This window comes from Pseudomonas sp. NPDC089918 (genome assembly GCF_050280605.1).
Classification (GTDB): Bacteria; Pseudomonadota; Gammaproteobacteria; order Pseudomonadales; family Pseudomonadaceae; genus Aquipseudomonas.
In genome coordinates this window covers 1-115,343 of sequence record NZ_JBNNVP010000007.1, presented here as the reverse complement: position 1 = coordinate 115,343, position 115,343 = coordinate 1, and the positions used below count along the sequence as shown (strand labels likewise).

The following is a 115,343-nucleotide window of genomic DNA, read 5'->3' as shown; positions in this document are numbered from 1 at the left end:
TGGATCTGAGGCGGTGGCAGCGGCGGCGTAGAAATACGACTTTGGGTTGCCCGGCGGATTGATCAAGCTCTGTAGATGGCCGGCATTGGAGAGAACGAAGGTGCTGTCCTCGCCGAACAGTCGGGCGGTGCCGTAGCAGCCCTGCCACGGTGTGATGTGGTCGGTGGTGCCGCCGATCACATAGGCACCGACCTTGATTTTGCTCATGTCGATCGACTCGCCAGCAATCTGCAATACCCCCGGGTTGCTATAGGGATTGTGCTGGGCCAGATCGAGGTAGTCGGCATGCAGCTTTGCCGGCAGACGCGTGGAGTCGTTGTTCCATGCCAGAATGTCGAATGCCGGCGGCTTGTTGCCCAGCAGATAATTGTTGACCCAATAATTCCAGATCAGGTCGTTGGGTCGCATCCAGGCGAACATGCGCGCAATGTCCTGGCCACTGAGTGTTCCCTTGCACTGCGAGCTGGTCTTCGCCGCGCGCAGTACCGCCGGCGTGGCAAACAGGCCGATCGAGGTGTCACCAAAGAGCGCGGGCATATCGAGCACGCACACCGCCCAACTGGTGTTCGCCACCTTGGCGCCTTCACCGCGCGCCGCCAACCAGCCGAGATAGGCCGCGAGCGTCAGGCCACCCGAACAGGAACCCCACATGTTGACATCCGCGCTACCGGTGATTTGCCGTGCGACATCCACTGCCTGGTCGAGGCACAGTGCGTATTCGGACAAGCCCCAGTCGCGGTGCATGCTGCTCGGGTTGCGCCAGCTGACGACGAACAGTTGTATACCGCTGTCCTGTATCCATTTGATCAGACTCTTGTCTGGCGACAAGTCAATGGCGTAGTACTTGTTGATCTGCGGCGGTGACATGACCAACGGGCGGGCATGTACATTTTTCGTGGTTGGGGCGAATTGCAGCAGTTCGAACATCTCGGTGCGCAACACCACCTCGCCCTTCGCCGTGGCGACATTTTCTCCCACCTTGAATGGCGCGCTGTCCACCTGCATCGGCATCCCGCCGTTGTGGCGCAGGTCCCGGGAGAACTGCCCGATCCCTTTGACAAGGCTCATGCCGCCCGTATCGAGCAACTTGCGCAACGCGGCGGGATTGGTCAGCAGCAGGTTGCTCGGCGCCAGTGCATCAAACACCTGTGCGGCAATGAACCGGGCACGGCCCTTTTCTCTGGCATCGAGATTGGCCTCATCGATAAAACGGCTCAGCTCGTCATTGCCAGCCAGGTAGCTCTGCAACAGGCCGCGCAACAAGGCATTGGATTGCCAGGCTGGATCGCAAAAACGCTTGTCTTTGGGATTCGCTGCCACGCTGGAGCTGCCGGCGACAATATTGCCCAGTTCCTTGAAGAAACTGCCAACATGCCGCGCGGCCTTGACTGGCGTCTTGCCCACGGCCTTGAACAGGGAACCGGAGGCGCTAAGCAGATCGACCGGGCGCACCCTGAGCAATGGTGTAGCAACCTGTGCTGTCTTGACCGCTAACTCCTGTTTCTGCTGCTCTTGAAGAGCTTTTGGCGCGCGGCGACGTTTGGCAGGCGTATCCGTTGATCGAGTGATACGAGGTGTTTTATTCATAGCCATTCTCTTGTTTTTGTACACAAGCCTTGGGGGCAACGAGCAATCCCCATCTGACGATGCAGGCACGATGGGACGTGACGCAGTGTCGCGCAGCTGCCGGCGTTCACCTTGACTTTGCGGGACATCCACCTGCTAAGCTGATAAATCGCTGTCCCGAATTGAGAAATCATCATTCATGAGTGGCCTTGTTCGCAGTGCCAGCTTGACCAACTACGCTGAAATAACCCGATCGCTACACGTTGATCATCTGGAGCAATTGCGCCTCGTCGGCCTCGACCACCGATGCTTGCTTCAACCGGATTTGAAGATTCCCAACGAAGCTGTAGCACGTCTGCTCGAAAATTCGGCGCGTGAAGCGGGTGTGGACGATTTTGGCTTGCGCATGGCCGAAACCCGCAAGCTCTCCAATCTGGGGCCTCTGGCGCTGCTGTGGCGTGACGAACAGACGATCCGTTCGGCCATGGAAGCGTTCCGCGACTTCCTTTTCCTCCACAATCAGGGGCTGGTGCTGAATATCGAGGAGAGTGGCGGCGTGGTGGTTTTGCGCATGGAACAGGTCACAGTGGGAAACCTGCCGGTGCGTCAGGCGATGGAACTGTCAGTGGGGGTGACCCACCGCCTGCTGAAAACCTTGCTGGGGAACCACTGGCACCCTTCAATGGTTTGCTTCCGTCACGCAGCGCCGATGGACGACAGTCGACACCGCCGCATATTCGCCACCTCCGTGCAGTTCAATAGTCTGATGGATGGCATCGTTTGCCGCAGTACCGATCTGGACAAGGCACTGCCCAGTGCCGATCCGGACATGGCCCGTTATGTTCATCAGTATCTGGACAGTATCCGCGAAGAATCCAAAACAGCTTTACTTGAACAGGTGCGCCAGATGATCTGGATAGTGCTGCCCACGGGCCATTGCTCGGTGGAACAAGTGGCGGCCAATTTGGGATGGGACAGGCGAACACTGCATCGCAAGCTTGCGCAGGAGGGGGAAACATTTTCCTCGCTGCTGGATCAGGTGCGTGCAGAGCTGGCAATGCGTCATCTGGCACATTCCAATCAACGTTTGAGTGAGATCGCCGGGGTTCTGGGTTTTTCCGAACTTAGCGCCTTCTCCCGCTGGTTCAGCCGGCACTTCGATTGCAGTCCATCAACCTGGCGAGCTCGCCAGTCCAATCTGTAATACAGCCTTATACTGCGATACACCCAATGCGAACAAATGACTGTTCAACGGATCAATAGATCCCACAGCAATCCGGGTATCAGGTAATGAATCAACCCAACATGAAAACGCTCACCTGTCTGTTCGCTGTCAGCGTGTGCGCGGCGACGAGCACCTGTGCAAATGCTTCGCCCATCTTCCACACCAGTTTCGACTGCGCCACGGCAAGGGCGTCCGTCGAAAAGCTGATTTGTCGCGACCCACAACTGATGCAGATGGATATCGAACTGACGCGTCTTTATCGCCTGGCGCTCACGGATGATCATGCAGTACCGCGTCCGGACAAGATCATGATCGACCAGCAGTTCTGGATCGACGCCCGCAATCAGTGTGCCTCCGACCCTGCGCCCAAGGCGTGTACGATCCGCCATTATGCCGAGCGCGCGCACCAGCTACGCCAAGGCTCGGCCATTGCGAGAACCAAGGATCCGGACAGACTCACCGAAGGCCCCCTGGCGTTTCGGTGTACAGGGTTAAACGCGCTGATTGCCGCCACTTTCTTTAACACGCAGCCTGGTGTCGTGTACCTGAAGTGGGCGAACTCCTCGATCACCCTGAGTCAGGTTCAGAATGATTCGGGAACCCAATACACCGGCAAGGATTCCCAAGGGAACTACAGCTTCTGGCAAGACGGCAACGCGGTGCTTTTCCAGAAGCCAGGCTCAGGGGAAATGAGTTGTACGGCCGAGCCGATCGGCTGAGACCGTCTCTCACGTACTCGGCGATTTATGCCACGGATAGCCTTTGGCACTGAGTTCAAAGGCGTATTTGAACAAGCGCTTCATGTACTCGCCATCGAACTTATGGAGGCGAGAAATGCGGAAGTCGGAGCCGATGTACGCCAGATTGAAGTCCGCCCCATCTTGCTGGGCAATTCGGTAAATTCGGTCCAGATCGCTGATCCCCTGAGTCTGGATCAATGCGCTGATGGCTCGACCGCCGATGCTCAAGGTTCGGCGCTTCGTTCCGGACCATTGCAGTTCCAGTTTGCCGTTGCGAATGACATAGAAATGCCGTTCACGGCGCAAACGCGCCCCCGGCACCTGGTTCAGCGCCATCACGGTGCCGGGTGGGTAAAGGAACACCTGCGTAAGGACACCTCCGTCCACGTGCATTTCCTGAAACGGGTGGCCGTTAACGTCCACATCAATCATGACGGGTGAGACGGCACCGGGAATACTCATCGACGCGACCATGATGTTGCGAAACAGCTCGAGCGCTCCCGGTGCCTGGCTGGAGGCAATAGCCCCCATGTTCCAGGTGACCGGGCGCCCTGAATCAAGGTCGGTGGTACCGATCATCAGGAGCCGTCCCTTGGCGTATTCCGCCGCGATCGCCGCAAGAATCTCGGCGGTGATGTGCTGTGCAATGAGCCGCGACAGTGGCTTGCTGTGCGCCATGCCATCGCTGGTGAGACGGGTCAGCATATTGCGCGCATGGAAAATGTCTTTTGGACCGACTGCATTGCAGATACGCACAATGACATCGTCATACTGGGGCCCCAGATAGGCAAACGGGGCGACCAGGGCGCCAGCGCTAATGCCGGTGACGACTTTGAACACGGGTCGAGACCCATGCCGGGTCCATCCCGCAATGATGCCCCCGGCGAATGTGCCGGCATCACCGCCGCCCGAAACGGCCAGCATATTTGCCCGCGGCAGGATGTCGTTCGGTAGCCCTGCGCTGGCGAGCGCCTCAGCCTCTCGAAGGTTGGCCTGGCTCACATCCCGAATGAACGGCGTCAGGTCCTGGTCCAGCCAGTAGCGAGCATCTGGAATGCCCGGGATGAGTGCTTTTTCCGTTAACGTTGGCGGCACCGCATCACGGCGTTGCAGGCACGCTTGACGCAACATGTTCAGGGTTGAGGCGCTAGGTCTGAGCTGGAATGGTTTCAACACGCCTCCTCCGGCCTCTGCAATTGACAGAGCCCGTCACGCACACTCGACACACCCGTGACCAACCTCTCAATGGCGAGTGGCCTGAACATCTTTCATGCTAGCGCAAGCTCAGGCAGTCATAACGTTAGTGGGACGTCCGGTCTGCCCTGCGGATGATCCTCCCCCCCCATAGACGATCATTAGAAACGCCAGCAATCAGCGCAGCTTCAGCGGATCGACCAGTTCAGCGGCGATGGCCATGCCCACCAGGTCCGGCAAGGTATTGGCCTGCATGCGTTTCATCACCCGCGAACGATACAGATCGACGGTTTTCGCACTGACGCCCAGTTGCTCGGCGATCTCGCGGGTGGTGTAACCCTGGACCAGCGGCAGCAAGACATCGCGCTCCCGTGGGGTCAGTGTCAGCAAGCGCGCCTGCAAGGCTTCGTGCCCCTGATTGCCCGAGCGGTTTGCCGCGCAGTTGCTGAGCGCCTGTTGCACGCTGTCCAGCAGCAATTGTTCGTTGTAGGGCTTCTCGATGAAGTCATGGGCGCCCGCCTTGAAGGCGCGAACCACGATCGGCACATCGGCGTGCCCGCTGACGAAAATGATCGGCAGGTTCAGCTCACGTGCACGCATTTCTTCCTGCACGTTCAAACCGCCCATGCCGGGCATACGAACATCGAGCAGCACGCAAGCATCAAGACTGGCATCACAGGCATTGAGAAACGCCACGCCACTGGTAAACGGCAAGGCTTTGAGCCCTACCGATTCCAACAACCAGACGGTTGAATCGAGCATGCCTTGGTCATCGTCGACCACATACACCACGTGCTCCGTCACACCTGCCATTACGTTATTCCTGTTGTTGTTTTGTTGGGCCGGCCAGCGGCAAACGGCAGCACATCAGCAGCCCGACAGGTTGGCGTCGGGCCTGTAACTCGCCACCAAAACCTTCGATGATGCTGCGGCTCATGGACAAGCCGAGCCCCAGGCCATCGGCCTTGCTGGTATAGAACGGGGTAAATATCTGCTCCAGTTCGGGCTCGCTGACGCCTGGCCCCTGGTCTTGCACACTGATTTCCACGGTGGCACCAGCGCCCTGCCCCGCAGCCATCACGATCAGCGAGGGTTGCCCTGGATGTTGTTCGCGGTTGGCATCGATGGCATTTCGCAAGAGATTGAGCAGGACCTGCTCCAGCAGCACTCGGTCGGCATAAATCGGCGGCAGATTATCCGGTAGGCGATCCTCGATTGTCACTTGGCAATTGCTCGCCTCCCAGGCGCATAAACGCACGGCCTCGCGGGCGACGTCGGTGAAATTCAAGGCCTGCATCCGGCGTTGCCCCTTGCGCAGAAACGCCCGCAAACGTCTGATCACTTCTGAAGCATGCGTGGCGTGATGGGTTATGCGCTCCAGGCCTTGCGCCACTTTGGCGGCAGCCTGGGGATTGGAATTCAGTGTCTGTAAATAGCGCTGGCTGGCATTGGCGTAATTGACCACCGCCGCCAACGGCTGGTTGATTTCGTGTGCAATTCCCGAGGCCAATTCACCCAGGGTGACCAACCGCGCGGTGTGCGCCAGTTCGTCCTGATGGCGGCGCTGTTGCACTTCACGTAGTTCACGCTCGGTCATGTCCCGCGCCACCAACGAGTAATAGCGCTCGCCGCCGGCCGAACGGTGCGCCAGCAGCACCAGCGATACCGGCACTGAAGTGCCGCCTGCCGGTGGCTGCAATCGCGCATCGGTGCTCCAGACACCGTCGCGTTCGGCGCTGCTCCAGCCATCACGCTGCAGGCGAGTCAGGTCGCCGCTGGCGAACAACGTTGCCAGGGCTGGCATCGGTTGTTGTTCGTCGATCCCCAGGATGCGCCGCGCCGCTGGATTGAGGTAAGTGACTTGCCCCTCGGGGTCGATGAACAACACAGGATCGGTGTTGGCCTCGACGACTTCCGCCAGCCGTCGCTTGTTCTCCTCGGCGTGCACCCGGGCGGTAATGTCCCGGGACACGCTGACCACTTCCACCACCGCCCCGGTATAGGTCTCACGAATCGCCCGGCTGGCGGTTTCAAACCACAGGTAATGCCCATCCCGATGGCGAATCCGATACGTCATCGTGTGATAACCGTCCTGCTCCAGGGCATCCCGCGCGCGCTGCACCAGGCTGGCCAGATCCTGACCATGGAACAAGCCCTGGGCCATTTGCCCGCGCAACTCCTCCGGCCAGTAGCCGAGCAATGTCCAGGACGCCGGCGAGGCGTCGAGAAAGCGCCCGTCGGGTGTATGCCTGGAAATCAGGTCGGTGGTGTTTTCAATGATCAGTCGGTACAGCCGCCGTGCCGTGGCCGCTTCACGCTCGGCCAGCACTTGTGCCGTGGCATCGCGACACCGGGCGAGCACACGGTTGTCCTGGGGATCGGGGATAAACGTCCAGATCAGAATCTGCGCTTCGAACTGGGCTTCAACCCCTTCGATGGCGCGTTGCTGGTCCAGGCAGGCACGGACCAGCACCCGGTGATTCACCGGTAAAAAACCCAGCACATCGGTCAGCGGTTTTTCGGCCAGCAACGCCAGCAGCGCCGCATTGAACTCCAGCGGCTTGCCCTGCGCATCGAGCAACAGACTCGGTTGCGGGTCGTGCCCCAACAGCGGTGAACCGCGCAGCATGCCGTTGACGCTGCTCAGCAAGGTCGTCAGCAAGTCCTGCACCCAGCCCAGCCAATCAAGACTCACGCCCTCGCACACTTCCACCAGCAACAACCCCGCCTGCCCCGGTTGCAACGCCAGATCAAACACCTGGCCATGGCTGATAGCGGCCCGGCGCAGTCGCCCGGCCAACCAGCAATCGAGTTGACGCACTTGCGCCAGATCCAGCCGCCCCGCTTCGGCCAGCCGATCAAACAGCCGCTGATCGCTGGCCAGCGAAGGGTCGCCCAGCCCCGGTGGAAAATGCTGGGCGGCGCCCTCGTGGCTGTAAATCCGCGCATTGGCTTGCCAACTCAGATAAACCGCCCGGCGCACCTCAGGGCAATCCTGCAGCGCACGGCACAACGCATCGGCCCGGGCGGCCAAAGACACACCCTCGCGCTGCAGGCGCAACCAGCTGTGCAATCGAACGGGAGTCAGGGTCATCACAGGTTCGCTTCGTTGGGGAAGCCAAGGATATACCGGCCTTGGCGGTGTCACTGTATTCATTTAGATCCGCAAGAATCAAATATAGTACATATCCTATATGACGTAGGTTGTACTTCCATATCGTTAGCTGAATGTTATATAAAGCAGGCCGGACATAAAAGGCGACTTCAGCGGCTACGCTGCAAGGTCACCTATAGAGCTAACAATCAGCCACCGAGTACCCGTACATGTCGATCTATGAACAAGGGCTAGGCCCTGCGGCTGTCAACCATATTGCCTTGTCTCCGCTCAGCTTCATCGAGCGCACCGCCAGCGTTTACCCACACTATCCCGCCGTCATCCATGGCTCGATCCGCCGCACCTGGGCGCAGACCTACACCCGCTGCCGTCGCCTGGCCTCGGCGCTGGCCGGTCGCGGCATCGGCAAGAACGACACGGTGGCGGTGATGTTGCCCAACATTCCCGAGATGCTCGAAGTGCATTTCGGCGTGCCGATGATTGGCGCGGTGCTCAACCCGCTCAACGTGCGTCTGGATGCCGAAGCCATTGCCTTCATGCTGCAGCATGGCGAAGCGAAGGTGCTGATTACCGACCGTGAGTTCCATGATGTGATTCACGCGGCGATCGGCATGCTGGATCACCCGCCATTGGTCATTGACGTTAATGATCTGGAATACGGCGAAGGCCAGGCTGTCAGCGATCTGGACTATGAAGCGCTGTTGGCCGAAGGCGACCCTGCTTTCGCCTGGCAGTGGCCCGATGATGAATGGCAAGCCATCTCGCTGAATTACACCTCCGGCACCACCGGCAACCCCAAGGGCGTGGTTTACCACCATCGCGGTGCCTACCTGAACTCATTGGGCAACCAGATGACTTGGGCTATGGGCAACCATCCGGTGTACCTCTGGACCTTGCCAATGTTCCATTGCAACGGTTGGTGCTACCCGTGGATCATCACCGCCATGGCCGGTGTGCATGTGTTTCTGCGCCGCGTCGATCCACAGAAAATTCTCACGCTGATCCGCGAGCATCAGGTCACCCATCTGTGCGCTGCGCCGATCGTGCTCAATGCCTTGGTCAACATGCCGGAATCAGCTAAAGCGGCGATCGATCACCCGGTCAACGCAATGGTCGCCGGTGCCGCACCACCGGCCAAAGTGATCGGTGCCGTGGAACAAATGGGCATCAAGGTCACCCACGTCTATGGCCTGACCGAAACCTATGGCCCGGTGACGCTCTGCGCCTGGCATGCCGAATGGGATGAGTTGCCGCTGGACGAACGGGCGCAAATCAAATCCCGTCAGGGCGTGCGCTACCCGACGCTCGAAGGCGTGATGGTTGGCGATTCGAAGACGCTGGAGCCGACCCCGCGAGACGGTCAGACCATCGGAGAGATCTTCATGCGTGGCAACACCGTGATGAAGGGTTACCTGAAGAACCCGACCGCCACAGCCGAAGCGTTCGACGGCGGCTGGTTCCACACCGGCGACCTGGCGGTGTGTCATCCGAACGGTTACGTCGAGATCAAGGACCGACTCAAGGACATCATCATTTCCGGCGGTGAGAACATTTCCACCATCGAGCTGGAAGGTGTGCTCTATCGCCATCCAGCCGTCATGGAAGCGGCCGTCGTCGCCCGCCCTGATGAGAAGTGGGGTGAAACGCCCTGCGCCTTTATCACATTGAAGGCTGATCACCAGGACGTTCGCGAGGCCGACATCATCAGTTTCTGTCGCGAACACCTGGCCGGTTTCAAAGTCCCGCGCACGGTGATTTTCACCCTGCTGCCGAAGACTTCAACCGGCAAGATCCAGAAGTACGTTCTGCGCGACCGGGCCAAAGCGCTCTAACCGAATCAACGTCGTACCCACCAAGCGGCAGGTGTTTTACCTGCCGCTTCGGGCTCGTGCAGGCTGAATTTGGCCCTGCCCCTGACCTACACACTGATAACAAAAACAATGTGGAGCCACCCATGATCGACATTCATTCAACCGATACCCAACGCTGTGAACGCATTCGGTCCAACCCCAAATTCCTTCAATTGGTGAGCAGCCGTTCGCGCCTGGCCTGGTCACTCAGTGCTGCGGTGCTGGGCACTTACTACGCGTTCATGCTGGTGGTGGCGTTTGCCCCGCAGTGGCTGCATGCGCCGCTCGCCGAGCATCGGATGTTGACCCTGGGCATGCCGGTTGGCGCGGCGATCATCATTTTTTCCTGGCTACTGACCGGTTGGTACGTCTACAGCGCCAACACGCGTTTCGATGCACTGGGCGCCGCCATTCTCGAGGAGAGCAAGTGATGACTCTGCTGCGTAAACTTCTCCTCGCCGCTGCCGGGCTATTGCCGGCTTCCATTGTGCTGGCTGCGCCCACGCTGGGTGCAGTGGAAAAACAACCGCTCAACCTGCATGCGATCGGCATGTTCTTCGTCTTCGTACTGGGCACATTGGCCATCACTTGGTGGGCCGCACGGCAAACCAAATCCACGTCTGATTTCTACACCGCGGGCGGTGGCATCACCGGGTTCCAGAACGGTCTGGCAATTGCCGGTGACTACATGTCCGCCGCCACGCTGCTGGGGCTGTCCAGCCTGGTGTTCGCCAAGGGCTACGATGGCTTCATCTATACCATCGGCTTCTTTGTTGGCTGGCCGATCATCACCTTCCTGATGGCTGAGCGCTTGCGCAACCTGGGGCGCTACACCTTTGCCGACATCGTGTCCTATCGCCTGGACCAGAACAAAGTGCGGATCTTCGCCGCCTTCGGTTCACTGACGGTGGTGTGCTGCTACCTGATCGTGCAGATGGTCGGTGCGGGTCAGTTGATCAAGTTGCTGTTCGGCCTCGACTACCCGGTAGCCGTGGTGATCGTCGGCGCGCTGATGCTGGTGTATGTGATTTTCGGCGGCATGATCGCCACCACCTGGGTGCAGATCATCAAGGCCGTGCTGCTACTTGCCGGCGGCACGACTTTGGCATTCATGGCCATGTCGCAGTTCGGCTTCAGCTACGAAACCCTCGCGGACAAAGCTGTCCAGGCGCACGCCAGTGGCTGGAACATCATGGGCCCAGGCTCAATGCTCGCCGACCCGATCAACACCGCTTCAATGTCGCTGGGCCTGGTGTTCGGGATTGCCGGCCTGCCGCACATTCTGATGCGTTTCTTCACCGTGCCTAACGCCAAGGAAGCGCGTAAATCGGTGTTCTACGCCACCGGTTTCATTGGCTTCTTCTTCCTGGTGGTATGCACCCTGGGCTTCGCCGCGATGGTGATCATCGGCACCGACCCGCAGTACTACGTCAATGGCGAAGTTGGCGGCATCTTGATTGGTGGCGGCAACATGGTCGCCATGCACCTGGCCAAAGCGGTCGGTGGCAACCTGTTCTTCGGTTTCCTCTCGGCCGTGGCCTTCGCCACCATCCTTGCGGTGGTTTCCGGGCTGGCCCTGGCCGGTGCTTCGGCGATTTCCCACGACCTCTACGCCACGGTGTTCAAGAAGGGCAAAGCCAGCGAGAAACAGGAAATGCGCGTGACCCGCATGGCCACCGTGGGCCTTGGCATCATCGCGATTCTGCTGGGCATTCTGTTCGAGAAGATGAACGTCGCGTTCCTGGTAGGCCTGACCTTCGGCATCGCCGCGTCGACCAACTTCCCGGTGCTGATCATGGCCATGTACTGGAAAGGCTTGACCACCAAAGGCGCAATCATCGGTGGTTTCGCCGGGCTGATCTGCGCGCTGGTCCTGGTGATTCTCTCGCCAGCGGTCTGGGTCACCGTGCTCGGCCATGCACAGGCGATCTTCCCGTACGACCACCCGGCGCTGTTCTCCATGCCACTGGCGTTCTTCGTGATCGTCGTGGTGTCGAAACTCGACCGCAGCGTGCGGGCCGACAAGGAGCGTGACGCTTACGCCGACCAGTTTGTCCGCGCCCAGACCGGCCTCGGTGCCGCCAGCGCTTCCGCTCATTGATTGAAAGGGCGCGGCCCGCTTCAAGCGACGCCGTGCCCATTGCACAACCTTTTGAGGTTCACGTTATGCCCGAATTCAACGCCCCGCTGCGCGACATGCGCTTTGTGCTGCATGAAGTGTTCGACGCCCCGGCCCTGTGGGCACGCCTGCCAGCCCTGGCCGACAGTGTCGACGCCGCCACCGCTGACGCCATTCTTGAGGAGGCGGCCAAAGTCACCTCGCACCTGATTGCGCCATTGAATCGCAGTGGCGACGAGGAAGGCGCCCAGTGGGCCGATGGCCAGGTCAGCACGCCGATCGGTTTCAAACAGGCTTATGCCACCTACATCGAAGGCGGCTGGGTGGGCCTGTCAGGCAACGCTGATTTTGGCGGTCTGGGCATGCCGAAGATGCTCGCCGTGCAGTTCGAAGAAATGCTTTATGGCGCCAACTCCAGCTTCGCGCTGTATTCGGCGTTGAGTTCCGGTGCCTGCCTGGCGTTGGATGCCCACGCCAGTGACACCCTGAAAAACCTTTACCTGCCGCCAATGTACGAAGGCCGCTGGGCCGGTTCCATGTGCCTGACCGAAGCCCACGCTGGCACCGACCTGGGGATTATCCGCACCCGCGCCGAACCTCAGGCCGACGGCAGCTTCAACATCACCGGCAGCAAGATCTTCATCACCGGTGGCGATCAGGACCTGACTGAAAACATTGTCCATCTGGTGCTGGCCAAACTGCCGGACGCACCGGCGGGACCGAAAGGCATCTCACTGTTCGTCGTGCCCAAAGTGCTGGTCAATGCAGACGGCTCCCTCGGCGATGCCAATGCCGTGAGTTGCGGCTCCATCGAACACAAGATGGGCATCAAGGCCTCGGCCACCTGCGTGATGAACTTTGACGGCGCCAGCGGCTGGCTGGTCGGCGAAGCCAACAAAGGCCTGGCGGCGATGTTCACCATGATGAACTACGAGCGCTTGTCCATCGGCATTCAGGGCATTGGCTGCGCCGAAGCGTCCTATCAGAGCGCCGTCGCCTATGCACGTGAACGGGTTCAGAGCCGCGCGCCGACCGGTGCCATTGCCCCGGACAAAGTGGCCGATCCGATCATCGTCCACCCCGATGTGCGCCGCATGCTGCTGAGCATGAAAGCCATGACCGAAGGCGGCCGCGCGTTCGCCAGTTATGTCGGCCAGCAACTCGATCTGGCGAAGTTTTCCGATGACGTCCAGGAACGGGACAACGCGCAAACCCTGGTTGCGCTGCTGACGCCGGTGGCCAAGGCGTTCTTCACCGACACCGGCCTGGAAAGCTGCATCAACGGCCAGCAAGTGTTCGGCGGCCATGGCTACATCCGCGAATGGGGCCAGGAACAATTGGTCCGCGACGTGCGCATTGCGCAGATCTACGAAGGCACCAACGGCATTCAGGCCCTGGACTTGCTTGGACGCAAAGTGCTCGCCGATAAGGGCTCCGCGCTGCGTCAGTTCACCGGCGAGATCCGCCATTTCGCCCTTCAGCCCGACGCGCCCTACTCCGCTCAACTGTTCGATGCCGTGCAGCGTCTGGAAGACCTGAGCGACTGGCTGCAGGACCAGGCGACCAGCAATCGCAACGAAGTCGGCGCTGCTTCGGTGGAGTATTTGCACCTGTTCGGTTACGTCGCCTACGCCTGGCTCTGGGCGCGCATGGCACAGGTTGCCAAGCAAAAGCTGCCCGAAGATGCAGGGTTTTATGGCGCGAAAATCGCCACCGCCGACTTCTACATTCACCGCTTGCTGCCGCGCATTTTGAGCCTGGAGCAATCCATCCGCGCGGGCAGTGCCTCCTTGTTTGGCCTGAGCGCCGAACAGTTCTAACGATTGAACCCACGCGGCGCCACGCTCCTCTCTTTTTGGCGTTCGCGTTTTTTTATTGATAAGCCCTCGCCCACCTGGCGAGGGCCGCGGGACCTGTCTTTCCATAATAAAAACAAAGGGGCTTCACCATGGACCGCAACACCCGCATCCTCGCTACCCGATTATTGCTGGCCGGCGGCGTCATCAGCCTCTCGGCCCCCGCCGCTGCTGACTTTGTCAAAGACAGCAAGGCCAGTCTGGAGCTGCGCAACTTCTATTTCAATCGCGACTATCGCCAGGACAACGCTGCGCAATCCAAACAAGAGGAATGGGCGCAAGGTTTCCTGCTGCGCTACGAATCGGGATTTACCGACGGTTTGATCGGCGTGGGTTTCGATGCCATTGGCCTGCTCGGCGTCAAGCTCGATTCCAGCCCTGATCGCGCAGGCTCCGGCCTGCTCAAACGTCACCGCGACACGAGCAAAGGTGCACAGGACGAGTACGGCGAACTGGGCCTGACGGCCAAAGTGCGTGCCTCGAAAAGTACGCTGAAACTCGGCACGCTGTTGCCGAAACTGCCGACGGTACTGGCCAACGATTCACGGCTGTTGCCACAAACCTTCGAAGGCGGTCAGCTGACGTCGCTGGAACTCGAAGGCCTGACGGTGGATGCCGGGCGACTGACACAGGTCAATCAGCGCGACTCCTCGGACTACGAGGACATGGGCATCACCCGCACCGGCGCCAAGGGCATCACCACGCGTCATCTCGATAGCAACAGCTTCGATTTCGCCAGCCTGAACTACAAATGGACCAGCAACCTCGCCACCGGCTACAGCTACGGCCACCTCGACAACTTCTACAGCCAGCACCTGGTCAACCTGACCTACGTGTTGCCAGTCACCACCGGCCAGTCGCTGAAGACGGATCTGCGCTTCGCCCGCTCCACGGATGATGGCGGCAGCAATGTCGATAACAATGCGATTGGCGCGATGTTCACCTACAGCCTCGGCGGGCATGGGTTGGGTCTGGGTTATCAAGGCATGAGCGGCGACACCGGCTACGCCTACGTCAACGGCACCGATGCGTTCCTGGTGAACTTCGTGCAGATCGGCGACTTCGCCAGCAAGGACGAACAGTCCTGGCAGGCGCGCTACGACTACAACTTTGCGGCCATCGGCATTCCGGGCCTGACCTTCATGACCCGTTACCTCACCGGTGACAACATCGATCTGGGCGGCAATCGCCCCGAAGGCAAGGAATGGGAACGTGATACCGACATTGGTTATGTCGTGCAAAGCGGGCCATTGAAGAATGTCGGCGTGAAGTGGCGCAATGCAACGGTGCGCTCGACAAACTTCGGCAGCGACCTGGATGAAAACCGCCTGATCGTCAGCTACACCTTGCCGATCTGGTAAGCAAGCACTCCTCCCCTGATCGTTCCCACGCTCCGCGTGGGAATGCAGCCCGGGACGCTCCGCGTCCCAAGAGCGGACGCAGAGCGTCCGAGGATGAATTCCCACGCGGAGCGTGGGAACTATCGGTACGCAGAGCGTGGGAACGATCATCCTCGGCAGTGGGCCAGAGTAGGTTAAGATGCCTGCAAACCAGGCCCGCCGCGAGACGCCCCGCATGACTGATACCACCCCACGCCTGATCAAGAAGTACCCCAATCGCCGACTGTATGACACCCACACCAGCAGTCATTTGACGCTGGCGGACATACGCCAGTTGGTGGTCGACAAAATTGCCTTTCAGGTGGTCGATGCCAAGAGCGGCGAGGATCTGACGCGCAGCATCTTGCTGCAAGTGATTCTGGAAGCCGAAAGCGGCGGTGAGCCGATCTTCACCAGCGAGATGCTGATGGGGATTATCCAGTTCTACGGCCCTTATCAGGGCGTACTCGGCAGTTACCTGGACAAGAGCATTCAGACCGTAATCGACATCCAGTCCCAGACCGGTGCGCAATCATCCGAGGCCTGGAGCACCTTCATGCATCAGCAAGCGCCGGTGATGCAGGATTTGATGCGTCAGTATGTCGATCAGTCCAAGGCGCTGTACCTGAACACCCAGAACCTGTTCGGCATGTTCGGCGGCAAGCCAGACGCTGATGGCGGAAAGAAAAAAGACGGTGAATGAAGTACACCCCAGTCATTGACAGTCACGCGACGTCTACTAGGCTCACAGTCATCCTGCCACCCCCACTGAACCATGGCACTTGAACGCAAGGCTTGGTGAAGTCGTCAATCTTTAGCGCCTGTTCGCAGTTGTTCGAATGCGGATTTCAAGCAATCGTCAGTGCAGCGGGCTAACGCTCTTTCGCGCGCATTAGTACTTGATGCGTAACGCGAATGACCCTGCACTTTCCACCTGCACTTTCACATTGGGAGGCAGTCGTGCAAACAGTCTTGAAGCTCGTCAGCTATGCAGTGCTCGTGCTGATGGCCAGCGCGGTCGTCTATGCCGCAGTGATCGGCATCACCTATTGGACCGGCATCGGCGTATAGGGAGTTCGCAATGAACAAACGCCAGACACGCTCATTCGCGCTGATATCGACGGCGATCGCCGCTGTGGTGTTTCTGGGCATGACCGTTGATAGTCACCGGCAATTTCCCACACTGACCAACGCTCAACAGATCACGCCCCAGGTGACTCGCGGCAAGGATGTCTGGCATCAATACAATTGCATCAATTGCCACACCTTGTTTGGCGAGGGGGCTTATTACGCCCCGGACCTGACGAAAATCACCCAGCAGCGCGGCACCCCTTATCTCACTGCGTTCCTCAAAGACCCCTCAAAGTTCTATGACGAGAAACGCCATCGTCGTCTGATGCCGAACCTGAAACTCGGCGATGGGGAAATCGCCGATTTGATCGCCTTCCTCGACTGGGTGAGCAAGGTCGACAATCAAGGCTGGCCACCGCGCCCGATTCTGGTGACCGGTGCGTCGATCCCCGGCATGGACCTCACCGTGGCACAGCAGAATGCCACCGGCGGCGACCAACCACCTCCCGCCGCCCGCCCGGTGTCCGGCAAGGAAGACCCGATCGCCCTGGGCGAGGCGTTGTTTCGAACGACCGCAACGCCGGTGTGCAGCGCTTGCCACTCGATTGCGCCGGGCGTCAACCTCGCCGGGCCATCACTGGCCGGCTTGGCCAGTCGGGCCAAGCAGGTCATCGCCTCGCCTGACTACAAGGGCAAGGCCAAGGACGCCGAAGGCTTCATCCGCGAATCCATCGTCACGCCGAGTGTTTACCTGCATCCGGGCGACATGTTTTCCGCCAACGGTATGTCCTTCATGCCGGACACCTTCACCAAATCGCTAACGCCCGAACAGATCGATCAACTGGTCGCCTATCTGGCGTCGTTCCAGTAACCGCAGGGGATGACCATGCGCTACAGATCTCAATCCGTCGCCTACTGGTATTTCGCCGTTGCCATGGTGCTGTTCGGCCTGCAACTGGTCTTCGGCCTGCTCTCGGCGGCCAAATACCTCGGGCCGGATCCGCTGCTGAACCTCTTGCCATTCGATGTCACCAAGTCCATTCATACCAATCTGTTGATCGTCTGGGTGCTGACCGGGTTCATGGGGGCGACCTACTGGATGGTGCCGGACGAATCCCGTGGCGAGTTGCACAGCACCAAACTGGCCTACATCCAGCTCGGGTTGTGGACGGCCATGGGTGTCACCGCCGTTCTGGGTTACCTGTTCGGTTATGGCACCGGGAACAAGCTGCTCGAACAGCCGCTGCCCCACAAGATCGTGATCGTGATTTGCATGCTGATGTTCCTCTACAACATTGGCATGACGATCAAGAAAGCCGGGCGTTTCACCGCCACCGAGGGCGTCCTGCTGCTAGGCCTGGCCAGCGCCGCCGTGCTCTTTCTGCCGGCGCTGCTGCACTATGAAAATTACGTGGTGTCGATCTATTACCGCTGGTGGACCATCCACCTGTGGGTCGAAGGTGTTTGGGAGATGATCCAGGGCGGCTTTCTTGCCTATCTGCTGATCCGGCTCTCCGGTGCTGACCGCGAGGTGATGGAGAAGTGGCTGTACGTGATCGTCGGGCTGGTGTTCATTGCCGGTATTCTGGGCACCGCACACCATTATTACTGGATCGGCGTTCCCCATTACTGGCTGCCACTGGGCGGTTTCTTCAGTGCGCTTGAGCCGATGGCGCTGATTGGCATGGCGATCTATGCCTACAACGCGATGCGCCGCTCCGGCCTCTCTCACCCTAACAAACTGGCCTTGCACTGGACCTTGGGCAGCGCCGTGTTCACCATGTTCGGCGCCGGCCTGCTGGGGTTGGCTCATACCTTTCCCGACGTCAACAAATGGACCCACGGCACCCTGATTACCGCCATGCATGGTCACGCGGCCTTCTATGGCGCCTACGCCATGATTGTCCTGGCGATGATCACCTATGCGTTACCCGGCATGACCCGTCGTCCGGTGGAGGAAAGCAGTATCGGTTACTGGGCGTTCTGGCTGCAGTTGGGAGGAATGTTCGGCATGACCCTGTCATTTGCCACGGCGGGCATTGGTCAGGTGTACCTGGAGCGCATTCTCGGCCTGGGTTACCTGGACGTGCAGCTGAAAATTCAGGTGCACTTCCTGATGCTGGTGGCGACGGCTTCGATGTTCAGCCTGGGTGCCGGGCTGTTCATCTTCGAATTTTTCCGCCATGCGCCGGACTTCAATGTCGATGAAGCCGATCCGGTCCTGGCCACACCTCAAGCCTCAGGCGCGGCGTTGTGATGGAACGTTCGCTGATGCACGCCGAACCCGCAGCGCTGCAAGCTGAACCCTATTACCAGCCCAGCGGCGACGAGGTGGCAATCTTCGAGCAATGCCATGCGCAGCAACTGGCCGTCATGCTCAAAGGCCCCACCGGTTGTGGCAAGACCCGTTTTGTCGAACACATGGCGTGGCGACTCAAACGCCCGTTGATCACTATTTCCTGCCATGACGATCTGAGTGCCAGCGACCTGGTCGGGCGTTTCCTGATCGGTCACCAGGGCACCCATTGGACGGAAGGCCCTCTGACCCGAGCCGTGCGCGAAGGCGCTATCTGTTACCTGGACGAAGTGGTCGAAGCACGGCAAGACACGATTGTCGTCCTGCACCCGCTGACCGACCACCGGCGGATTCTGCCACTGGACAAAATCGGCGAGATCCTCGAAGCCTCACCACACTTTCAACTCGTGGTGTCCTACAACCCCGGCTACCAACGAATACTCAAGGATTTGAAACCGAGTACTCGACAGCGCTTTGTGGCGCTGGATTTTGACTTCCCGCCGGCCGAGCGCGAAATCGCCATCGTCATCCATGAGGGTGGAACCGACTACGCCACCGCCCACGCCCTGGTCACCCTCGCTCACCGGTTACGTGCCTTGCAGGACCGGGGCCTGGCGGAAGTCCCCAGTACCCGTCTGCTGATCGCCACCGCACGGCTGATCACCCACGGCATTGCTGCACCCATCGCCTGCCGGGTCGCGCTGATCTCGCCGCTGTCCGATGACGCGGTGCTGGTCGCGGCCATGCGCGATCTCGTTGACCTGACGTTTATCTAGATGGCCGAAGCCGAGGACCTCATCACTGACGTCGCACGCCACGCGACGGTGTATGCGCAGGCGTTGTGGCGTCGTCACCGGCCCCCCTCGGACGCTGCAAAAATCATCACCCTCGGGGATGTCGCACAACACCTCGATTTACTGATCAAGGCCGTGTTCGACACCCACTATCCGCTGCGCGTCGCGCAACCACCCTCGCCCCCCACGCTGCTGAAAAAGTTTTTGCTGCGTCACGAAAAGCCGTGTCGGCAAAGCGCTGTCCCGGCGACCGATGGCGTGACTATTTGGCTGCCGCAGGACTTGGGCAGCCACGAGGGTCCGCTCACGCTGCAACGCTATAAAACCCTGGCCTTGCAACAGGCGATGCGTGCCCACAGAGGCAGTGCCAGCGCCCTGTCAGCCCTCGACAACCCGATGCAGCGCAGCGTCTATCTGCTTCTGGAAGCCTGGGCCGCCGATACGGATTTGGGGCGACTGTTGCCGGGATTGGCGCCATCGATCCATGGTTTGCGCCGACATGCCCTGGCGACTCGCCCGCCGCTTCACGCTTTTCCCAATCATCGACAACCCTTGGAAAACGTCCTTCGTTTACTGCTGAGTAGCGAATGCGGCACGCCTCTGGAAGGGCTGGAGATACCCGCCAATACGGTCGACTCGGTACAACATTCAGAAACCCTCGCAAGACGCCTCTTGTCCGTCGACGAATCTCACGGTCTCGGCGCTCATCTGTTGCTGCTCGATGCCTGGACCGGCGACCTGCGCGAGCCGCCGGTGGGTATGAAGGTGTCACCCTTGCCCGACGAAATCGACACCACCGACAACCTGCCCCGTAGCGCCCGCCTCGCCCGTCAGCCCACTGTGCGCGAGGCCTGTGCCGACGAGGACGACGATCAGGAACAAGGCCTGTGGATGGTGCAGCCCGCCGAACCGCTGGAAAAGGCCGAAGACCCCATGGGAATGCAGCGCCCTGCCGACCGGGATACCGACACCCCGGCGGCTGATTTTGCCGAGTCATTGTCTGAACTCAACGAAGCCCGATTGGTGATTACGGCAGGTCGCCCGAAAGAGGTGCTGTTGTCCGACGACCCGCCACAGACCCGCGCTCAGCGCGGTGCACAGGATCTGGCCAACCATGCAATCAGCTACCCCGAGTGGGATTACCGTCGCCAAGCCTACCGTGATCCGGGTGCGACTCTGCAACTGTGTCCCTCCCTGCAAGGCCCGCAACAGTGGGTCGAGCAAACCCTCGACACTCACCGTCCGGTGCTCGATGCGATCCGCCGGCAGTTCGAAAGCCTGCGAGCCCAACGCGTTAGGCTGCGCAAACAATGGGAAGGTGACGATATCGATCTGGAGGCGTATATCGACGGTTGTGCCGAGTCCCGCGCCGGCCTGAGCATGCCGCAGGCGCTGTATCAGACCCAGCGCCGTGGACGACGCGACATGGCGATCATGTTGCTGATCGACATCAGCGGCTCCACGGACAGCTGGCTGTCGCACCATCGTCGGGTCATTGATGTCGAGCGCGAGGCGTTGCTACTGGTCTGTCTGGCGTTGGAGAGCCTGGGCGAGCCTTATAGCGTGCTGGCGTTTTCCGGCGAAGGGCCGCAGCGGGTCACGATCCGTATGCTGAAAGCATTCGATGAGCGCTACAGCGATGAAGTCGGTCGGCGCATTGCCGCCCTCGAACCGGAACGCTATACCCGGGCCGGCACCGCCCTGCGCCACGCCAGCACATTGCTGATGCGCGAAGCCGCCACGCACCGTCTCTTGTTACTGCTCTCCGACGGCAAGCCGAACGATGTTGACCAGTACGAAGGCCGCTATGGCGTAGAAGACATGCGTCAGGCCGTGACCGAAGCCAAGCTCCAAGGCATCTATCCCTTCTGTCTGACCATCGACCGCCAGGCGGCGAATTACCTGCCGGCGGTATTCGGCTCGCGGCAATATGCCTTGCTGCACAGACCAGAATTGTTGCCCAGCGTACTGCTGGACTGGATCAGACGACTGGTATCAGCGTGAACCTGAGCCGCCCCGCCCAGGTTTCCGCGGCAAAAAAAATGGCGATGGGGAATAAACCCATCGCCATTGGTGCCGCTGGCCTGACGTGACTTACTTGTTACCGCTGTTAGGCTTGGCGCTGGCTTCCGGGGCAGCTTTGGTGCCCGCGGCAGTCGCTGCATCGAAACCACTCTGAGCCACATCGGCAGCCTGTTTTACGGCTTTCTGTGCGCTTTCGAACACAGTACCGGCATTCGCCAGGCCCGACTTGAACGCGGCCACAACAGGCTCGGAGCCGGCCGGTGCATTCTTGCTGATGGTTTCAACGAACTCATGCAGCTGCTGGGTGCCCGCTTCGACCTGACTCGAGGTCAATTTGGCGATGTCCGACTGAGTACCCACGATCAGTGCTTGAACCTGACGATTGAATTCGGCCAGACGTTCGGTTTGCGCGCTCGGCTGGGTGAAAGACGCCTGCAGCTCGGCGAAACCTTGTGGATCACGGACGGCCAGCAGCTTGCGAACTCCTTCGAAGTGCTCTTCGGTGGAGTCGCGCAGTGCCTTGAACTGCAACTGGCTGAGCTGTTCAACGCTGGCGAACACTTTGCCGCTGATTTGCTGCAAAAGGTCGAGGTTGGCTTTCTGAGCGGTTTGCAGTTTTTCCGAATTGAAAAAAGACATGCTTGAATCTCCTGGTACTGGAAGGCCCTTATGGGCCTGAGGACGCGATAGCGATCCGGCCAGTCATCGCGTTAGCCTTGATATTGCAGTGCACAAAACCATTTGGCAACGCCTATTTTTGTGCGGTGCAAAATAAACGTTGCTAACGCCATCCTTATTCGCTGTAGACTCCTGCTCATAGAACGGCCCGCCTGACCCTCTTTAATTAAAGGGTTCAGATGCGCAGGTTCCCATGCATAGCAGCAGGAGATCACCATGGGTCAGGAAGCATATATTGCGCTGCAAGATGAAGCGCGTAGCGAACCCGCCGGCTTGTTCGAACACCTTAATCATCTGCAACGCCTCAATACCCACAACGTCCTCGACGCCGTGCAGAAGCGCCAGGCAAAAACCTTCGCGCCTTTAAGTCTTGGGCAACTCAGACAGCCGACACCCGCTGACTGGCAGGAATACTTCACTGACCTTGGCCAGCGCAGTGTGCTGTTCTGGGACACCTTGCGTCAGCGCGGCGACAACACCCTGGCCCACGAACGCGCCGGGTATCCGCTGCTGCTCAAGTTCAATCATGAAACGCTGGTCGCTGGTGAAGACCTGCCCCGTGCGGTCAACTATTCGTTGTTGCAAATCCTCGGTGGCCCGGGGCAACAGATCGACAGCAAAAAACAGCCCGTGATCATCATTGACCCCCGCGGCGGTCACGGCTCGGGGATCGGCGGTTTCAAACAGGATTCGGTCATCGGCGAAAGCCTGAGAGCCGGCCATCCCACCTACTTCATCGCCTTCAGTCACTCGCCACGCCCGGGGCAAACCCTTGCCGATATCACAGACGCCCAGGCACGGTTCATCGAGGTCGTCAGCACCCGGCATCCGGACAGCGCCAAACCTGTCGTCATTGGTAACTGCCAGGCGGGCTGGGCGTTAATGGGCCTGGCGGCCACTCGGCCAGAGTTGCCGGGGCTGATCATCGTCAACGGTGCGCCGTTGTCGTACTGGGCCGGCGTCAATGGCCGCAATCCGATGCGCTACACCGGCGGTTTGCTGGGCGGTGGCTGGATGGCGCGACTGGGGAGCGACCTCGGTAATGACCGTTTCGACGGCACCTGGCTGGTGAGCAATTTCGAAAACCTGGACCCGGCCAACACCTGGTGGGGCAAGTACTACCACCTGTTCAGTGAGGTCGACAGCGAGGCCGCACGCTTTCTGGATTTCGAACGCTGGTGGGGCAGCCCGACCCTGCTCAATAGCGAAGAGATCGAGATGATTGTCGACGACCTGTTCATCGGTAATCAGCTGTCCGGTGGCCTGGGGCGCAAGAGCAGCGGGCTTGACCTCAAATTGATCGAAGTGCCGGTGGTGGTGTTCTGTTCCTATGGCGACAACATCACCTCCCCGCAGCAGGCGCTGGACTGGATCACCGACGTCTACCCCAGCGATCTCGCATTGCAAAATGCCGAACGCACCATCGTTTACCTGCGACATGCGAGCATCGGTCACCTGGGCATCTTCGTGTCCGGCGAAGTGGCGCGGCGTGAGCACCGTGAGCTGCTGGGTGCGGTCGATGCGATCAATGCGCTGCCGTCCGGGCTCTATGAAATGCTGATCGAAGACCTGCCGGAGCACTCGGCGACGCCGTATGCCGTGCGTTTCGAGCGCCGGCGTATCGCCGACATCCATGGCGAAGTGAAGCCGCCCCGTGATGACGATCGCGAATTTGCGCTGGTCCAGCGCGCATCCGCCATCAACAACAGCGCGTACGACGAATTCATACGCCCATGGTTGCGCCAGCTGATCAACGAACCGAGCGCCGAACTGCTGCGCCGCGCGCACCCTTTCCATCAGCAGCAAGTGGCCTGGAGCAGTTTGAACCCGGCGCTGTGGTGGCTGGCTGGCAGTGCCGCCCAAGTGAGCAAGGATCGTTATCCCGTCAGCCAGAACAACCCGTTGCTGCTCTGGCAAGAACTGTTTTCCAACCAGGTGCAGGACGCCTTGAACGGCTATCGGGATCTGCGTGATGCGGCTCACGAAATGTGTTTCTACGGCGTGTATGGCGTGCTCAATAGCCTCGCCGGCAATGCACCCGGGCGAAATCTGCAGGAACACGCCAAGCAGCACGACCAGGTTCTGACCGAGCGCCTGCAGGATGCCCTGCCCCTTGGCGGTCTGATGGAAGCCTTGATACGGATCCTGTTCCTGCTGGGCCGCGACAGCGACGAACCGGGCAAGGAAAGCGTCGAGAAATTGATCCTGCAACTGCAGGTGCTGCTCCGGGACTACAGTGCCAAGCCGCTTGATCTGCGCGAAACCCTGCGCCTGCAAAAACTGCTGGTCGCCACCCACCCGCAAGAAAGCCTGCACAGCCTGCCCTTGATGCTGATTGAGGCCCAAGAGCGTCAACAAGTGCTGGCGGCCGTCGCCAATTTACTGCCGGAACTGCTGACCAGCGGCGCAAACAACCCATGCTGGTGTGAACTGCACACGCTACTCGACGTTCCGCTGCCAGGTTTCAGCCTGACCCAACCACCCGGTGCAGCCGATGCCATCGAAGTGAAAGTCCCGGCGATAACGCCAGAGCCGATCAAGCAAGCCATCCCGGTGCTCATCCCTGAGCCGATCAGGCAGAAAATCCCCGCAGTGACCCCAGACCCCATCGCCAAGGTGGCGAGTCCGGTGCGCAAACCTGCCAAGGGCAAGAAAGCCGTAAAAAAACCTCCGATGAAATAGCGTTGAACGCTGACGGGAGGCCGTGTCAGACCGGCGCGGCCTCCTCGATTGCCAACGATTCATCGGCCCGATACTGACCGGGTGTCATGCCAAACCAGCGGCTACAGGCTTTGTTAAAGCTGCTGTGATCATGAAAACCAAGGAGATACGCGACATGCTTCATGTTGAAGTGAGAATGGCGCAGGTAGAAGTCGGCCAATTGCCGGCGCACAGCGTTCTGCACGTCCTTGAATTGCGTCCCTTCCTTTTCCAGCGCGCGTTGCAGCGTGCGCTTGCTAACGTTCAATGCCGCCGCGATCGACTCCATATCGCATTGCCCCTGGCCCTGACTCAAGCGCTCGGTAATCAGCGCGCGAATCCTGCCGACGATGCAAAAACCAAACAGCAGATCCAGTTGCGCCTCGGCAAAACTGTCATGCAGCACCGCCAGCGCTTCGTTGGCCATGCTCAACGGACGCAGCAGCTCCTGCCCATCAAACAAAATGCTGTCGTAAGCCGCGTCGAAACGCAGGTCGCAGCCAAACAACCGTCGATGCTCGGAGGTGTCTTCAGGTTCGGGATAGGTGAACTCTACACTCAAGGGTTGCGGTGAGTGACCGCCCGCCAGCTTACGGCAGAAGCCCAGCAACGAAGCCAGCGCCGCATCGGTGTATTGGCGAGGCTTGACCGAACCTTTTTGGTGATGATCGAGGCCGGAAAGTCGGTAACTCTGCAGTTCCGATGTAAAGAAAAGGCTGAATCCGGTGCCAATCAACGGACTGAAACGGACCAGGCGCTCAAGGGCTTTTTTCAGATTCAGGCTGGACATCATGGTGTAGCCGACGATCTGAAAGCTACCGGGGTGGAAACTTCCATAGGCCTTCAAGCCGATGTCCGGATCGCCCGAGGCCTGAGCGGCCAGATCCCATAATCGATAAATCGCCCTTCGCTCGCAAAACGCTCCTGGTTTGTTCGCAAGCTTCATGTCTAGTCCAGCCTCCCGACACAGACTGGCAACATCCAGTCCTTGAGCCGAGAGCGTATTTACCAGCACGCTGGCATAGCCTGAACTCATTCTATACATGGCGTCCTCAATGACCTGTGGAACCGAACATCCTGTCCGGAGCCATAACTGATCTGCGATGAATCAAAGACTAACGGGTTCTTCAGTGGCCAATATTGATCCCAGTATAGGTAACCAGCGTTTTTCGCCACCCGTCATTAACCGGGGCATGGCACCGTTGGACACCAGACAGTCACCTCTCAACACTTCCGCACGCCCGGTCAATACCGAACAATCCCCCCATCTTGCAACGCAAAACAAAGAAAGGAAGGGATTGTATGAAGTCGCTTGGTCGTATTGCGTTGGTCACGGGTGGTATGGGTGGGATTGGCACTGCGATAAGCCAACGCCTGTACAAGGAAGGATTCAAGGTCATCGTCGGCTGCAGCTCGGATTCCGCCCGCAAGAACGAATGGATAGCGACCCAACTGGCGGCGGGTTATCAGTTCGAATGTATCTTCGGCGACATCACCGACTGGGAATCGACCCGCAAGGCCTTCGAGATGGCACGAGAGCAATTCGGCCCGATCGATGTGCTGGTCAATAATGCCGGCATCACTCGGGATGCCTCCTTTCGCAAACTCACTCCAGAAGACTGGAACGCGGTGATCGGGACCAACCTCAGCGGCCTGTTCAACACCACCAAACAGGTGATTGAAGGCATGTTGGCCAAGGGTTGGGGTCGGGTCATCAACATTTCGTCGATCAACGGTCAGCGCGGCCAGTTCGGCCAGACCAATTACAGCGCGGCCAAAGCCGGCATCCATGGCTTCACCATGGCACTGGCCCGGGAAGTCTCGGGCAAAGGCGTGACCGTCAATACCGTATCGCCCGGCTACATCCAGACCAGCATGACCGCGGCCATCCGCCCAGACATTCTCGACACCATGATCGCAGCCACACCGGTGGGGCGTCTTGGTCAACCCGAAGAAATCGCCTCGATCGTCGCCTGGCTGGCGTCCGATGAATCGGCCTACAGCACCGGTGCCGACTTCTCGGTCAACGGCGGCATGAACATGCAGTAAGCCTGTCAGGGCATGGATGCCCTGCTCCCGCTCGACAGAATCCTAATGAGGTCATGCATGAACGAAGTCGTAATCGTTGCCGCTACTCGCACCGCCATTGGCAGTTTTCAAGGCTCACTGTCCGCCATTCCAGCCACCGAGTTGGGTGCGGCGGTGATTCGTCGCCTGCTCGAACAGACCGGGATCGACGCTGCGCAGATTGATGAAGTCATCCTCGGTCAGGTGCTGACTGCAGGCTCCGGGCAAAACCCTGCACGCCAGACCGCGATCAAGGCCGGCCTGCCCCATACCACCCCCGCCCTGACCCTGAACAAAGTCTGCGGTTCAGGCCTCAAGGCGGTCCAGCTTGCGGTTCAGGCGATCCGTTGCGGCGACGCCGAACTGGTGATTGCCGGCGGTCAGGAAAACATGAGTCTGGCGCCCTATGTTCTGCCCAAGGCGCGCACCGGTCTGCGCCTGGGTCATGCGCAACTGCAAGACAGCGTGATTCAGGATGGTTTGTGGGATGCCTTCAACGACTACCACATGGGCATCACTGCCGAGAATCTGGCGAATCAATACAGTATCAGTCGCGAAGATCAGGACGCCTTCGCCGCGACCTCGCAACAGAAAGCCGCCGCGGCCATCGAGGCGGGTTACTTCAAGGGTGAAATCACCCCGATCCTGATTCCCCAGCGCAAGGGCGAGCCGCTGGTCTTCGACACCGATGAACAACCGCGTCCGGACAGCACGCTCCAGGCACTGGGCAACCTCAAACCCGCGTTCCAGAAAAACGGCAGCGTCACCGCGGGCAACTCGTCGACCCTCAATGACGGCGCTGCCGTGCTGATGCTGGCCAGCGCCGCCAAGGCCCTGGCTCTGGGCTTACCGGTGCTTGCGCGCATCAAGGCCTATGCCAGCGCCGGAGTAGACCCGTCGATCATGGGCATCGGCCCGGTGCCCGCTACCCGTCTGGTCTTGACGAAAGCCGGCTGGAGCCTGGACGACCTGGACCTGATCGAAGCCAACGAAGCGTTCGCCGCGCAGTCACTGGCCGTCGGCAAGGAACTGGGCTGGGACATGAACAAGGTCAATGTCAACGGTGGCGCCATTGCCCTCGGTCATCCGATCGGCGCATCAGGCGCGCGGATTCTGGTGTCGCTGGTACATGAACTGATCCGTCGCGATGGCAAAAAAGGTCTGGCCACCTTGTGCATCGGTGGCGGCCAGGGCGTCAGCCTGGTCATCGAGCGTTAGAGACACAGGCTGAGTTGTCAGACGCGGCGCCGACGTCCGGCGCCGCGTTTTTTTCCGTCCGGTTTATTCACGTGGGCAAGGAGTTCCATGGACAACGCGCATACCTTAAACACACTCTGGTCGGGCCAGGTTCCGTTCATTGCGTCCTTTGCAGTGCAACAATTAAGGCTCTGGGTCAGCACCAATCCCTGGTTTACCGGGCAGGACTACAACGCCTGGTTCGAGCTGCCACGCGAAACCCTGGACAGCCTCCAATCGGACTACCAGCAACAATGGTGTGAGCTCGGCCAGCGTCTGTTGACCGGTCAGCCCTTCAGCTTCGAAGATCGGCGTTTTGCCAGCGGCAACTGGAGCCAACCGCTGTTCGGTTCCCTCGCGGCGTTTTATCTGCTCAATGCCGGCTTTCTGCTGAAGCTGCTCGATCAGTTGCCGATCGACGGCAAGAAACCGCGTCAACGCTTGCTCTATCTGGCGGAGCAAGCCATCGCTGCCGGCGCGCCGAGTAATTTTCTGGTCAGTAACCCCGATGCGCTGCAACGGGTCGTTGACACCCAAGGAAGCAGCCTGCTCACAGGCCTGATGCACCTGGCCAGCGACCTGCAGGAAGGCAAGATGCGCCAGTGCGATGCCGGCGCGTTCAAAGTGGGTGTCGACCTGGCAAACACCCCCGGTGAAGTGGTCTTCGAGAACGAACTCTTCCAGCTCATCCAGTACTATCCGCAAAGCGAAACCCAGTACCGGCGCCCGGTATTTATCGTTCCTCCGTCAATCAACAAGTACTACATCCTCGATCTGCGTCCCGACAATTCGATGGTTCGCCACCTGTTGCAGCAAGGCCACCCGGTATTTCTGATGTCGTGGCGCAACTTCGACCAGGAACATGCCGGCACCACCTGGGATGACCTGATTGAAACCGGGATTATCAAAGGGCTGCAGCTGACCCGTGAAATCAGCGGCGAGCAACGGCCCAATTGCGTGGGTTTCTGCATTGGTGGCACGTTGTTGAGCTCGGCGCTGGCGGTGTTGGCGGCCCGTGGCGACAAAGAGATCGCCAGCGTGAGCCTGCTGACCACCTTCCTCGACTACCTCGATACCGGCCCCATCGACATCTTCGTCGACGAGCAATTGGTGGCTTATCGCGAACGCACCATCGGCGGCCTCAACGGCCCCATCGGCCTGTTCAAGGGCGAGGACATGGGCAATACATTCTCGCTGCTGCGCCCCAACGACTTGTGGTGGAACTACAACGTCGACAAATACCTCAAGGGGCAAAAATCGATACCCCTTGACCTGCTGTTCTGGAACAACGACAGCACCAACCTGCCCGGGCCGATGTACTGCTGGTACTTGCGCCATACCTATCTGCAAAACGATCTTAAATCCGGCGAACTGGATTGCTGCGGGGTCAAGCTGGACCTGCGCGCCATCGATGCCCCGGCGTACATCCTCGCCACCCATGACGACCACATCGTCCCATGGAAAAGCGCTTACGCCAGCACCGAGCTACTGTCTGGAACCAAGCGTTTCGTGCTCGGCGCCTCAGGGCATATCGCGGGGGTGATCAACCCACCAGCCAAGGAAAAACGCCATTACTGGACCAACAATCGCGTCACCAAGAACCCTGAAACCTGGTTCAAGAATGCCCAGCAGCATCCGGGCAGCTGGTGGAACGACTGGTTCGTCTGGCTGGCCGAACACGCAGGGGAACGCCAGCCTTCAGTGCTGAGCACCGGGAACGCGCAACACCCGGCACTTGAGTCGGCACCGGGGCGTTATGTGATGCAATGAGAGGAGCCCGTCCGGACAGCCAGGCTCAGGGGACGAACGTTTCAGAACGCCGGTTTACTACTTTGCCCGCCCCGGAATGGCGATACGACTGGTCGTTTTGACTTCACGCAACGCAAGACTTGACTGGATAGAGGCGATACCGAGTTGTCGCCTCAATACGCTCTCGACAAAGTCACTGTAGCTATCAAGATCCTGGGCCAGTACTTGCAAAAGGTAATCGGCATCCCCGGTGATCTTGTGGCAAGACAAGACCTCGGGGAGCTGCATGATGACGGCTTCAAAGGCCTCGGGGGTGTGGTCAGTGTGCGTGGTAAAGCGAATATGCACGAACGCCATGATGTCCAGGCCCAGTTTTCGCCGATCCAGGTTGGCCTGGTAATCCTTGATCACCCCCTCCTCTTCCAATCTCTTACGTCGCCGCCAGCATGGCGTCAGGCTTAGCGACAGCCGTTCACTCAATTCGGCGTTGGAAATGCTGGCGTCTTCCTGCAGCAAGGCAAGGATGGAAAGGTCGGTATCGTCTAGCAATGCGCGATGAGTAATTTTTTTCTGCATGACGCCATCCAAGGGTAAATAATCCCGATTACGCTAGCAGAACGAGAATAAAAAGCAAAGAAAGTGCATCCGAACCAGAACAAACTATTGGCACTGGACCACAATGACGGATGCGTTTTAATGCTTACAATTTTTAGCGATTCTCATCGACTGCACCATGGCTCTGAACTAAAGGACGGCGTTCTCAAACTTTCTTTCGAACAGCCAAGCCGAGCGGATACCGTTCGCGACCGAGTCCAGCACGTCGGGCTCGGCGATATCATCGTCCCGCGAACGTTTGACCGGGCGTGCTACGTCAATGCACACAGTGAGCGCTATGTTTCCTTTCTGGAAAGCGCGTGGTCTGAATGGACGGCAACCGGACGGGAGCATGACGCCCTGCCCCTGGTCTGGCCGGTACGCGACTTGTCCAATGAACAAGTCCCGGATTTCATTGATGGCAAGCTCGGTTTCTTTGCCATGGATGCCGGCTCGCCGATCACCGCGACCACTTGGGAAGCAGTTAAAACCAGCGCGGACATTGCACTCACCGGCCTATCGTTGATCAACGAAGGCCACAACAGCGCCTTTGCCTTGTGTCGTCCACCCGGACACCACGCTGCTCGTGAATACATGGGAGGTTACTGCTACCTGAATAACGCGGCCATCGCCGCGCAACATGCACTGACTCAAGGTGCTAAACGTGTCGCAGTGCTGGACGTCGACTTCCATCATGGTAACGGAACGCAAAACATCTTCTATAACCGCAATGATGTGATGTTTGCCTCTCTGCATGGAGAGCCGTCGGTTTCTTATCCTTACTATTCAGGTTTCAGTTCCGAGTGCGGTACAGGTGCTGGCGAAGGTTATAACCTGAATTATCCGTTGCCGAAAAATACCACGTGGCAGAGTTACCAGAACGCCCTGATGCATGCCTGTAAAAAACTCAGGAACTTCTCGCCCGAGTTGCTAGTTATTTCCTTGGGCGTCGATACCTTCAAAGACGATCCGATCAGCCATTTTCTTCTGGAAAGTGATGACTTCTTTGGCATGGGTGAAATTATCGCCACTGTTGGCGCCCCTACGCTCTTCGTCATGGAAGGTGGATACATGGTCGATGAAATCGGTATCAATGCGGTCAACGTACTTCATGGATATGAGAGCAAACAATCCTGAGTTTTGAAGACCGATATACCCCCCTGGATTTACAACTCAGAGAAAACACATATGACTCTATTCATAGACGTTGATCATGCTGCGACGCTTTTTCGTAAAATCGGAATCGGTAATGCCATCAAGGAAATGGCGCTCTACATCAAAGCCGACTATTGCCGTTGGGCTGACTTTGATAAGTCCCCACGTACGGCCAATCACTCCGATTCCGGGGTCATCGAGTTGATGCCGACCGACGACGGCAAGCAATATTCATTCAAATACGTGAACGGCCATCCCGCCAATGCCAGCAACAATCTGCTGACCGTCATGGCCTTTGGTGTTTTGGCGGACGTTGATAGCGGATACCCCACAGTCCTCAGCGAACTCACCCTGACCACCGCGGTTCGCACAGCGGCAACGTCCGCCCTGGTAGCCCAGTCCCTGGCGCGCAAGGGTTCGACACGCATGGCGATTATCGGAAATGGCGCCCAGAGCGAATTCCAGGCCATTGCCTTTTATGAAATGCTCGGGATCAACGAGCTGCGGATATTCGATATCGACAGTGGCGCTTCATTGAAATTGAAACAAAACCTGGAAAGCTATACCGGCATCAATGTCACCGTAGCCTCCTCCGTGCATGAAGCCGTCAAAGGCGTCGATATCGTCACCACCGTCACCGCGGACAAAGCCTACGCGACAATTTTGACGCCCGGCATGATCGAACCGGGCATGCATATCAACGCGGTTGGCGGTGACTGTCCCGGGAAAACCGAACTTCATGCCGATATCCTGCGCAACGCCCGGATCATTGTCGAGTTTGAACCACAGACGCGCATTGAAGGCGACATTCAGCAACTGGACGCTGACCATCCTGTCATCGAATATTTCCGCATCGTTCGGGATAACGAACCAGGCCGAGAAAATGACACGCAAGTCACGGTATTCGACTCGGTGGGGTTTGCGCTTGAAGACTTTTCTTCACTTCGTTATTTGCATGACCAAGCTGACAAATACGGGATCGGTGAAAAAATCCATCTTGTTCCCACGCCAGCCAATATAAAAAACCTGTATCAACTGATTGAGGGCAACTCTAACTGATTAACCGCTACTGCAAGAGTGCGCCCCCTGCAAGGCGCAATACCTACAACAATAAAACACACGCACTATTTATCTGCCAAAACTCAAAAACATAAAATCAAGAGGTTTTGTGATGAAATCAGATATGCATGAATTAGCTGAACAACCCGCATTACAGCGCACGCTCAGCAATCGCCACATTCAACTAATGGCCATGGGCGGCGCCATTGGCACGGGGCTGTTCATGGGCTCCGGCAAGATCATCGCCCTGTCCGGCACCTCGATCATACTTATCTATATGATCATCGGTCTTTTTGTTTACTTCGTCATGCGTGCCATGGGAGAGCTGCTTTTATCTAACCTGAACTTCAAAAGCTTTGCTGACTTTGCCGGGGCCTACCTCGGCCCTCGTGCGGCCTTCTTTCTCGGTTGGTCATACTGGTTGAGCTGGAGCGTGGCCGTTGTGGGAGATGCAGTGGTCGTCGGGGGGTTCTTTCAATACTGGTTCCCTGATGTACCGGCCTGGATCCCCGCCATCGGCATGATGCTGACCCTGTTCGCCTTGAATGTGCTCACCGTCAAACTGTTCGGCGAGGTTGAATTCTGGTTCGCGATCATCAAGATAATCGCAGTCGTCGCGCTGATCTCCGTCAGTGTGCTGCTGATTGCCAGCTCCTTTGTCTCACCCACGGGAGTCACGGCTTCCCTGACGCACCTGCTGGACAAGCAAGCCGCCTTCCCCAACGGCCTGTTCGGCTTCTTCGCCGGCTTTCAGATGGCGATCTTTTCGTTCGCGGGCACGGAGTTAATTGGCACCGCGGCCGCCGAAACCAGGTCGCCCGAAAAGACGTTGCCCAAAGCCATCAATTCCATACCGCTCAGGATCATCCTTTTTTATGTTCTGTCCCTGGTCTGCATCATCGCGGTGACCTCATGGCAGCAGGTATCGCCCAACAAAAGTCCCTTTGTCGAACTGTTCCTGATCGCGGGTTTTCCAGCGGCGGCCGGCATTGTCAACTTTGTGGTGCTGACCTCTGCGGCATCTTCCGCCAACAGCGGCGTGTTCTCGTCCAGCCGCATGTTGTTCGGCCTGGCCGACCTGGGTAACGCACCCGGTATTTTCAGACGGCTGTCGAAAAACAGCGTTCCGCTCATCAGCCTGGCCTTCACGACCTTTCTGATGTTGCTGGGGGTGCTGCTGCTGTTCATCATCCCTGAAGTCATGACCGCCTTTACCATCGTGTCGACGGTGTCGGCCATCCTGGTGATCTTTACCTGGTCGACCATCCTGGCGTCTTACATTGCTTATCGCAAAGCAAGGCCCGACCTGCATGCGCAATCCCGGTACAAAATGCCTGGAGGCGTGCCGATGGCCTGGTTCTCCCTCGCATTTCTCGCATTTGTGTTGTGCCTGCTTGCTCTTCGGCCAGACACCCGTCTTGCACTGTGTGTGATGCCTGCATGGTTCATTTGGTTGGCCATCGCCTACCAATTCTCACATTTCAGGAGCAGGAACCAGGCCAGCCACGCGGCTGGGTCACTTCTCAAAGAATGATCCATTGCACACCAAACCTGCATGCAAAAACCTGCACGCAAAAAAAGTCCCGTGACCGAATGAGGCACGGGACAAAAAATTGGTTGGTTGCGGCCAACCAAAGGAGCACTTTTAAAAGCGGTTACCGGTTACAGGCATTCCTGCGCGGCACGTTCGAAACTCGAAGGCATGAAGTTCGACGCCAGCAAGTGGCGCTCATACAAAAACACCTTGCCGCCATTCGGTGCCTTGTAGGCTTCGAGAACGTTGTCTGCCGCGACTTTGCTCGGCACCACGATCCGGTAGCTGCGCTGGGTTTGCGAGACCGTCGGGTTCAGTGCGCTGCCCTGCAACTTCGGTATCACGCAGTCGGCGTACTCGGCAGGCGTTTTTTTCGTCTGCAAGGTTAGCGTCGGGTCGTTCGGCGCGGAGGCGCAACCGGCCAGCAGCAAGGAGGCGAGTGTCATGACAGGAACAAATAAAGGGCGCATCGGTGAAGTCCTGAAAATAAAAAGTCTGGTTCATTGAGCAGCGTCTTCGATGGGGGCGATTTTCCACCTTTGCCCAACAAACCAGAACTTGCGTTTCTTGATTGTCACTATTACTTGAACCGATAGTTACGCCGCGCTATCGCGGATCAGCTCTTGATGGTTTCAGGAAGCTTGGCGATCACCTTGATCTCGAACTCAAAGCCATACAGCCACGTGACCCCGACGGCGGTTAACGTCGGGTGCGGTGCGTTACCCCAGAACTCTGGCACAACCTTCCAGATCGTCTCGAACTTCTCTTGCGGATCGACGATGAAGACCGTTATGTCAATCACGTCGTCGAAGGTGCAACCGGCAGATCCCAGAATCGCGTTCAGATTGTTAAATGCGAGCCGAACCTGGGTCTCCAGGTCGGGCTCGGGTGAGCCGTCTTCGGTACTACCGACTTGCCCCGAAACGAATAAAAAGCCATTGGACCGGATAGCCGGCGAATAGCGATTGCGCTCATAAAGCGCTTGGCGTCCGGGCGGAAAAACAACATCACGCTTGCTCATAAAGTGCCTCCTTCAACGGATCAAAGCCGACCCGCAATTAATGATGAAAGGGACTTTAAGGACTTGCGCCGGCTCGATAAACGAGCAACTGTAGCCATCACTGTTTGTAAAACCCAAACAATCCAATAGATATCCGGGGCAGAAATGGACCGTTTCGATGCGATGCTGGCATTTGCTCGGGTGGTGGAAACGGGCAGCTTCACCAAGGCGGCCGAAACACTGCATATGAGCAAGACGACTGTGACGCAACTGGTGCAGCAGTTGGAGGCCCGGTTACGCGTCAAATTACTCAACCGCACGACGCGCAAGGTCAACGTAACGGCCGACGGTGCCGTCTATTACGAGCGCGTCGTGCGTTTGCTAGCCGACATGGACGATGCCGAGACTAGCCTGTCCAGCGCCTCGGCCCTGCCTCGGGGCCGGCTGCGAGTGGATGTGCCCAGCCCATTGGCCAGCATGATTCTGGTGCCGGCGATGCCTGCGTTTCATGCTCGATACCCTGACATCCAGATCGACATGGGCGTCAGCGATCGCATCGTGGACATGATCGGTGAGCATGTAGATTGCGTTGTGCGCGGCGGCGAACTAACCGATCAGTCTCTGATGGCCCGGCGGGTAGGCGAACTCCAGCTTGGCGTTTATGCGGCACCGAGCTACCTGGAGCGCCTCGGCACACCGTCGCATCCGCAGGAGCTGGAAGATTCGCATCATCGTGTCGTCGGTTTCCTGTGGGCACGCACAGGCAAAGCCGTGCCTTATGCCATGCGCAGCAACAGCGAGAGCGTCCATATCAAGGGGCGCTACGTGCTGGCCGTCGACGATGGTAATGCCTACATCGCGGCCGGCCTGGCCGGCCTCGGAGTTCTTTGGCTGCCAGACTACATGTCCAAACCATACGAAGCGCGCGGCGAGTTGGTCCGTTTGTTCGAAGATTGGCGCCTCGATCCGATGCCGATCTACGTGGCCTTTCCGCCGAACCGGCATATCAGCTTCAAGTTGCGCGTATTCATTGATTGGGTCGCTGAGCTGATGGCACAGCATGCGCCTGTCACGGACCGGCATAACCCGTAAGACGACAGGAATCTGACCCGGATAAAACCAAGCCCCGCCAAAAGCGGGGCTTGATGTATTTCACTCGGCATCAGGGTTTACGCCCGCCGCCGGGATTTTGCCCTCCTCCTTTTTTGCCTGCGTCAGATGCTTTCTCTCTGTCTTCGACAAAGTTGTCTGGGCGTCCTCCTCCCTGTCCGCTACCAGAACGATTGGTATCGCTGGATTGACGGCCCCCTGAGGCCTGTCCACCTTTTTTGCCGGCATCGGAGGTGCGTTGCGGATCGTTCATCATCCCGCCGCCCGACTCTCCGCCTTTTCTACCGGCTTCGGAGGCTTTTCCAGGGTCATTGGCAAAATTGCCTGGGTTCTTGTTTCCGGTGTTAGCCATTTCCGTTCTCCTCATTGTTATTCACGAGCCTTCGTCGTCGGCTCGTCTAATTCCGAGGTTTTCTGCGATTGAAAGTTTGAACTGATCTGTCGTTCTTGCGACAAGCGGATCGGGATGATTAGTTCCAGAAAACTCCTGATGCGGCGACTAATGGGTGTGAGTAAAACGAGTATAAAAGTGGGGTCCGCTTATATAAATTGATGAAAGAAAAGCGCGTCGAGGTCTGGCATCATTCAAGCAGTTACGCTGAACTGTCAGCTCTCTAATTTATCCTGTGTGGAGGTACGTCGATGACAGAGCACATCGTCCACTTTCATTGCCAGATTGATCAGGGCACGATGGAACGCTTCAGGGACTGCTGCCTCGACGCCATCGACCAGGGCGCCTCCTCCTTACTGCTGAATCTCTCCACTAGCGGCGGCAGCACCAACTTCGGCTTCGCCCTCTATACCTTCCTCAAATCCCTGCCGGTGCCGCTGTGCGCGATCAATGCCGGCAACATCGAGTCGATGGGCATCATCATGTACCTGGCCGCCGGCCGACGGATCACCGCGCCCCATTCGCGGTTTCTGATTCACCCAATGAATTGGTACTTCCCCCAAAGCTCGGTCGACCATCAACGCCTGCGCGAATACCTCTTGAGCCTGGATAACGACCTCGCTCGTTATGTGCAAATCTTTGCCCTGGAAACCGCCAGCGCGGATACCAAACTGGACATTTTTCATTGCCTTTCAGCGGAAGAGAAGGTCATTGCGGCGCATGAATCCCTGGCCTACGGAATCGCCCACGAAATGCATCAGATGGTGTTTGCCGATAACGTCAAACACTGGAAAATCAGTGGCGGCTGACGCATGCTCCAGATGGTTCCGATACCGATAAACCGGGCTCGACGGGACGTCTGTGTATCAGACCTCCCGCCTTGCCCTGATTCCTGTCAAGAAGTCCCTAAGCCACGTGACAGATCGGCCGGGGTTTCGGACGCGGTCTTGCGCATCTCGCCCGTTTCTCCCGTGATTGACGCGTGGGGCTCCATCACCTTTTCGCGCACCGCCTCATAGCCCTCCCGTGCTTGCTGTTTGACCTTGCCGGTGAGGCTTGCGCTGGTCCTGCCCAGATAGCGACGCTCCGTCGCGGTGGTCGGTAGCGCTGCGCCCAGCAACGCTCCCACCGCTATACCGACCGCAGCCATCATCAGTGGTTGCTCCTTGAGCAGGTGACTGAACTGGTCGCCCATTTCATGAGTCCTGCGCGCCAGGCGATCACTGGTGTCATGGACGGCGTGACTGAGGTGATCGGTCTTCGCATGCAGGCTATCGCTCAGGTGCGCGGCCTTACCCTTGACTGCCTGATAGCTGTCCTTGAGCGAATCAGTGGTGTTGTGCAGACGCTGTCGGGCGTTGTCCATGCCATCGGCGAGCCCTTCGGCCAAGTCATCGGCCCAGTCGACATCCGGCTCGACGCGATATTCCCGCGGCGTTGGCGGGCGATTCTGGCTCATCATCAACCACATCAACCCGACCGAGGTCAGCACCGCGGGCACGGGGTTGTTGCGCACACTGGTGCCCAGGTTGGTCAGGAAGGTCGAGCCGTTGCTTTGCATCAGCAGCAGTGCCTGATCGAACATCTGGCCAGGGGTAAACTTGCTTTCCAGCGCGTCGACGATATGCCCGATGTTTTCCCGTTGCGCATCGATTTCACGCTCGATGGTTTCCGGGCTCTTGGCCGCTTCGGTTTCGAATTCTCGCTTCATGACACTTTCCTCCGCAGGGCTTCCTGGTCTTTATTCAGCGCGCCCAGGGTGCGATCAGGCTTGAAGTGGGAAGGCTCGAATTGTTTTTTGCCTGCCTGCAGCATCACGAACCCGATGACCATCACCACGACGCCGACAATCAGTGCTGCCAGCCAAGGCGCCATCACCAGGCTCAAGGCATAGACGACCGCCATCAGGACAATGATGAACCCGGCGAGCAGCACAATGGCGCCGCCGGCGACACCGGCAATCCCTGCTTTCAACGTCGTCAGGCTGGCCTGCAATTCCACCTTGGCCAACGCCAGTTCCTTGGTGAATAACGCCGGTACTTCCCGAGTTAACTGCCGCAATAAACCGACCACGGAAGCGTCATGATCAACCGTCGTGACAGACGGTGTGACGGGTGGTGTGGGTTGCAGTTCTGGATCGTTTCTGTTCATCACCGTTCTCCTGAGAAGGGGCTGGACCCTGGCATTGAGGAACTGTCGCCACGATGGTCGGGCGCGCTCGGCGAGGACGGCGTGATGCTAGAGGCCAACCCGGGCGACAGCTCGCCTCCGGGCGGCATCGACGTTTCATAAAGTCCTTGCGAGCCATCGCCAGTGAAGGTGGGTGTGCTGCTCTGCGCGGCGAACTCACGGTCGGTGGTTGTCGGCAGAGTCGCCGCGCCCGCTTTCAGGAACCGCGACAGACCGAACCCCACCGCGATGCTGCCGACAATGAATAACCCCGGATTGTCCCGCGCCAGGTCAGCGCCATCGTGCAAAAGTTCTTCGGCACTTTTGCTGCGCAGTTTTCCCGCCAGGCTGCTCATGCTGTCGGCCATGTTCGCCAGGTAGTCGGACATCCCGAACGTATCGTTCGTCCTGATCTCGGAAACGACTGACTGGGCGCCTCTGGCCAATGCTTCAATCTGATCCGCTGCGGTATCGCGGTATTGGCCGAACTGCTCATCGGCCTGATGCCGCGCACCGCCTATCGCTTCGGTAACCTCCTCTTTTAAATGCTGAAAATTTTGTTCGGAGCCTGGGGGATCCCGAGGGGTATCCGGTTGTCCGGTTCTGCTGTCTGGAATAGTCATGTCATCCCTCGCCTTCGTAATGAACACGTCAGGAAGTGGCCGCGGTGTGCCCGCGGTGGTGCTTCATTGCAGATGACGAGGGTGTCTGGCGGGGAGTTCCAAGCAGATGATGAAGTGATAAAAAATGCACCGCAGAACCTGTGGGAGCGGGCTAGCTCGCGAAAGCGATGTGTTAGGCGACATCAATGTTGAATGTGCTGCCGTCTTCGCGAGCAAGCCCGCTCCCACAGGATTGCGTTTCATTGACTGAGTGGATGCATCTCGCAATAAAAATCTGCTAAGTTGTACGATGACAGACGAGATGCGTACCTCTCTTCTGTCATCCCTATAACAACAAGGAAAAATACCCATGAAAAAAACGAAATTGCTTATCGGCTTCTTGTGCCTCTTCAGCAGCTATGTATTGGCGGCCCCTTCATCGGGCGAGAAGGATGTCGCCGTAGCGGTAGACCATCTGACTCAAGCCATGCTGACCAAGAACATTCCCCAACTGAATGCGCTCACCGCTGAAAACCTCACCTATGGCCATTCCAGCGGGAAAATCCAGGACAAGAAAGCGTTCATCGCCGACATCGAAACCGGAAAAAGCGCTTTCAAGACACTCGAAATGCAGGGCCAGACCATCACGCTGTCGGGTGATGTGGCGTTGGTCCGGCATCATTTTTCGGCCCAAGCCATCAAGGGTGAAGAGATCGTTCCCACGGAAATCGAGAACTTCCAGATCTGGCAGAAACAGAAAGGCAAATGGCTACTGGTAGGACGACAAGCGTTCCGCTTCTGAAATTGAGGATGTCGATGATCGTTCCCACGCTCTGCGTGGGAATGCAGCCCGGGACGCTCCGCGTCCCTTCCGGAGCCGAACGCGGAGCGTCCGTTGAGGCATTCCCACGCGGAGCATGGGAACGATCTACGTGGGGATTCTTGAGCCATGCTCCTAGGGCAAAGCATCATCAAACCGGCTCGCGAAGCCCTCAATCATCCTCATGCAATTTGATGCCGCGTTTATGCAGCACGTACGGAACCAGCAACACCAACAGCGTGAGCACCAGAAGCGAGGCCGCGATGGGTTGCGTCACAAATACCATCCAGTCGCCCTGGCTGATAGACAAGGCGTTGCGCAGTTGTTTTTCCGCCATCGGGCCCAGCAGCATGCCGACGATCACCGGGGCGACGGGGAAATCGAAACGGCGCATCAACACCCCTGCCCAGCCGATGCCCAGCATCAGAAACAGGTCGAACGTCGAGTGGCGCATGCCGTATACGCCGATGGTGGCGAATACCAGAATGCCGGCGTTCAGGTACGGCCGTGGAATCTGCAAGAGTTTGACCCACAGGCCCACCAACGGCAGGTTCAGCACCAGCAGGATGGCGTTGCCTATATACAGCGAAGCCACCAGCGTCCAGACCAACTCACCCGAGGTCTGGAACAGCAGCGGCCCCGGTTGCAGGTTGTAGTTCTGGAACGCAGCCAACAGAATCGCCGCCGTGGCGGAGGTCGGGATGCCCAGCGTCAGCAATGGCACCAGAGAACCGGTGGCGCTCGCGTTGTTGGCCGCCTCGGGGCCGGCGACACCTTCGATGGCGCCCTCGCCTTTGCTGGCCGCGAACTCTTTCGGGTATTTGCTGAGTTTGCGTTCGGTCGAATAAGACAGGAACGTCGGAATTTCCGCGCCACCGGCCGGAATCGACCCGAAGGGAAAACCGATCAGGGTGCCCCGCAGCCACGCGGGGATCGAGCGTTTCCAGTCGGCGCGGGTCATCCACAACGAGGTCAGGCGATGTCGGCTGCCCGTCTCTTCCTTTTGGTAGAGCACGCTGTACAAGGCCTCACCGACGGCAAACAAGCCGACCGCCACCAGCACCACTTCGATGCCATCGACCAGCTCGGGCACCTCCATGGTGTAGCGGGCAATGCCTGAGGTCGAGTCCAGGCCGATCAAGCCGATGGTCAGCCCGATGCCCAATGAGGCAAAGCCGCGCAGCATCGACGCACCGAGCACCGCCGACACCGTGGTGAAGGCCAGCACCAGTATCGCGAAATACTCCGCCGGCCCGAATTTCAGTGCCAGCGTGGCCACGAGTGGAGCGAACAACGTCAACAAAATCGTCGCGATGGTGCCGGCCACGAATGAACCGATAGCGGCCGTCGCCAGCGCCGGCCCGGCCCGTCCGTTACGGGCCATGAGGTTGCCTTCCAGGGCCGTGACCATGGAAGACGACTCCCCCGGCGTGTTGAGCAGAATCGAGGTAGTAGAGCCGCCAAACTGAGCACCGTAATAGATGCCGGCGAACATGATCAGCGCGCCGGTAGGATCGACCTTGGCGGTGATCGGCAGCAGTAAGGCGACTGTCAGCGCCGGTCCGATCCCCGGCAAAACACCGATCGCGGTGCCCAGCAGGCAGCCGATAAAGCCCCACATCAGATTGATCGGTGCCAGCGCGGCCCCGAAGCCGCTTGCCAGACTAGCGAGAATGTCCACCTTGTCGACCTCCTTCGGCCCGGATCAGATCCAGGCGTTGACCAGGGGCGGAAGGGAAACCCCTAGCCCGGCGGTGAAAAGCCAGTAAATCGGCAGCGTCAGGGCGATGCCTATGGCCAGGTCCCGCACCGGGCTGCGACTGCCAAAGCCCCGTGCCGAACAGGCAAACAGCAATGAGGCGGCCAATACGAAGCCGATGTAGGTAATGAGCAAGGCAACGCCCACAAGCCCCGCCGTGACCCAGGTCGCGCCGAGCTTGCCGCCGGGCTGAGCCTGGGTGGTTTCGTGGTCGTCGCCAAGGTTGCGAAAACCACCGGTGAGCGCCTGATAGCACATCAACAGACCGACGACGCCGAGAAACGCCGCGACGGCGTAGGGATAGACGTACGCCGCCATGATGACGAAGCCCATCTCGGGAGGAAACCGCGAGGCGCCGATCGCCAATACCGCGCTGATGGCGACGACACCTAAACCAATCGCCAGTTGGGCCGGCATGACTCTCCAGCGCCCGGCCATCTCAAAGCAGCCCGACCTTGACCAGCATCGCGCGCAGGCGCCCATGCTCTTCTTCGACGAATTTACCGAAATCATCCCCGGTCAAAATGCTCGGCGACCACGCATTGGTTTTTACGTTTTCTTGCCAGACGTTGCTTTTGGTGGCGGTCAGGACGGCTTCGGTCAGTTCTTTGCGCTGTTCAGGCGTCAGGCCCGCGGCGCCGTAAACGCCCCGCCAATTGCCGATTGTCACGTCATAGCCACTTTCTTTGAGCGTCGGCGCATCGATGCCTTCAACGCGGTTTGGCGCGCCGATCGCGAGTAAGCGGAACTGTTTGGACTGGACGTATTTGGCAAGCTCGGCGTAGCCGCCGGTGATCACCGTGATATGTCCACCCAGCACCGCAGCGACGACTTCGCCGCCCCCTGCGAAGGCCACGTAGTTCACCTTGTTGACGGGGACGTCCATTTTGCTCGCCAGTTCGGCGATGCCAATGTGGTCGATCGACCCTTTGGAGCCACCGCCCCATTTGATGTCGGACGGGTTGGCTTTGAAGTCTTTGAGCAAGTCGGCCAGGGTTTTGTACGGGGAGTCGTCACGCACGGCAATCACGTTGTATTCGGTAAACAGCCGGGCGATCGGTGTCACATCTTTCAAGGTGATTTGCGGTTTGTTCTGCTCGATGGCCGCGACCATGATCGCGCCGACCACAATCAGGGCATTGGCGTCGCCCTTGGTGCCATTGGCAAATTGCGCCAACCCCAGGGTCCCACCAGCGCCACCCTTGTTCTCGAAGGTTGTGGACTTTGCCGTTTTCGCCTCGACCATGGCTTTGCCCAGGACCCGTGCAGTCTGGTCATAACCACCACCGACTGAACCTGGGGCCATGAACTTGACGGTATCCAGCGCCAAAACCGGTGAGGCGAGCGCGGCGGCGGTAACTAAAACGGCGAGGTTGCTGCTGAATCGACGGGCCAATGCAAACATGAGTCGTCTCCGGATAGCTGTTCTTGTTGTTTTCGATCAGGGGGGAGCCCCTGTTGGTTGAACATGCGTCTGGGAATAAGCGTAGGTCATAGTTGTGTTTGTTGGTGTCCTTTCAATCAACCGGATGGCAATGACCGATAGCCCCGCGCAATGAGCTGATGTCCCGCGGGGCTGGCACCAAAAGCAGATCAGAAACGCAGGGGTATTATTCTATTAGGCTGCACGCCCGCGTTTCAGGCCTTTACCGGGACCGCCGATACCACCGCGTCCTCAAGATCCAGCGTTCTGGCGTGAGCCTGGGCCTCTTCTTCGCTCATCAGTTCGCCTTCCCATTTGGCGACCACGGCAGTGGCAATGGAGTTGCCCACCGCATTGGTTGCCGAGCGCCCCATATCGAGGAACGTATCGACCCCCAGAATCAGTAACAGCCCTGCCTCGGGAATATTGAACTGGTTCAGCGTCGCGGCAATCACCACCAGGGACGCCCGCGGTACACCGGCCATGCCCTTGGAGGTCAGCATCAGAATCAGCAACATGGTGATCTGGGTACCGATGGACAACTCGATGCCGTAAGCCTGGGCGATAAACAGCACTGCGAACGTGCAATACATCATCGAGCCGTCGAGGTTGAACGAGTACCCCATCGGCATGACAAAACTGGAGATCTTGCGCTTTACACCAAAGCGATCGAGGGCCTCGAGAATTTTCGGATACGCCGATTCGGAGCTCGCCGTGGCAAAAGACAGCAGGAAGGCTTCCTTGATCAACACCACGAGCTTGAACACCCGCGGTCCGAGAAACAGCAGGCCAGCCAGCACCAGCAGCCCCCACAGCAAGAACAGCCCCAGGTAAAAATCGCCCATGAAGACGGCGAATTTCAACAGGATTGCCAACCCGTTCACCGACACGGTCGCGGCCATGGCGGCCATCACTGCGATGGGTGCCAACTTCATCACGTAACCGGTGATTTTCAGCATCGCGTGGGACAACTCTTCGATCAGACCCACCAGACGCTCGGCCTTTTTGCCCAGCGCCGCCAGCGCGACGCCGAAGAACATGGAGAACACCACGATCTGCAGGATTTCGTTGTTGGCCATCGCCTCGGCGAAGGATTTGGGTACCAGGTGGACGACGAAATCCTTCAGGGTGAAGGCTGACGTCGCAAGGTTAGTGTGGGCACCGATATCGGGCAGTGGAAGGCCGAGGTTGTGGCCAGGTTGTAGCAGATTGGCCATGACCAGTCCCAGCACCAGAGACACCAACGAAGCCGTCACGAACCAACCCAGAGCCTTGGCAAATACGCGCCCGACCGACGCGGCATCGCCCATATGCGCGATACCGACCACCAGCGTCGAGAACACCAGCGGCCCGATCAGCATTTTGATCAGACGCAAAAAGACATCCGAGACAATGGAGATGTACCCCGCTACTTTGGTCGCCGACTCCTTGTCCGGAAAGTTGATGAACACCATGTAACCGATAAGGATCCCCAGGGTCATGGCGATCAGAATCCATGCCGCAGCCGGTAATTTGCTCTTCATAAAACACCTCCATGGGTTTAACCCAGTTCCAATTGCCTCAATGGCAGCGATTCATTCGCAATAGGTTGATCCATGCACTGAACGACTTTTATCCGCTCAAGTGCGCTGAACCGGGCAGCAAGCAAACCGCCCTTGAATCGGGGCGGTGCTTGAACAAGAGGTGAATCGTTATTTTTGTTATCAGCCGACTACGTCATGCAGGCATCATGTACACGTCGGGAGGCTCCGGCAGAGCAGCGAGCATGTCTTGCAGTCCGACAGCCCACTGCGCACGGATACGATTGAAGTAAGGGTCGTCGGCCGTGATGCGGTAACTTTTCGCGCGGGTAAAACTGTCTTTGCGGTACACCAGCAGGTCCAGCGGCATGCCTACCGACAGGTTGCTGTGCATGGTCGAGTCGAACGAGATCAGCCCGCAGCGCAGGCCTTCGTCGAGTGAGGTGCGAAACTTCAGGTTGCGATCCAGGATCGGCCTGCCGTATTTGCTTTCACCCAATTGCAGGAACGGCGTGTCCTCCGTCGCTTGAATGAAGTTGCCTTGCGGGTAAATGCTGTACACGTCCATGGGCCCGTCCGCGATTTGCCCACCGACCAGAAAGGAACAACTCAAGTCGGTCTTGCCCGCCAACCTGGTACGATCCCGGGCGACGACTTCGCGAACGGTTTCGGCCACCAGCACGGTGGCGTCATAGAGCGTGCGGACATTCAACAGATGGGTACCCGACCCGCTCGCACGTTGCTTAAGCAGGTTGACCACCGATTGCGACGTGGCCAGGTTGCCCGCGGTTTGCAGCACGATCAGCCGCTCTCCTGGCGTGCTGAAAATAAACAACTTACGGAAGGTTGAAATCTGGTCGATACCGGCATTGGTCCTTGAATCGGAGATGAACACCAGCCCGTCGGCCAGGTGCATAGCGACGCAATAAGTCATTCGTGTTAACTCGTGAATTAGAGATGAGAGGCCATACCGTCTCCACGACGGTATGGCCAGTTGCTGCGACTGACTCGGGGTTATTGGTGTTGAACCTGAAACAGGGACGTTACCTGTACCCGAGCCAGCATCGACTCAGCCCCGCCGCCACGACGCATACCGCGTACCGGACAGGCGTCCAGGTAGTCCAGACCCACCGCCAGTTTCAGATGGCGTTCGGGCCGGGCCAACCGATTCGTCACGTCGAAGCTGTACCAGCCATCGTCGAGCCACGCTTCGGCCCAGGCATGACTGGCCAAGTGATTTTCATCTTCGGTACACAGGTAGCCAGAGACATAACGTGCGGGAATTCCCAGGCTGCGGGCGCAGGCCAGGAAAGCGTGGGTGTGGTCCTGGCACACCCCTCCTCCGCCCGCAAACGCCTCGGCTGCGGTGGTATCGACCGTGGTCGCACCCGGGTTGTAGACCATGTGGTCGGCCAGGCCATTCATCAGGTCGATCAGCGCCGTCCGATCACGCCGCGTACCGCAGTGCTGCACGGTAAAGGCATTCAGGGCATCGTCCAATTTTGTCAGGTGACTGGTGCGCAAAAATGGCAAAGGCGATTGGCTGTCGCGTTCAAACTCACGGCCCGGATCGATTTCCACCTGACCATAAGCCGTCAGCACCAGAGCTCCGTGGGGCTCGTCCATCGTCAACACATGCAGGATGTTGCCGTAAGGATCGAACTGGCTGCGGACCAGGCGCGGCAATTCCAGGTGCCATTCGAGGATGCGCTGGCGATCGCTGTTCTGCGGTGTCAGCCGCAGGAACTGGATGCTGGTGCAGACTTCGTCGGCATAGCTGTAGGTGGTGTCGTGGCGTATGGACAGTTTCATACGACCTCCAGATAAGACTCGTGCACGGTCTGACCAAGATGGCGAACCTGGGAGATGAAGTCAGTCAGCCACAGGTGCAGACCGAAGCCGAGAATCTCGTCGATCCCGGTATAACGCAGCCGCGCATTCAGTTCGGCGGCCAGGCGCTGGGCCGGTCGGCCGTTGTTGCCCGGCAGGCTGGCGAGGATCTGGTCCAGTTCCTCGATACAAGCGTGCAGCGAACGCGGCACATCGCCACGCAACAGCAGCATCTCGGAAACCTGCTCGGCGCCGGGCGCATTGCGGTAGATCTCGTTGAACGCCTCGAAGGATGACAAGGCGCGCAGCAAGGCGCTCCATTGGTAGTAGCCTCGCGCAGAGTTGTCACTCACCTCCTCCGACTCTTCGCCAAACATTTCGTAGCGCGCATCCAGCAGACGCAGAGTGTTATCGGCCCGTTCAAGGAAAGTGCCCAGGCGGATAAAGCAGTAGGCATCGTTGCGCATGATGGTGCCCGAGGTCGCCCCACGGAACAGATGCGAGCGCTCCTTGACCCACTCGCAGAAATGGCTGATGCCGTAGCGACCCAGGCCATTGCTGGCGATATTGCGCATCTCCAGCCAGGTGGCGTTGATGTTCTCCCACATGTCGGCGGTGATGCGTCCACGCACCGCGTGAGCATTGGCCCGAGCGGCCTGCAGGCAGCAATAGATACTGCCGGGGTTGGTTTCATCCAGCGCGAAAAAGTGCAGCATGCGCTCGGTGTTGAGTTCGCCGTAGCGTTCGTTGTAGTCGTCCAGCGTGCCGGCGGCCAATAGCGACATCGCCAGCTCGGCGCGGCCATCGGTGCGCCCGGCGTGGGGCATCAGCGACAGCGAGTAACTGACTTCGAGCATGCGCGCCAGGTTTTCGGCGCGCTCCAGGTAACGGGACATCCAGTAGAGGTCCGAAGCGGTTCTTGAAAGCATGTCTTAGTCCTCCACTACCCAAGTGTCTTTGGTGCCACCGCCCTGAGACGAGTTCACCACCAGCGAACCTTCGCGCAATGCGACGCGGGTCAGGCCACCGGGCACCAGACGGGTTTCGCTGCCCGACAATACAAACGGGCGCAGATCAATGTGGCGTGGAGCGATGCCGTTTTCGACAAAGGTCGGGCACGTCGACAGGCACAGGGTGGGTTGGGCGATATAGGCTTCGGGGCGTGCCTTGAGGCGCGCGCGGAAGTCCTCGATTTCCGCCGCCGTGGCCGCGGGCCCAACCAGCATGCCGTAGCCGCCGGAACCCTGGGTTTCCTTGACCACCAACTCGGGAAGATGGGCCAGCACGTGGGACAGCTCTTCGGGTTTGCGACATTGCCAGGTCGGCACGTTCTTGAGGATCGGTTCCTCGCTGAGGTAGAAGCGGATCATGTCGTCGACATAGGGGTAGATCGACTTGTCGTCGGCCACACCGGTGCCGATGGCGTTGGCCAGGACCACGTTCCCCGAGCGATAGGCCGCCACCAGCCCCGGGACACCCAGCATGGAGTCGGGGTTGAACGACAGCGGATCAAGGAACGCATCGTCGAGGCGGCGATAGATCACATCCACCTGTTTCGGGCCGGCGGTGGTGCGCATGTAGACATGATCGTCGCGGACAAACAGGTCGGCGCCTTCGACCAGTTCCACGCCCATTTCACGGGCCAGGAATGCGTGTTCGAAGTAAGCGCTGTTGAAGCGACCCGGGGTCAATACCACGGCCGTCGGGTTGTCCAGGGGGCTGGAGCTCTTGAGGGTGTCCAGCAGCAGATTGGGGTAGTGATCGATGGGTGCCACACGCTGGGCGGCGAAGAGTTCGGGGAACAAGCGCATCATCATCTTGCGGTCTTCGAGCATGTAGCTCACACCGCTGGGGGTGCGCAAGTTGTCTTCCAGTACGTAGTAACTGCCATCCCCGTCGCGGACCAGATCGACCCCGGAGATGTGGGCATAGATGCCGCGGTGCAGATTCAGGCCCTGCATGGCGACCTGATAACCCTCGTTGGCCAACACCTGTTCGGCCGGAATAATGCCCTCCTTGAGAATGCGTTGCCCGTGGTAGATGTCGGCCAGGAACATGTTCAATGCCTGGACCCGTTGAATGCAGCCACGCTCCACCGTTTGCCATTCGCGGGCGGTGATGCTGCGTGGAATGATGTCGAACGGAATCAACCGCTCTGTGCCCTGCTCGTCCCCGTATAAGGTGAAGGTGATGCCGGCTCGGTGGAACAACAGGTCGGCTTCGCGACGACGTTGATCCAGCAACTCCAGAGGTGTGTCCGCCAACCAACGCGCGAACTCCTGGTAATGTGGGCGGCAGCCACCACTCGCATCATACATTTCGTTAAAAAAAGCTCGGGACATACCCTACTCCTTGCCGCGATACAGACGGCATTTTCTTATCACTTTGCTATTTCAATAAAATAAGGCCTTACGTTGTTTTAGTGAGTACTGTTTCTGTTGAGCACCTCAGTGTGCGTCGTTAACTTCCTGTCACATTCGGAAATAACTTCCTCATGACTCCGGCAATCTCTTGACGCGTCCCGACGCCAGAGATTCGGCCTCTGCGGTTTGATTTCTGGCGCCCCATTTATAACGTTCCCCATTATCTTTTTTCGTTGAAAACCACACTTGCGGTGGTTGGAAAGTACTTTTGCAAGGGCTGTGCCCAAGTATTGTTACTGCTGATAAAAAACGAAAAACCCCTCCGCAAAGACACCAAAGAGACATTTCATTGCATTTTTGAGACAGAAACAGATGCGATCGCTGAAACGTTTTTCCCACTTGTAACTTGCACAACTCTGGAGCGGGCAAAAATGGTGCGATTAGCAACTCCGGGGCGTTTTTTGCCCTATAAGCGGGAAATTTCTACTCATTATTTTTATTGCCCTTGTAATACAAAGCATCTCACCCGGTGTCTCGATAAATATCGAACGCACTATTAATGCTCAAAAAAATGCACCAAGAGATTTCAGAAAGAACGTAAGTGCCAAGTAGTGAGGCAAAAAAAAGAGAGCGCAAAGAGGGCCTGATCCGTGGCCGAAAGAGGTCGAGACAGACTGCGAGCGGGCCGCCCGGTTATCCGGTCAAACGGCCGCCAACCATTCTTTTTGACGGGCTAAAACCGATGTCGCTGTCTCACCGACCAGCTCAGCGTACACATTGGGTGCGGTCGCCCCTTCGGTGCTGATCAACAGGACTTTCGATTGCCGATTGATACCGGTTTTTGAGGCGAGGCCTGGCGTCGACATGATCTGCGTAAGCCCGGCTAGCCCGGCAACGGCGGATTCTCCAGCGACCACCGGGATATCTTGTGGGCTACCGGTAGCGAGCTTACGCATGGCGTCCACGGCATCCTGATCCTGGACAGTCATGAAAAAATCGACGCTGGAACGAAGAAACTTCCACGCCAGTGGCGAGGTTTCACCACAGGCCAACCCGGCCATCAGCGAGTCTACCGAGCCCGTTGCCTTTGCGGCTTTACCGCTGAGGGCGCTTTGGTACAGGCAATCGGCTTGCTCGGGCTCCACGACAATCAACACAGGTCGTTGCTCGCCATACTGCTCCCAGAAATAACTGGCGATCCCCGCCGCCAGTCCGCCGACCCCGCCTTGCAGAAAAATATGGGTGAATGCACACCCGCTGCCATGCCATCCAGTCGACGCCTCAATGATTTCTGCGGCCATGGTGCCGTAACCCTGCATGACGTCCCGCGGGATCTCTTCGTAGCCATCATAGGAAGTGTCAGAAACAACCCGCCATTGATTGCTCGCAGCCAGGGCTGCTGCGTGCTCGACCGACTCATCGTAGTTGCCGCTGATACGGAAGATCTCTGCGCCAAAAGCCGCAATGCCCTCTTCGCGCTCGGTACTGACCTTGGCATGCAGCACGATCATGCATCGGCAGCCGATGCTTTGCGCGGCTGCGGCCAGCGCACGGCCATGGTTGCCGTCGGTAGCACTGATGACGGTGAAGTCGGCCAGTGACGTCGCGTACTTGCCTGCAAGCAGACCTGCCGCGTCATAGCCTCGCGCTGGAAATGTCCGAAGGATCAAACGGACCAGCGCAATCGGTGCGCCAAGAGCCTTGAAACTGCCGAGCACAGAACGCGCGGACTCATCCTTCACCCAAACGTGCCCGACGCCCAGTTGCGCGTCCAGGCTGGGTAGCGAATACAAAGGCGTGCCCTGGTGATTCAGGTGCCGCCAATGGGCAAGCCAGGCGCGACTTTCAGCGGCTTTGTGCATGCTCATGATGCCCAGCAGATCATCAGGATAGGGTTCACGTCTTGCGTTGGGATTGGCGATTAACATGGGGGCACTCCATTTTCAGGCAAAGCGAAGTCGTCGCTGGCGAATGTCAGCCAGCGAATCTGCCAAGGCAAATTCCTCAGCAGTCACGCCTTGTTGAGGACGCATGCGACGTTGGAATGATCACGCTGTTGCCGCGCAGAAGTTCTTCCGCTGCGTTGTAGAGCCAATCCGCCCGAGCGGCGTCCTGCGGGCTTTCGCTCGCTAGAGGGGGATGATGACGATCATGTTTTAACGGGAAAAAATGTGTTGTGTTCATGATCGTCTCCAGAGCGAGCACGAAGGTTGTGGCGCGTGGCCTGACTGCCAAGGAATCAAATACCTCTTATCCATATTGACCGTAGGCGTTGTGGCAGAGTCCATCGGCGATGCGCCCTTACGTCAGTAGGATCGGGCTGCCAAATCACGATACAAACAGACTATCCAAGCACTTTTAACTGATTGTCCTCTCTTTCGAACTTCACGGAGTCCATGGAGATCTACCGAAGCACTAACCAAAGAGGCATCCAAAGCACCTGGATCGTTTATGGCGATACTGTTTTGAGGAGAGATGTTAGGGGGCGCTCGAATAGCTCACGGAAGTAGGAATCTGAAGAATCTTCAGACCATTGGTGCCGCCCGCGACGCTGTAACTGTCGCCCTTCGTGAGAATCACCCAGTCGCCGGGAGCAACAAGACCACGCCGGAGCAGCTGATTGATTGCTGCCTCGCTCACGCTTTCCAGGGGGAGCGAAAGTGGATCGAACGCTATCGGGTAAACGCCACGAAACATAGATGTGCGGGCCTGTGTAGCCCGATGCGGCGACATGGCATAGATCGGCACATGCGAGCGTAGGCGGGACATGATCAATGGCGTGTAGCCACTTTCTGTCAGAGAGATGATCGCCTTAACGCCTGGAAAGTGATTAGCGGTGTACAGCGCGGCAAGGGCGATGCTCTCATCGCAGCGATCAAAACTGGTATGCAGGCGGTGGCCGGACTTCAGATTGGTTGGATGCTTTTCGGCGCCACAGCAAATTCGCGCCATGGCACGTACGGCTTCGATCGGATAAGCGCCGGCCGCGCTCTCAGCGGACAGCATCACCGCGTCGGTGTTGTCCAGCACCGCGTTCGCTACGTCAGATACTTCGGCACGCGTTGGCATCGGGCTGGATATCATCGACTCCATCATCTGCGTCGCAACGATTACCGCTTTGTTATTGCGACGAGCGTGAAGAATGATCTTTTTCTGGATGCCGATCAGCTCGGCATCACCGATTTCGACGCCTAGATCCCCCCTGGCGACCATCACTGCGTCGCTCGCTGCAATCAGACCATCAAGCGTCTCGTCGTCAGCAACAGCCTCGGCGCGCTCAATTTTTGCAACCAACCAGGCACTACCGCCCGATTCGTCACGCAGCTTGCGGGCGTAATCCATATCACTCGCGTCTCTTGGAAAGGACACTGCTAGATAATCCAGATCCATCTCTGCAGCCAGCTTGATATCCGCCTTGTCTTTCTCAGTCAAAGCCGGAGCCGTCAGCCCCCCACCTTTGCGATTGATACCTTTGTTATCCGATAGAGGCCCACCCACTGTCACCGCGCAGTGCAGGGCATCAGCAGTTGTGGATTCAACCCGCATTACCACTCGGCCGTCGTCGAGCAGCAGTTCGTCACCTACCCCGCAATCCTGCACCAGGTCTGGATAGTCGATGCCCACAACCGTTTCATTACCCTCGGTCAGTGGGTGAGTGATAGAAAATGAAAACTTATCTCCGACCTTTAACTCAACACACTTGTTGGTGAACTTGGCGATGCGGATTTTTGGCCCTTGCAAATCGCCTAGCAAAGCAACGTGCCTACCATGCTGTGCAGCGATTTCACGAATCATACGGGCCCGCGCGATATGCTCGGCGGGAGTACCGTGAGAGAAGTTCAATCGCGCAACATCCAGACCTGCGAGTATCAACTGTTCAATCACTTGTGGGGAACTACTAGCCGGCCCGAGGGTTGCAACGATCTTGGTTCTGCGGATGGTCATACGAAGTTCCTTCCAGTGGGGCTGAGGCAAATTCTCAGCGTCCCTTTATAAATAAAGTTCGAGAGCTATTTGCTGGAGATGGAACAGCACAGCCGCTCAATACACTTCAGAGGACGTACGACACGCCGCAGCCGGGCATGCCGTACACATGCTTGTCATTCGTCCACGATATCCACGTCCCTGGTTTCAGCGGACAGGAAAACGCAAAGTGCTGAGAACGCTGCAAGCGCTATGGTGAGTACGGAAATAGCGTAGGGCGTACCATAGTGGCTAAGCAGGAATGCTCCTAGGATTGGCGCAGTGCCGCCGCCAATGATTCCACCGAGGTTGGTGGACATTGCAAAGCCGGTGAACCGGGCGCTTGGCCCAAACGCCTCGCCAGTGAAGGACGGCACAGCGCCGTAGACCAAGCCATAGCCAGTCATGAATAGGCAGGAGCCTGCGACCATCGGCCAAAACTCGCCGGTGGAGAATAGGTGCCAGAATGGAAACGCAGCGAGGGCGGTCACGGCAAAACCGATGAGCATCATCGTGCGTCGACCGATTCGATCAGCCATGGCACCGGCAAATGGCACCACCACCAGGTGGGTACAAATAGCAACCATCGCGACCGACAACACGAAAGCATTGGACAATCCAAGCTCCCGTTGACCGTAGCTGAGTGCGAAAACTGTGAAGAGGTAGAAGGTGGAGAAATGGCAGATGTTCGCACCTGCAACCAACAGCAATTGCTTTGGATATCGGGTGAACAACCGCATGGCAGGCGACTGCGATGGTTCCGAGGTTACTGCTCGCTTCTTAGCGGTTTTCTCGAACACGGGCGATTCGGGCACTTTCGAACGCACGAAGACCCCGACAGCCAATAAGACGATACTTGCGACGAATGGAATGCGCCATCCCCAAGAGTAGAAGTCTTCTTTGGACAACAACGCGCTAACAATCAGCAGCATGCCTGCGGAGGCGATGAAACCAAACACTGGGCCGATGTTGTTGATAGCAGCATAAAACCCTCGTCTCCGCTTAGGTGCGTGCTCCAAAAGCATTAATACTGCCCCGCTATACTCACCAGCAAAGGCAAAGCCTTGGATGAAGCGCAGTACGCATAGCATGATTGGCGCCCAGATACCGATACTCGCATAAGTTGGCAGAAGGCCGATACCAACAGTGCTCAACCCCATGATAATAAGGGTGAGATAGAGTAGTTTCTTGCGGCCAATACGATCTCCGAAATGTCCTAGTACTAGCGACCCTAGTGGACGAGCCACAAATGAAATGGCAAAAGACGCAAGCGATGCAAGACGAGAAACAGCCTCATCGCTACCGGGGAAAAACAGCGGGCCGAAGATCAGTGCGGCGGCAGTCCCATAGAGATACAGATCGTAAGTTTCCAGCGCTGTCCCGAAGAGACTTCCGGCAACTACGCTCTTCATGGACTTTTTCTCGCCATCGTCCAAATATTCAAGATCTTGTTCGACAGGACTCGATATAGTGGTTTGCATGATTTCACCTTTTGTTATTGTAAATATGCAAGTATTTTCTTGTTGGTGTGAGCATTCAGATAAATTACTAAGAGCCTCTCAAAGTTTTAATGAAGTAATCTCGATCTCCCATCTGACCGCCCTTCAGGGCAACCTCCAACTCTGCGAGATACGGCTTTTGAGAACGCATCTGACACAACGGAGCTCCAGGCGAAATGTCAGACTTGATGACCAGAGCATCAGGGGCAAGGATCTTAGTAACCTGGCTAGAGGTATCTCCTCCTGATACAACCAGTCTCTTCAACGGAAATGCTTTAAGAATCTCAAGCACAACGCGCCCGAGCTCTACAGCGAGTTTTTTGCCGCCTTGAACTCTCGCGTCATCACGAAGCAAGCCTTCGAGAAGCATTGCCTTAATCATCTGCTCAATTCGCGGATCATTCGGGCCCTTGGCCGTATGGATCAACACTGATCGCCCTTTTTCAAGGTGCGATACTGCAGCAGTGACTACGTCACGTACCGCTGCACTTCGGCGAGCGTCAACAATCAACGCAGCAGCATCAACTTCAAGTTCGACGAATCCATAATCAATCGCGGCGTCGATCTGCGCTTGGCTCAAGGGTGAGGCGCTACCAGAAATAACCAGCACCTGCTCCACCGACTTCAATGGCTCCACCTTCGCTTCGCGCGTCTCCATCAGGCCGGCTGAACGCCAGTGCTGTGTCAGCCCGTATTCGACACCCGAAGAGCCGACCACAAACAAAGGCGCATCGCTCGATGACAGCTCAGTTAGCACTCGGCCAGCAGTCGTCATGTGCGCTTCAGTTGTGCCATCAAACAATACGGCATCGTGCTGGCCAGCCAGCTCTCGCACCAAGTTGGGAAGGTCGGAGTTTTGCTCCATCTGACGAATATCGATCTTGCTGATCGACAAGTTTTTTTGTTGACCTATATGGATACTCAGGTCGGCCTCATGCATCGGCGTGATCGGGTGAGCACGCATAATCGGATGGCGGTCGATCCTATGAACCGTATGATCAGTTTTAGACAGCGCGTACAGGTTACCGAAGACACAGTAACGACCCAGTGCCGGATTCCCCGCGATGATCGGGATGCCTTTTGTCCCGAAGGTACGTGCAGCCAGCTCAATAACATGACCGATGCTGCCTACAGTCGACGCGCTGTCGAATGTGGAGCAGACCTTGTAGTGAACGAGCGATGGAGACAGACGCTTGATCGCCTGGAAAATCTCAGGCAGCACATCATCCATCTCCGAGTTGGACAACGCACGGCTGTCTCCGGCGATTCCGATAGCATCGAATCCACCCATTTCGGCCAGCAGTTCCGGGGTAGGTGGAGTCAAGAACAATGCGCACTTGAGCCCAGCTGCCGTGAGAACCTCCAACGCATCGGTCGAACCAGTGAAATCATCTCCATAAAATACCAGGGAAAGATTGGAAGCTTGGTAGGAGCCCATGAGTTACGCGCCTCCGAATTTTTGCAAGGCGGCGGATAAAGCAGGCTTACCCTCTGCATAGTGCTCCAACGGTACGTTTTGGACGGCGGCCTCCCAGCCTTCACGCATGCTTTGCACACCTGCCTCAATACCCAACGGATGGCCGATGATGCCGCCACCAGCGAGGTGCATGAGATCGACTGACTTCAGCTTGTTGAACAGCACTGGCGCCTGTGCTGCCCATTGACCGGAGGAAAACACCGGCATCAAGGGTTGCATGCCAGCGAACGGCACCAGGCAGCTTTTAGCAGATGAAATGACAGAATCGTCCGGCTCCCAGAATTTGCTTTGAATCCCATTGACATGGAGATGATCAATTCCGGCCAGTCGCCAAATCTTCTGATAGACCTCAAACGATAAGCCAAGTTGAGGGTAGCGGGTTAATGCACCCCAGCCGGCACGATGACCATGGATCGGGAGCTGTGCATGCTTGCGGATGTGCTCGACCGCAGAATGACCGACCCAGTTCAGGCAAAGCATCACGCATGTGCCGCCCGCCTCCAACACAGCATCTTGCCGGCGTAACATTTCGTCGATGCTGCCTGAGATGTTGATCGCGTACATTGGCATGCGACCCAGCCGGTCGGCATGCTTATGAAGGATCGGCATCACAGCCTTCAAGCGTGCGTCAAACGAGGCATAAGTAGGATCGATGAGCAACTCATCGTCTTTGAGGAAATCGATGCCACCTGCGCAGAGTTCATCGGCCACAGATGCAGTTTGCTCTGGGGTTAACCCAATGCTAGGTTTGATAATGGTGCCGATAATGGGACGGTCATGCACACCACATAACGCCCTCGTGCCCTCTATACCAAATCGTGGCCCTTGGAACCCAGCTGCAAATCGCTCAGGGAGTTCCAAGTCGAGAACTCTGAGACCGCTTACTTCGCCGATTTCAAATAGATTACCGGCAATGGTAGTCAACAAGGCGGGTATGTTATTCCCGATGTTGGCCGTTGGAAAAGCGATGGTAACTTCTCCACGGTAACACTTATCAGAAGGGTTATGCCTGGACAAAAATTCGCTATAAAGCGATGCACCTGTAGTTTCTGGAAGGGGCTCGATGGATACAACACGCGCGCGGGAGCGCTCTTTGAGCTCTGCCGATTCACCTGGAAGAGAAATGAAGGTGCCGCTCGACTGCTCACCTGCGATCACCTCACTCACCCGCTCAATTGGGTAGCTGCTCTCCACAAAAAAACGGGCAAAAAATTCCTCTCGCCCGGCCTTATGATCGACCATGATGGTTGCCTCGACTTTAGTTGTTATTGTGAATCTGCTCGGCTATGTCCTAAGCAGTTTCAAACCAATATACATTGACCCCACGCCGATCCAATCGATATGATTTCCAGCGAGCGTGAGTAAAACTCACAATAACCGCTGAGGCCAACGAGAGCGCCTCGCCTTCGGAGAGGTACTGGAGATGTCATCGCCCGCTAGGCCTTCGCTCAATGCCCTGAGGGCGTTTGAGATGATCGCGCGCAAAGGAACTTTCAGTGATGCGGCAGACGCGCTATGCGTGACTCATGGTGCTATCAGTCGACACATCCGAAGCTTGGAGGACTCGTTAGGCGTCGTTCTTCTCACTCGGAATGCCCATGGCACCAGACTTACACCTGAGGGGGCCAGACTTGCAGCTGGGCTAAGCAGGGCGTTCTCTCTAATCCAGGAAAGCATTGACGAGGTTCGCCCACGCCCCCTGGAGCTTTCTTGTTCTGCGTCGATCATGATGCACTGGCTGCTGCCTCGGCTGGCAAAACTTCACAGTAGTTTTCCCACCATGGAATTGGGTCTAAGAACGGGGCACGGCCCAATTGACTTCGCTCAGGAGGGAGTTAGTGTCGCGATAAGATTGGATAGCATTGAACCCCCTCCAGGTATCGAGCCTATAGCGCTTACCAATGAATGGGTGGGAGCTATTTGTTCGCCTGATTACCTCGCTACGTCAGGTGTTCGAGATGTGAGCGACCTCAGTAAAGAGCGACTATTGACCACCAAAACCCGGCCTCAGGCCTGGAAAGACTGGTACTCATCGCTACAGCTAGATGCCAGTGACTTACTGGAGATGGAGTTCTTTGAACACTTTTATCTGTTGATACAGGCGGCCAAGGTGGGACTGGGATTTGCCTGCGTACCCCGCATGCTGGTTGAGGCGGAGCTTGAGAGTGGCGCACTGGTAGCACCTTTTGGCTTCGTTCAAGGCGAGGCCAAGCTGGTTTTGTGGGTCTCTCCCAACGCGAGGTTGCGGTCTGACACTGCAGATCTCGAAAAGTGGATCAGGAAGGAAATGTCTGACAGTTGAACGAGCGCCCTAATGGGCGCTCGCGATGACGGCGATTAAAGATCACCCGCACCCCATGCGAGGAATCCACCGTCAACTGGCAACACGATGCCATTCACATAAGCTGCTACATCAGACGCAAGATAACTCACCGCACCTGCGATCTCTTGAGTAGTTCCGTATCGCTTGGCCGGGATGGCATTGCTGTATGCCTGCCGAAAAGCATCGCTGTGTAGCTCCTTGGTCATGGGGGTATCAACCGGCCCAGGGGCAATAGCATTAGCCGTGATGCCATACTCACTCAGCTCTACCGCCATCTGCCGGGTAAGTGCGATCACCGCACCTTTGGAGGTGCCATAGGCAGTTCGCCCTTTACCCACCGCCCGCATTCCTGCAACGGAAGCAATATTGATGATCCTGCCAAAACCATTTTTACGCATGATACGTGCGGCTAGCTGGCAGCACATGAATGTACCAGTGACGTTGATGAGCATCGTTTTGTTGAAGACGTCCAGGTCGAAGTCCAGAAACGGCATAGTCTTGGCGATACCTGCCGAGTTTACCAAAACATCACAGCGGCCAAACTCTCTCTCAATCCAGGAAAACGCATCAGAGACAGAGTCCAGAGCTCCAACGTCCATCTGGCAGGCATCAGCTGTAAAGCCCTCTTCCCGGAGGTGACGCGAGAACCGCTCCGCTTCTTGCGCGTTGATGTCGCAAATTACGACGTGGTGACCGTCTTTTGCCAATGAAATGGCAGCTTCAGCCCCAATGCCCATCGCACCGCCCGTGACTACGGCTATTTTTTTATCTGCATACTTCATCGAAACCCTCTCTTGTTATGATCGCCAAAGGCTTATCGGATCCTTCAAGGCTAGAGCTGCAGAGGGTGCTACGCAATCGATAAAAACTCGCGAAGGTGTCATGAAAGCTCACACAAGGTAACGATGCTGTAGACCCCATAGAGCCTAGTACTTTTGCTTCATCAGGCAAAGCACCAGCGGGACATGCGCAACAGATCACTTAAAGCATCTGCATACAACTAATTATGTAATTCTCCAACTCGCTGCGAATTTAACTTTAACAATCATCACGAGCGATTTTGATAGGTTCACACACCTCAGATAAACTTAGATACCAACAACCGATAATTTATACCTACTAAAACGAGTGCCTCCAAACAACAAACATTGGTGTCCTGATGATATTCAGCAATTTTTCAGTGAGCGGGCGGCGAGCGAAAAGCAGGGCCATAATAAGTTCTTACTTCCGCTCATAAAAGTGATGATTACTACCGTAGTGATCACTGGTTGAAAACAGTGTTTGAATTCCAAAAAAGTGCCCCGAAGGGCCCTCTTGTACTCAAACAAAACTCACTTGGCCTGCCAAGACTCCACGGTGTCGGAGCCGTATTTCGCTTTCCATTCCTTCAGCGTTCGGTGGTTGCCGCCTTTGGTTTCTACCACTTCGCCGGTATGAGGATTTTTGTAGACCTTCACCTGGCGTGGCTTCCTCGTACCGGATTTTGCCTCGGTAGTTGATGCGCGACGACCAGCCTTTGGGTCAAGCAAGTTCATCACGTTCGGCAGGCTATAGCCGTACTCGGCGAGCAAAGCGCGCAGCTTTGTTTCAAATTCAATTTCTTTCTTCAGGCCAGCATCGCCCTTCAGCGTTTCGAGAGCTTCGAGCTGCTCTGCCAGGTGTTTTTCGAGCTGACGGAATTCTGCAAGTTTGGACATGTTGAGTCTCTATGTAGTTAGTCAGCTAACAATACACCAAACCTGCAATCGGATTCAGGTCAGCGATTCTAATGAAATGAAAACGTCACTGCCGTTCACCCTTTACGGCCTGTTGCTCCGATGCCTAAACAAAGCTTTTTGTAGTGAGAAATTATGGCGCAGCAATAATTATGGCTGAGCCATAATTTTGGATAATCCAGTTTTGCCCCTTCCCACCACCGCCTATGACGATGGTGAAGCTCGAATAACCTGCAGTACCGTCCAAAGCTGGTCGATCAGCGTTGTGATGCGCCTTCATGGTGACAAAACAAGCCGGTAGGCCAAGATCTTGAAAAGATCTGCAAGCATTCGCGCATCTAGCAACGCATGGTGCGGCGGATCAGGCAGCTCTACCCGGTTTGAGAGCTTGCGCATTCACCTGATTGAAGAGGACTGTAAGGAACCGCCTCAATTTCTATTAAATGGCTGGCCACCTTGCCAATCCGCGGACGCCTATTGCGTTGTCTCCTGAATTTTCAATCCCGACAAATAGTTGCAGCCCAAATGAGCGAATTTACCCCTTATCTCAGCATAACCCCCAAGAGATCCAGCGGCTTGCCAAACGAAAAGTCAGGCACTAAGGTAGCCCCCCCTCTAACGACTGACCTCGGACTTTGGGTGAACGGTAACGGCTACAGACAAAAAACCAGATGGCAGCGCACCCCTCCTTTGGCGATTACTTCACCGCACAAAGACAGCGCTGTCTCACTATCAAGGCGCTGAGGCTCGATAGAGCTTTCCTTGAAAGTAACAATCACAAGAAAGAGGAAGCCCGTGATGACGAACGCTAGTGCTAGCGCGACTGTCACCAACAGTTTGGCAACACCCCACACCCAACGGATGAGCACCTACGTGTTCGCGCTGTTTTTCATCCTCGGCAGCATCACCAGCCTTAACGATGTCCTGGTGCCAAAACTCAAGCACCTCTTCAGCCTCAGCTATACCGAGGCCATGCTTGTGCAGTCGTCATTCTTTTTTGCCTATTTCATTTTCGCCATACCCGCAGGCCTGCTCATTTCGCGAATCGGCTACATGAAAACGGCCGTCCTCGGGTTGCTGCTGATGGCTGGTGGATGCCTGCTCTTCATTCCTGCCACCCAGTCCGCATTGTTTCCAGCCTTCCTCGGCGCCCTCTTTGTGCTTGCGATTGGCGTGACAACCGTTCAGGTCGTTGCGAACCCGCTGCTTTCACTGCTCGGAACCGCCGCAACGGCCCCTGCCCGCCTCACCCTCGGCCATGCGTTCAATTCGCTGGGAACCACGGTCGCACCCTACCTGGGTGCCATACTGATCCTGGGCTCCCTCAATGCGGTAGATACCTCCGCATTGTCGCCAGCAGAACTGACGTCCTTCCTGTCGCAGGAAGCCAGCGTGATCAGCAACACCTATGCAAGCATTACGCTCTTCATCTGCATCGTCGCCTTGATCGTCTGGCTGAAAAAAAATGAGCTGCAACCGTCAACAAGACCTGAACGTCTCAATCCACTCGCTGCGCTCGACCTTCTAAAGCAGCCGCGCTTTGCACTCGGCACCGTTTGCATATTTCTCTATGTCGGCGCCGAAGTCACGATTGGCAGCCTTATCACCGACTACCTCATGCTGCCGACAACCCTGGCCCTTCCCGCCGAAGCCGCAGGCAAGCATGTTGCCTTCTATTGGGGTGGTGCCCTGGTTGGCCGCTTTATCGGCTCAGCGCTGATGCGCACTTTCGCGCCCGGGAAACTGCTGGCCTTTGCCGCCACGGCAGTCATTGTGCTGTTGACGATCTCTGCCACCACACAAGGCGTTGTTGCCGGATGGTCGCTGCTGGCCGTCGGGCTGTTCAACTCCATCATGTTTCCGACGATCTTTACCCTTGCGACCGCAGGGCTCGGTCATCGCGCGGCAGAAGGTTCGGGCCTGTTCTGTTGCGCCATTGTTGGCGGGGCATTTATTCCGCCATTGACAGGGTATGCGGCCGACCTCTCGACGCTCGCGATGGCATTGAGCGTGCCAGCAACCTGTTATGCCGGCATCGCAATCTACGGTTGGTATGCCCGCCCTCCGAAGCACTAGCATTCCTCGCTTTGGGTCGTTTTCAGTCCTTCGCGAAAGGCAGAAAGCGACCAAAAGCGGATGGTTCCCGAAAACATCATTAAAGGCATTTTGCTACTATCTGGCGCTCTTGCCCATTAGCGCGACGTAAACCTTAGGTTCTTCCATGTTCGACAGAAGCGACTTTGATCAACTCTCCAGTGAGCAACTGACTTTTTGGAGAGCGCACAATGATTGTCCCGGTCTCTATTACGTCACTTATCCAGGAATCGCCTTTCGATGCTCTGCCTCTCAGCAGATCATCAGGATAACCCGCGCCCCCAAACGGCAAGGCGAAAACGGATTAAACTTCTGGCTTCACGCGGAATGGATGGATTGGCGGCCTGGTGGCGAAAGTTATTTCCCAGGCTACGTTTCTGACGCTCAGTTTGAGGAAATCTCGGAAGCTGTTTTCAATCAGATGGTTGCGGATCAGGCGTTTGAATTGATCGCTCCGCTCAAACAACCGCTGCATGAGTCGACCGGTTTCGTCGGAGCGTTATTGATGTACTCGATGAAGACGGAGTTCATCGTTTCGCTGTTCGCGGAGTATGAAGACGAGTACATCCATTTCTATTGGGACACGACTTCATGAGCGGCAGCTAAGGGTCGAATATTGCGCAACCTACATGTCCGCGTCTGGCCGATTTCTGCCCGTCACAAAGGGCTGCAGTCCAACGCAGCCGCTCGCCTAGGTGTACTTTCGGTACTTCCTGAACAGGGAGCCAACGTCGTCATCAGCCTATTCAATTCCCCCCTGGCTGTTGAGGGAAGCCATTGCTCGCTGCTCTGAAATCGGCATAAGCACAGGTTTTGTGTCCTCGACATGGATGTAGACAAACCAGCGATCCGGCGGGCAGTGAAGAATCCTGTGGACATCGAACAGCCTTTTCCCGACTTTGCCACGGGCCCCTAACATTGTGTGATCCTGTCGGATTTCCACATTTTCAATACCGTGCTGCGCCATGGCTTTGCGAAATGCTTCGTCGATTTGTTTTTTGTTGCGGCGCTGATAGGTCACATGCGTGTGGTACATCGCATAGCAAAAAAGTACGCTGAACGTCATCAATATCAGTTCGAGGCCGAACCTGCTCCAGAAAGAATCGCCCATGCCAGGTAGTCCTGAGATAGTCCTTGGGTTGTACTGTCTGTAAACGTCTACCTACCGTCCCTGCGTATGTTAATCAGGCGTCCATTTATGTTATGCGGCAGCAGTTCGGCAATGTCGTTTGCCTGCTGCGTCAGCAGACACGTGAGCACGTCCTTCAAAAAAGCATACAACCATGCCCGTTGAGCCGTGCTGACGGGATTCGACTCAGCATAGCAGCGGCTCGCTGGCCGCTGCTTAGCGACGTTTTCTTCTGCTCGAAAGCAGCTTTGGATCGAACGTCTGCTTGTGGCCGATTGTGTTGAAAAAGTCGGCCATGGTTTGCGCATCCGAAAAGTACGCGTCCGAGATTGAAATCTTTACTTTTGGCAAAGGCTTCCGGACTCGGGTTTCACGTAGCCGCGTGCGAAAAAGGCGTTTTCACCAGTCAATGATCAGGCAGTTTGGGCAGTCCGACTTTTTCAACAGAATCGGCCGAAAGCTGCCTGCTGCCGCAATAGCATTCGCGATCAGCACTCCTCATTTACCCTTCAGAATTTCCTGCAGGTGACGACAAACTTCGCACATTCCTTTGGTGTCGTGAGTTGTTCATGAAGAAGATTGCTGTCCTGGTTTTTGCCGTTCTTTTCCTTGCAGGATGTGCCAACCAGAAATTCAAGCCCGAATACCGTACCCAGATCCACACGGTGAAGATTCTCCCGGTTGCATGGAAGCCCAAGGAGATGAGTTACATGGGACGTGAACAGGCATGGGGTGCTGCATTGGGCGCAGGTGTCGGCGCTGGCGTAGGGATGGCAGCTGGTGCATCGAACCTGACCAAGGCTGCTTTGGGAGGGGCTGGATTTGCCGCAGGTCTGAAGGCAGGTGACCTGGCTTCGATGTCGACGGTTGATGCGATTCTGTACAACATGGAAACAGCGGATATCAATCTGGGCGAGTTGGTCAAAAAGAGTTTCGAGGAGCAATTGACCGCCACCGGCCGTTTCAAGATCGTGGGTGAACACGAACCGGCCGATGCGCAGATCGAGTTGACCGTCCTGAACTGGGGTTTCGCACTGACTCAAGGCTTCAGCAGCGTGGTCTACCCGACGATTGCCGTGAGCGCTGTCATGAAACGCGGCGAGGAACTAATCTGGCAGCGCAATGAACCGATCACCGCATTCAACGGCGCCAATACCTATGGCTATACGCCGTTGCGCTATCGCACTGAACCGGAGTTGCTGCGTACTGCATTGACGGGCGTTTCGCAAATCGTAGATAGCTATCTGGTCAAAAACTTGAACGAGTGATCGCCGGTCTGATTGCATCCATGTTCAAGTGTTTTATCGCCTAACGGATAATCGGCAGATGCGGCAGGTTTTGACTGTCTGCTCTTGGCCGAGGCTGTGTAAAAACGTTTTAGAACAGGTTTGGCAGTCAGGATGGGGACGAAAATCGCGGTACCGTTAGGGTATAAGTCATCGAAGTGGCTAAAAATGGCGGAAGGCAGCCGGAGTCGAACCTGCCCGGGAACGGATGCCGTCCCCAACCGGGTTTGAAGCCCGGCCGCGCCACCGGGCGCGATTGCCTTCCTTGAACTCAGTCTTCTGTTTGCTGGGCCAGTGCATTGTCGAGCCGGATGTGGCGCCGGTCGCCAAAGCGTCGGGTCAGGCCGATTCGGTCGAAGTACTCAAGAATCTGAATGCTGCGTTTGCGCCCCAGGCCCACAGCGTCGCGAAATGCAGCGACGTGAATCACCGGGTCATCGCCGGCCAGTTGCACCAGCATAGCCGCCAATCGGCGCAGCAGCGTGTCGGTGTAGAACAGGTCACGAACCACTTGATGCAGCAACCCCAGTCGCGCCATCTTGCGCAGCAGCAGGCGCACGGTTGCCTCTTCACGGCCAGCGTCTTTGGCCAAGTCACGCACCCATGGCGGATCGAAACCCGCTTGTTCAAACAGCGGCTGTAGCTGTTGCCACAAGGTCTCGTCGTCCTCGCTCAAGCGCACTTGATGATCGGGCAAATGCAGCCACGGGCCGCTGGCGACGATCGCGCCGCTGACCAGCAATTCGTCGAGCAGGCTGATAAAGGTCGGCCGCTCCAGCGCGGTGCCGGCGAAGCGCCGCAGGCGGTCCCTGTCCGGTCCCATTTGATCCGGTTCGAGTTGATGAAAGCGTGCGAGGTGTTCCAGCAGCGGCGCTTTCAGGGCTTCCCAGCGAGCAGCGCTGAACAGCAACGGCCCCTGCCGCGTATCGATCAAGCGCACGTCATCGGGCAATTCCCAGCTGTCGCGCGGCCGATTGAACTGGCGCTCCAGACGCCGGGGATCGAGCCCGGTGTCGCTGTTGGCCAGCAGTGTCGGCAGTGCGTCTTCCAGGCTGTTGGTGGTGGCCAGCGTTTGTAGCTGCACCAATCGTTCGGGGCTGCGGCGGTGTCGGGCCGGGGCGAACGGGTCGAGCACCCGGCCACCGCCGAGGGTGCGTTGCGCGCTTTGATCGCGCAGGATCAAGCGGTCGCCCTTCACCGCCAGCACCAGCGCGTTCACCAGCAGTTGCGCGAACATTCGCTGCCCCGGTGCCAGGCTGGCGTCCTCCAGCAAGGCCACTCGCCCCGTCACATCCTGAGTGCCGAGATGCACGTGCACTGGCTGAAAGTGCTCGAAGCTTCGCGCTTCGCTGGCCAACAAGGTCATCTCGATATCCAGACGCTGGGTCGGCGCATGCAGCCATTCGGCCAACAGCCAGTGGCCACGGTGAATCTGCTCCAGGGCCAGACGCTCGGCACTCAGGTTCAGCGCGACTCGCTGCCCGGCTGTTGCACTGTCGGCCGCTTGGTTCTGCGCATGCAGGCCTCGCACCCGCACCGGTTTGCCCAGCGGACTCAGCATCAGCGTATCGCCCACGGCCACCTGGCCGGACAACGCGGTGCCGGTCACCACGATACCGGCGCCGGCCACGCTGAAAGCCCGATCAATCGCCAGGCGAAAACCGCCGCTGGTGCTGCGTTGAAGCACCTCATGTTGCGCATCCAGCAAGGCCTGACGCAGCGTCTCGACACCCTCGCCGGTCACACTCGACAGCGCGATTTGCGGTGCGTCGGCATAGGGGCCGGATGCGAGCAATGCTTCGATCTGTTCACGAACTGCCTGCACTCGTGTCGGCTCGACCCGGTCGCATTTGCTGATGGCGACCAATGCCCGAGGGATGCCCAGCAACTCGACGATCGCCAGATGTTCGCGGGTCTGCGGCATGACGCCGTCATCGGCCGCCACCACCAGCAACACCAGATCAATACCCTGCGCCCCGGCCAGCATGTTGTGGGTGAAGCGCTCATGACCGGGCACGTCGATAAAACCGGTCAGGGCTGTGCCTGGTTCCAGTGCTGCATAGATATAGCCGAGGTCGATGGTCATGCCGCGTTCGCGTTCTTCCCGGCGACGGTCGCCTGCCTGGCCGGTCAGTGCCTGGAGCAAGGAGGTCTTGCCGTGATCGATGTGCCCCGCCGTGCCGACAATCACCCGTCCCGGCCCTCCTCCTGCAATTGATCGAGTTGAGCCAGCCATGCGGCTTCGTCATCCAGTTGGCGCAGGTCCAGCCAAAGCGCATCACCGTCAATGCGCCCCAGCACGGGAATCGGCAACCGACGAAACGCGGCCTCCAGTCCCAGCAATCGCCGCCCCCGTAGACGCTTGGAGACGTTGGGCCGCAGGCATAACGCAGCGCTAGGTAAGCGCGCCACCGGTTGGCTGCCGCTGCCGATCATGCCCAACGCCGGCACCGCGCTGACGCTCCAGCCGTCACTCAACACCCGCGCCAGTGACGGTTGCAGCCGTTCGGCCTGGGCATGAATGTCGGCTTGGGGGCGGGTCAGCAAGCGCAGACTCGGCAGGCGTTCGGCCAGCCGATCAGGATCGCGGTACAGCGCCAATACGGCTTCGAGGGCGGCCAGGGTCAGTTTGTCGACCCGCAGGGCGCGCTTGAGCGGATTCTTTTTGATCTTCGCGATCAGGTCTTTGCGGCCGACAATCAACCCGGCCTGGGGACCACCGAGCAATTTGTCGCCGCTGAAAGTGACGATGTCCGCACCATCGAGCAACGCCTGACGCACCGTCGGTTCGGCGGGCAAGCCCCAGCGAGTCAGGTCCAGCAGGCTGCCGCTACCGAGGTCTTCCAGCAGCGGCAGCCCGTGACGGTGAGCCAGCTCCGCCAATTCAGCCGTCGGCACCCGGGCGGTGAAACCTTCGATGGAATAATTGCTCGCGTGTACACGCATCAGCAAACCACTGCGCGGCCCGATCGCGGCCTCGTAATCGCGGGCATGGGTGCGGTTGGTGGTGCCCACTTCGTGAAGCCGCACTCCGGCGCGGGCCATGATGTCGGGGATGCGAAAGGCGCCGCCGATCTCGATCAGTTCACCACGGGAAATGATGCCTTCCTTGCGCGCGCCCAGGCTGTTGAGTGTCAGCAACACGGCGGCGGCGTTGTTGTTGACCACGGTCACCGCTTCGGCGCCGGTCAGCTCGCGGATCAGGCCTTCGATCAAATCATCGCGGTCGCCGCGCTTGCCGCTGTGCAGGTCGAATTCCAGATTGAGCGGGTAGCGGGCGGCAAGTTGAACGGCTTCGATAGCAGACTCCGGCAACAACGCTCGACCGAGGTTGGTGTGCAGCACCGTGCCGGTGAGGTTGAACACCCGACGGACTTGGCTGCGATGCTGGATCGCCAGACGCTCGCCCGCCCTGCCCGCCAATACGTCGGGGGCGATTTCAACGGCATTGAGTTCACCCTTGAGCACCGGTTCGCGCAAGTCATCGAGCAGTTGCCGCAAACCGGCCAGCAGCGCATCACGCCCGTAGCGCTCGGCCAACGCTTGGCAGGCGGGATGGCGCAGCAAGCTGTCGATGGAGGGCAGCCGCAAGGCTTGGCTGGCGGAGGGTGCGGACATCAGAGCTCCCGGAAACGAGTGACCGTCGCGTCTGAGTGTAGCCGCTGAGCTCACTGCTCAAGGGGACAGGCTCAGTCGCCTCCCGGTGCCAGCATCAGATTGGGCGACAGCCGCTGGTAGCCTTCCTGCTCCAGGCGCATGTCCAGCATCAGGCTGGACAGGTCCGCCGAGAGCGCTTCGGCTTCGGCATCGTTTTCCAGGTAGATCAATTTCAGGTAGCTGTTGCAGCCGGGGCAGACTTCCGCCCGCAACGGTGCCTGATTGGCTGCGTGACGGTCATCCTCGAAGCTGACGTATTGAAGCCCCTTGCTTTGTTCGCAGTACACGCATTTGACCCGCACCGCATGCCATTCGCAGGCGCACAACGAGCACACCAGATAACGTAAACCGTTGTATTTGCCGCGATGACGAATCACCCCGGCCATCGCCGGCGAACCGCAGGCCGGGCATTGGCTGAGGCTGTCGCCGCGCTTGAGTTCAAGGTTGGGTGTGCTCAACAGCCAATGGCTCCAGGCCGCTTGCAGCGCTGCACCGAGGAACGGCACCAACTCTGCCGGCAGCATTGAATACTGGCCGCTGACCAAGGCAATCGCCCAGGCTTTGAGCAGCCCCGGGTTGGCACTGCGCAACGTCGCCACGGCGTTTTCTACCGCCGATTGTGGCGGTGGTTGATAGCGTTGCAACAAGGCTTCGAGATACGGCAGCCAAACGGTTTCGCGCACCAGACTGTCAGCAGCGAACGGTGGCAAGCCATGTTCCATGCACACCCGCAGGCGCTCGGGATCGGGCATGGTCGTCACGGGCGGATCGTCCATCAGGTTCTGCTGAACGTGGCACAGCCCCGCGATCAAGCGCAGATAGTCCGCCATGGGATGCCCGTCGGCCAAGCGTTCCAGACGCAGCGCGCGCAAGGTGAACAGGTTGTTCGGTGGCAGGTACAGAAACGGCGGTGAACTCGCCGCCGCTTCTATCTGCCCAGGCTCGAGGATCGTCGCCAAGGGGTCATCCTTTTTTTGTGATCGGTCGCTCAGGCGTTTCGTCTTGGGTCACTTCCCGGTACCAGAGCTCATGGTGCTTTCTCGCCCAGGCGCGGCTGACCCGGCCACGCACCATGGCGTGGACCGAGCCGCGAATCCAGATACCGGCATAGACGTGGACGATGATGCTCAGCACCAGGATGAAACCCGCCAGCGCATGCAGCAGCATCGCCCAGCGAATACCGGTGATGCCGAAGTACGCGCTGAACCAGGCACGCCAGATCACCAACCCGCTGAACAACAGCACCAGCATGCAGATCAGCAATACCCAAAATAGTAGCTTCTGCCCCGGGTTGTATTTGCCGATCGGCGGCACGCCCTCCTCTTCGTTGCGCATGACAGTCCCGACGCGCCTGAGCCACAACCGGTCGTTGGCGCTGAAATAATTCGCCCGCCAGAAGCTGAACACCAGGCCGAGGAACAACACAAACATCGCCACGCCCATGTACGGATGCAGAATGCGCGTCCACGAACCACCGCCAAACAAGTTGCTGAGCCAGAACAACCCCGGATGGAACAAAGCCAGCCCCGACAGCCCGGCCATCAGAAACAGAATCGCCACCAGCCAGTGATTGGTGCGCTGGTTGGCGGTGTAGCGCAGGATCGGTTTGTCGTTCATGGCCTGTCCTCCCCGCCGGGTTTCGTCGGATCAAAGGTGTGCACCGATGGATCGAACTCATGCACCGCCGGGTCGAGGGTGACGGGATGTTCGTCTTCCTCGACCAGTTGTGGCCCAACGCGCACGTAGTGGAAGAACCCGGCCAGCACCGCCGCGCCCATGGCCAGCAACGCCAGGGGTTTGCTCAGGCCTTTCCACAGGTCCACCAGCGGACTGATCGCCGGGTGATCCGGCAACCCGGCATACAACCTGGGCGTGTCGGCATGGTGCAGCACATACATGACGTGGGTGCCGCCGACACCCTCGGGGTCATACAAACCGGCGTTTTCGAAACCGCGACTCTTGAGGTCGACGATACGTTCGGCCGCATGTTCTTTCATGTCTTCCTTGGTGCCGAAAACGATGGCGCCGGTCGGGCAGGTTTTCACACAGGCCGGCTCCAGCCCCACCGCCACCCGGTCCGAACACAGTGTGCATTTATAGGCTTTGTGATCCTTTTGCGAGATGCGCGGAATGTTGAACGGGCACCCGGTGATGCAATACCCGCAGCCGATGCAATGGTCCTGATCGAAATCGACGATGCCGTTGGCGTGCTTGATGATCGCCCCCGGGCTCGGGCACGCCGCCAGGCAGCCGGGCTCGGCGCAGTGCATGCAGCCGTCCTTGCGAATCAGCCATTCGAGGTTGCCGGCGTCGGTTTCATGCTCGGTGAAGCGCATCAAGGTCCAGGTGTCTGCGCTGAGGTCTTGAGGGTTGTCGTAAGTGCCGAGGTTGTGACCGACGTCGTCGCGCAGCTCGTTCCATTCCGAGCAGGCGACCTGGCAGGCCTTGCAGCCGATGCACTTGGTGGTGTCGATCAGCTTGGCCACTTCCTCTTGCGTGCGCACCGAGGGCGGCACGGTGGTGGTGGCCGAGCGGGCGATGATGTCTTGGCTGGCCATTTAGATTTTCTCCACGTTGACCAGGAATGACTTGGATTCCGGGGTCTGTGTGTTGCCATCGCCGAGGAACGGCACCAGGGTGTTGGTCAGGTAACCGTGACGGGTGGCGCCGGTGAAGCCCCAGTGCAACGGGATTCCGATCTGGTGCACCACCTGATTGTTGACCTGCAGCGGACGAATCCGCTTGGTCACCACCGCCACCGCTTCGATGTGCCCGCGCTTGGAGCTGACCCGGACCCGGTCACCGGCAGCAATGCCTTTCTCTTTGGCCAGCACCTCGCCAATTTCGACAAACTGCTCAGGCTGGGTCACGGCATTGATCGGACAATGCTTGGTCCAGAAGTGGAAGTGTTCGGTCAGCCGGTAGCTGGTCGCCGCATAAGGGAAGTCCTTGGCCTGCCCGAGGGTGTCCCAGACTGAATCGAAGATCCGCCCGGCCGGGTTGCTGGTCGCCTTCTTGTTGTTGGGGTGCATCGGGTTGATGCCGATGGGCGTCTCGAACGGTTCATAGTGTTCCGGGAACGGCCCTTCGTTCATCTTGTCGAGGGCGAAGAAACGCGCCACGCCTTCGGGGTTCATGATGAACGGGTTCATCCCGGCTTCCGGCGGCACATCGGCCTTGTAGTCGGGCACGTCGGTGCCGGTCCAGACCTTGCCGTTCCACCACACCAGCCGCTTGTTGGCGTCCCACGGTTTGCCTTGAGGGTCGCAAGAGGCACGGTTGTAGAGAATCCGCCGGTTCATCGGCCAGGCCCAGGCCCAGCCCAGGTTCTGCTTCATGCCGAAAGGATCGCTGTTGTCACGCCGGGCCATGTTGTTGCCCTGCTCGGTCCAGCTGCCGCAGAAGATCCAGCACCCGGAAGCCGTGCTGCCATCGTCCTTGAGCTGGCCGAAGCCGGACAACTGCTGACCGGCCTTGACCACTGAGCCCGAGGCGTCGGTGACATCGGCGACGGCGTAGCCGTTGAATTCCCGGGCCAGTTCTTCCGGCGTGGGGTCATCGGGGATCTTGTAGGGCCAGTCGAGCTTGAGGATCGGCTCGGCCCAGGCACCGCCGTCGGCCTGGTAACGCTTGCGCAGGCGCAAGAACAGCTCGGCCATGATCTTCACGTCCGTGCGCGCCAGCCCCGGGCCGTCGGCACCCTTCCAGTGCCATTGCAGCCAGCGACCGCTGTTGACCAGCGAACCGTTTTCTTCGGCGAAACAGGTGGTGGGCAGACGGATGACTTCGGTCTGGATCTCGGCCGTTTGCACATCGTTGTAAGGCCCGACGTTGCGCCAGAATTCCGAGGTTTCGGTGGCCAGTGGGTCCATCACCACCAGCCACTTGAGTTTGGCCAGCGCCTTCATCACACGGTTCTTGTCCGGCAAGGCGGCGATCGGGTTGAAGCCCTGGCACATGTAGCCATTGACCTCGCCCTTGCCCATCATGTCGAACATTTTCAGGATGTCGTAGCCGGGAATATCCAGTTTCGGCAGCCAGTCGTAGCCCCAGTTATTCTCGGCGGTGGCATTCGCGCCGTACCAGGCTTTCATCAGGCTGACGTGGAACTTGCCGTAGTTCTGCCAGTAAGACATCTGCCCGGGACGCAGCGGCTTGAGTGCACGTTTGGCGATATAGGCGTTGTAATCCTGTTCGGCCTCGGCCGGCAGGGTCAGGTAACCGGGCAGCAGGTTGGACAGCAAGCCCAGATCGGTCAGGCCCTGGATGTTGGAGTGCCCGCGCAGGGCGTTGACGCCCCCGCCCGGCATGCCGACGTTGCCTAGCAGCAGTTGCACCATGGCCGCGCTGCGGATCATCTGCGAGCCGATCGAATGCTGGGTCCAGCCCAGCGCGTAGAGAATCGTCATGGTTTTGCCCGGTTGCGAGCAGGTGGCGATCTCCTCCCAGATTTTCTGCATGGCATCCGTGGGCATGCCGCAGACCTGACTGGCCAGCTCCAAGGTGTAGCGGCTGTAATGCTGCTTCATTAATTGATAGACGCAGCGTGGGTCTTGCAAGGTCGGGTCGACTTTGGCGAAACCGTCCTCGCCGATTTCATAGCCCCAGCCGGACTTGTCGGTGTAAGTGCGCTTGCTCGCGTCGTAACCGCTGAACAGCCCGTCCTCGAAGCCGTAGTTGGCCTTGACGATGAACGACACGTCCGTATAGGCGCGCACGTATTCGTGCTGGATCTTGTCTTCAGTCAGCAGGTAATTGATCAGCCCGCCCATGAAGGCAATGTCGGTGCCGGTGCGGATCGGCGCGTAATAGTCGGCCACCGAGGCCGTACGGGTGAAACGCGGGTCGACCACAATCAGCCGCGCCTTGTTATGGGCTTTGGCTTCGGTCACCCATTTGAAACCGCAAGGGTGCGCTTCTGCGGCGTTGCCACCCATCACCAGAACCAGATTCGCGTTAGCGATATCGGTCCAGTGGTTGGTCATGGCACCACGGCCATACGTCGGGGCAAGACTTGCCACCGTCGGGCCATGTCAGACACGTGCCTGGTTATCAAACCCCAACATGCCGAGACTGCGAATCACCTTGTGGGTCATGTAACCCGCTTCGTTGGACGACGCCGACGCCGCGAGGAAACCGGTGCTCAGCCAGCGGTTCACCGTTTGCCCTTGGGCGTTCTTCTCGATGAAGTGGGCGTCGCGGTCGGCCTTCATCAGGTCGGCGATGCGATCCAGCGCTTCATCCCAGGAGATTCGCGTCCACTCCGTGGTGCCGGGCTTGCGCACCTGCGGGTACTGGAGACGACTGGGGCTGTGAATGAAATCGAGCAGGCCTGCGCCTTTGGGGCAGAGGGTGCCGCGATTGACGGGGTGGTCGGCATCGCCTTCGATGTGGATGATGCTCTGGGCGACATTCTTCGCGTTGTCACCCTGGCTGTACATGATCAAGCCGCAACCGACCGAGCAGTACGGGCAGGTGTTGCGGGTTTCATGGGTATGGGCGAGCTTGAAATGACGCACTTGTTCGGCGAAGGCTGGCGTCGGGGCCATGCCCAGCGCGCCGAGGCTTGAGCCCGCAAGGCCGAGACCAGCGACCTTGAAGAACTGACGACGGTTGAGGTCCATCGTGCACTCCTGATCAGGTGGAAACCCGGTGCATTGGCCGGGTTTTTCTGGACGATCACGGTGACGGCAACGGAACTACCGCCACTTTAAACTGTAGACAATGCTGTTTTGTGCTGTGTGAAAACCGACAGCCGGGTAGCCGCAAGCCAGCAGGCACACAGTTGTGGGAGCGAGCCTTTGTGGCGAGGGAGCTTGCTCCCGCTGGGTCGCGAAGCGACCCCAAAAGCTCTGCGACTGCTTCGCAGCCGAGCGGGAGCAAGCTCCCTCGCCACACAGGCTCGCTCCCACTGGGTTTGGCGCTTATCATGGCCGCCGGATTAACCCCCTGCCTTTTATGAGACTGAGCATGACTTTCGATTTTGATCAGGTGTTCGACCGCCATGGCACCGGCAGTACCAAATGGAGCCGCTACCCGGCCGACGTGTTGCCGATGTGGGTCGCCGACATGGACTTCGCCGCGCCGCCAGCGATCATTCAGGCGCTGCAAAAACGCCTGGAACACCCGATGCTCGGTTACAGCGTGGCTCAGGATGACTTGCGTGACGCCATCGTCGCCGACCTGTGGAGCAAGTACGCCTGGCGCGTGCAACCTCAGGAGCTGATATTCCTGCCGGGTATCGAGTCGGGGTTCAACATGGCCCTGAACGCGCTGGTTCAGCCGCAGCAGAACGTGGTCGTGCAAACACCAAACTACCCGCCGCTGCGCCATGCGCCGGGCCACTGGCAGCTGAACAAGGTCGAACTGGATTTCGACGCATTGGCCGATGGCACGTATGCCACGCCACTCGATGCCTTGCGCCAGGCGCTGCAAGGGGGCGGCGCGCTGCTGCTGAGCAACCCGCACAACCCGCTGGGCAAGGTTTTTCCGCGCGAAGAGCTGCAAGCGGTCGCCGACATTTGCCTGGAGCAGGACGCCTGGATCATCTCCGACGAGATCCACTCCGAGCTGTGCTTCGACGGGCGCGTACACATTCCGACCGCCTCGCTCAGCCCGCAGATCGCCAAACGCACCACCACCCTGATGTCGGCGAGCAAGGCTTACAACATCGCCGGTTTGAAGACTGCGTTCATGATCATTCAGGACGCGGCACTGCGTCATCGGGTCAACAGCGCTCGCTGCGGCATGGTCGACAGCGTCAACCCGCTGGGCCTGGAAGCCACCCGCGTCGCCTACAGCGAAGGCGGCCCGTGGTTGACCGAGCTCATGGCCTACCTGCAAAGCAATCGGGATTATCTGGTGGAAGCGGTTCGTACGCGGTTGCCGGGTGTGACCATGAACATCCCTCAGGGCACTTACCTGGCATGGCTCGACTGCACGGCGCTGGCGCTGGATAACCCGCAGCAATTCTTCCTTGAGCAAGCGAAAGTCGGGCTGAGCGCAGGGCTGGACTTCGGCGATCACGCCCAGCAATTCGTGCGCCTGAACTTCGGCTGCCCAAGGGCGCTGCTGGAAGAAGGGATCGCGCGGATGGAGCGTAGTTTGCGTAACCGCCAGGCCTGACAGCCCGGATTGATGCCGAAAACCCGATGCCTGTGCATCGGGTTTTTTATGGGCGATATGCGCAGCATCGAATCCTGTTCAAGGCGTTATGCGCTCCAAGCAAGCCTTGATGAAGGCTTCCCGCTTCTGATCGTCCGGCAGCTTCATGAAGTTTTTCGGCTCGCAATTTTTCTCGTTCACATCGTATTTGTTTTCGCAGCCAGCGAGACATGCCAACGATAGTGCCAGTGCAATTAGCGATTGAGTGTTCATGAGCAACTCCTCACCGAGTTTTCTTGCATCGCATTGAGCCTAACTCATGAGTTGAGTGTATGCAGGAACAGCGAACTTTCCTCTGAGCTAAACCCGTCGGAAGTCCAAGCGAACTCAACGAGCGCGCCTGGAACAACCTTCAACGCTTGTAAACATTCCCTCCAGCCGACCGCCCTTGGTACCCCCCGATAAAAAATGAACCCCCGGCGATGGATGCACCTCAATACTTCTAGGGGCCCCTATGCCGGGCCGCTTGTATCTGGAGGTCGTCATGTCCGCACATTTCGTCAGGCTGTTCACTCAGCCCAATTTCGTCTGGACAGATATTCGTAAGGATGAGGAAGCGCATCCGCGCCATTACCTCGCTCATTTGCTGGTGCTCGCCTTGATCCCCGCCGTGTGCCTGTTTATCGGGACTACCTACGTCGGCTGGAGCCTGGCCGAGAACGAAACGGTCAAGCTCAGTACCACCAGCGCCCTGCAACTCTGCGGGCTGCTGTACCTGAGCATCATTGTTGGTGTGGTGCTGATGGGGCTGTTCATCCGCTGGATGTCGCGCACCTTCGATTCACGCCCCACCGTCAATCAGTGCATCGGTTTTGCCGCCTACACCGTCACCCCGTTTTTCCTCGCAGGCATCGCCGGGCTCTACCCGAGCCGCTGGCTGGCGATCACCGTGCTGGGGGCCGCCTCCCTCTATTCAACGTTTCTGCTGTTCGTCGGTTTGCCGATCTTCATGCATGAGCGCAAGGAGCAAGGCCTGCTGAATGCGGCGAGCGTATGGGGCGTCGGGCTATTGGTGCTGGTGACTATCCTGGTGGAGATGATTCTGCTCTGGTTCAACTATCTTGGGCCTGAGTACTTGCGCGTGACTGGCGTTTGATTTTCCTGAGTCCGCCATTCAACGGCGGTCGGCGGTACACCTCCGAGAACCGGGCATGAGCTTCATTGTATGGGTGGCGGTGTTGGGTGCGGTGCTGCTGACCCTGGCACTGACCTCGTCCTATTTGCGCTGGATGCCGGTGACCACGTCGGCGGTGTGCCTGGCGCTGGGCGTGGCGATCGGTCCGGGTGGCCTGGGCCTGCTGAAGCTGGACATCAAGGATGCGGCGATCTGGATGGAGCACCTGACGGAAGTCGCGGTGCTCTTTTCGCTGTTTGTCTGCGGACTCAAATTGCGCCTGCCGCTGAAGGATCTTCGATGGCGGGTGGCGTTCGGCCTGGCGGGACCGGTGATGATCTTGACCATCATTGGCGTCTGCCTGCTACTGCATTACGGTTTTGCCCTGGCGTGGGGGCCGTCGTTGCTGATCGGGGCGATTCTGGCCCCCACCGATCCGGTACTGGCCTCGCTGGTGCAAGTCAACGACGCAAGGGATTACGACAAGGTGCGTTTCGGGCTCTCCGGTGAAGCGGGCCTCAACGACGGCATCGCCTTCCCTTTCGTGATCCTCGGCTTGCTGTTTGTGCAACAGAGCGGCAATAGCGAGGCCTGGCTCAGTGACTGGGCATTGAAAAGTGTGCTGTGGGCCGTGCCGGTCGGTTTGTTGACCGGTTACTGGATGGGCCACGGCATCGGTCGCTTGACCTTGTCGATGCGCATCCGCAATGCCGACAGCACCATTTCTCCCAACGATTACCTGACCCTGGCCCTGATCGCCCTCGCTTACGTGGCGGCCGAGGAGATCAATGGCTATGGCTTTCTGTCGGTGTTCGCCGCCGGCCTCGGGTTGCGCCAGGCCGAAGTCAAATCCACCGGTGACACTTTGATTCCCGCCGAGCATCTGGTGCAACCGGTGGTCGGCCACCAGAACGTCGAACCTGAGGCTGCCGTCCACGGCGACGTGGCGAATCTGCCAGAAACCCAAGTCGCGGCGGGCATCATGATGGGCGACATGCTGGCATTCGGTAGCCTGGTGGAACGGGCCATGGAAGTGTTTCTGGTCACCCTGCTGGGCGTGGTGCTGGTGGGCCACTGGGATTGGCGAGCGTTGGTGGTTGCACTGGTGTTGTTCTGTGCCATTCGCCCCTTGTGTGTATGGATCATGCCGTGGGGGCGCTTGCTGGACGGTCGCCAGAGGCTGTTGATCGGCTGGTTCGGGATTCGCGGCATCGGGAGCTTTTATTACCTGTTCTACGCCTTGAACCATGACCTCGGTCCGGCGGCGGCGACGCTGTGCACCGACCTGACGTTGTCGGTGGTGGCGCTCAGCATTCTGGTGCATGGCATCAGCACTCAACCGATGCTGGCCCGTTATGAGCGGCGCAATCAGCAGGACGTCTGACGAACGTCGGTCAACCTGCACTGAACAGCAAACTGGATTCATGCAGGCTGCACGATAATGGCCAGTTAAAATTCATAGCAACTGATTGTTTTTATTTGGGTTTTCTTAACCTTTAAAACAGGCACGGGAAATGCTCCAGCAGTGTGAGCGACAACGGCAGGAAGACCGTTTGCGCTTGACCCGTGACTAAACAAGAGGTTCGATCATGAACGCCATTGACCTGTTGAAAGCCGACCATGAACGCGTAAAAGACATCCTGACCCGGCTGAGCGAATCCACCGAGCGTGGGGTTAAAAAACGCACCGAGTTGCTGGCCAAGCTGGAAATGGAGATTTCGATCCATACCCGCCTGGAAGAAGAAGTCTTGTACCCGGCATATAAAAAGGCCGGGGGCAAGGAACAGGATGTGATGTATTACGAAGCCAAGGAAGAACATCGCACCGTCGATTCGCTGGTGCTTCCCGACCTGAAAACCACCGATCCCGCGAGCATCGAATTCGCCGGCCGAGTGAAAGTGGTCAAGGAGTTGCTGGAACATCACATCGAAGAAGAGGAAAAGGAAATGTTTCCTCAGGCCAAAAAGCTGCTGGGCAAAGCGACGCTCGACGAATTGGGTGTTGAGATGGAAAGCCTGAAAGCCCGGTACAAAAAAGAGCTGGGCGCGTCCAGCCTCGCGGCTTGATGGGGGGAATAGCAAAGCCCGGCGAATGACTTACGAGAGTCTTGAATCAGTGAGAAACCTGTGGCGAGGGAGCTTGCTCGCGCTTGAGTGCGTAGCGCTCACAAAAATCGGCAATGATTGTCAGATTTTTGGGGCCGCTACGCAGCCCAACGCGAGCAAGCTCGCTCGCCACAAAGGTTTACATGAGGGCAACGGTCACTTCATCACCAGGGCAATGATTTCCACCAGATTGAGTTGGGTAAAGGGTTTGGACAGGCGTGGGAGTCTGGCCGCCAAGCCTTCCAGACGCTCGGCGTAACCGGTGGCGAGGATGATCGGCAGCTGTGGCCTGATGTTGCGGATAATCTGCGCCAATTGCTCGCCGTTCATTTTGGGCATCGCCATGTCCGTAATGACCAGGTCAATCGCGGGTTCACTGTCGAATAGCTCCAGCGCCTGCGCGCCAGACGAGGCACTGATCACCCGATGGCCGAGGTCCTCGAGCAACAGGCTGGTACTGGTCAACACCAGGCTGTCGTCGTCCACGACCAACACACACAGACGAGGCACCCGCGACATGGCTGTTTCCTCGATAGCGGGTGTGGTGGTCGAGTTGGCGAGTGCAACGGGTAACCAGAGTTCAGCCGTGGTGCCGACGTCCTTCCGGCTTTTCAGAATGAAGCGTCCTCCCAATTGCTCTATAAACCCATGAACCATCGACAACCCCAGGCCAGTGCCTTTACCGACGCCTTTGGTGGTGAAGAAGGGGTCCATGGCCGACGCCAGGGTAGCGTCATCCATGCCCTCCCCCGTATCCGTGACACTCAGGCAGACATAACGACCTGCCGTCAGGGATAACTTCTGATCGTGGACCTCATGTGTCTGGGCGCTGATGATGAGTTTCCCACCATCGGGCATGGCATCACGGGCGTTGGTCGCCAGATTCAGCACCGCCAGCTCCAACTGGTTGACATCGGCCATCACCGGTTCGAGTTCGGGAGCAAAGCGGGTTTCTATGCTCACCGCAGGCCCCAGGGAGCTGCGCATCAGCCCGGTAATCCCCTGTATCAGTGCTGGTATCTCAACGGATTCGGTCTTGAGTTCCTGACGCCTGGCAAACGCCAGCATGCGCTGGGTCAAGGAAACGCCACGCAAGGCGCCTTGAGTGGCGTTGTCGAGCAAACGGGTAATTCTCGGGTCGTCTGCCGCACGTTTACGAACGATTTCCAGATTGCCGAGAATAACGGTCAGCAGATTATTGAAGTCGTGGGCGATCCCCCCGCTGAGCTGCCCGATGGCCTGCATCTTTTGCGCCTGAAACAACGCTTCGCGGGTTTTCTCAAGGGCTTGCTGGGCTTGGGTCACCTCGGTGATGTCCCGAGTGATTTTGGCAAATCCCAGCAACGTGCCGGTTTCGCCCCAAATCGGGTCGACTACGACATGCGCGAAAAACCGCGTGCCGTCCTTGCGCACGCGCCAGGCCTTGTTTTCGAATCGCCCCTCGCGTGTAGCGATCTCCAGCGCACGCTGGGGTTCACCGGCTTCGCGGTCCTCAGGGGTGTAAAACATCGAGAAATGCTGGCCGATAACTTCTTCGGGCCGGTAGCCCTTGATTCGCTGAGCCCCCAGATTCCAGTTGGTCACGCGTCCATCCGGGGCGAGCATGTAGATGGCGTAGTCGGTGACGCTTTGCACCAGCAGCCGGAACTGCTGCTCGCTTTGCTTGAGGGTTTCTTCGGCCATTTTGCGGTCGGTCAAATCCCGGGTGATCTTGGCAAAACCCAGCAATTTGCCCGACGGATCGCGAATGGGATCGATGATGACGTGGGACCAGAAATGCGTGCCGTCCTTGCGAACCCGCCAGCCTTCGCCCTCGAAACGCCCTTCGTGAATGGCGGTATCAAGGGCGCGCTGAGGCAAACCGGCCTTGCGGTCCTCTTCGGTATAAAAACGCGAGAAATGCTGACCAAGAATCTCCGCCTCCTCATACCCTTTGAAACGCTTGGCGCCAGCGTTCCAACTGGTGATGATGCCATCGGGGTCAATCATGTAGATCGCGTAGTCCACCACGGCATCGATCAGCAGACGAAAGCGCATCTCCTCGATGGCATTGATCTTGGTCCGGTCATCGCTCATGGAGCCCTGTCCTTATTGTTGTTCTTCTGGAGTATGCGACAAACCACTCGTTTGGAAATTCCAAAAAACCAATACGCGGTGAGGACACTACTCAACAGACTAAAAAGGCGCCGATTTCATCGACCACCAGCGCGGCAGCAATTGCTTGACCTTGCTCTCGCCAAATCGGTCATCGATCAGCATCACTACCCCTTGATCCTGCTGAGTGCGGATCACCCGCCCCGCTGCTTGCACGACTTTCTGCACGCCAGGAAACAGGTAGGTGTAGTCATACCCGGCACCGAAAATCGCCGCCATGCGCTGTTTCATCTGTTCGTTGACCGGATTGAGTTGCGCCAGCCCCAGTGTGGCAATGAATGCACCAATCAACCGCGCGCCGGGTAAATCGATGCCTTCGCCGAATGCGCCACCCAGCACCGCAAACCCGACGCCCTGACCATGGAGGGTGAATTGATCGAGAAACGCCTGACGCGGCCCTTCCCCCATTCCCCGGGACTGCAACCACAGCGTGATGTACGGATGCCGCTCGGCCAGCAACTGCGCCACTTGCTGCAAATAATCGAAGCTGCTGAAGAACGCCAGGTAGTTACCGGGGCGTTGGGTGAACTGTTTGGCAATCAGCTCGACGATGGGCTCAAGGGACGCCTGACGGTGGACAAAGCGGGTCGAAATCTGGCTGACGATGTGCACTTGCAGCTGATCGGCGTGAAATGGCGACTCCACATCGATCCACACCGTGTTCGCCGGTGTTCCCAGCAAATCCGCGTAGTAATGCCGAGGGCTCAGGGTGGCGGAAAACAGCACAGCGCTACGCGCAGCAGTCAGGCGCGGGCGAATGAAAGCGGCCGGCACCACATTGCGCAGGCACAGTTGCGACAGGTTGCGCTTGCGCTCGAGGTCGCGTTTGCTGATGTCGAACAGGAAATGCTCATCGAACAGTTCAGCCACGCGGCCGAATTGCAGCATGTCGAAGTAAAAATTCTGTAATCCGCTGTCCAGGCCTTGGGGATGATCGTTCAGGTAGTCGCCGATGCTCGCGCAGCATAAGGACAGCGCCTGAAGCAGTTTTTCCGGGGCTTTGTCGTAGGCCTGATAGGGGCTGAGTTGCTGATCATGCAGCGCATTCCATTCGCGATTGACCCGCTGCAAGGATCTCTTCAGTGCATCAGGCGCGGTTTTTCGCACGCTGTTCAACGTCGCCTGGTCGAGACTGGCGCTGTACATCTGCCGGCCACGCTCCACCAGATTGTGGGCTTCATCCACCAGCACCGCGACTTTCCAGTTATTGGCCTGGGCCAGCCCGAACAGCAACGCACTGAAGTCGAAATAATAGTTGTAGTCGGCGACCACCACGTCCGCCCAGCGGGCCATTTCCTGGCTGAGGTAGTAGGGACAAACGTCATGCTGCCGGGCAACCTCGCGCAAGGCGCTCTGGTTCAGCAGGCTCAATTGGCTGGCGGCCTGACGTGCGGCCGGCAGACGATCATAAAAACCCTGGGCCAACGGGCAGGACTCGCCATGGCAGGCCTTGTCCGGGTGCTCACAAGCCTTGTCCCGGGCGATCATTTCGAGAACTCGCAAGGGTGGAGCATCGGCGCTGTCGAGGATGACCTGAGCGGCGTCCAGCGCCAATTTGCGCCCCGGAGTTTTCGCCGTGAGGAAAAACACCTTGTCCAGTTGTTGCGGCGCCAGGGCCTTGAGCATCGGGAACAGCGTGCCAACGGTCTTGCCGATACCGGTCGGTGCCTGGGCCATCAGGCAACGACCGGTGCTGACCGCCTTGAACACCGATTCGGCCAGATGCCGTTGCCCGGGACGAAAATCGGCATGGGGAAATGCCAGCTGTTGCGCCGCCAGATTGCGCCCTTCGCGATGGGCCATTTCCTGTTCGGCCCAATGCAGGAACAACCCGCAATGGTGTTCGAAGAACAGCTGTAGTTCGGCGGCGCTGAAGGCCTCGGCCAGACAGGTTTCCTTTTCGCTGACGATGTCGAAGTACACCAGCGCCAGATTAATCTGCTCCAACTGCAGTTTCTGGCACATCAACGCGCCGTAGATCTTCGCCTGCGCCCAGTGCAACTGCTGGTGATTGGCCGGTTGCTTGCTCAGGTCGCCACGGTAGGTCTTGATTTCTTCAAGGCAGTTTTGCGCCGGATCGTAGCCGTCCGCCCGGCCCTTCACCGTCAAGGTTCGATACTGGCCCTCAAGCGCGACTTCGTTCTGGTAACCCTCGCTGCGCCGTGAGGCCACGGTGCGATGCCCGACGATGCCCTCCAGCGCGGTCGGCGACGGAGTGAAACGCAGGTCGAGGTCGCCAACCTTGGCGGTGAATTCACACAGCGCCCGCACCGCAATGCTGTAGCTCACGCGCCCTGCTCCGCCCATTGCACGTAGCACACGGCAATCGGCATCTGGTGTTCGTGACAGAACTCCAGCCAGCGCAATTGATTGTCTTGTAGCCGATCGCCGGGGCCTTTGACTTCGATCATCCGGTAGGTTTTGTCTTGCGGCCAAAACTGAATCAAGTCCGGCATGCCGGCGCGGTTGGCCTTGATGTCGAGCAGCAGGCGATTGAACCAGTGCTTGAGGTGTTCGGCGGGCAGACAGGCAAGTGCCTGCTCCAGCAGTTCCTCACTCAGCGCGCCCCAGAATACGAACGGCGACTGCACGCCCCACTTGGCGCTGTAACGCTCGCGGACAGTTTGCACATAACGCCCGTCATCGAGTTCGGCGAGGCAGGCCTGAAACAGATCCGCGCGCCGCGCATGAAAGTCTTCGTTGAGCAGGTCCACCGGACCGCGCTGGAACGGGTGAAAAAACGCCCCCGGCAACGGCGCGAAGATCGCCGGCCAGCACAGCAACCCGAACAGTGAATTGATCAGGCTGTTCTCGACGTAATGCACCGGCGCTGAATCGTCCGCCAGGTGGGCCTGAACGTAAGACTCCACCGACAACGCCGGATCGTGCCGGGGCAGTTGCAGGTCCAGACGCTGCATGGCCCGAGGGGCTGGCCGCTTGATCGGCGGCCCACCCAGTTTGCGCCGCAGTCTGGGCAGCACACGCAATAGATGCTGATGCTCGGCGGCGCTTTCAGGGGCTTGCTCGGCGTGGGTGGCCAGGTCCATGGCCAGTTGATATTCAGCACAGCGCTCCAGCACGCGAATCAACCGCAGACGCGCGCCGGGGTAGGCGCATTCGCGGTAGAGGTTCAGGGCAGTGGAAAAATCCGCGACGCGCTCGCAATGCTGGCCGATCTGGAACAGCAGTTTGCCCCGACGTTTTTGCAGCCAGGGATTGTCGAGCTGCAGCCCGTTGATCTGCTCGACAATGTCCGCCACGTCTTCACCGGCCTCGAAACGCTGCTGGCAGAAGTGCAGAAACAGGCAGGCATCGACGTCCTCGCGACTGCGCAAGCCGCGGGACTCGGCACAGAACTCGACTTTCTCGTAGGTGAAGATGCCGAGGTCGGCCAGCACGAACTCCGACCAGTCCTGGTAAAGATTGCCGAAGAACATCAGCCGCAGCCGGTCGCACAGGCCCATGACGGTCAGGCTGAACAACCGCTCATTCAGCGCCGGACACCACTGGGCAAAACTTTGCGCCTCGGGAAACTGCTCGCTCAGGGCCGGCAGCCAATCGGTCTTTTTGCCTTTGGGCTGATCGATGGCGCCGCCAAGGCACTGGAGAATCTCGGCCTTGAGCAACACCTCGAACAAGTCCTCGATGTGCAACGGCGACTGCTCATCGATCCAGCCCGATGCCAGTAGCGGCGCCGCAGCGCTGTCGATGTCGCCGATCTCGGCGTAACTCAATTTGCCGGCCCTGAAATGCACGCCCTTGCGCATCACCAGTCTGACCAGCAGGGCCTGGGACTCGCGGGGCAGTCGATTGAAGTCGCGGATGAAATCCTGCTCCTCGACGCTCAATACATCGGCATAGCGATGTTCAAGCCAATCAAGCACTTGCATGAAGTTGTTCAAGTAATAGAACGGGTCGTCGAGAGGATTTACAATCACGGGCAAAAAGGGCCATGGCAAACGAGTACTGGTTATGCGTACAGATACCAGCTATGCCCCACCCGGTGCAAACGGAAAAGGATCAGTGGCGACGCTATTCGGCAATTTTCGGGTGACCATCGAACTTTCTGCCATTCCATCGCACCAACCGCGTTAGAGGTACAGCGACGATTGACCTCAAGCGGGGCTGTCGAGCTGTTTTTATTCAGTGATGAGAGGTGTGTATGAATATCAAGACTCTGGGTTTGCCCTTGGCAGTAGCGGCCTTTCTGGCCCTGGCCGGTTGCTCGACGCCAACGGTTGTTACCCTGCAGAACGGCACTCAGTATTTGACCAAGGACATGCCGAATACCAAGACCGAGGACGGCTTCTTTGAGTTTGAAGATATTTCCGGGGCGAAGGTGAAAGTCCGGGCCGATGACGTGGCCACGGTTCGCAAAGAAGACTGACACAGAACCTGTAGGAGCGAGGCTTGCCCGCGAAGAATGCACCGCGGTTTTTCAGGCATTACGCGTGATCTTTCTTCGCGGGCAAGCCTCGCTCCTACAGGATTTTCATCGCTCAAACTTCTCGGTCTTTGATCAGAGATATTTGAGAATCGCGATGTCGCGACGGCGCTGTTTGAGGTTGGCGAACCAGCGCGTCGGGAAGAACAGCAACACCCCGAGGATCACGCTCCATAGCCAGACCATAGGCAGGTTGTCGAAGCCGTAATAAGTGCCCTGATTGGTGCCCCAAATCGCGACGGCCATCAAGTACATCGCCTTGAGCACGTACAGGTGCAGCAAATAGAAAAACATCGGCGCACCGCCGTAGATCGCCAAGGTCGCGGTGGACCAGCGATCCTGAGCTTTCTCGAACAACGCCAAAAGAATCAACCCCAGACCAAGCGTCGGCATCAGGAACATCAGCGATGGCGGGTACTTCTTCGCGCTCAGGAAACTCATGAAAGTGCGCAGCGACTCACCGGTTTGCACCCAAGGCTTCTCGCCATAAACATTCAAGTAGCGGATGAACACGAAGGCCACCAGCAGGCCGCAGCCGACTTTCAGCAACCGCGAAATCCGCTCCGCCGGTTCCATGTCCTTGCCGAACCATGGCCCGATGGCCCAGCCCAGCAGAATCACCCCGATCCACGGCAACACCGGATAGGTGGTGCGAGCCCGGGTGAACTCGGTGATGTCGATGAACACCCGCTGATGCAGGATTGACCACGGCACAAAGAACGGCGACTCAGGCCCCACGGTCACACCATCGAGCAGGTTGTGCCCGGCGACAATCGCCACCCCGAGCACGATCAGCCAACCGCGTTTGAAGTGCAGCAACCCGGCGAGCACGATCATGCAAATGCCGATGCACCAGATCACTTGCAACCACAATGTCTTGGGCGGGAACTCGGCGTTCCAGGCGAAGCACACGAACGTAAGCTCCAGAAACACCAGGAACAGCCCGCGCTTGAGCAGGAACACCGACGTCTCGTTGGCCGTGTGTTTCTGGCTGTAGAGCCAGGCCGACAAACCGGTGAGGAAGATGAACACCGGGGCGCAGATGGTGCTCAGCAGTCGGGTGAAGAACAGGTCCGGGGTCACGCTCAAGGCGTCGATCGGGTCGGTCACCTGGCGGTGCAGCAAAAAGGTTTCCCGCACATGGTCGACCAGCATGCAGAGCATGACAAAGCCGCGCAGGGCATCGATGGCGAGCATCCGGGTATTGGTTTTTGCAGCGCTGCAGGCACGCGCAGAAGAAACACTTCCCGTCTGCCCTGCCACGCTTGTGGATAGGGTCATATCAGTCACTCATGTCGTGGTCAGTGGGCTCAGCCCTGTTGCTTCAGCCTGGCAACGCCTGTTGCGATCATTGCTCAGTGAATCCCTGGAATGCTGTTATCGCAGGAGAGGGACTGCCCTCCTTGCCGGATCAGTTGTTCCTGCATCCGCTGACAACGCTCCCGTTCTTGCTGCATCGAACGATCGATACTGATATTGCCGGTTTTCTCCGGTTGTTTACCGTCGCCCAGGCGCACTGTCACCCAGGGCTGTTCCGGCTGGATTTGAAAGCGAGTTTTTTCTTCGATGGGTTTGGCAGGTTTGGCGGTTTCGATCGCGGCCGGTTCTGGCAGTTGATCGGAGGTGACCCCGTAACGGGTCAGAATCGAGCTTTGAGGCAGTTCTGCGGCGGCTGTTGCCGATATAAAGGCCAGCGCCAGCCCGAAGGTGTACCTCTTGCTGTTACTCACGTTGCTAAATCTCCTGTACTCGAATGGCGGCATGCAGCACCTGCGTTATAGTATAACGAGTATGTGGGCTGATGGTTTAGTGCCAGATTCCTGTTGGTGCAGGTATTGGAGTTCGAGAGTGACCGGTGGGTCACGTAGACAGGCAGGTTTACCGCGTTATCGTTCATCGCGAGCAAGCCCGCTCCCACATTCGATCTTCAGTGAACACCAAATATGGGTACGCCTGCGATCAAAATGTGGGAGCGGGCTTGCTCGCGAAGAGGCCCTTACCGGCGCCGCATCACCCTCAGGCGATCACAATCCCCCCACCGGACAAACTGTCCAGCCCGACACCCACCAGGGTCACCGAATCACTGCCAAACGTCAGCAACGTATCCTGCCCTACCGCCGTGGCATGGGCCCGGTAGTCATCGTTCGGCGCAACGCCCTGAACCCCTAGGAATACCAGTTTGTCGTTGGCTTGATAGCCCACCACCCGATCCTGGCCAAACGCCCCGCTGAACAGGAACGTGTCGACCCCGCCGCCTGATACCAGCAGGTCATTACCCGCCCCGCCGACAAACACGTCGTTGCCGGTGCTGCCGATCAAATGGTCGTTGCCATCGAAGCCAAACATCCAGTCGCCGGTTGCGTGCGCATTGAGGGTGTCGGCGCCGGTCGTGCCCTTCACGCTTGAGGCGTACTGGGTCAGGTTGCTGCCGGTCACAAGGCCATTGCCGGTGACGCTGTGGGTCACGTCATCCTTGAACACCCCCCAGAGAAAACCCGGCTCCTTGGTGACGATGCTGCCGATGTCGCGAGTGATGCTGATGCCGCCATTGGCGTCGCGCACGTACAGGTTGCCGGCACCGTCATTGGCGAAGACGAAGTTCTTCACCGACTGCTGCAGGTCCAGCACGTTGCTGCCCTTGCCGCCCAACAGGATGTTGTAGCCGCCGCTATCGCGGAAAGTGTCGTTACCGTCGCGGCCTTCCAGGTAGTCGCTGCCCTTGCCGCCCTGGATCAGGTCATTGCCGTCGCTGCCGATGATGAAGGTGCTGCCTTTATGGGTTTCGGCGTTGCGGTTCAAATCCTGGACCCAGGTGTTGCTGCGCGCCGGGTCCGAGAGGTTGGCGACGATAATGGTCGAATCCTTGCTGGTCAGGTCGTAGAACTGCGACTCCAGCACCCGGGTCATACCGTCGCCGTAACCGGTGGGCAAGTGCGAGATCCAGGTGGGGATGTTGAGGATGGAATACGGCAGCACGTTCCACGCCGTCGAGGCGTAGTGGTCGTTGAAGCTGACGATGTTATCGGTCGTCGAATCCTTGGCGGCATCGTGCACGCCTACCGAGGCCAGGTTGAACGACGAGCCATCGAGGGCGCGGAACACCGGGTCGTTTTCATAACCGATGTTCAGCACTTTGTCGCTGCTGCTTTGGGTCGGTGAGGCGTAGGCGATGTAGTTGGAATCCTGGTAGAACCCGGACCACTTATCGCTGCTCAAGTCCGCCAGGCTATTGACCGCCAACCCGCCGAGGCTGTGGCCGCTGACCAGTACGTTCTTGCCCGAAAGCCCATTGGCCTGGGCAAACGCTGCAACGTCACTGAGCAGATTGCCGAAGGCTTCACCTACGTAGTTTTTCGCGTAATCCTTTGGCCCTAGCGCTGCCATCAGGTCGTTGATCACATCACCGATGGAGTCGCCGATCTGGATTTCCCGCGGGCCGCTGGTGCCGCGAAAAGCGATGCCGATTTCGGTGAGATGACCCTGGGCGTCGTACTTGCCGAGGATCTCCACTTGGGCGCTGGTGTAACCGTCCTTCTCGCCGAAGAAGGTTCCGCGAGCGTCGGTCTTGCCGTCATAGCCCAATTGCGCGGCGGTGATCGGTGTCCAGCCGGCTTTTTGCACGGCTTCGAGAGCAGCCTTTTCCGAATCGGGGTTCCAGGGAATGCCGGGAATGACGCCCTGGGAATCGGTGCCGCCGATCAGCGCGGTGACCAGGGTTGCCGGCAAGCCCAGGCCGAAGCCGTTTTGCTGGTAACCGGTGGCGAAACCGTTGTCGAGGTTGTGATAGGAATACAGCGTGATCGCCATGGCGTCGCTGAACAACGCCTTGGAGTCTGCTGTGCCGAAGTTCTTGTAGTCATACACACCCATTGGTATTGCCTCTCTCTTTGTTGGAATTGTCAGAGATAGCTCACAGCCAGGACGCCTCAATCACGAGGCGCCCCGGAGCCTTTAGTGCATGCAGCTTTTACGCAAACGTAATTCCCGAAGCCGAGAGATTATCCAGACCTACGCCCACCAGCGTTACGGCGTAATCGCCAATCTTGAGCACAGTGTCGTTGCCGGCCTGGGTCGCGTGCTGGGTGTAGTCATAGCCCTGCCCCGCGCCCTGGACGCCCATGAACACCAGTTTGTCGCTGCCCTGATACCCATTGATCGCGTCGAAGCCGAAGGCCCCGCTGAACAGGAAGGTGTTGTTGCCGCCCCCCGAGGCCTGCATCACGTCATTGCCCGCGCCACCGACGAAGGTCACGTGGCTCTTGTCGCTGCGCAGCAGGTCGTCACCAGCATTGCCGAACAGCCAGTCACCGTCGACGCTGGCCACCAGCGTATTGCCATAGGCATCGCCGTTGAGCGAGTGGTTGTAATGGGTCAGTTCCGTGCCATTGAGCAAGCCATTGGCGGTGACGCTGTAGGTCACCTCCTTGCTACCCCACCACGAACCCGACTCCTTGCTCACCAGCGCGCCGATGTCGCGGGTCATGCTGATGCCGCCGTAGGCATCGCGCACGTACAGCGTGCCGTCGCCGTCATTGGCAAAGCTGAAGTTCTGCAACGGTTTCTGCAGCTCGAAGGTATTGCTGCCCTTGCCGCCCAGCAGCAGGTTGTAGCCACCGTCATCGCGGAACCGGTCGTTACCGTCTCGGCCTTCGATGAAGTCATTGCCCGCGCCGCCCTTGAGCCAGTCATTGCTGTCGGTGCCGATGATGAAGGTGCTGCCGGTGTGCGGCTCGCCGCTACGGCCCAGGTCTTCGACCCAGGTACTGCCTCGGGACGATTCCGACAGGTTCGACACGATCAGCGTCGAGTCCTTGTCGGTGAGGTCGTAGAAGCGCGAGTCGATCACCCGGTTCAAGCCGTCGGCATAGCCCAACGAACCGTGGGCTGACCAGTTCAGCGGATTGAGAATGCTGAACGGCACCAGGTTCTGCGCGGTGGAGGCGTATTGGTCATTGAAGTTGACGATGTTGTTGGTTGCCGAATCCTGATGACCATCGTGCTTGCCCAGCGAGCCACTGCTGAACGTGGTGCCGTCGAGCACTCGAAACACCGGGTCGTTTTCGTAGCCGATATTCAGCACGTTGTTGCCGGTGGCACTTTGGGTCGGCGAGGCGAAGGCGATGTAGTTGGCGTCCTTGAAGAAACCGCCCCAATTGTTTCCGCTCAACTCCGCCAGGCTGTTGACCCCTAACCCGCCAAGGCTATGCCCGCTGACCAAGACATCCTTGGCACTCAGGCCGTGGGCGATGGCAAACGCGGCGACGTCTTTGAGCAAAGTGTCGAAGGCGTTTTTCGCGTAGTTCGTCGCGTAATCCACCGGGCCGACCGCGGCCAGCAGATTGTTTTTCATGTCGCCGAAGGTGTCGCTGTACCCCAGGCCACCGGTGCCACGGAAGGCGATACCGATGCCGATCAGCTTGCCTGCCTCGTCGTATTTACCGAGCACTTCGGCTTCGGCGCTGGTGAAGCCGTCCTTCTCGCCATAGAAGGTGCCTTGAGCCCCGACGTTGCCCTGATAGCCCAACGCTGTGGCGCCAATCGGCGCCCAAGCGGTCGCCGGCAGTGGCTGGCCGGTTGGCGTGTACGCGTAGAGCGTCAGCGCGATCGCGTCGGAGTACAGCGCCTTGCCGGCCTCACTGCCGGCATTTTTGTAATCAAACAGTCCCATGTTCTTGCTTCCTTAGCGTCAAATCAGAACTGCCAGTCCAGGGTCAGGCCCACACCGTGGTCTTTTTCCCGGGAGCCGAGCAGCCCGTTGTAATCCAGGTTCAAACGGGTATCGCGGCCCAGCGCCAATCCGGCACGGGCACCGACTACCGCGGCATCGCGGTCCATGGACACGCTTTGCACGCTGAACGCGGTGTTGCCATTGACGAAGGCCAAGTGGTCTTCGGAACGGGTGTTGCTCAGGTTGTGCTGCCAGCCGAGCGTGCCGGACAGTTCCAGCTGTTGCTGGTCGGACAACGCAATGGCTTTGCTCGCCCGCAGGCCAAGGGTCGAGAGCACCACGTCGCGGTTGTTTTCACCGCCCTTGAGTGCGGCGGCGTCACCTTTTTCGCTGAAGCTTTCAGTGTTCAAATGCACATAAGCCAGATTGACGAACGGCTCCAAAGCGACCGGTTGCAGGTCCAGGCGATACGCCGCTTCGGTGAACAGTTGCGCGGAGGTCGCATCGCGTTTGGATTTCTGCTTGCCGCTGACGCCGTTAAATTGCAGGTCACGTTTGACGTCGATGCGATGCCAGCTGTAAGCGCCCCCGACGCTCAGGCGCAACGCGTCGATTTCATGGCCCAGGTACGCACCCAAGTGGTAGCTGTCGACCGAGGCCGACGAGTGCGTGCCATCGCCCATGCTCAACGAGCTGTCGCTATAACCGGTGACGAAACCCAGTCGGGTATCTTCAGCGATCAAGCCATCGACACCGGCCAGCAGCCCGCCAATGGAGCTGTTGGAACTGGCGTTGTCATGCCCGCCATCGCTCTTGCCCCAGGCACCGAGCACTTTGAGCCAGGCGTTGCTGCGGTCATCGGTGGGTGCCCCGGCGTCGAACAAATCGTGCTCACGCAGACGCTCGCCGACTGCATCGCGCAGGTAGCGGCTGTCGTTGATCAGCAGCGTGCCGATTGCCGGATGAATCTCACCGGAGAGTTGCTGGAACGCTTGTTGCGCGACAGCGGCGGTCGGCGACAACAGCAGGGTTTCGTAGAGCGGATTGCCTGCGCCCAACTGCTCGGCGGCAGCGGCCACGGCGCGTTGGTTCGGGGTTTGGCCAACGCTGGTGAAGGAGGTCGCGTTGCGCACCACCGCCAGTTGAATGCCGCCAGCCGAGTAGTCGAGGGTGCCGCCGAGGAACAGGTAGTCCGGCACCACTGCACCGAAGCGCCCTTCGATCCCACCGGCCGCTTGCAGAATGTTGTACTGATTGCCGAGCAGGGATTTCGCTTCGCTGGTGGTCAGCAATGTCGGGCTGTTTTCCAGAGACAGGCTAACCGTTGCGCCTTCGATCACAGCCTTGCCGCCGGCAATGATCTGGTCGCTGCTGGTGGGCGACAGCTCTACGGCGTAGGTCGAGCCAGGCTCGAAAGTCACGTCGCCCGCCACCTGCAAGGTACCGATGGAGTTGCCGGGCGCCACGGTACCGCCGCTTTTCGCGGTCAGCGCCGCGATGCTGCCGTTACCGCCGAGGATCCCGCTGTCATTGACGGTGACGGCCGACAGCAGCGAACCGTTGATGGCCAATCGGCCCTGATTGACCAGGGTCGGGCCGGCGTAGGTATTGGCGCCGGTCAGCACCAGTGTGCCGATGCCCTGCTTGGTCAGGCCACCATGGCCGGAAATGTCGTTGCGCCAAACGTCGAGCCCGCAATGCACGTCATTGCACACACGCTCGGTGGGTTTGCCGGCGTCGATGATCGCGCCGATACCCGGCAAGTCCGCGACAAACTGGCTGGAGCCGTAGGCGCCGTCGATGCGGAATTCCTCGGGAATGTCCTGCTCGGTCACGAACATCGCCGGGCCATCGATGCCTTTGCGCAGGTTGATCATGCCCCAGCCGTACAGCGAGTCGACGCCGGGTGCGCCGAGGTCGGTGGCGGTGGTGCGCAGCACGCTGGCGACTTGCGCGCCGGTCATGTACGGGAAGCGTTCCATCAATACCGCCACCGCGCCTGCAACGTGCGGCGCCGCCATGGAGGTGCCGTTGTAATTGGCGTAGCCGGTAGTCAGGTCATTGGCATTGGTGCCGCTAATAATCGAGCTGTAGATGCGGCTGCCCGGTGCCGACACGCAGAAACTCGCGGTGTAGCCGCAACGCGACGAGAAGGTGCTGATGTTGTAAGGATCGGGACTGTTAGTGTCCGGATTCCTCTGCAACGCGGCGACGGTCATCCAGTTCGGCGCGATCTCCGGGACGAAGTAGCCGAGGCCGGCGATGGCGTCCGGGTTGTTGAGGTTGTAGTCGTTGCCGGCGGCGAAGATCGTCACGATGCCACTGCGGGCCGCCGCGATGGCGCCGTCGTAGGCACCGCCGGGTTTGGTCCCCAGCAAGGTCTGGATCTCGTTGAATTGCAGTTGTGCGTCTTGCACGGTGAAGTGCGGGTACGCCGGATCCCGACCGCCGAGGTCGAAACGATCCGTGATGCCGATGCCCCAGCTGTTGTTGATGATCCGCGCGCCGCTGGCGATCAGGGCGTCCCAACCGGCCTTGTACACCGCGCCGTCGTTGCCGCGAATGATCCCGTCTTCCGGGCCCGGGTCACCGTTGTCGGCACTGATGATTTGCGCACCAAAGGCAACGCCGTGCATCGGGCCGCCATCGCGACTGCCCGCGGCGATCCCGCCAACGTGAGTGCCGTGGGCACCGAGTTTGCCGTTGGAGCCCACCGAGGGCGAACCGTCATACAAAAAGGCATCCCCGGCTTTGACCGGAATGTACGGGTCGGTGTATTCGCGGATGCCACTGGTGACCAGAGTTATCACCTTATTGGCCCCGGAAAACTCCGGGTGCAAGGCGTAAACCGGTTGATCGAAAATCCCCAGCTTCACGCCTTTGCCGGTGTAACCGGCGGCGTAGGCCTCCTGAGCGTTGATCGCCCCCAGCCCCCAATCGGCGTTGAACTCTGTGCTGCGCCAGCTATCGGGATCGCCTGTCCTGCCGTTTTCCACGTAGGGCACCGCGTGTGCGGTGCCCAGGGTGGCCAATGCGCAGAGCAAGGCGCGATTGAGGGTTTTTAAAGTAGTAAACGTGCTGCCCGACCGAGCGGGCGAATTGTTGTTTTCAGCTCTCATCCAGCGACCATCCTTAGTTATGTTGCCAAAATCCTTGTGCCTCAAGGCCCACCCAATTCCTGTCAGCCAAGGCACGGAACCTGTGGGAGCGAGCCTGCTCGCGATAGCGTCGGGTCAGTCAATATTGATGCTGAATGTTCCGCCGTCATCGCGAGCAGGCTCGCTCCCACAGGTTTGCGCACCTTGACTAGGCATGAGGGCAATCCCTTCGCTGCCGTTAAAACTGCCAATTGAGACTCAGCCCGACGCCGTGGCTCTTCTCGCGGCTGGCCAGTTGGCCGGTGTAATCAAGGTTCAACCGAACATCCCGGCTCAAGGCCAGGCTGGCATGGGCGCCCACCAGCGCCGCATCGCGAACCAGTGGCGAGCTTTCCACCACGAACGGAGTGCCACCGCTGGCGAACGCCAGGTGTTCCTCGGAGTCGGTGTTGCTCAGGTTGTGCTGCCAACCGAGGCTGCCGCTCAGGTCCAGTTGTTGCTGACCGGACAGCGTTACTGTTTTCAGTGCGCGTACGCCCAGGGTGCTGAGTACCGCGTCACGCCGGTCGCCACTGCTTTTGAGCGCGGCGGCGTCACCTTTTTCGGTGAAGCCCTCGGTGTCGAGGTGCACGTAAGCCAGATTGGCGAATGGCTCCAAGGCCAGTGCTTGCAGGTTCAAGCGATAGGCCGCTTCGCCGAACACCTGGGTGGTCCCGGCGTCGACCTTGGTTTTCTGTTTGGCAGTGACGTCGCCGTATTGCAGGTCACGTTTGAGGTCGGCCCGATGCCAGCTGTAGGCCCCCCCGGCACTCAGACGCCAGGCGCCCAGTTCGTGGCCGGCATAGGCGCCCAGGTGATAACTGTCGACCTGCGCTGATGAATGAGTTCCAGAGCCCATGCTGACCGAGCTATCGCTGTAACCGGCGACCAGGCCGACACGGGTTTCGTCATCCACTGCGCCATCGACACCGGCCAGCAAACCGCCAATCGACGTGGTGTAGCCGGCGGTGTCGTGGCTGCCATCGGTCTTGCCCCAGGCGCCCAGTGCTTTGATCCAGCCGTTGCTTCGGGAACCGTTGGCTTCGTTGAGACGCTCACCGACCGCATCACGCAGATAACGGCTGTCATTGATCAACACCGAGCCCAGCGCCGGGTAGATTTCCCCCGACAACTGCTGGAAGGCCTGTTGCGCTGAACTGGCGGTCGGCGACAGCAATAGGCTTTCGTAGACGGCGTTACCCGCGCCAAGCCCTTCAACAGCGGCCGCGACATTACGCTGATTCGGCGTTTGCCCGACGCTGGCGAAGGTTGTGGCGTTACGCTCAACGCTCAACTGAATGCCAGTCGCGGCGTAATCGAGGCTGCCGCCGATGAACACGTAGTTGGGCAGCACCGCGCCGAACTGGCCTTGAATGCCGCCCGCCGCTTGCAGGATGTTGTACTGATGGCCCAGCAGGCTTTGCACTTGTTGGGTGCTGAGCAAGGTCGGGCTGTTTTCCAGGGACAGGCTCACGGTGGCGCCACTGATCGTGGCCGTACCGCCGGCAATAATCTGGTCGCTGCTGGTGGGTGACAGTTCGATGGCATAAGTCGAACCCGGTGCAAACATCACATCGCCGCTGACTTGCAACGTACCGATGGAGTTACCGGGTGCCACGGTGCCACCGGCATTGGCGGTCAAGGCAGCGATCCGTCCGTTACCGCCGAGAGTGCCGCTGTCATTGACGGTCACCGCCGACGTCAGCGAGCCGTTCACCGCCAGCAAACCGCCGTTGACCGTGGTCGGGCCGCGATAAGTGTTGTCACCGGTCAGCATCAACCGCCCGGCACCGGACTTGATCAGGCTGCCTTCGTAGACTCGGTTGGCGGCGGCGGAATCACGAGCCATGCCCACCGCGTAGTCGGTCTGATCCTGCTGACTGGCACCGACCGGCACACCGCTCTGCCAGCCTTTGTCCAGCAATTCCTGTTGCCAGGCGCTGCGTTCGGCGGCGTCTTCGGCCTGGCGCTGAATCAGCGCCTTGTCCGTGATGTCATGACTCCAGACATCGCTTTGCCCGGCCCCCAGATTGGCGTCGAACGACCCGAGCAATTGCCCCGGCCCGCGCATCGCCCGTTCGAGGTTGGCCACGCCCCAACCGATGTGCGTACTCGGTGCCTCGGTGATCGAGCCGTCGAGCTGGGTCGCGGTGGTCAGCAGCACCTCCAGCGCCTGCTGGTTGTTCATGTACGGATAGCGTTCCATCACCAGCGCCAATGCGCCGGTGGCATGCGGCGCGGCCATGGAGGTGCCGGATTTGATCGCGTAACCGCCACCGGGAATGGTGCTGTCGACCTTCGCGCCCGGCGTTGTGATACACCAATATTTGGCGATCCCGCACTGGTTGTATTTCTGCCGATTGCTTTGATCCAGCCCCGACACCGCCAGCCAGTGGCCTTCCAGGTCCGGCTGAAAGTACGGCAAGGCCGAACGCACGCTGGCATTCGGGTAGCCGCTGTTGCCGGCGCTGAACACGTTGATCACGCCACGCCGCGAAACGTCGGCGGCGGCGTCGAGCCAGGTGCCTTTGTTCCAGTGCTGGGCGTAGGCAGCGTGCAGGTCGTCGAGGGTTCGGTAGCTGACGTCCGGCGGCTGACTGCCCCAGCTGTTGTTGATCGCGCGTACGCCAGCATCCGCCAGGGCGTTATAGACCGCAGTGAAGTAGCGCGGGTCGGGGTTGGGGCCAAACAGGAAACTGTCGTTCTTGTTGGTGTTGCCGACGTAGATTTGCGCGTTGTACGCCACGCCGTGCATGCCGGTGCCATCCCGGGAAGCGCCCATGGTGCCGGTGACGTGGGTGCCGTGGGAGTCGTTGTTTGTATTGAGCGTACCGTCGACGTTAAATGCTGAGCCGTCGACATAGCTGCCGCTGGCCGTCACCGCGTGATAACGGTCTGCGGCAAATTCGGGATGGCTGGAATCGAACCCGGAATCCAGCGCGCCGATTTTCACGCCCTTGCCGGTGATGCCGGCGGCATAGGCTTGATCGGCCTGCATGCGCGCCAGGCCCCAATCGCGCTGGAACTCTGTCGAGCGCCAACTGGCTGCGTCGCCGGGTTTGCCGGTTTCCAGATAAAGCGCCTGGGCTGGGCCTGGTACTGATGAAATCAGGAGCAATAGCGTGCCGACCGACATCGGCTTGATCTGTACGTCCATGTGCATGACATCTCGCTTTCTTGGCGTTTTTAGAGTTGTAGTCCCCCGGTTCAGGGGCGGTGTTTCATTGCTAACTCAAATACTGTGTCCCGGTGCCCTGTGGCGAGGGGGCTTGCCCCCGTTGGACGGCGAAGCCGTCCCAAAACCGGAATCGGTGATTCAACAGACATGTCGCATTTGCCGAACTTGCGACTGCTTCGCAGCCGAACGGGGGCAAGCCCCCTCGCCACAGGGGTTATTGGGTCTTCGTTGGCCGGCCTTGGCCGAAGGCCTCATCCACCTTGGCCAGGTCCTGGTCGCTCAAGGTTCCGGCGTAGTAGTGCAATTTGGTCCAGGCCATCAAATAGTCGTAGCGCGCCTGGGCCAGATCCCGGCGGGTGGTAAACAGTTGTTGTTCGGCATTCAGCGCATCGAGGTTGACCCGTTCGCCGCCCAAAATGCTTTGTTTGGTCGAGATCACCAGCGCTTCCGCCGACGTCAACGCCTTCTGATAAGCCCGCAATTTATTAACCCCCGACAGGCAGGCGCTGAACTGGCGGCGCAGCTGGATCAAGGTTTCCCGGGTCTTGCCATCCAGTTCGTATTCGGCCTGTTCCATGGTGCGGCTGGCCTGCCGGGTCGAGGCCGAAACCCCGCCACCGGCATACAGCGGCACATTGACTTCAATGCCAATGGTGTTGGTGTCGTAGCGCTGGTTGTAGGTGTTGCCGCTTTCCGATTCGTTCTGGCGCACCGAGGCGTAGGCGCTGACTTTTGGCAGGTGGCCGGCGCGGTTGCGTTCCACTTCGTAGCGCGCCACTTCCACCGCCTGACGCTGGGAGGCCAGGTTTGGGTTATTGGCCACCGCCATCTCGTGCCAGGTGTCGTAGTTGGCCGGTTGCAGGGTGAAGGTCTGGAAGTTCTGATCCAGTGGCGTCAGGTCGGCAATGTCGATGGCCGGCACGCCAATCAGTGCGCCCAGCTCGCGCAGGGCCGCATCCTGTTCGTCACGCGCCTCGATTTCCTCGGCGGTCGCCAGTTCATAACGTGACTCGGCTTCGAGGATATCGGTGCGCGTGCCCTCGCCTTGGCGGAACATCTGCTCGTTCTGCTGAAACTGCTGCTCGAAGGCTTTTTTCTTGGCCCGCGCAATGTCGATCTGGTCCTGAGCGAACAGCGCCTTGGTGTAATTCTCCAGCACGCGAACCAGCAGTTCCTGGCTCTTGCCGCGGAAGTTTTCGTCAGCGAACAGCGATTGCGCCACGCCTTTGCGGTACGCCGCATAAGCCTCGTAATCGAGCAGCGGCTGTTGCAGGGTCAAGGTCGAGCCGTAACTGCTGTAGTTGCGGTCCTCGGTGAAGTCTGGTCTCCCCTCATTAATCTGAGTGACCTTGGAGGTGTTACGCCCCTTGTTGTAGTTGTAACCCAGCCTCGGCAGCAGGCCTGCGCGGCCGATGGCGCGGTTTTCAAGGCCTGCATCGCGCTCCTTGATGGCGCCGAGAAACACCGGATCATTGCGTAACGCTTGCTCATAAATGTCGAACGGCCCCAGGGCCATCGCGCTGTTGCACGTCAGCAACGCCAGGGTCGCTGCGAGCAGGGAAAACTTATTCATACAGCCGAACATCCTTATTCCTCGGTCAACGCGGAGCCTGCCCGGTCGAGCAGCGGTTTGAACAAATAGTTGAGGAGTGAACGTTCACCGGTACGCACGAACATTTCTGCCGGCATGCCCGGCTTGATCACCAGACCGTTGAGTTTTTCCATGGCCTGATCACTGACGCTGCTGCGCAGCACGTAGTACGGCACACCGGTTTTTTCATCGACCATCTGGTCGGCGGAGATCAGGCTGACTTCGCCGGGGACTCGCGGGGTGCGGCTCTGGTTGAACGCGGTGAACAGAATGTCCACCGGCAAGTGCGTGCCGACCTTGTCGATCAGGTTAATCGGCAAGTGCCCTTCCACTTCCAGGCGGGTACCTTGCGGGACGATCTCCAGCAGCGTGTCGCCCTGACGTACCACCGCGCCTTCGGTATGAACCCCAAGATTGACGGCGATGCCGTCGGCGGTGGCGATGATTTCGCTGTGTTGCAGGTCGAAGCCGGCGGAAGTCAGTTGCTCTTCCAGGGTCACGCTTTTGAGTTGGGCGTCAGCCAGTTGGCTGCGGACTTCCTTCTGGTATTCCTCGCTGTGCTGTTGCAGTTTCAGCCGGGATTCAAGGATGCCCTGCTCCACCCGGCCGCTTTCACCGGTGTTTTCTGCCAGCTGTTGCTGCACTTGCGACAACTGACGCTGGTAATCCATCAAGCGGTTGCGCGGGATGTAGCCGTTGTCCGCCAAGGGCTGAAGATTGCTCAACTGTTGTTGCAGGGAACTGGCCTGGGCCGTCAGGTCGGTGCGTGCGCGGCGCATGCCGGCCAGTTGCGCGCTGGCGCCTTCGATATTGGCGCGCAGGGCGGCTTGCTCGCGGGAAAACGCTTCGCGACGGCTGCTGAACAATTGCCGTTGGCCTTCAAGCACCAGGGCCAGGCGCGGGTCAGGATCGTTGCTCAGCTCGGCAGGGAAATTCACCTGTTTGAGGTTGTCCCGTTCACTCTGCCAGCGTGCCAGGCTGGCCCACGCCATGCGGTATTGCGCTTGCAGCGATTGCACGTCGGCCGCGACCTGGGTCTGGTCGAGGCGGAACAGCGGCTGGCCCTGCTTCACCACCTGCCCTTCGCGCACCAGAATCTGGCTGACCACGCCGCTGCTCATCGATTGCACGGCTTTTCGCTTGCCCGAGACCACCACGGTCCCCTGCACCGGAATGCCTTGATCGAGCGGCGCGAGGCTCGCCCACGTGAAGAAACTGCCAGCACCGACAATCGCCAGAATCCAGCCCATGCGGGCGAAGAAACGCGCGTCGCGCTCAGGGCGTTCGGCGATGTAGTCGTGTTCCATCGTCGCTTCGCTGTCGTCGTTCATGCGTGTGCTGCTCATACACCCGAATTCCTTGTCGTGGGCTGATACTGCCGGCTCATGCTGAGCCCGCCCGGTGCCTGTGCAGGTTTTTCACGTTGCTGCTCCTGAGCGCCGGACAGCGCCTTGAGCACTTCCTGGCTTGGGCCGAAGGCCTGCAAGCGACCTTCGTTGAGCACCAGCAATTTGTCGGCCTGGGCCAGGGCCGAAGAGCGATGGGTAACCAGAATCACGCTGGTGCCCCGGGCTTTCATTTGCGCGATAGCGCCGGCCAATGCCGCTTCGCCGACGGTGTCGAGGTTGGAGTTCGGTTCATCCAGCACCACCAGGCTCGGGTGGCCATACAGCGCTCGAGCCAGGGCCACACGTTGTTTCTGGCCGCCGGACAAACCGCTGCCGTCCTCGCCAAGCACGGTGTCGTAGCCTTGCGGCATGCGCAGGATCAGTTCATGAACACCAGCCTGTTGCGCGGCTTCGACGACTTTTTGCGGATCCGCCTCACGGAATCGGGCGATGTTTTCGGCGATGCTGCCGCTGAACAGTTCGATGTCCTGGGGCAGATAACCGATGTAAGGGCCGAGGTCGTCGCGGTTCCAGCGATGAATGTCCGCGCCATCGAGCCGCACCGTGCCGCCGAGCGTCGGCCAGACGCCGACCAGCACTCGGGCCAGGGTCGATTTACCCGAGCCGGAAGCCCCGAGCACGCCCAGCACTTCCCCGGCGCCCAGGTTGAAATTGACCATGTGCAAGGTCGCTGCCCGTTGCCCCGGCGGGCCGGCGCTGACTTGCTCGAAGGTGATCTGGCCTTTCGGCGCCGGCAGCGCCATGGCCTCGTCAGTCGGCGGGTAGGCTTGCAGCAAGGCGTCGAGACGGCGGTAAGCGAGTTTTGCGCCGCTCCACTGTTTCCATACAGCGATCAACTGATCGATGGGGCTCAGTACCCGGCCCATCAAGATGGAACCGGCGATCATCATCCCGGCGGTCATGTCACCCTGAATCACCAGCAAGGCGCCCAGCCCCAGCACCAGGGATTGCAGGCACAGGCGCAGGGTTTTGCTCAGGGAGCTAATAACCGCGCCGGTGTCACTGGCCTGATTCTGCAAGCCGAGAAAACGCGAGTGCACCTGGAACCAGCGCTTGCGCAAGACACCGAGCATGCCCATGGCCTGAATGGTTTCGGCGTTATGCAGGTGACTGGTGGCCAGTTGGCTGGATCTTTGGGAAAACCCCGCGGCTTCGCCCAAAGGCTTTTTGGTCATGGCCTCGTTGAGGCAGGCCAGCCCGATCAGCAGTACCGCGCCCGCGGTGGCCAATACGCCGAGCCAGACGTTGAACAGAAAGATCACAAACAGATACACCGGAAACCACGGTGCGTCGAAGAAGGCAAACAGCGCCGGGCCGGTGACGAATTGGCGAATATGGGTCAAGTCGCCCAGGGATTGCCCCGCGTTGCCCTCGCCCTTGAACAGGTTGCGCTCGAAAGAGGCTTGATACACCCGCAGGTTGAAGCGGCGCTCCAGTTGGCTGCCGATACGGATAACAATGAAGCTGCGCATGATCTCCAGCAAACCGATAAAAGCGAAGAACCCGACCACCATCAACGACAACATTGCCAAGGTGGTTTCGTTTTGCGAAGACAGTACCCGGTCATAGACCTGCAGCATATAAATCGATGGGACCAACATCAGCACGTTAATCAGTGCGGTAAAACACCCGACGCTGATCAGGATGCTCTTATAGTCGCCCAGTGCCTTGAATAACGGTGCGGTGGCCGGGCTCTTCGCCATCTTCATTGGTTTTTCCTGAGGTATTAATCCTCGCCTTACTTGACGAGGTTCCAATTAACTGTCCGCACATGGCCGAGACATTCTTTTTGCCGGTTATCGCTTACACACTAATAACAACTCTTTGGGTTCTTCAAAGAATTCCTGTTATTGATCGGCTGCTTATAACGGCAATAACAAGCTTTATATTCAGCGCCTGGTGCCTGTCCGACATTTTTCACTTAAGGCGCAGTGCGCTCGAGCGTAATGATCAGACCTGACTTCAAGGTGCTTTTATAAAGCCCCTCACGCTGTCGGCTGAAAAACACAATTCTTGAGCCTTCTTTACCGGTCACGGCAATGCCATCCGGTTCCGGGAACCAGCCAATCGCCGAATCGTTCAGCCAGGCGCCGAGGCAGTCGGCCCCCTCGCCCAGGGTCTGGTTCAAATTGAACTCGATCGTGCAAACATTCGACGGTTTGTCCTGCAGTGCCTGGGACTCGGGGGAGTCTTGCGCGGTATTCAAGGTGGCCTGCCATTTCCCGGCGAGTTCCGACGGGTCGGCTAATTTCAGACTGCTTGCCATGGCTACCTCTCCAAGAAACATCATCAGCGTCGCCAACAGCCACGCGGTTGCTTTGTAAGTAAAAGCGTTCTGGATCATAGGGCGTTTTACTCTGGGTTGTAGCCTTACTCATAACACTTACCGTTCAAGGGACAGAGAGCGGCGCCTCAAGCGCCGCCCTCCTTTTTGCCTTGAATCAGGCCACGATGTCCGAGAACGCCGCCTGGCCAACGGTGCTGACCAGGAAGTCAGCCACTCCGTGCCCGGAGAAGTCCACCGACAACAGGCTGTTACCGCCCGAAGTGGTCAACACTGCATCGCCTGCCGCACCAGTGAACGAGTTCACGAAATGCAGGCCCGCGCCTTTGGTGATGCCGGTCAGGTCGATCTTGTCCAGGCCACTGACAAAGTCGAGGATCTGGTCGACGGCACCTGGCTTGGAGTCGCTGCTGGCCGCGAACACAAAGGTGTCCGAACCCGAACCACCCCACAGTTTGTCCGAACCGCCCGCGCCGAAGAGGATGTCGTTGCCGGCACCGCCCTTCAACTCGTTGGCCACGCTGTTACCGATCAGCAGGTCGCTACCCGAACCGCCAATCGCGTTCTCGACGGTGACACCCTTGGCAATGGACACGTTGCCCACCATGCCGCCAACATCGGAGAACGAGGCTTCATTGAGGTTGATCTTCTGGTTTTGGGTAAAACCGGAGAAATCCAGGGTGTCCTTGCCGCCCGCATCCCAGACCGAGAACACGACTTTGTCCGACGACGAAGACGCGCTCAGGAAGTCGCGACCGGCGTTGGAGTTGAAGCCGTAGGTGGTATCACCGGTACGGGTGGTGGTGTTGGCACCGTAGAGTTTCTGGATGGCGGCGATATCGTCCATCAGCGGGCCGGACGCATAGGCTTCCACACCGCCCTTGCTGAAGTTCTGGTCGGTATTGCTCTCGCTCCAGTAACTCATGACGCTGTAACCGCGGGTGTCTTCGCCGTAGGTCGCGTCATTGTAGGTCGGTGCGCCTTCACCAGCGTTGTAGTCGCCAGGGTGAGCCAGGCCCAGAGAGTGACCGATTTCGTGGGTCAGGGTCTGACGGCCGTAGTTGTTCAGATCTGGCGTCTTGTTGACGTTATAGCCACTGCCCGTCAGATACCACGAAGTACCGTCATAACCTGCACCGGTGCCTGGCAAGTAGGCGAATGCTGCCGCGCCATCCTGACCACCACTGTAGTTTCCGAACGTCATGTGACCGTCACCGCCGGAGGACTTCTCGGTGAAGGTGACATTGGCCACGTCGGCCCAGGATTGCATGGCGAGTGCGGCCTGTGCTTTCTGTTGCGCGCTGAACTGACTGAACCCGGTGATGCCGTGCTTGTTCATGGTGCTCGATGAGGCCGAGGTCAGGAACGTGTAGGTGAGTTCGATTTTGCCGCTGCCGTCCTTGTCCTGGTAGGCAGCGCCGTCACGCAGCAGCTGGGTAGCAGCCTCGTCGACGGAGAAGGAGGGTTTGCCATTGACCGTGAGATTGCCACCCCGATCATACTGATGGCTGAAACTATCGATCTGGTTGTAGGCGGAACTGGGTGCAGCCAGCGCTTGCAATGGCGCAAAGGCCTGTTCGGCAAGATCAATAGCGTTGTCTTTTACTTTCGACATAAACACACTTCCTTGTTTAGCAATGGAACAGTTTTTGTCCGATACGACAATCTCTGGCGAGATCGTCCTATCACTCGCCCAATGAAGGCGTATAAAAACTGACACAATTCGAAATCAAACGTCTACATTTTTTTTGACGTCAAATTGAGTGATTCCGGCGAACTCCAGTAAACAATGCGTGCGCTGTCGAAATATAGTTTGTAGTTGAAGGTTTTAGCCGGATTGTCCGACAATTTGCTATTTAAATATTAAATATGGGTAAGTTGTTTTTCTGTAGATGAGTTCGCATTTTTTCGGACTTATTAATATAAGTGCCAGTGTATTGCTATCAAGCAAATTAAACACTCAGTTAGTTGTAGCAGTGGCCAGGGACAGAGCTCCGTGACCACGCGAGAAATCGACTCAGCTACCCGTACGAATCTTGTTCCACACCCGCGTCCGCACCCGGTCAATGTTCAACGGCATCGCCTCCAGCGCAAACAATTTGCCCATCATTTCCGGGCTCGGATAAACCTTGGTGTCGCTCTTGATGGCCGGGTCGATCAGGCTGTCGGCCTGTTCGTTGCCGTTGGCGTAGTGCACGTAGTTGCTGATGCCAGCCATGACATCGGGACGCAGCAGGTAGTTCATGAAGGCGTAGCCGGCCTTCTCGTCCGGGGCGTCGGCGGGCATGGCGACCATGTCAAACCAGATGGCGGCGCCTTCCTTGGGGATTGAATAGCCAATGTCGACACCATTCCTGGCTTCCTTGGCGCGGTTTTCCGCCTGGATAATGTCGCCAGAGAAACCGACGGCCACGCAGATGTCACCGTTGGCCAGGTCGCTGGTGTATTTGGACGAGTGGAAATAGCTGACATAGGGCCGGACTTTCATCAGCAGCGCTTCTGCCTTTTTATAGTCCTCGGGGTTCTTGCTGTGATGCGGCAGCCCCAGGTAGTTCAGCGCCGCCGGCAACAGTTCGGGGCCGTTGTCGAGAATGGCGACGCCGCACTTTTGCAGCTTTGCCATGTTCTCGGGTTTGAAGATCAGGTCCCAGGAGTCCACCGGTGCGTTGTCGCCCAACACTGCCTTGACCTTGGCTACGTTGTAGCCAATGCCGGTGCTGCCCCACAAATACGGGAAGCCATGCTCGTTGCCCGGGTCATTGGCCTGCAACGTCTTGAGCAACACCGGGTTGAGGTTTTTCCAGTTGGGCAACTGACTCTTGTCGAGTTTTTTCAGGGCCCCACCCTCAATCTGTCGGGCCATGAAGTGGTTGGACGGGAACACCACGTCATACCCGGATGTGCCGGTCATCAACTTGCCATCAAGGGTTTCGTTGCTGTCGAAGACGTCGTAACTGAAGGCGATGCCGGTTTCTTTCTGGAAGTTCTTGGTGGTGTCCGGGGCGATGTAGTCCGACCAGTTGTAGATTTTCACGGTCTCGGCGGCCTGGCTGAAGGTCGCGACGAGCGCCAGTGGAGCAAGCGTCAGTGTCTTTCGGATCATGGGGCGATTCCTGTATGAGTTGTTGTTGGCAGGCAATCAGAAGATCAAAAAATCAAAACGTAGGTCTTGCGCACGGTTTCCTGGATGTCCCAGATGCCGAGGCTGTTGGCTGGCAACATCAGTGCATCGCCGGCTTCTATGTAGAGGGTTTCACCGTCGTCCGGAGTGAAGGTGCAGCGGCCCTGAATGAAGTGACAGAATTCCTGGGCAACGATCTGCCGGCGCCAGCGGCCGGGCGTGCATTCCCAGACGCCGGTTTCGACACCATCGTCGCGTTCGACGCTGGTGGTCGAGGCCACCGCCACTGGCGCGCCCAATGGCACGGCTACCGGAGTCGACTCTTCCAGTGTCAGGGTTGCGGTGTTCTTGAAGTGAGTGATTGGCATGGGGGGAGTACCTGTCGATTGAGAAAAATGCCGTTCAGTGCATGAAACCTTCCATGAACCCCGCGACCCGGCTGGCCAGTTTGCGACGCCAGGGCGCGGTAGTCGGGTTGGCCAGGGTCTGGTCTTCGTGGACGAAGCTGCGGATGATCGCGTTGTAGCCCAACCAACGGCAGGGCTCGGGCTCCCAGGCTTTGAGCGCGTCGAGACCACCCTGACGAATGACCCACGGCTGGCGGATCAAATCGGAGTCGCGCTGAAGAATCAGGTCGGCCAGCGTCCGCCCGCCGAGGTTGCTGGCACCGACGCCCTCCCCGCCATAACCGCCGGACAAGGCGATGCCGCTGGCCTGATCGCAGAGCATGTGCGGCTTGAAGCGCCGGGCCATACCCAGGTTGCCGCCCCAGGCATGGGTAATTCGGACGTTCTTGAGCTGCGGAAAAAGTTCGCTGAACAGGTAGCGCCGCAACTCTATTTCGCTGGCGGTCAGGTCGAAGTCATGGCGCAACTTGCCTGCAAATTGATAGCCTCCACGGGCACCGAACACCAAGCGGTTATCCGCCGTGCGCTGGCCATAGGTGACTTGGCGACTGCTTTCACTAAAGGCCTGACCGTGGCTGAGGCCGATTTCGTCCCAGGTCGCGGCGGACAGTGGTTCGGTCGCCACCAGCAAACTCTGGACCGGCAACTGATAACGGTCCAACGGTGGCAATGTGGCCGCATTCCCTTCTACCGCCGGCACGATCCAGCGGCTGCGAACCTGAGCCTTGGCCGTACGCAAACTGCCTGACTGCCATTGAATGACCGGGCTGTTCTCATAGATGTTGACCCCCATGCGCCCCACCGTCCGCGCCAGACCTCGGACCAACTTTGCCGGGTGAATGGTCGCTACGTGCGGTGCATAGATACCGCCATAAGGCTTGGCAATTCTGATCTGTTGCGCCAATTGCCCGGGACTGAGCCAGCGATAGTCGCTGTCGGTCAGTCCTTGGTGGTACAGCGTGTCCAGATAATGACGCAGGCTGGCTTCCTGCTCTGGATAACGCGCAGCACAGTAAAGCACCCCGCCTTTGCGATAATCGCAGTCGATGCCTTCTCGTTCGAGAACGATCGCTACTTCATCAGGGATACCGTGCAGCAGTTCGAAAGAGGCGCGGCGCTGTTCGGCCGGTAAATCGGCGAGTAAGCGATCTTCGCCCAGCAGGTTGCCCATCAGCCAACCGCCGTTACGGCCCGAAGCACCAAAACCGGCGGTTTGGGCTTCGACGATGGCAATGTCCAGCTCCGGTGCCAGGCGCTTGAGGTAATACGCGGTCCAGAGCCCGGTGTACCCGGCGCCAATGATGGCCACGTCGACGTCCAGATCTTGTTCCAGTGCCGGGCGTGCCAGCAATGGCTCGTCGAGTTGATCCATCCATAAACTGATCGTGCGCCAGGCCTGCATGCAAGACTCCACCACTGAAAACTTCGATGGCGTCGATCCTAGTGCGCGGGCTCAGGGATTGTCTTGCGCGCGTGCACGCAAAGAAATTTGTTTGGCGTAAGCCTTGGGCGACAGGCCGGTGTGTCGACGAAAACAGCTGTAAAACGCCGATAACGAATTGAAGCCAGCCGCGAAGGCCAGTTCGTCGATGCGCAGTGGCGGCGTGGCGGCGTCCAGTGCCGCAAGCAAATGCTGCAGCCGCGCCTGATTGACGTAACGGTAGAAGCTTTGCCCGAGCACCTGATTCAGCAGGTAAGAAATCTGATTGCGGCTGTACCCGCACTCCTTCGCCACCCGCTGCAGGTCGAGTTCAGGATCCAGATAAGGTTGCTGGCGCTGGAAGTACTGCTGCAAATCATCGGCCATGAAACTCAGCTGCCGCGGTGACAGCCCGAGTCGACTGACCGCCGGGCGCAGGTTGCGCGCGGCCTTGTCGGTCGCTTGCTCATGCACGAGCGTGGCGTATTCATTGACCCGCCAGATCAGCCCGTCACGTACGGTAATCGCCTCGCTGGTACGAAACGACACCAGCCCCTCGCCGCCGCGAAGGGTGATGCGGTACTGAATGAACGCCGTGTCGTCGTCCAGACGAATACGGTCTGAATGCTCCAGGGCTTCATCCGGATCGCGGGGCATGCTGTCGCGCACATACTCGCGCAATTCATCCAGCCCCATCATGCGATTCTGGAAAAAATCGTTGTACTGAACGTCCGGGTGATAAAGCGCCATGACGCCGTCCAGATCCCGGTGTTTCCAGCGCCGGTGGTAACGCATGACCGTCTCGCCCGTGGCCTGGGTTTGCAACGGAGCATCATCATCGGCGTGCATAAAGGACTCAATGAGAAAAAACCGAGCTTGCCGAAGTTCTCGCCAGGCTTCAATGGCCCCGTGGAATGCCCCGGTAATATTGGCCTTTCGCCACAAAATCGGTGTCTCATGATCTGCGTCAAAAAAAAATGAACCAATCGCTAAACGGACTGAAAAAATCCACATGACTTTCACATCCGGATGCTACTTTTAAAGACAGTCACCGGTTGAGCCATTGAAGGTTCTTCCCTCCTGACATGAGCTAAAGGAAGCGCTCGATGATTAAGGTGGGCAACACATGAATAAAGGTTCCTTCAGCAAAGTCACTTTTCCAAATGCCTGCCAGCTGATGCGCTGGCATTTTCATCCCATGGGTTTCGAAGCGACCATGGATGCGCCGGGCAGTATGGTTGCGCGGCTGTTCGACCGCGCCAGTGGCGAAACCATGATCGCCATTGCCGGCATTCCTTGCGCAACGGTCATGAATGCGGCGGATGTAGAACGAATCATTGAAGCTGTGGAAGATGAGCTGGAGGCGTTCATTCCGCCGGAGGCCCTCAGGAGTTATGCCTGACGACCAGCGCGCCACAAAACCTGTGGGAGCGGCCTGTGGCTAGAGAGCTTGCCTGTGGCGAGGGGGCTTGCCCCCGTTCGGCTGCGAAGCAGTCGCAAAACCGGTTGATGCGTTTTACCTGAAGATACGTGGTGGTTTTTTTTGGGGCCGCTACGCGTCCCAACGGGGGCAAGCCCCCTCGCCACACCAGCCCGCTCCCACATTTATTGCGTTTAACCGATCCGCATCAGCGCCTGAGCCAGATCGGCACGCAGGTCTTCGACATCCTCAACCCCCACTGACAAACGCACCAGCGCATCGCCGATGCCGAGTTGTGCCCGGGTTTCGACGGGGATGCTGGCATGGGTCATGATCGCCGGGTGCTCGATCAGGCTTTCCACCCCGCCCAGGCTCTCAGCCAGGGCGAAAATTCGCACACTCTCAAGGAAACGCTTGGCACCCGCCAGGTCACTGTTCAGGTCGAGGGAAATCATGCCGCCGAATCCACGCATCTGCCGTCGCGCCAGTTCGTGCTGCGGGTGTGATGGTAGGCCTGGATAGTAAACGCGCGCCACCTGCGGCTGACGCTGCAGCCATTGCGCCAGCTCCAGCGCGTTGCTGCAGTGGCGTTCCATGCGCAGCGCCAGGGTCTTCACACCGCGTAATGTGAGAAAAGCGTCGAACGGCCCGGCGATAGCCCCCACCGCGTTCTGCAGAAAACCCAGCCGCTCGGCCAGCTCTGCGTTTTGCCCGACTACCGCGATGCCGCCGATCACGTCGGAGTGACCGTTCAGGTACTTGGTCGTCGAGTGCAGCACGATGTCGAAACCCAACTCCAACGGCCGCTGTATCCACGGGCTGGCGAAGGTATTGTCGGCCACACAGATGATGCCTCGCTGACGACAGATACGCGCGACGGCGTCGAGATCCGTGAGGCTCAGTAAAGGATTGCTCGGCGTCTCGACCCAGACCATCCGCGTGTCGTCCTGCAGCGCCGCTTCGAAGGCCGCCAGATCAGTCAGATCAACAAAACTGAAACGATGCCCGGCACTGCGCCGTCGCACCTTGTCGAACAGCCGGAATGTACCGCCGTACAGGTCATTGCCGGAGACGATATGGGCGCCGACGTCGAGCAGTTCGAGCACGTTGGCGATCGCCGCCAGCCCGGAAGCGAAGGCGAAGGCCCGAGTACCGCCCTCGAGGTCCGCCACGCAACGCTCCAACGCAAAGCGCGTCGGGTTGTGCGAACGCCCGTAATCGAAACCCTTATGCACACCGGGGCTCTGTTGCAGATAGGTGGAGTTGGCGTAGATCGGCGGCATCAGCGCCCCGGTGGAAGGGTCCGGTGTTTGTCCGGCATGGATCACACGGGTGGCAAATCCGCGTGGCGCGGCGGTTTCATCGTGCTGACTCATGCGAGGGATCTCCGCAAGTGATTGAGCATGTCGACGCGAGTAATCAGGCCGTGGAAGCCCGAAGTGTCGGCGATGATCGCCACCAACCCACGATCGAGCACCGCCTCCAGCTCAGCAAGACTGGCGCCGGGAGGCAGGGTTTCGAGCTTGTCGGTCATCGCGCTGGTCACGGTCATGCGAAAGTGCGTAGCGTCTTCGTGCACGCCAAACAGAATGTCGGACTCGTCGATGACCCCGACCAGCCGCTGCCCATCCACCAGCACCGGCAGTTGCGATACATCCGCCAGGCGCATGCGCTGGAACGCCGTGAGCAAGGTGTCGTCCGGCCCCACGCTAACCACCCGGCCATCCTCGAAGCGCCGCGCGATCAGGTCACGCAAGTCACCATAGCGTTTGCGCGCAAGCAGCCCTTGGTCGTTCATCCACTGGTCGTTATAGACCTTCGACAGGTAACGGGTGCCGGTGTCGCAGACGAAACTGACCACCCGCTTCGGCTCGGTTTGTTCGCGGCAGTAACGCAGTGCCGCAGCGAGCAATGTACCGGTCGAAGAGCCGCCGAGAATGCCTTCTGCGCGCAGCAGTTGGCGGGCATGATCGAAGCTTTCTTCGTCGCTGATCGAGTAAGCCTTACGCACGCTGGACAGGTCGGCAATCGATGGAATGAAGTCTTCGCCAATGCCCTCCACCGCCCAGGAACCGGGCGTACCAAGGGTGCCGCTGCGACTGTATTCGGCCATCACCGAGCCGACCGGATCGGCCAGCACCATTTCCAGGTTCGGTTGTACGCGCTGAAAGAAACGGGTCAGTCCGGTCAGCGTGCCGGCCGAACCGACACCGACGACGATGGCATCCACATCATGCTGGGTCTGCGCCCAGATCTCCGGCGCGGTGCTGCACTCGTGGGCCAGCGGGTTGGCCGGGTTGTTGAATTGATCGGCGAAGAAGGCGTCGGGAATGTCCTGCGCCAACCGCGCAGCGACGTCCTGGTAATAATCGGGATGACCTTTGCCGACATCGGAACGGGTGATGTGCACCTCGGCGCCCATGGCCTTGAGGTGCAGAACCTTCTCGGTGGACATCTTGTCCGGCACCACCAACACCACCCGATAACCCTTGGCCCGGCCGACCAGGGCCAGGCCCAGGCCGGTGTTGCCGGCGGTGGCCTCGACGATGGTGCCTCCGGGGCGCAGGCGACCATCGCGCTCGGCGGTGTCGATCATCGCCAGGCCGATGCGGTCCTTGATCGAACCGCCGGGGTTCTGTGATTCGAGTTTGAGAAACAGTGTGCACGGGCCGGTATCGAAGCGGCTGATACGCACCAGCGGCGTATTGCCGATCAGTTCGAGCACGGCGGGACGGGAGTCATTCGGCATGTCGTCACCTCGCTGCATGTATCCGCACTGGATGGACAGCGACCTGCGGCGAATCATTGCGCGCCAGTCGCAAGCAAAGCCTCGCTTTGGACCATAGGCCGGGATTGCGCCCCCCGCAACTTTTCGCAGCCAGTCGGTAGCATCCCTGTGGCGAGCGAGCTTGCTCGCGTTGGGCTGCGTAGCGGCCCCAAAAATCTGAGAACCATTGCCGATTTTTTATGAGTGCTGCGCACTCAAGCGGGAGCAAGCTCCCTCGCCACAGGTTTTCTGCTCAAGACTCTCTTGAAAGTCAGGCCGGCACTTTCCCCTGACGATGATCGACAAAGAACGCCTTGCCCTTGCCGATCCGGTCGGAGGCCTTGGGCATATTCGCAGCCGAGGTATCCTGGCCATCGACATACCAGTAGCAATGGCTCACGGCCCGGGTGATGCCCACGTAGGCCAGTCGCAGGATCTCGTCTTTCTGTGCACTGTCGTAAGCTTCGCTGTCGCCGGCCTTGCCGAGTCCGGCCATGCGATAGACCTGATTCTTGTAGGGTGAACTGGTCAGGTGCTGACAATCGCCCAGCAGGAATACCGCATCAGCCTGCAGACCCTTGGCGCTGTGATAGGTCAGTTGTTTGAGCCGTCGAGCGTCGTATGGCAAGCTAGAACCTACATTAACTACAGACTGAATATGCTCTTCAATCAATGACTTATCGCTGCTTTTTCGATAAAGCATCAAGATTGAATCACCCTTTCTATAGTGCTCGATCAGGCGCTGGGCCATGCCCTGGTCATCCCGGTCGAGAACATTCACCGGCAGCAGCGCCTTGGGCTCACCGCTGGCCTTGGCCTTCTTGCCGGCAATCGCTGGTGCCGCGCGGACAATATGCTCCGCCGCGTCGATGATGTGCTGATGGCTACGGTAGTTGTCACTGAGCATCACTTTGGTCGTGCTCGGCGACGGGAATTCCTTGTTGAACTCCATGAAGTAAGTCGGCGAACTGCCGCGCCAGCCATAGATGGACTGCCAGTCATCACCGACACAAAGCAATGACGAACGTTGCGCGCCGCGCCCCACATGCATGGCCGGTCCGCGACTGCGGATCTCCGCCAGGCTGGCGCGAATCCACGAAACGATCTGCGGTGACACGTCCTGAAATTCGTCGATCATCAAGTGCGACATTGGCCTGAGCAGCTCATCGCTCAGCAGCTTGAGATTCTCCGGTGAATGTTCACTGAACAAGGCGAACATCCGGTTGTAGGTCATCACCGGCGGCGATTGATCCAGCAGATGATCTTCCAGCGCCCGCCAGAACAGGCTCAGGGCCTCGAAGAAGAATCGGTCCGGGTCATCCTTGGCGAAACTCATCTGGCCCACAGCATTCGGCACATCCAGGCCGAGGTTTTCAATAAACCCGGCCGCCGCGACAAAACAGTCCAGCAACGGCGCGGAGCCGAGCTCGCCCTTGACCTTGTAATCGAAGCCCGGCCCGGCGCTGGCGTCTGCGCCAAGGGATGCCAAAACACGCTTTGAAGACTCATAACTATCCAGCCATATCAAAGGCTTACGACAGAAAGCTTGAAACAGGGTGCGCTTTACAGCCCACTCTGCGCGCACTGAAAGCTTGGCATTCGGACGGCTGACCTGGGGATTTTCCCGGGGATCGAAACCCAGCACCACCCAGGCGTCGAGCGTCGGAATGTAGCCGTGGCAATGAAAGGTTGAGCCGTTGATGTCGAAGGTCTGACGATTCGGTTCGATGCCCTTGATCGGCCAGGCGCCGGCGCGAAACCATAGGTCTTCGATTGTGTCGCACAGTTCTTCATCGCGCTTGGCGGCGAGTTCAGTCACCGCCATGCGTTTCTGCACGTCCGGGTGATCACGCTCCAGCTCCTTGAGCTGCAAGGCATGACGAGACAAAGGCTTGATCAATTCGCGGAAACGCTCATCGCGGGTGTGCAGGCTGTGATAGCAGGCGTTGAGTTGCTGACGCTGGGCATCGTTGATGCGCAGGTCGAAGGGGTTGCTGTCGACCTCCTCATCGCCGCCTTGCACGCGGTGACTGAGGTTTTCGAAGGCTTGCAGCCGCTCGAAACCTGGCAAGCTGCGGACCATCGGCAGGATGCGTGAGTGGAACGTACGCACCAGATCGCGCGCTTCCTTAAGGCTGATTCCCCGGCCCCAGACTGCAAACAATTCGATCAGTTTGTTGATGAAGTCCTTGCGCGATTCGCGGGTAAAGGTCACCACGGTCATCGAGCTCAATTCAAACCCCAGGTAATGGCTGAGCAGCAGAATTCGCAACACCAGGGTGGTCGATTTGCCCGCGCCCGCCCCGGCGATCACCGAGGTCGACGGTGTGTCGCTGAAAATCATCTTCCACTGGGCAGCGCTCGGCTGGGCATGCGCGGGCAACAGCCGCGCCACGTCGGCCTTCATGCGCTTCTTCAGCTCTGCACTCAATGGCAGCCGCCAATCGTCAAACAGATTGTCATCGACGTTGGGCGGTCGATGTTCGGTTGAGCGTGAGTCGCGAATCAACAGAACCTGCCGACCTTCCTCCAGCCCCTCGAGTTTGCCTTCCTTATAGCCGTAATCCACCCCGGCGCTGTGGCCGCTGCGAAAACCGTCGGCTTGCCCGTGGAGCCAGGATGCACGGTGTTGCGCGCGCAACCGGGTAAGGCCGTGGCCAAAGAACCGGGCGGCCAGGCGCTTGAACAAAGGCATCTCAGCCAAAGGGCGAAGTTCGGGAGGAAGATCGGGGGTGTGTTGCGGCACGCGGACGGACTCCAGGGTGTGAGGCTGTTGAGGGCTATGGTGTCTGCATTTGCCGCTGAGTTCTAGTGAAATGCTTACAGGTCATTGGCTTATGCGATGAAGTGAAGGCTGGATGAGAATGTTTCGAGGTTATTTGATATCAACTAATTCGATTGTATTGAGGCATTTTTTACGCTTTTTATCGATGATTGCCTGATAGATGATGCTCGCCATCAACCACCGGTTCTCGTTTGTGGCTCAGGCGTTCTGCCCCATGACGAACCTTTTCAGGAGACGATCATGCTTGAACTCAGACCTTTCAACTCGCTGGGTGGCGCGCACCATGGCTGGTTGGATGCCCATCACCACTTTTCGTTCGCCGAGTACCACGACCCCAAACGCATGAACTGGGGCAACCTGCGGGTATGGAACGACGATGTGATTGCCCCCGGCACCGGGTTCCCGCAACACCCGCACCGGGACATGGAAATCATCACCTACGTTCGTGAAGGCGCGATTACCCACCAGGACAACCTCGGCAACAAAGGCCGCACCGAAGCGGGCGACGTTCAGGTCATGAGCGCCGGCACCGGGATCGCTCACAGTGAGTACAACCTGGAAGCGACCGAGACCCGGATCTTTCAGATCTGGATCATCCCCAACGAAGCCGGTTCGGCCCCGTCGTGGGGTGCCAAGCCGTTCCCCAAAGGCGAGCGCGAAGGTTTCGTGACCCTGGCCAGCGGCAAGGCCGGCGACGATCAAAGCCTGCACATTCGCGCTGATGCGCGTCTGGTGGCGGCTAACCTGAAGGCCGGAGAATCCGCGGAGCATCACCTGGACAGCGGCCGTCGTGCTTATCTGGTTCCAGCCACTGGAGTCATTGAAGTCAATGGTTTGCGTGCACAAGCTCGAGACGGTGTTGCAATTGCCAATGAGCAGGTGCTGCGCGTAACGGCGATTGAGGACAGTGAGATTGTGTTGGTGGATGTGGCTTGATGCGGTAAATGCGTGTCTAGTCCTGAAATAGGTTTACACCTGTTTCACCCTAACGCCCGATGCACCGCATCGGGCGTTTTGTATTTCAAAGACAGGTGCGGACGCTC

91 protein-coding genes, 1 tRNA gene and 1 pseudogene (1 of these 93 running past the window's edge) are annotated in these 115,343 nt (G+C 58.6%); 33 read left to right on the top strand and 60 right to left on the bottom strand.

The window, feature by feature from the left end; translation table 11 throughout:
• Positions 1-1,587 carry the 5' portion of an alpha/beta fold hydrolase gene (locus ACQKPC_RS07565; protein ID WP_427623934.1) on the bottom strand. It extends 171 nt beyond the left edge of the window, so the window shows 1,587 of its 1,758 coding nt (coding positions 1-1,587); its start codon is at positions 1,585-1,587; its stop codon lies beyond the left edge, outside the window.
• A 205-nt stretch (positions 1,588-1,792) separates the two neighbouring features.
• On the opposite strand from ACQKPC_RS07565, the gene ACQKPC_RS07560 reads away from it, so the two are divergent.
• Positions 1,793-2,770 carry an AraC family transcriptional regulator gene (locus ACQKPC_RS07560; RefSeq protein ID WP_427623933.1) on the top strand — a complete coding sequence of 326 codons (978 nt, stop codon included), beginning with the start codon at positions 1,793-1,795 and terminating at the stop codon, positions 2,768-2,770.
• An 86-nt stretch (positions 2,771-2,856) separates the two neighbouring features.
• Entirely contained in the window at positions 2,857-3,510 is a 654-nt protein-coding gene (locus tag ACQKPC_RS07555) for an MliC family protein (RefSeq protein WP_427623931.1), read from the top strand.
• A gap of 9 nt (positions 3,511-3,519) precedes the next feature.
• On the opposite strand, the gene ACQKPC_RS07550 is transcribed toward ACQKPC_RS07555, so the two are convergent.
• The 3 genes from ACQKPC_RS07550 to ACQKPC_RS07540 form a co-directional block, all read right to left on the bottom strand.
• Positions 3,520-4,704, bottom strand: a complete 1,185-nt coding sequence (locus ACQKPC_RS07550) for a patatin-like phospholipase family protein (RefSeq protein WP_427624008.1) — start codon at positions 4,702-4,704, stop codon at positions 3,520-3,522.
• Positions 4,705-4,902: 198 nt separating this feature from the next.
• Positions 4,903-5,538 carry a response regulator transcription factor gene (locus ACQKPC_RS07545; protein ID WP_074876618.1) on the bottom strand — a complete coding sequence of 212 codons (636 nt, stop codon included), beginning with the start codon at positions 5,536-5,538 and terminating at the stop codon, positions 4,903-4,905.
• Positions 5,539-5,542: 4 nt separating this feature from the next.
• Positions 5,543-7,819, bottom strand: a complete 2,277-nt coding sequence (locus ACQKPC_RS07540; protein WP_427623930.1) for a PAS domain-containing sensor histidine kinase — start codon at positions 7,817-7,819, stop codon at positions 5,543-5,545.
• Between the two features lie 230 nt (positions 7,820-8,049).
• On the opposite strand from ACQKPC_RS07540, the gene ACQKPC_RS07535 reads away from it, so the two are divergent.
• The 10 genes from ACQKPC_RS07535 to ACQKPC_RS07490 all read left to right on the top strand — a co-directional run bounded on the left by ACQKPC_RS07535 (position 8,050) and on the right by ACQKPC_RS07490 (position 21,209).
• Entirely contained in the window at positions 8,050-9,672 is a 1,623-nt protein-coding gene (locus ACQKPC_RS07535; RefSeq protein ID WP_095630473.1) for an acyl-CoA synthetase, read from the top strand.
• A gap of 122 nt (positions 9,673-9,794) precedes the next feature.
• On the top strand, positions 9,795-10,121 hold the full coding sequence (locus ACQKPC_RS07530) for a DUF485 domain-containing protein (protein ID WP_008146418.1): 327 nt from the start codon (positions 9,795-9,797) through the stop codon (positions 10,119-10,121).
• On the top strand, positions 10,121-11,791 hold the full coding sequence (locus ACQKPC_RS07525; RefSeq protein ID WP_427623928.1) for a cation acetate symporter: 1,671 nt from the start codon (positions 10,121-10,123) through the stop codon (positions 11,789-11,791). Before ACQKPC_RS07530 ends, ACQKPC_RS07525 begins: the two co-directional genes overlap by 1 nt.
• A gap of 65 nt (positions 11,792-11,856) precedes the next feature.
• Positions 11,857-13,629 (top strand): acyl-CoA dehydrogenase C-terminal domain-containing protein, encoded by a 1,773-nt coding sequence (locus tag ACQKPC_RS07520; RefSeq protein ID WP_427623927.1) that lies wholly within the window; start codon positions 11,857-11,859, stop codon positions 13,627-13,629.
• 128 nt (positions 13,630-13,757) lie between these two features.
• Positions 13,758-15,026 (top strand): OprD family porin, encoded by a 1,269-nt coding sequence (locus tag ACQKPC_RS07515; RefSeq protein WP_427623926.1) that lies wholly within the window; start codon positions 13,758-13,760, stop codon positions 15,024-15,026.
• A gap of 178 nt (positions 15,027-15,204) precedes the next feature.
• Entirely contained in the window at positions 15,205-15,747 is a 543-nt protein-coding gene (phaR, locus tag ACQKPC_RS07510; RefSeq protein WP_427623925.1) for a polyhydroxyalkanoate synthesis repressor PhaR, read from the top strand.
• 378 nt (positions 15,748-16,125) lie between these two features.
• Entirely contained in the window at positions 16,126-16,986 is an 861-nt protein-coding gene (locus tag ACQKPC_RS07505; RefSeq protein ID WP_427623924.1) for a c-type cytochrome, read from the top strand.
• 15 nt (positions 16,987-17,001) lie between these two features.
• On the top strand, positions 17,002-18,372 hold the full coding sequence (locus ACQKPC_RS07500) for a cbb3-type cytochrome c oxidase subunit I (protein ID WP_403140962.1): 1,371 nt from the start codon (positions 17,002-17,004) through the stop codon (positions 18,370-18,372).
• Entirely contained in the window at positions 18,372-19,187 is an 816-nt protein-coding gene (locus ACQKPC_RS07495; RefSeq protein ID WP_427623922.1) for a CbbQ/NirQ/NorQ/GpvN family protein, read from the top strand. Before ACQKPC_RS07500 ends, ACQKPC_RS07495 begins: the two co-directional genes overlap by 1 nt.
• Positions 19,188-21,209 (top strand): nitric oxide reductase activation protein NorD, encoded by a 2,022-nt coding sequence (locus ACQKPC_RS07490; protein ID WP_427623920.1) that lies wholly within the window; start codon positions 19,188-19,190, stop codon positions 21,207-21,209.
• Positions 21,210-21,299: 90 nt separating this feature from the next.
• Here the strand turns inward: ACQKPC_RS07490 and phaP are convergent, their stop codons facing one another.
• Entirely contained in the window at positions 21,300-21,869 is a 570-nt protein-coding gene (phaP, locus tag ACQKPC_RS07485) for a TIGR01841 family phasin (RefSeq protein ID WP_050682011.1), read from the bottom strand.
• Between the two features lie 255 nt (positions 21,870-22,124).
• Here phaP and ACQKPC_RS07480 point away from each other — a divergent pair, with 255 nt between their 5' ends.
• Positions 22,125-24,590 (top strand): DUF3141 domain-containing protein, encoded by a 2,466-nt coding sequence (locus tag ACQKPC_RS07480; RefSeq protein WP_427623918.1) that lies wholly within the window; start codon positions 22,125-22,127, stop codon positions 24,588-24,590.
• A gap of 25 nt (positions 24,591-24,615) precedes the next feature.
• Here ACQKPC_RS07480 and ACQKPC_RS07475 read toward each other — a convergent pair whose 3' ends face one another.
• Positions 24,616-25,653, bottom strand: coding sequence for an AraC family transcriptional regulator (locus ACQKPC_RS07475; RefSeq protein ID WP_427623917.1), 1,038 nt, complete (start codon positions 25,651-25,653; stop codon positions 24,616-24,618).
• A 257-nt stretch (positions 25,654-25,910) separates the two neighbouring features.
• On the opposite strand from ACQKPC_RS07475, the gene phbB reads away from it, so the two are divergent.
• The 3 genes from phbB to phaC all read left to right on the top strand — a co-directional run bounded on the left by phbB (position 25,911) and on the right by phaC (position 29,681).
• A complete protein-coding gene (gene phbB / locus ACQKPC_RS07470; protein WP_427623916.1) occupies positions 25,911-26,657 on the top strand; it encodes an acetoacetyl-CoA reductase in 747 nt (248 codons plus the stop codon).
• Positions 26,658-26,714: 57 nt separating this feature from the next.
• Positions 26,715-27,893: an acetyl-CoA C-acetyltransferase gene (locus tag ACQKPC_RS07465; RefSeq protein ID WP_123722767.1), complete on the top strand. Its 1,179-nt coding sequence runs from the start codon at positions 26,715-26,717 to the stop codon at positions 27,891-27,893.
• An 87-nt stretch (positions 27,894-27,980) separates the two neighbouring features.
• Positions 27,981-29,681 carry a class I poly(R)-hydroxyalkanoic acid synthase gene (phaC, locus tag ACQKPC_RS07460; protein ID WP_427623914.1) on the top strand — a complete coding sequence of 567 codons (1,701 nt, stop codon included), beginning with the start codon at positions 27,981-27,983 and terminating at the stop codon, positions 29,679-29,681.
• Positions 29,682-29,738: 57 nt separating this feature from the next.
• Here phaC and ACQKPC_RS07455 read toward each other — a convergent pair whose 3' ends face one another.
• Positions 29,739-30,236, bottom strand: a complete 498-nt coding sequence (locus tag ACQKPC_RS07455) for an Lrp/AsnC family transcriptional regulator (RefSeq protein WP_427623913.1) — start codon at positions 30,234-30,236, stop codon at positions 29,739-29,741.
• 120 nt (positions 30,237-30,356) lie between these two features.
• Here ACQKPC_RS07455 and ACQKPC_RS07450 point away from each other — a divergent pair, with 120 nt between their 5' ends.
• The 3 genes from ACQKPC_RS07450 to ACQKPC_RS07440 all read left to right on the top strand — a co-directional run bounded on the left by ACQKPC_RS07450 (position 30,357) and on the right by ACQKPC_RS07440 (position 34,002).
• Positions 30,357-31,391: a histone deacetylase family protein gene (locus ACQKPC_RS07450; protein WP_427623912.1), complete on the top strand. Its 1,035-nt coding sequence runs from the start codon at positions 30,357-30,359 to the stop codon at positions 31,389-31,391.
• A 51-nt stretch (positions 31,392-31,442) separates the two neighbouring features.
• Complete coding sequence (locus tag ACQKPC_RS07445) at positions 31,443-32,468, top strand: ornithine cyclodeaminase (protein ID WP_427623911.1); 1,026 nt, start codon at positions 31,443-31,445, stop codon at positions 32,466-32,468.
• A 112-nt stretch (positions 32,469-32,580) separates the two neighbouring features.
• The gene (locus ACQKPC_RS07440; RefSeq protein WP_427623910.1) at positions 32,581-34,002 is read left to right on the top strand and encodes an amino acid permease; all 1,422 of its coding nucleotides are present in this window, start codon (positions 32,581-32,583) and stop codon (positions 34,000-34,002) included.
• A gap of 128 nt (positions 34,003-34,130) precedes the next feature.
• On the opposite strand, the gene ACQKPC_RS07435 is transcribed toward ACQKPC_RS07440, so the two are convergent.
• Positions 34,131-34,472, bottom strand: coding sequence for a hypothetical protein (locus ACQKPC_RS07435; protein ID WP_427623909.1), 342 nt, complete (start codon positions 34,470-34,472; stop codon positions 34,131-34,133).
• Positions 34,473-34,618: 146 nt separating this feature from the next.
• On the bottom strand, positions 34,619-35,023 hold the full coding sequence (locus tag ACQKPC_RS07430; RefSeq protein ID WP_038983306.1) for a RidA family protein: 405 nt from the start codon (positions 35,021-35,023) through the stop codon (positions 34,619-34,621).
• A 144-nt stretch (positions 35,024-35,167) separates the two neighbouring features.
• Between ACQKPC_RS07430 and ACQKPC_RS07425 the strand changes: the two genes are divergently transcribed.
• The gene (locus tag ACQKPC_RS07425) at positions 35,168-36,094 is read left to right on the top strand and encodes a LysR substrate-binding domain-containing protein (RefSeq protein ID WP_427623907.1); all 927 of its coding nucleotides are present in this window, start codon (positions 35,168-35,170) and stop codon (positions 36,092-36,094) included.
• Between the two features lie 70 nt (positions 36,095-36,164).
• On the opposite strand, the gene ACQKPC_RS07420 is transcribed toward ACQKPC_RS07425, so the two are convergent.
• Positions 36,165-36,464, bottom strand: coding sequence for a general stress protein (locus ACQKPC_RS07420; RefSeq protein WP_427623906.1), 300 nt, complete (start codon positions 36,462-36,464; stop codon positions 36,165-36,167).
• A gap of 290 nt (positions 36,465-36,754) precedes the next feature.
• Between ACQKPC_RS07420 and ACQKPC_RS07415 the strand changes: the two genes are divergently transcribed.
• Positions 36,755-37,312 carry an ATP-dependent Clp protease proteolytic subunit gene (locus ACQKPC_RS07415; RefSeq protein ID WP_427623904.1) on the top strand — a complete coding sequence of 186 codons (558 nt, stop codon included), beginning with the start codon at positions 36,755-36,757 and terminating at the stop codon, positions 37,310-37,312.
• An 86-nt stretch (positions 37,313-37,398) separates the two neighbouring features.
• On the opposite strand, the gene ACQKPC_RS07410 is transcribed toward ACQKPC_RS07415, so the two are convergent.
• The 3 genes from ACQKPC_RS07410 to ACQKPC_RS07400 are packed head-to-tail and all read right to left on the bottom strand — an operon-like array spanning position 37,399 to position 39,295.
• Positions 37,399-38,214, bottom strand: coding sequence for a DUF3618 domain-containing protein (locus ACQKPC_RS07410; RefSeq protein ID WP_427623903.1), 816 nt, complete (start codon positions 38,212-38,214; stop codon positions 37,399-37,401).
• Positions 38,211-38,654, bottom strand: a complete 444-nt coding sequence (locus ACQKPC_RS07405; RefSeq protein WP_008072202.1) for a phage holin family protein — start codon at positions 38,652-38,654, stop codon at positions 38,211-38,213. The genes ACQKPC_RS07410 and ACQKPC_RS07405 overlap by 4 nt, the downstream gene beginning before the upstream one ends.
• On the bottom strand, positions 38,654-39,295 hold the full coding sequence (locus tag ACQKPC_RS07400; protein WP_427623902.1) for a hypothetical protein: 642 nt from the start codon (positions 39,293-39,295) through the stop codon (positions 38,654-38,656). The genes ACQKPC_RS07405 and ACQKPC_RS07400 overlap by 1 nt, the downstream gene beginning before the upstream one ends.
• A 349-nt stretch (positions 39,296-39,644) precedes the next feature.
• Between ACQKPC_RS07400 and ACQKPC_RS07395 the strand changes: the two genes are divergently transcribed.
• Positions 39,645-40,076, top strand: a complete 432-nt coding sequence (locus ACQKPC_RS07395; protein ID WP_427623901.1) for a nuclear transport factor 2 family protein — start codon at positions 39,645-39,647, stop codon at positions 40,074-40,076.
• A 190-nt stretch (positions 40,077-40,266) separates the two neighbouring features.
• On the opposite strand, the gene ACQKPC_RS07390 is transcribed toward ACQKPC_RS07395, so the two are convergent.
• The 14 genes from ACQKPC_RS07390 to ACQKPC_RS07325 all read right to left on the bottom strand — a co-directional run bounded on the left by ACQKPC_RS07390 (position 40,267) and on the right by ACQKPC_RS07325 (position 57,170).
• Complete coding sequence (locus ACQKPC_RS07390) at positions 40,267-41,775, bottom strand: tripartite tricarboxylate transporter permease (RefSeq protein WP_427623899.1); 1,509 nt, start codon at positions 41,773-41,775, stop codon at positions 40,267-40,269.
• Positions 41,776-41,799: 24 nt separating this feature from the next.
• Positions 41,800-42,291: a tripartite tricarboxylate transporter TctB family protein gene (locus ACQKPC_RS07385; RefSeq protein ID WP_427623898.1), complete on the bottom strand. Its 492-nt coding sequence runs from the start codon at positions 42,289-42,291 to the stop codon at positions 41,800-41,802.
• A gap of 1 nt (position 42,292) precedes the next feature.
• Positions 42,293-43,258, bottom strand: a complete 966-nt coding sequence (locus ACQKPC_RS07380) for a tripartite tricarboxylate transporter substrate binding protein (protein ID WP_427623896.1) — start codon at positions 43,256-43,258, stop codon at positions 42,293-42,295.
• Positions 43,259-43,491: 233 nt separating this feature from the next.
• Complete coding sequence (locus tag ACQKPC_RS07375; protein WP_008013247.1) at positions 43,492-44,799, bottom strand: dicarboxylate/amino acid:cation symporter; 1,308 nt, start codon at positions 44,797-44,799, stop codon at positions 43,492-43,494.
• 193 nt (positions 44,800-44,992) lie between these two features.
• Positions 44,993-45,730, bottom strand: a complete 738-nt coding sequence (locus ACQKPC_RS07370; RefSeq protein WP_427623895.1) for a peptidase — start codon at positions 45,728-45,730, stop codon at positions 44,993-44,995.
• Between the two features lie 80 nt (positions 45,731-45,810).
• Entirely contained in the window at positions 45,811-46,608 is a 798-nt protein-coding gene (locus tag ACQKPC_RS07365) for a transglutaminase family protein (RefSeq protein ID WP_427623894.1), read from the bottom strand.
• Positions 46,605-47,555 carry an alpha-E domain-containing protein gene (locus ACQKPC_RS07360; RefSeq protein WP_007902296.1) on the bottom strand — a complete coding sequence of 317 codons (951 nt, stop codon included), beginning with the start codon at positions 47,553-47,555 and terminating at the stop codon, positions 46,605-46,607. The genes ACQKPC_RS07365 and ACQKPC_RS07360 overlap by 4 nt, the downstream gene beginning before the upstream one ends.
• 3 nt (positions 47,556-47,558) lie before the next feature.
• Positions 47,559-48,968 (bottom strand): circularly permuted type 2 ATP-grasp protein, encoded by a 1,410-nt coding sequence (locus ACQKPC_RS07355; RefSeq protein ID WP_007902297.1) that lies wholly within the window; start codon positions 48,966-48,968, stop codon positions 47,559-47,561.
• A 722-nt stretch (positions 48,969-49,690) separates the two neighbouring features.
• Positions 49,691-50,917 (bottom strand): diaminopropionate ammonia-lyase, encoded by a 1,227-nt coding sequence (locus ACQKPC_RS07350; RefSeq protein ID WP_427623892.1) that lies wholly within the window; start codon positions 50,915-50,917, stop codon positions 49,691-49,693.
• A 76-nt stretch (positions 50,918-50,993) separates the two neighbouring features.
• Positions 50,994-51,173 carry a hypothetical protein gene (locus tag ACQKPC_RS07345; protein ID WP_427623891.1) on the bottom strand — a complete coding sequence of 60 codons (180 nt, stop codon included), beginning with the start codon at positions 51,171-51,173 and terminating at the stop codon, positions 50,994-50,996.
• A 294-nt stretch (positions 51,174-51,467) separates the two neighbouring features.
• The gene (pyk, locus tag ACQKPC_RS07340) at positions 51,468-52,934 is read right to left on the bottom strand and encodes a pyruvate kinase (RefSeq protein ID WP_427623889.1); all 1,467 of its coding nucleotides are present in this window, start codon (positions 52,932-52,934) and stop codon (positions 51,468-51,470) included.
• A gap of 155 nt (positions 52,935-53,089) precedes the next feature.
• Positions 53,090-54,433: an MFS transporter gene (locus ACQKPC_RS07335; RefSeq protein ID WP_427623888.1), complete on the bottom strand. Its 1,344-nt coding sequence runs from the start codon at positions 54,431-54,433 to the stop codon at positions 53,090-53,092.
• A gap of 67 nt (positions 54,434-54,500) precedes the next feature.
• Positions 54,501-55,889 (bottom strand): four-carbon acid sugar kinase family protein, encoded by a 1,389-nt coding sequence (locus ACQKPC_RS07330; RefSeq protein WP_427623886.1) that lies wholly within the window; start codon positions 55,887-55,889, stop codon positions 54,501-54,503.
• A 3-nt stretch (positions 55,890-55,892) separates the two neighbouring features.
• Positions 55,893-57,170 carry a ribulose-bisphosphate carboxylase large subunit family protein gene (locus ACQKPC_RS07325; RefSeq protein ID WP_427623885.1) on the bottom strand — a complete coding sequence of 426 codons (1,278 nt, stop codon included), beginning with the start codon at positions 57,168-57,170 and terminating at the stop codon, positions 55,893-55,895.
• Positions 57,171-57,351: 181 nt separating this feature from the next.
• Between ACQKPC_RS07325 and ACQKPC_RS07320 the strand changes: the two genes are divergently transcribed.
• Positions 57,352-58,230 (top strand): LysR substrate-binding domain-containing protein, encoded by an 879-nt coding sequence (locus ACQKPC_RS07320; RefSeq protein WP_427623884.1) that lies wholly within the window; start codon positions 57,352-57,354, stop codon positions 58,228-58,230.
• Positions 58,231-58,265: 35 nt separating this feature from the next.
• Here the strand turns inward: ACQKPC_RS07320 and ACQKPC_RS07315 are convergent, their stop codons facing one another.
• Both ACQKPC_RS07315 and ACQKPC_RS07310 read right to left on the bottom strand, forming a co-directional pair.
• Entirely contained in the window at positions 58,266-59,033 is a 768-nt protein-coding gene (locus ACQKPC_RS07315; protein ID WP_427623882.1) for an SDR family NAD(P)-dependent oxidoreductase, read from the bottom strand.
• Positions 59,034-59,582: 549 nt separating this feature from the next.
• Entirely contained in the window at positions 59,583-59,948 is a 366-nt protein-coding gene (locus tag ACQKPC_RS07310; RefSeq protein ID WP_427623880.1) for a histone-like nucleoid-structuring protein, MvaT/MvaU family, read from the bottom strand.
• Positions 59,949-60,764: 816 nt separating this feature from the next.
• Between ACQKPC_RS07310 and ACQKPC_RS07305 the strand changes: the two genes are divergently transcribed.
• Positions 60,765-62,042, top strand: coding sequence for a sugar MFS transporter (locus tag ACQKPC_RS07305; protein ID WP_427623879.1), 1,278 nt, complete (start codon positions 60,765-60,767; stop codon positions 62,040-62,042).
• Positions 62,043-62,187: 145 nt separating this feature from the next.
• Positions 62,188-62,655 carry a hypothetical protein gene (locus ACQKPC_RS07300; RefSeq protein ID WP_427623878.1) on the top strand — a complete coding sequence of 156 codons (468 nt, stop codon included), beginning with the start codon at positions 62,188-62,190 and terminating at the stop codon, positions 62,653-62,655.
• A 147-nt stretch (positions 62,656-62,802) separates the two neighbouring features.
• Here the strand turns inward: ACQKPC_RS07300 and ACQKPC_RS07295 are convergent, their stop codons facing one another.
• Entirely contained in the window at positions 62,803-63,171 is a 369-nt protein-coding gene (locus ACQKPC_RS07295; protein WP_427623876.1) for a hypothetical protein, read from the bottom strand.
• 47 nt (positions 63,172-63,218) lie between these two features.
• A pseudogene (locus tag ACQKPC_RS07290) lies at positions 63,219-63,412 on the bottom strand (transposase domain-containing protein); the annotation flags it as partial.
• Between the two features lie 346 nt (positions 63,413-63,758).
• Here ACQKPC_RS07290 and ACQKPC_RS07285 point away from each other — a divergent pair.
• On the top strand, positions 63,759-64,457 hold the full coding sequence (locus tag ACQKPC_RS07285; RefSeq protein ID WP_427623875.1) for a hypothetical protein: 699 nt from the start codon (positions 63,759-63,761) through the stop codon (positions 64,455-64,457).
• Positions 64,458-64,644: 187 nt separating this feature from the next.
• Here ACQKPC_RS07285 and ACQKPC_RS07280 read toward each other — a convergent pair.
• The 7 genes from ACQKPC_RS07280 to fdnG form a co-directional block, all read right to left on the bottom strand.
• A tRNA-Sec gene (locus ACQKPC_RS07280) sits at positions 64,645-64,740 on the bottom strand.
• A gap of 6 nt (positions 64,741-64,746) precedes the next feature.
• Positions 64,747-66,666 (bottom strand): selenocysteine-specific translation elongation factor, encoded by a 1,920-nt coding sequence (selB, locus tag ACQKPC_RS07275; protein ID WP_427624007.1) that lies wholly within the window; start codon positions 66,664-66,666, stop codon positions 64,747-64,749.
• Positions 66,663-68,093: an L-seryl-tRNA(Sec) selenium transferase gene (selA, locus tag ACQKPC_RS07270; RefSeq protein ID WP_427623874.1), complete on the bottom strand. Its 1,431-nt coding sequence runs from the start codon at positions 68,091-68,093 to the stop codon at positions 66,663-66,665. The genes selB and selA overlap by 4 nt, the downstream gene beginning before the upstream one ends.
• A gap of 71 nt (positions 68,094-68,164) precedes the next feature.
• On the bottom strand, positions 68,165-69,091 hold the full coding sequence (gene fdhE, locus ACQKPC_RS07265) for a formate dehydrogenase accessory protein FdhE (protein WP_427623873.1): 927 nt from the start codon (positions 69,089-69,091) through the stop codon (positions 68,165-68,167).
• Between the two features lie 4 nt (positions 69,092-69,095).
• Positions 69,096-69,749: a formate dehydrogenase subunit gamma gene (locus tag ACQKPC_RS07260; RefSeq protein ID WP_427623872.1), complete on the bottom strand. Its 654-nt coding sequence runs from the start codon at positions 69,747-69,749 to the stop codon at positions 69,096-69,098.
• Positions 69,746-70,690, bottom strand: coding sequence for a formate dehydrogenase subunit beta (gene fdxH / locus ACQKPC_RS07255; RefSeq protein ID WP_427623871.1), 945 nt, complete (start codon positions 70,688-70,690; stop codon positions 69,746-69,748). Before fdxH ends, ACQKPC_RS07260 begins: the two co-directional genes overlap by 4 nt.
• Positions 70,691-73,756 (bottom strand): formate dehydrogenase-N subunit alpha, encoded by a 3,066-nt coding sequence (gene fdnG, locus ACQKPC_RS07250; RefSeq protein ID WP_427623870.1) that lies wholly within the window; start codon positions 73,754-73,756, stop codon positions 70,691-70,693.
• 346 nt (positions 73,757-74,102) lie between these two features.
• Here fdnG and ACQKPC_RS07245 point away from each other — a divergent pair, with 346 nt between their 5' ends.
• Positions 74,103-75,257: a MalY/PatB family protein gene (locus tag ACQKPC_RS07245; RefSeq protein WP_427623869.1), complete on the top strand. Its 1,155-nt coding sequence runs from the start codon at positions 74,103-74,105 to the stop codon at positions 75,255-75,257.
• A gap of 78 nt (positions 75,258-75,335) precedes the next feature.
• Here ACQKPC_RS07245 and trbK read toward each other — a convergent pair whose 3' ends face one another.
• The gene (gene trbK / locus ACQKPC_RS07240; protein ID WP_063343699.1) at positions 75,336-75,509 is read right to left on the bottom strand and encodes an entry exclusion lipoprotein TrbK; all 174 of its coding nucleotides are present in this window, start codon (positions 75,507-75,509) and stop codon (positions 75,336-75,338) included.
• A gap of 271 nt (positions 75,510-75,780) precedes the next feature.
• Here trbK and ACQKPC_RS07235 point away from each other — a divergent pair, with 271 nt between their 5' ends.
• The 3 genes from ACQKPC_RS07235 (at position 75,781) to ACQKPC_RS07225 (ending at position 78,476) form a co-directional block, all read left to right on the top strand.
• Positions 75,781-76,392 (top strand): Yip1 family protein, encoded by a 612-nt coding sequence (locus tag ACQKPC_RS07235; protein ID WP_427623868.1) that lies wholly within the window; start codon positions 75,781-75,783, stop codon positions 76,390-76,392.
• 55 nt (positions 76,393-76,447) lie between these two features.
• A complete protein-coding gene (locus ACQKPC_RS07230; protein WP_427623866.1) occupies positions 76,448-77,794 on the top strand; it encodes a cation:proton antiporter in 1,347 nt (448 codons plus the stop codon).
• Positions 77,795-77,999: 205 nt separating this feature from the next.
• Positions 78,000-78,476 (top strand): hemerythrin domain-containing protein, encoded by a 477-nt coding sequence (locus tag ACQKPC_RS07225; RefSeq protein ID WP_427623865.1) that lies wholly within the window; start codon positions 78,000-78,002, stop codon positions 78,474-78,476.
• A gap of 195 nt (positions 78,477-78,671) precedes the next feature.
• Here the strand turns inward: ACQKPC_RS07225 and ACQKPC_RS07220 are convergent, their stop codons facing one another.
• From ACQKPC_RS07220 to ACQKPC_RS07210, 3 genes are all read right to left on the bottom strand, one after another.
• A complete protein-coding gene (locus ACQKPC_RS07220; protein WP_427623864.1) occupies positions 78,672-80,591 on the bottom strand; it encodes a PAS domain S-box protein in 1,920 nt (639 codons plus the stop codon).
• A gap of 99 nt (positions 80,592-80,690) precedes the next feature.
• Entirely contained in the window at positions 80,691-82,958 is a 2,268-nt protein-coding gene (locus tag ACQKPC_RS07215; RefSeq protein WP_427623863.1) for a helicase C-terminal domain-containing protein, read from the bottom strand.
• A complete protein-coding gene (locus tag ACQKPC_RS07210) occupies positions 82,955-84,607 on the bottom strand; it encodes a VRR-NUC domain-containing protein (RefSeq protein WP_427623862.1) in 1,653 nt (550 codons plus the stop codon). Before ACQKPC_RS07210 ends, ACQKPC_RS07215 begins: the two co-directional genes overlap by 4 nt.
• A gap of 224 nt (positions 84,608-84,831) precedes the next feature.
• On the opposite strand from ACQKPC_RS07210, the gene ACQKPC_RS07205 reads away from it, so the two are divergent.
• Positions 84,832-85,056 carry a YgdI/YgdR family lipoprotein gene (locus ACQKPC_RS07205; RefSeq protein ID WP_007902349.1) on the top strand — a complete coding sequence of 75 codons (225 nt, stop codon included), beginning with the start codon at positions 84,832-84,834 and terminating at the stop codon, positions 85,054-85,056.
• 132 nt (positions 85,057-85,188) lie between these two features.
• Here the strand turns inward: ACQKPC_RS07205 and ACQKPC_RS07200 are convergent, their stop codons facing one another.
• The 15 genes from ACQKPC_RS07200 to ACQKPC_RS07130 form a co-directional block, all read right to left on the bottom strand.
• A complete protein-coding gene (locus ACQKPC_RS07200; protein WP_427623861.1) occupies positions 85,189-86,394 on the bottom strand; it encodes a DUF1624 domain-containing protein in 1,206 nt (401 codons plus the stop codon).
• 74 nt (positions 86,395-86,468) lie between these two features.
• A complete protein-coding gene (locus ACQKPC_RS07195; RefSeq protein ID WP_427623860.1) occupies positions 86,469-86,843 on the bottom strand; it encodes a hypothetical protein in 375 nt (124 codons plus the stop codon).
• Between the two features lie 286 nt (positions 86,844-87,129).
• Positions 87,130-88,983: a polyurethane esterase gene (locus tag ACQKPC_RS07190; protein WP_427623859.1), complete on the bottom strand. Its 1,854-nt coding sequence runs from the start codon at positions 88,981-88,983 to the stop codon at positions 87,130-87,132.
• 97 nt (positions 88,984-89,080) lie between these two features.
• The gene (locus ACQKPC_RS07185) at positions 89,081-90,781 is read right to left on the bottom strand and encodes a polyurethane esterase (protein WP_427623857.1); all 1,701 of its coding nucleotides are present in this window, start codon (positions 90,779-90,781) and stop codon (positions 89,081-89,083) included.
• A gap of 23 nt (positions 90,782-90,804) precedes the next feature.
• The gene (locus tag ACQKPC_RS07180) at positions 90,805-93,900 is read right to left on the bottom strand and encodes an autotransporter domain-containing protein (protein ID WP_427623856.1); all 3,096 of its coding nucleotides are present in this window, start codon (positions 93,898-93,900) and stop codon (positions 90,805-90,807) included.
• A 217-nt stretch (positions 93,901-94,117) separates the two neighbouring features.
• Positions 94,118-97,075: an autotransporter domain-containing protein gene (locus ACQKPC_RS07175; protein WP_427624005.1), complete on the bottom strand. Its 2,958-nt coding sequence runs from the start codon at positions 97,073-97,075 to the stop codon at positions 94,118-94,120.
• A 235-nt stretch (positions 97,076-97,310) separates the two neighbouring features.
• Positions 97,311-98,681 (bottom strand): TolC family outer membrane protein, encoded by a 1,371-nt coding sequence (locus ACQKPC_RS07170; RefSeq protein WP_427623855.1) that lies wholly within the window; start codon positions 98,679-98,681, stop codon positions 97,311-97,313.
• Positions 98,682-98,683: 2 nt separating this feature from the next.
• Entirely contained in the window at positions 98,684-100,033 is a 1,350-nt protein-coding gene (locus ACQKPC_RS07165; RefSeq protein ID WP_007902362.1) for an HlyD family type I secretion periplasmic adaptor subunit, read from the bottom strand.
• On the bottom strand, positions 100,030-101,805 hold the full coding sequence (locus ACQKPC_RS07160; protein WP_427623854.1) for a type I secretion system permease/ATPase: 1,776 nt from the start codon (positions 101,803-101,805) through the stop codon (positions 100,030-100,032). Before ACQKPC_RS07160 ends, ACQKPC_RS07165 begins: the two co-directional genes overlap by 4 nt.
• 212 nt (positions 101,806-102,017) lie before the next feature.
• Positions 102,018-102,440: an AprI/Inh family metalloprotease inhibitor gene (locus ACQKPC_RS07155; RefSeq protein WP_427623853.1), complete on the bottom strand. Its 423-nt coding sequence runs from the start codon at positions 102,438-102,440 to the stop codon at positions 102,018-102,020.
• A gap of 97 nt (positions 102,441-102,537) precedes the next feature.
• The gene (locus ACQKPC_RS07150; protein WP_427623852.1) at positions 102,538-103,995 is read right to left on the bottom strand and encodes a serralysin family metalloprotease; all 1,458 of its coding nucleotides are present in this window, start codon (positions 103,993-103,995) and stop codon (positions 102,538-102,540) included.
• 402 nt (positions 103,996-104,397) lie between these two features.
• Positions 104,398-105,483 carry a polyamine ABC transporter substrate-binding protein gene (locus ACQKPC_RS07145; RefSeq protein ID WP_427623851.1) on the bottom strand — a complete coding sequence of 362 codons (1,086 nt, stop codon included), beginning with the start codon at positions 105,481-105,483 and terminating at the stop codon, positions 104,398-104,400.
• A gap of 44 nt (positions 105,484-105,527) precedes the next feature.
• A complete protein-coding gene (locus tag ACQKPC_RS07140; RefSeq protein WP_427623850.1) occupies positions 105,528-105,869 on the bottom strand; it encodes a cupin domain-containing protein in 342 nt (113 codons plus the stop codon).
• Positions 105,870-105,903: 34 nt separating this feature from the next.
• Entirely contained in the window at positions 105,904-107,310 is a 1,407-nt protein-coding gene (locus ACQKPC_RS07135) for an NAD(P)/FAD-dependent oxidoreductase (protein ID WP_427623849.1), read from the bottom strand.
• 51 nt (positions 107,311-107,361) lie between these two features.
• Positions 107,362-108,177 carry a helix-turn-helix domain-containing protein gene (locus ACQKPC_RS07130; RefSeq protein ID WP_427623848.1) on the bottom strand — a complete coding sequence of 272 codons (816 nt, stop codon included), beginning with the start codon at positions 108,175-108,177 and terminating at the stop codon, positions 107,362-107,364.
• A 277-nt stretch (positions 108,178-108,454) separates the two neighbouring features.
• Here ACQKPC_RS07130 and ACQKPC_RS07125 point away from each other — a divergent pair, with 277 nt between their 5' ends.
• Positions 108,455-108,730, top strand: a complete 276-nt coding sequence (locus ACQKPC_RS07125) for a DUF1652 domain-containing protein (protein ID WP_007896200.1) — start codon at positions 108,455-108,457, stop codon at positions 108,728-108,730.
• Positions 108,731-108,942: 212 nt separating this feature from the next.
• Here the strand turns inward: ACQKPC_RS07125 and ACQKPC_RS07120 are convergent, their stop codons facing one another.
• From ACQKPC_RS07120 to ACQKPC_RS07110, 3 genes are all read right to left on the bottom strand, one after another.
• Positions 108,943-110,124, bottom strand: a complete 1,182-nt coding sequence (locus ACQKPC_RS07120; RefSeq protein ID WP_427623847.1) for a cystathionine gamma-synthase — start codon at positions 110,122-110,124, stop codon at positions 108,943-108,945.
• On the bottom strand, positions 110,121-111,497 hold the full coding sequence (locus ACQKPC_RS07115; RefSeq protein ID WP_427623846.1) for a pyridoxal-phosphate dependent enzyme: 1,377 nt from the start codon (positions 111,495-111,497) through the stop codon (positions 110,121-110,123). Before ACQKPC_RS07115 ends, ACQKPC_RS07120 begins: the two co-directional genes overlap by 4 nt.
• Before the next feature lie 289 nt (positions 111,498-111,786).
• Positions 111,787-114,261 (bottom strand): UvrD-helicase domain-containing protein, encoded by a 2,475-nt coding sequence (locus ACQKPC_RS07110; RefSeq protein ID WP_427623845.1) that lies wholly within the window; start codon positions 114,259-114,261, stop codon positions 111,787-111,789.
• Between the two features lie 279 nt (positions 114,262-114,540).
• On the opposite strand from ACQKPC_RS07110, the gene ACQKPC_RS07105 reads away from it, so the two are divergent.
• On the top strand, positions 114,541-115,236 hold the full coding sequence (locus tag ACQKPC_RS07105) for a pirin family protein (protein ID WP_427623843.1): 696 nt from the start codon (positions 114,541-114,543) through the stop codon (positions 115,234-115,236).
• The last annotated feature ends 107 nt before the right edge of the window (positions 115,237-115,343 follow it).

What these genes read in the sequence shown, in the direction of transcription:
- ACQKPC_RS07180 (WP_427623856.1), bottom strand. Translation starts at nt 93,900, where the DNA reads ATGAGAGCTGAAAACAACAATTCGCCCGCTCGGTCGGGCAGCACGTTT.
- ACQKPC_RS07135 (WP_427623849.1), bottom strand. Translation starts at nt 107,310, where the DNA reads ATGCAGGCCTGGCGCACGATCAGTTTATGGATGGATCAACTCGACGAG.
- ACQKPC_RS07475 (WP_427623917.1), bottom strand. Translation starts at nt 25,653, where the DNA reads ATGTATAGAATGAGTTCAGGCTATGCCAGCGTGCTGGTAAATACGCTC.
- ACQKPC_RS07415 (WP_427623904.1), top strand. Translation starts at nt 36,755, where the DNA reads ATGACAGAGCACATCGTCCACTTTCATTGCCAGATTGATCAGGGCACG.
- ACQKPC_RS07405 (WP_008072202.1), bottom strand. Translation starts at nt 38,654, where the DNA reads ATGAACAGAAACGATCCAGAACTGCAACCCACACCACCCGTCACACCG.
- ACQKPC_RS07535 (WP_095630473.1), top strand. Translation starts at nt 8,050, where the DNA reads ATGTCGATCTATGAACAAGGGCTAGGCCCTGCGGCTGTCAACCATATT.
- ACQKPC_RS07350 (WP_427623892.1), bottom strand. Translation starts at nt 50,917, where the DNA reads ATGTTAATCGCCAATCCCAACGCAAGACGTGAACCCTATCCTGATGAT.
- phaP (WP_050682011.1), bottom strand. Translation starts at nt 21,869, where the DNA reads ATGTCTTTTTTCAATTCGGAAAAACTGCAAACCGCTCAGAAAGCCAAC.
- ACQKPC_RS07435 (WP_427623909.1), bottom strand. Translation starts at nt 34,472, where the DNA reads ATGCGCCCTTTATTTGTTCCTGTCATGACACTCGCCTCCTTGCTGCTG.
- ACQKPC_RS07225 (WP_427623865.1), top strand. Translation starts at nt 78,000, where the DNA reads ATGAACGCCATTGACCTGTTGAAAGCCGACCATGAACGCGTAAAAGAC.
- phaC (WP_427623914.1), top strand. Translation starts at nt 27,981, where the DNA reads ATGGACAACGCGCATACCTTAAACACACTCTGGTCGGGCCAGGTTCCG.
- ACQKPC_RS07410 (WP_427623903.1), bottom strand. Translation starts at nt 38,214, where the DNA reads ATGAAGCGAGAATTCGAAACCGAAGCGGCCAAGAGCCCGGAAACCATC.
- ACQKPC_RS07440 (WP_427623910.1), top strand. Translation starts at nt 32,581, where the DNA reads ATGAAATCAGATATGCATGAATTAGCTGAACAACCCGCATTACAGCGC.
- ACQKPC_RS07360 (WP_007902296.1), bottom strand. Translation starts at nt 47,555, where the DNA reads ATGCTTTCAAGAACCGCTTCGGACCTCTACTGGATGTCCCGTTACCTG.
- ACQKPC_RS07395 (WP_427623901.1), top strand. Translation starts at nt 39,645, where the DNA reads ATGAAAAAAACGAAATTGCTTATCGGCTTCTTGTGCCTCTTCAGCAGC.
- ACQKPC_RS07555 (WP_427623931.1), top strand. Translation starts at nt 2,857, where the DNA reads ATGAATCAACCCAACATGAAAACGCTCACCTGTCTGTTCGCTGTCAGC.
- ACQKPC_RS07160 (WP_427623854.1), bottom strand. Translation starts at nt 101,805, where the DNA reads ATGAAGATGGCGAAGAGCCCGGCCACCGCACCGTTATTCAAGGCACTG.
- ACQKPC_RS07200 (WP_427623861.1), bottom strand. Translation starts at nt 86,394, where the DNA reads ATGACCCTATCCACAAGCGTGGCAGGGCAGACGGGAAGTGTTTCTTCT.
- ACQKPC_RS07315 (WP_427623882.1), bottom strand. Translation starts at nt 59,033, where the DNA reads ATGAAGTATGCAGATAAAAAAATAGCCGTAGTCACGGGCGGTGCGATG.
- ACQKPC_RS07245 (WP_427623869.1), top strand. Translation starts at nt 74,103, where the DNA reads ATGACTTTCGATTTTGATCAGGTGTTCGACCGCCATGGCACCGGCAGT.
- ACQKPC_RS07170 (WP_427623855.1), bottom strand. Translation starts at nt 98,681, where the DNA reads ATGTTCGGCTGTATGAATAAGTTTTCCCTGCTCGCAGCGACCCTGGCG.
- ACQKPC_RS07530 (WP_008146418.1), top strand. Translation starts at nt 9,795, where the DNA reads ATGATCGACATTCATTCAACCGATACCCAACGCTGTGAACGCATTCGG.
- ACQKPC_RS07380 (WP_427623896.1), bottom strand. Translation starts at nt 43,258, where the DNA reads ATGTTTGCATTGGCCCGTCGATTCAGCAGCAACCTCGCCGTTTTAGTT.
- ACQKPC_RS07490 (WP_427623920.1), top strand. Translation starts at nt 19,188, where the DNA reads ATGGCCGAAGCCGAGGACCTCATCACTGACGTCGCACGCCACGCGACG.
- ACQKPC_RS07370 (WP_427623895.1), bottom strand. Translation starts at nt 45,730, where the DNA reads ATGACTTATTGCGTCGCTATGCACCTGGCCGACGGGCTGGTGTTCATC.
- ACQKPC_RS07190 (WP_427623859.1), bottom strand. Translation starts at nt 88,983, where the DNA reads ATGGGTGTGTATGACTACAAGAACTTCGGCACAGCAGACTCCAAGGCG.
- ACQKPC_RS07185 (WP_427623857.1), bottom strand. Translation starts at nt 90,781, where the DNA reads ATGGGACTGTTTGATTACAAAAATGCCGGCAGTGAGGCCGGCAAGGCG.
- ACQKPC_RS07450 (WP_427623912.1), top strand. Translation starts at nt 30,357, where the DNA reads ATGCTTACAATTTTTAGCGATTCTCATCGACTGCACCATGGCTCTGAA.
- ACQKPC_RS07260 (WP_427623872.1), bottom strand. Translation starts at nt 69,749, where the DNA reads ATGAACGACAAACCGATCCTGCGCTACACCGCCAACCAGCGCACCAAT.
- ACQKPC_RS07355 (WP_007902297.1), bottom strand. Translation starts at nt 48,968, where the DNA reads ATGTCCCGAGCTTTTTTTAACGAAATGTATGATGCGAGTGGTGGCTGC.
- ACQKPC_RS07155 (WP_427623853.1), bottom strand. Translation starts at nt 102,440, where the DNA reads ATGATCCAGAACGCTTTTACTTACAAAGCAACCGCGTGGCTGTTGGCG.
- ACQKPC_RS07295 (WP_427623876.1), bottom strand. Translation starts at nt 63,171, where the DNA reads ATGGGCGATTCTTTCTGGAGCAGGTTCGGCCTCGAACTGATATTGATG.
- ACQKPC_RS07445 (WP_427623911.1), top strand. Translation starts at nt 31,443, where the DNA reads ATGACTCTATTCATAGACGTTGATCATGCTGCGACGCTTTTTCGTAAA.
- ACQKPC_RS07305 (WP_427623879.1), top strand. Translation starts at nt 60,765, where the DNA reads ATGACGAACGCTAGTGCTAGCGCGACTGTCACCAACAGTTTGGCAACA.
- ACQKPC_RS07105 (WP_427623843.1), top strand. Translation starts at nt 114,541, where the DNA reads ATGCTTGAACTCAGACCTTTCAACTCGCTGGGTGGCGCGCACCATGGC.
- ACQKPC_RS07205 (WP_007902349.1), top strand. Translation starts at nt 84,832, where the DNA reads ATGAATATCAAGACTCTGGGTTTGCCCTTGGCAGTAGCGGCCTTTCTG.
- ACQKPC_RS07320 (WP_427623884.1), top strand. Translation starts at nt 57,352, where the DNA reads ATGTCATCGCCCGCTAGGCCTTCGCTCAATGCCCTGAGGGCGTTTGAG.
- ACQKPC_RS07365 (WP_427623894.1), bottom strand. Translation starts at nt 46,608, where the DNA reads ATGAAACTGTCCATACGCCACGACACCACCTACAGCTATGCCGACGAA.
- pyk (WP_427623889.1), bottom strand. Translation starts at nt 52,934, where the DNA reads ATGACCATCCGCAGAACCAAGATCGTTGCAACCCTCGGGCCGGCTAGT.
- ACQKPC_RS07235 (WP_427623868.1), top strand. Translation starts at nt 75,781, where the DNA reads ATGTCCGCACATTTCGTCAGGCTGTTCACTCAGCCCAATTTCGTCTGG.
- ACQKPC_RS07540 (WP_427623930.1), bottom strand. Translation starts at nt 7,819, where the DNA reads ATGACCCTGACTCCCGTTCGATTGCACAGCTGGTTGCGCCTGCAGCGC.
- ACQKPC_RS07115 (WP_427623846.1), bottom strand. Translation starts at nt 111,497, where the DNA reads ATGCCGAATGACTCCCGTCCCGCCGTGCTCGAACTGATCGGCAATACG.
- ACQKPC_RS07220 (WP_427623864.1), bottom strand. Translation starts at nt 80,591, where the DNA reads ATGAGCGATGACCGGACCAAGATCAATGCCATCGAGGAGATGCGCTTT.
- ACQKPC_RS07465 (WP_123722767.1), top strand. Translation starts at nt 26,715, where the DNA reads ATGAACGAAGTCGTAATCGTTGCCGCTACTCGCACCGCCATTGGCAGT.
- ACQKPC_RS07130 (WP_427623848.1), bottom strand. Translation starts at nt 108,177, where the DNA reads ATGCACGCCGATGATGATGCTCCGTTGCAAACCCAGGCCACGGGCGAG.
- ACQKPC_RS07175 (WP_427624005.1), bottom strand. Translation starts at nt 97,075, where the DNA reads ATGGACGTACAGATCAAGCCGATGTCGGTCGGCACGCTATTGCTCCTG.
- ACQKPC_RS07480 (WP_427623918.1), top strand. Translation starts at nt 22,125, where the DNA reads ATGGGTCAGGAAGCATATATTGCGCTGCAAGATGAAGCGCGTAGCGAA.
- ACQKPC_RS07230 (WP_427623866.1), top strand. Translation starts at nt 76,448, where the DNA reads ATGAGCTTCATTGTATGGGTGGCGGTGTTGGGTGCGGTGCTGCTGACC.
- trbK (WP_063343699.1), bottom strand. Translation starts at nt 75,509, where the DNA reads ATGAACACTCAATCGCTAATTGCACTGGCACTATCGTTGGCATGTCTC.
- ACQKPC_RS07525 (WP_427623928.1), top strand. Translation starts at nt 10,121, where the DNA reads ATGACTCTGCTGCGTAAACTTCTCCTCGCCGCTGCCGGGCTATTGCCG.
- ACQKPC_RS07310 (WP_427623880.1), bottom strand. Translation starts at nt 59,948, where the DNA reads ATGTCCAAACTTGCAGAATTCCGTCAGCTCGAAAAACACCTGGCAGAG.
- ACQKPC_RS07515 (WP_427623926.1), top strand. Translation starts at nt 13,758, where the DNA reads ATGGACCGCAACACCCGCATCCTCGCTACCCGATTATTGCTGGCCGGC.
- ACQKPC_RS07165 (WP_007902362.1), bottom strand. Translation starts at nt 100,033, where the DNA reads ATGAGCAGCACACGCATGAACGACGACAGCGAAGCGACGATGGAACAC.
- ACQKPC_RS07455 (WP_427623913.1), bottom strand. Translation starts at nt 30,236, where the DNA reads ATGCAGAAAAAAATTACTCATCGCGCATTGCTAGACGATACCGACCTT.
- ACQKPC_RS07545 (WP_074876618.1), bottom strand. Translation starts at nt 5,538, where the DNA reads ATGGCAGGTGTGACGGAGCACGTGGTGTATGTGGTCGACGATGACCAA.
- phaR (WP_427623925.1), top strand. Translation starts at nt 15,205, where the DNA reads ATGCCTGCAAACCAGGCCCGCCGCGAGACGCCCCGCATGACTGATACC.
- ACQKPC_RS07150 (WP_427623852.1), bottom strand. Translation starts at nt 103,995, where the DNA reads ATGTCGAAAGTAAAAGACAACGCTATTGATCTTGCCGAACAGGCCTTT.
- fdxH (WP_427623871.1), bottom strand. Translation starts at nt 70,690, where the DNA reads ATGGCCAGCCAAGACATCATCGCCCGCTCGGCCACCACCACCGTGCCG.
- selA (WP_427623874.1), bottom strand. Translation starts at nt 68,093, where the DNA reads ATGTCCGCACCCTCCGCCAGCCAAGCCTTGCGGCTGCCCTCCATCGAC.
- ACQKPC_RS07500 (WP_403140962.1), top strand. Translation starts at nt 17,002, where the DNA reads ATGCGCTACAGATCTCAATCCGTCGCCTACTGGTATTTCGCCGTTGCC.
- ACQKPC_RS07330 (WP_427623886.1), bottom strand. Translation starts at nt 55,889, where the DNA reads ATGGGCTCCTACCAAGCTTCCAATCTTTCCCTGGTATTTTATGGAGAT.
- ACQKPC_RS07420 (WP_427623906.1), bottom strand. Translation starts at nt 36,464, where the DNA reads ATGGCTAACACCGGAAACAAGAACCCAGGCAATTTTGCCAATGACCCT.
- ACQKPC_RS07325 (WP_427623885.1), bottom strand. Translation starts at nt 57,170, where the DNA reads ATGGTCGATCATAAGGCCGGGCGAGAGGAATTTTTTGCCCGTTTTTTT.
- ACQKPC_RS07120 (WP_427623847.1), bottom strand. Translation starts at nt 110,124, where the DNA reads ATGAGTCAGCACGATGAAACCGCCGCGCCACGCGGATTTGCCACCCGT.
- phbB (WP_427623916.1), top strand. Translation starts at nt 25,911, where the DNA reads ATGAAGTCGCTTGGTCGTATTGCGTTGGTCACGGGTGGTATGGGTGGG.
- ACQKPC_RS07520 (WP_427623927.1), top strand. Translation starts at nt 11,857, where the DNA reads ATGCCCGAATTCAACGCCCCGCTGCGCGACATGCGCTTTGTGCTGCAT.
- ACQKPC_RS07125 (WP_007896200.1), top strand. Translation starts at nt 108,455, where the DNA reads ATGAATAAAGGTTCCTTCAGCAAAGTCACTTTTCCAAATGCCTGCCAG.
- ACQKPC_RS07495 (WP_427623922.1), top strand. Translation starts at nt 18,372, where the DNA reads ATGGAACGTTCGCTGATGCACGCCGAACCCGCAGCGCTGCAAGCTGAA.
- ACQKPC_RS07375 (WP_008013247.1), bottom strand. Translation starts at nt 44,799, where the DNA reads ATGAAGAGCAAATTACCGGCTGCGGCATGGATTCTGATCGCCATGACC.
- ACQKPC_RS07505 (WP_427623924.1), top strand. Translation starts at nt 16,126, where the DNA reads ATGAACAAACGCCAGACACGCTCATTCGCGCTGATATCGACGGCGATC.
- ACQKPC_RS07335 (WP_427623888.1), bottom strand. Translation starts at nt 54,433, where the DNA reads ATGCAAACCACTATATCGAGTCCTGTCGAACAAGATCTTGAATATTTG.
- ACQKPC_RS07300 (WP_427623878.1), top strand. Translation starts at nt 62,188, where the DNA reads ATGTTCGACAGAAGCGACTTTGATCAACTCTCCAGTGAGCAACTGACT.
- ACQKPC_RS07425 (WP_427623907.1), top strand. Translation starts at nt 35,168, where the DNA reads ATGGACCGTTTCGATGCGATGCTGGCATTTGCTCGGGTGGTGGAAACG.
- ACQKPC_RS07385 (WP_427623898.1), bottom strand. Translation starts at nt 42,291, where the DNA reads ATGGCCGGGCGCTGGAGAGTCATGCCGGCCCAACTGGCGATTGGTTTA.
- ACQKPC_RS07430 (WP_038983306.1), bottom strand. Translation starts at nt 35,023, where the DNA reads ATGAGCAAGCGTGATGTTGTTTTTCCGCCCGGACGCCAAGCGCTTTAT.
- ACQKPC_RS07400 (WP_427623902.1), bottom strand. Translation starts at nt 39,295, where the DNA reads ATGACTATTCCAGACAGCAGAACCGGACAACCGGATACCCCTCGGGAT.
- ACQKPC_RS07345 (WP_427623891.1), bottom strand. Translation starts at nt 51,173, where the DNA reads ATGAACACAACACATTTTTTCCCGTTAAAACATGATCGTCATCATCCC.
- ACQKPC_RS07145 (WP_427623851.1), bottom strand. Translation starts at nt 105,483, where the DNA reads ATGATCCGAAAGACACTGACGCTTGCTCCACTGGCGCTCGTCGCGACC.
- ACQKPC_RS07140 (WP_427623850.1), bottom strand. Translation starts at nt 105,869, where the DNA reads ATGCCAATCACTCACTTCAAGAACACCGCAACCCTGACACTGGAAGAG.
- ACQKPC_RS07285 (WP_427623875.1), top strand. Translation starts at nt 63,759, where the DNA reads ATGAAGAAGATTGCTGTCCTGGTTTTTGCCGTTCTTTTCCTTGCAGGA.